The following is a 114,821-nucleotide window of genomic DNA, read 5'->3' as shown; positions in this document are numbered from 1 at the left end:
AGCCGGATGTCCTCCATGCCGCGCTTCAGCCCGTACAGCGTGTCACCTGGAAGGGCGTCGGAACTGGCAGCGGCCACTCCGCTGAAGGCTCCCGCGGCGACACCGACGGTCAGACCGCCGGCCGCGAGACCCTTCGACCAGCGGGAGCGTGGTCGCAATTTCCGGAGCGGGGAAGCCCGATGGGCGCCGCGGCCGGTCGTCCGCTGCTCGGGCACCGTAGGGCCCGCGGACCTGCCTCCCGAGGCCGTGCCTTCCTGGAGCATGGCTTCCATGGCGGCCACGAGCTGCGCTCGCTGCACCACTTTGACCTCGGGATCCATTACCGGTCCCGGCAGCTCGCCGAGACCGTTCGCCAGCGCCAACAGCCGTCCGTGCTCGGTCGGTTCGACCGCATCATCCGGCTGCTCGGCCGCCTGATCTTCCAAGGCCTGGGCGAAGGCGTTCGCCCGCCGGTGCGCCGAAACGTTCGCGATCACTGGCGGCACCTCCTCTCGTCATGACGGTCGACTCCCCTCGGGGTCCGGAAGGTTGCACACCTTGAGCGCAACCACACGATCGAGTGAGTGGCTGCGGGCACGGCGTGACCACAGGGAGCCTGCATCCCGCACAACGAGCGTCGCGGCACTTGGGTTACGCGCGAAAGATGATCGGACCAGTGCGTCATCGTGGCGTCACCGATTGTGAGTTGGGGTCGGTCAGCGGGCGTCGTCGGGCAGGAGGCGGGCCAGGGTGCGTACGGCACGGTACTGGAGGGTCTTGATCGCACCCTCGTTCTTGCCCATCACCCTGGCGGTCTCCGCGACCGACAAGCCCTGCAGGAAGCGCAGAGTCACGCATTCCTGCTGCTGAGGATTGAGTTTCTTGACGGCTTCCAGCAGCGCGGCATTGGACAGGGACTCCAGGACGGAGTCCTCCGGACTGCGTTCGACCTCGTTGGCGTCGAGCATCTCGCCGGTCGTGACCTCCAGCCGGAAGCGGCTGGACTTGAAGTGGTCGGCGACCAGGTTCCGCGCGATCGTGACCAGCCAGGCCCCGAAGTCGCGGCCCTGCCAGGTGAAGGTGGAGATTCGGCGCAGGGCCCGCAGGAACGTCTCACTCGTGAGGTCCTCCGCCGTCGCCTTCCCGCCCACCCGGTAGTAGATGTAGCGGTAGACAGTGTCGCTGTACTGGTCGTAGAGACGGCCGAATGCTTCCGCCTCGCCCGCCTGGGCGCGTTCGACCAGCTCCATCATGCGGGCGCTGTCGCTGTCGGCACTGGGCCGGCGAGCGGTGGTCGAGGCGCCGGAGCCGCCCCGGCTGCTCCGTCTGCCGACCGCGCGGCCGTCGGCCAGGGCGTAGCAGGGAGCGGCGGGGCCGCTGGTGGCGAGGCGGGGCATGGCAAGGGCGGGGCCGGCGTACGCGGTGGGGACGAAACCGCGCAGGTGGTCGAGGACCGCCGCGCGGAGCGTAGCCAGGCCCGAGGCGTCAACCCCGACGTGTGGGTACACGGGACTCCCAGAGGCAGAGCTTCCATCACGTGCAGTGCGGGAATGTTCACCCGTCGTGGCGACTGGTGGGTTCCCGTATGCGTTTGAGGAGAATAACGCTTCGTACAGGCAGTGCTACACCCAGTTGCTCAAATCATCGTTTCCGTCGCTTCTGTTACGCCTCGGTGGCGGTTCAAGTAGCAGATCGTGAACGTTTGTTGATCGAAAAGCTTCGCGATATGACTCATCGCAGGGTGCGCCGCAGCCTGTTCCCTGCGGCCGGGAGCGTCCCGGATCGTCGCTCTGCGTGTCAGCGGCGGCGGCGGTGCAGGGCGACCGCGGCGGCCGTACCACCGGCGATGGCGCCGACGCCGGCCGCCGCCGGGATGCCGACCTTGGCCGCCTTGCGGCCGGTGCGGTAGTCACGCAGTCGCCATTCGCGCTCGCGTGCGTGCTTGCGCAGCTTCGTGTCCGGATTGATCGCATACGGATGCCCGACGAGCGAAAGCATCGGGATGTCGTTGTGCGAATCGCTGTACGCGGCGCAGCGGGCGAGCTCCAGGCCCTCGGCCGCGGCCAGGGCGCGGACCGCCTCGGCCTTCGCCGGGCCGTGCAGCGGCTCGCCGACGAGCTTGCCGGTGTAGACGCCGTCGACGGACTCGGCGACCGTGCCCAGCGCGCCGGTCAGGCCGAGGCGTCGGGCGATGATCGTCGCGGTCTCCACCGGGGCGGCGGTCACCAGCCAGACCTTCTGGCCCGCGTCCAGGTGCGCCTGCGCGAGCGCGCGGGTGCCGGGCCAGATGCGGTCGGCCATGTACTCGTCGTAGATCTCCTCGCCGATGCTCATCAGTTCGGAGACGCGGTGCCCCTTCACGATGGACAGGGCGGACTCGCGGACGTCCTGCATGTGCTCGGGGTCCTCGACCCCGGCGAGCCGGAACCAGGTCTGCTGCCAGGCGAATCTGGCCAGCTCACGGCGCTGGAAGAACTTCCGCTTGTACAGGCCGCGGCCGAAGTGGAAGATCGCGGCGCCCTGCATCACGGTGTTGTCGAGGTCGAAGAAGGCGGCGGCCCGATCGTCCCCGAGGACGGGGAAGTCGGGTTCGGCGGGCGGGGCGAAGCCGTCCAGCGTGCCGAATTCGTCGAGCTGCTGCGACGTCTTGCGCGCTGCCTCGGCTGCTGCCTCGCCGGCGAGCACGCTCCTTGCGGTGGCGGAGCGCCTACGGGGGGTGAGCCATCCCAGTGCGGCCATGGCGTGAGCATAGCCAGTCTGTTCGGGACTTCCCGACACGCCGGTGTGCCATGGCGTGAACTCTGCGCGACCGCTCTGTTAAACGGGTGATGCCGCTCTGCCGAGGGGCGCGGCGCGGGGGACCGGGCAGGCCGTGCGCGGGCGGAGAATGGCTCCATGAGTCCTCTGTTGCGGCGCGCGAAGAAGAAGCCCGGCGAGCGAGTGGTGACGCTGATCGGCAAACCGGAGTGTCATCTGTGCGACGACGCCCGGGCGGTCGTCGAGGAGGTGTGCGCCGAGACGGGCGCGTCGTGGGAGGAGAAGGACATCACCCAGGACGAGGCGCTGCACCGGGCGTACTGGGAGCAGATCCCGGTGGTGCTCGTCGACGGCGAGCAGCACACGTTCTGGAGGGTGGACCCGGGGCGGCTGCGGCGCGCGCTGGGGGCCTGACTCCCCCTTATGGCCGACTGCGGCGCCGCGCACGGCCGCGGCGGGCTGTCCGGCGGGTGTTCCGGCACTGTCACGGCTCTATCGGGACGCGAGGGGGACAGGGCACAGTAGACGGTCTCGGGGCGTATACGTGAGGAGTGTGTACGGGTTTGCCCCCTTCGGAGCCCCAACGGGCCGATGCGGTTCGAGGTTCCAGGTTCACGCGCGCGAAATGCGTGACCCCGGTCACTTTGCGCGGACAAAACGGACACCATCTTTGTGCACGCGTTCACAAAGACATAGCCTGCATTCGACGGGGCGGTCTTGGAACACACGGCCGCCTGCAGCCTCGCTCATCCCGCAGGAGCACCGTGGCAACTGGCCGAAATCACCGACCGGCGACCCGTAGCCGAGGAATCCCCGAGGCCACCGTCGCCCGGCTTCCGCTGTACCTCCGCGCCCTCACGGCGCTGTCCGAGCGATCCGTGCCGACCGTCTCCTCCGAGGAGCTGGCGGCCGCGGCGGGCGTGAACTCGGCGAAGCTGCGCAAGGACTTCTCCTACCTCGGCTCGTACGGCACCCGGGGCGTCGGCTACGACGTGGAGTACCTCGTCTACCAGATCTCCCGTGAGCTGGGGCTCACGCAGGACTGGCCCGTGGTGATCGTCGGTATCGGTAACCTCGGCGCCGCGCTCGCCAACTACGGCGGCTTCGCCTCCCGTGGCTTCCGGGTCGCCGCGTTGATAGACGCGGACCCGACGATGGCCGGCAAGCCCGTCGCCGGCATCCCCGTCCAGCACACGGACGAGCTCGAGAAGATCATCAGCGACAACGGTGTGTCGATCGGCGTCATCTCCACGCCCGCCGGTGCCGCCCAGCAGGTGTGCGAGCGGCTGATCGCCGCCGGTGTCACCTCCATCCTCAACTTCGCCCCCACCGTCCTCTCCGTGCCCGACGGCGTCGATGTGCGCAAGGTCGACCTCTCGATCGAGCTGCAGATCCTCGCCTTCCACGAGCAGCGGAAGGCCGGCGAGGAGGCCGAGGCCGCGGCAGGCCGGAAGGGACCCGACGGGGACATGCCCGCCGTGATGCCGGCATGAGCCTCCTGGTCGTCGGACTGAGCCACCGCAGCGCGCCGGTCAGCGTGCTGGAGCGGGCGTCGCTGTCCGCGGACGCGCAGGTCAAGCTGCTGCACGACACGCTCGCCGCGGAGCCGGCGGCGGAGGCCGCGGTGCTGGCCACCTGCAACCGCATCGAGCTCTACGCCGACGTGGACAAGTTCCACGCGGGTGTGGCCGAGCTGTCCACCCTGCTCGCGCAGCACAGCGGGGTGGGGCTGGAGGAGCTCACCCCCTATCTGTACGTGCACTACGAGGACCGGGCGGTGCACCACCTGTTCTCGGTGGCGTGCGGGCTGGACTCGATGGTCGTGGGCGAGGGGCAGATCCTCGGCCAGATCAAGGACGCGCTGGCGCTGGGGCAGGAACTGCACACCGCCGGGCGGCTGATCAACGACCTGTTCCAGCAGGCGCTGCGGGTCGGCAAGCGCGCCCACAGCGAGACCGGGATCGACCGGGCCGGGCAGTCGCTCGTGACCTTCGGCCTGGAGCAGCTCGCGGAGGGCGCGGACGTCGAGAAGTGGGCGGCGGACAAGCGGGTGCTGGTGATCGGCGCCGGCTCGATGTCCTCGCTCGCCGCGACGACGCTGGCGCGCCTCGGTGTGGGCGAGCTCGTCGTCGCCAACCGGACGCTGGACCGCGCCGAACGACTGGCCTCCGTGCTCGCGGAGACGGGCGGGGTGACCGCGCGGGCGGTGCCCATGGCTGCGGTCGCCGACGAACTGACACGTGCCGATGCGGTGGTGTCCTGCACCGGAGCGACCGGTCTCGTGCTGACGGCGGAGTCGGTCGCGACCGCGCTGGCCGAGCATGTGGTGCCGGTGGGCGCGGACGCCGCGTCGGCGGTCCAGGACCTGCGCGCGCCCGACGGCAGCCTGGTCGCGCGGCTGGCCGAGTTCGCCGCGCGGGACGGGCGGGTCGCGGACCTCACGGTCGGCGCCGAGCCCCGGGTCCCCGCCCCCGATGCCGCGACGCAGGCCGGGTCCGCGAGCGGCGAGGCCGTCTGTCCCGTGGGACTGGACGAGCTGCACGTCGCGGAGACGCTGGCCCAGCACGGCGCCTGGATGGAGAACGCCGAGCGGACCCTGCCGCGCAATCCCGCACCCGTGCGCACCAACGGCGCGGTGCGTATCGGACTGCTCGATCTCGCCATGCCGCGGGACATCGATCACGCCGTCCACCGGCTCCCCGGTGTGCGGCTCGTCGACATCGAATCGCTCGCCGAGGCGTCCGCCGACGCCCCGATGGCCGCCGATGTCGATCAGGTGCGCAGCATCGTGTCCGACGAGGTCGCCGCGTTCGGTGCCGCCCAGCGGGCCGCGCGCATCACGCCGACCGTCGTCGCGCTGCGCACCATGGCCGCCGATGTCGTCGCCGGTGAGATCGCGCGCCTGGAGGGGCGGCTCACCGGTCTCGACGAGAAGCAGCGCGCCGAGATCAACCAGACCGTCCGCCGCGTCGTCGACAAGCTGCTCCACGCGCCCACCGTGCGCGTCAAGCAGCTCGCCAGCGAGCCCGGCGGCGCCGGATACGCCGACGCACTGCGGACGCTCTTCGACCTCGACCCGGAGACGGTCGCCTCCGTCAGCCGGGCCGACATGAATGACGCAGACGTCAAGAACCGAGGGCGAGTATGACCGAGAGGGCACTGAGACTCGGGACCAGGCGCAGCAAGCTCGCCATGGCCCAGTCCGGGCAAGTGGCTCAGGCGGTGCGCCAGTTGACCGGCCGTGCCGTCGAGCTCGTCGAGATCACCACGTACGGGGACACCTCCCGTGAGCATCTCGCGCAGATCGGCGGTACGGGGGTCTTCGTCACCGCGCTGCGGGACGCCCTGCTGCGGGGTGACGTCGACTTCTGCGTTCACTCGCTGAAGGACCTGCCCACCACGCAGCCCGACGACCTCACGATCGCGGCCGTGCCGCGGCGCGAGGACGCGCGGGACGTGCTGGTGGCGCGCGACGGACTGACCTTCGACCGGCTGAACGACGGTGCCCGCATCGGCACCGGTTCGCCGCGACGGATGGCGCAGCTGAACGCGTACGCCCGCGCGCACCACCTGCGCATAGAGACCGTGCCGATCCGGGGCAACATCGACACCCGGATCGGATACGTACGAAGCGGGGAGCTGGACGCGGTGGTTCTCGCCGCCGCCGGGCTCCACCGCATCGGAAGGATCGAGGAGGCGACCGACTTCCTGTCGGTCGACTTCGTCCTGCCGGCCCCCGGCCAGGGGGCCCTGGCGATCGAGTGCACCGCACAGAACGCGGAACTCGCCGCCGTACTCGCCGAGCTCGACGACCCGTACACCCGGGTCGCCGTGACCGCCGAGCGTTCCCTGCTCGCCGCCCTGGAGGCCGGCTGCAGCGCACCTGTGGGTGCGCTTGCCGACCTGTTGGCCGACGGACAGGTTGTCACCGAAATGCGCCTGCGCGGCGTCGTCGGCACCACCGACGGCTCGACGCTGGTGCAGCTGTCCACCACCGGTCCCGTACCCACGTCGCACGGCGACGCCATCGCGCTCGGTCGCGAACTCGCGTCCGAGATGCTCGCCAAGGGTGCGGCCGGTCTTATGGGGGAGCGAGCACTTTGAGCCCCATCGCCAATCCGACTTCGGCGTTCTCGGCACACGGGCACGTCACTTTCCTCGGCGCCGGTCCCGGCGACCCCGGACTGCTGACACTGCGCGCCGTCGAGGCACTCGCGGGAGCCGACGTACTGATCGCCGAGCCGGATGTACTCGACGTCGTACGCGGCCATGCGCGGGCGAGCGTGAGCACGCCTGAACTGACGGTTGTTGACGATGCGTCAACAGCCGCCGGAATCCCCGTACTCAGGGATGCGGCCAATCTTGTCATGGAGGCCGCGCGCGGCGGCAAGCGGGTCGTCCGTGCCGTGACCGGTGATCCGGGACTGGACACCGACACAGGTCAGGAGATGCTGGCCTGCGCCGCGGAGGGAATTCCCTTCGAGGTCGTGCCCGGTGTCGCCACCGCGGTGGGCGTACCCGCGTACGCCGGTGTACCGCTGCGCGACGCCCAGGGCACGGACGTCCGGTTCGTCGACGCCCGTACCGCGAGTGAGCGGTGCTGGACCGAGATCGGCGCCAGCGACGGGACGGTCGTCGTCTCCAGCACGCTCGAGACCGTCGCCGCGGCGGCGGGCGAGCTGGTGGCCGCGGGCCGCAAGCCCGACACCCCGCTGACCGTGACGGTCGCCGGTACGACGACCCGTCAGCGGACCTGGACCGCGACGCTCGGCACGATCGCGCAGACCCTCAAGCAGGCGAAGGTGCTGCCTTCGCCCGAGGGGCACCGGTCCGTCATAGCCGTGGTCGGTGAGCGCAGCTCGGCTGCTCAGCGCGACCAGCTCGCGTGGTTCGAGTCGAAGCCGCTGTTCGGCTGGAAGGTGCTCGTGCCGAGGACCAAGGAGCAGGCGGCGTCGCTCTCCGACCAGCTTCGTTCCTACGGCGCGGTGCCGCACGAGGTGCCGACGATCGCCGTGGAGCCGCCGCGGACGCCGCAGCAGATGGAGCGGGCGGTCAAGGGGCTCGTCACCGGACGGTACGAGTGGATCGCCTTCACCTCGGTGAACGCGGTCAAGGCGGTCCGGGAGAAGTTCGAGGAGTACGGGCTCGACGCGCGTGCCTTCGCGGGCATCAAGGTCGCGGCGGTCGGCGAGCAGACCGCGGCGGCGCTGGTCGACTTCGGTGTGAAGCCCGACCTGGTGCCGAGCGGTGAGCAGTCGGCGGCGGGTCTGCTGGAGGACTGGCCGCCGTACGACCCGGTCTTCGACCCGATCGACCGGGTGTTCCTGCCGCGCGCGGACATCGCGACGGAGACGCTGGTCGCGGGCCTCATCGAGCTGGGCTGGGAGGTCGACGACGTCACGGCCTACCGGACCGTGCGGGCGTCGCCGCCGCCGGCGGACACGCGTGAGGCGATCAAGGGCGGCGGGTTCGACGCGGTGCTGTTCACGTCGTCCTCGACGGTGCGGAACCTGGTCGGGATCGCGGGGAAGCCGCACAACGTCACCGTGATCGCGTGCATCGGTCCGGCGACCGCGAAGACGGCGGAGGAGCACGGGCTGCGGGTGGACGTGCTGTCGCCGGAGCCGTCGGTGCATCGGCTCGCCGAGGCGCTCGCGGAGTTCGGGGCGCGGAGGCGGGGTGCGGCGCTGGAGGCGGGCGAGCATGTGACGCGGCCGTCGGAGAGACGACCGGGGGGTCGTCGCCGCCGCACGACCTGACACTGCGGGAGGGCCCGCGCCCCTGTTCCGGCTGCCGCCGGGGTGGGGGTGCGGGCCCTTTTGCGTGCGGGGCAGGTTCAGCCCGTCCGGCGTGCTCCACGACGGTGGTGCGGCCGGTTCCCGGGGCGCTGCCCCGGACCCCGCGCCTCAATCGCCGGCGGGGCTGGATGTGCGGGCCCAGCCCATGGTGGGGCTGGTTGTGCGGGCAAGTTGAGCCCGTCCGGCGATTGAGGACACGCCCGTAGGGCGTGCCCCACGACGGTGGTGCGGCCGGTTCCCGGGGCGCTGCCCCGGACCCCGCGCCTCAATCGCCGGCGGGGCTGGATGTGCGGGCCCAGCCCATGGCGGGGCTGGATGTGCGGGCAAGTTCAGCCCGTCCGGCGATTGAGGATACGCCCGGAGGGCGTGCCCCACGACGGTGGTGCGGCCGGTTCGGGGCGCTGCCCCGGACCCCGCGCCTCAATCGCCGGCGAGGCTGAATGTGCGGGCCCAGCCCCCGGTGAGGCTGGATGTGCGGGCCCGAGCCCATGGCGGCGCGGGATGTCCGGGCTCACCCCGAGCGCGTGAGCATCACAACCGCTTCGCGCTGCGCAGCTTCGACGCGTAGTAGCCGTTGCCGTCCAGGCGCGACGTGCCTCCCTTGTCGCCGATCGTCGGGCCGTTCGCCTCCTCGCGGCTCGAGATGAAGATCTTGTGGCCGTCCGCGTCGTTGCCCAGGTACATGCCGATGTGGTCCAGGCGCTGCGCCGTGCGGGCGTCGAGCTTGAAGAAGACCAGGTCGCCCGGCTGGAGCACGTCGATCGAGCTGGGGCGGTCCTTCGGGGTGATGCCCTTCAGGGGGATCACGTCGACGCCCGCCTTCGAGCGGGCCATGCCGTTCGCCGTGCGCGGCAGGCCGTCGCCCGCCTCGTCCGTCGCCATCAGCGGGTAGCGGCCCCGGTAGCCGAAGACCGTACGGATGAAGCCGGAGCAGTCGATGGCCCGGTACTTCGCCGGCTCCGCCGCGAGAGTCGTGCCGTTGCGGAACGTGTACGAGCGGCCCAGGTAGTCGTAGAAGTCCGACTGCTCCAGGCGCAGATCGCCGCCCTCCGGAGTCGCGTTCGGGTTCAGCGGACCGAACGCCGCGTCGCCCGCGTACTGCGTGCCGTCGGCGTCCTTCTTGACCGGTGCCTGGTCGCCGTACTGGAACGCGATGGCGAACAGGTCCTCCTTGCCGCTGCCGTAGTACTCCTTGAACCATTCCTTGAACCACTGCTCGCGCTCGGCACCCTTGCGCCACTCCTCCGGCATCAGCCGGACCCAGTTCTCCGTCACCACCTTGGACTTGGTGGTGGCGGGCTCGGCGAAGGTGCGGCTCGGGCCGGTGAGGGTGGCGGTGCGGGCGCCGTCGGTGAAGGTGGCGAGCACGTCGCCGTCACCGCCGCGCAGCACCGAGCGGGCGGGGTTCTTCAGCCGCTCCCACTTCTGCGACCCGTCGTCGTCGACGCTGCCCGCGTCGACGGGCTTGTCGGTGACCGTCTGGATGGCGGGCGCGTTGGCCTGCTCCTCCTTGCGCAGCTCGATCGTGAAGTATGCGCTGCCTGCCAGCAGCGCGATCACGGTGGCCACGTGCAGTACGGGACGTGTGCGGCTCTTGGACTTGGCGGTCATTCGCTGGCTCCGGATGGGTCGTTCGGCGGACGGGGCGTCACGCGTGCGGCATGAGGCCGAGCAGGATTCCCGCGGTCAGGACGACGTACGTGGTGAGCGTCGCCGATCCGGTCGCGAGAAGCGTGGCGCCCTTGGGCTGGCGCACCAGCTGGTAGGCGATGAGGCCCGGCACGATGAAACCGAGGGTCTGATTGGCGTACAGGAGCGGGAACTCCATCTGGAGCACGATCACCACGGTGGCCTGGAGCAGGACGCCGATGAGCACCACCGCGGCGAACAGCCGCTTGCCGTACAGGATCACGAAGCGCTGGGTGACGAGCGTGAGGACGTACGTCAGCACGGTGACACCGACGACCAGCGCGGCGCGCTGGAGGTCCTCGATGAGCGTCAGGGCCAGCCAGCCCGGCGTGATCATGCCGCCGGGCGACAGGTTGGTGGTCAGGTAGCACAGCAGCGAGAACAGCAGGCCCAGCGCGATACCGATCGCGGCGATCTCGGGGGTGAGGACGGCGGGGATCAACGGGGCTCTCCTGGGTTCTGCCACTGCTGGGGGATCGAGGGGTGCTGCTGCTGGTGGGGGTACGCCTCGGGGTGGTGCTGCCGCGGCCCCGGCCTGCCCTGCACACGGCGCTCCTCGGTGGCGGCGGGCAGGTGCGCGTACGGGTCGAGGTGCTGCACGTACAGCGACATGGTGTGTTCGTGCCGGGCGTGCTCCGGGGTGCCCTCGGGCCCGTCCGGGATGTCGTCGTCGTCCGACTCGTCGGGGGGCAGCTCCGCGAGGTGTTCGAGGAGGACCTCGCCCTGGCCGTGGATGTTGCCGATGGCGACGAGTGAGGAGTTCTCGCCGAGATTGCCGAGGAGTTCGTGCATGAACTCCTCGCCGTCACGGCCGTCGCCGCCGAGGTCGACGGCGTGCCCACGCCACTCGGCGGGGATGGCGTCGATGGCGCTCTTGGCCGGGTGGCCGATGACGAACACCTTGTCGGGCTGGAGGTCGGGGATGATCTGGCCCATCTGGCCGTTGCGCTCGACACGGTCGGGGCGGCAGTTGATCACGACGTTCAGCGGTCTGTTGATCGCGCCGAGGTCGAGCAGCTGGTTGATGTTCATCAGCGTCGACTCGGGGTCGTTGGCCGCGAAGACGTTGGCGAAGCGCAGCCGCTTGCCGCCGGGCGCGAGGTAGCGCTCGACGGAGAGGACACCCGGGTCCGGCGGTGCGTCGTACATGCCCTGGAGCGCGGTGGCGCGGTCGACGCCGAGCAGGTCGGCGACGGTGAGCGCGATGGCCACGTTCTCCTTGAAGGTGAACCAGCTGAAGCCGCGCAGCTCTTCGTCGGAGACCGTCTCGGGGTCGGCGTAGATCAGTTGGCAGTCGCGCTTGTCGGCCTCCTCCTGGAGGACGTTGAAGCGGTCCTTCTCGGCGGTGACGCAGATGCCGCCGTGCGGCATGGAGCGGGACAGCGAGCGCGCGATGTCGTCGAGCGTCGGGCCCATCTCCGCGACATGGTCCTCACGGACGTTGCACAGCACGCCGATCGTGGACTGGATCAGCTTGGACTGGTTGATCTCCTGGAGCGCGGGCATCACGGCCATGCACTCCATGACCAGCGCGTCCGGCCGGTAGGAGGCGGCGCGCCGCACGATGCCGATCTGCTCGACGACGTTCGCGATGCCGAACTTGCGGTAGACCGGCTCCTCGGTGGCGTCGGGGTGGATGAAGCGGGCGGCGGTTCCGGTGGTCTTGGCGACCGTCGTCAGTCCGCCGCCGCGCAACGCGCCCGCGCACAGGCGGGTGATGGAGCTTTTTCCGCGGATGCCGTTGACCAGCACCCGCGTCGGTATCTGGTCGAGGCTGGCGAAGTGCCGCCGCTGCTCGACGATGCCGGCGATCAGCATGATCGTGCAGCAGACGACGAGCACGGTGTAGAGGAAGAGCACGGCGGTTCAGGTCCTTCCGGCCGGGGTGGTGCTGCCGGACACGCCGGCTCCGGCCTCGCGCTTGCGCTGCTCGTGCAGCTGCTGGCGGATGACTTCGAGGCTGCGGGTGACGGCCCCGACCTCGTCGTGGTGGCGCGGGTAGATGACGGTGCGCCGGTCGCCGCCGGCGAGCGCCTCGGCCCGCTGGGCGAGTTCGCGCAGGGGGCGTACGACGATGATGTGCAGCCAGCCGAGGCAGGCGGTGGCGGCCGTGAGACCGAGCAGCCCGGCCAGTACGGTGCGGTTCTGTGCCTCGTACGCCGGGATGGCGAGGCCCTTGGCGGGCTGCCAGCTGACCACGGTCCACTTCAGCGGGGCAGCGGCGCCGCCTCCGTCGAAGGGGGCCGCGGCCGCGATGGTCACGCCTCCGCTGCGGATGACCGTGGCGCTCGGACGGGTGGAGTCGGCCTCCTCGCCGTCGGCCTTCTTCCCGCCGCCGTTCTCGCTGCCGTTCTTCTTGGCGCCGTCCTTGCCGGCCTGCGTGCTGTTGACCTTGGTCACCAGGGCGTCGATCCGGCCCGCCGGCAGCTTGTCGAAGGCCAGGTAGCCGTTGTTGGCGCCGATCACCCGGTGCTTCTCGTCGACGACGCGGATCTGGCCGAGGCCCGGCCGCTTGAGGAGCGCATTGAGGTAGCCGATGCGCAACTCGCCGACGACGGCCGCACCCTTGAGGCCGGGGACGGCGGCGTACTCGACGACGATCGGTTCGTTGCCTCCCTCGCCGAGCAGGGCGACGGGCTGCGTGGACGGGCCCTTGCCGCGCGGGTGGCGCGGCTCGGAGCCGGACTTGGCCGTGACGGTGCCGTCCGCGGTGAGCACATAGATCGAGGTGTAGCGGGCGTGCTGGCTGCGGGTCTGCTCCAGCGCCTCGGTCATCGCGGCCGGGGTGGTGCGCTGGTCCAGTACGGACGCCACCGACGTGAGGTCGGCATGGCCCTCGTTGAGCGCGCGGCGGATCCGGTCGGCCAGGGTGTCGGTGCGCTCCCGCTGGTCCTGGACGATCGACTTCGGTACGAGGACGGCGGCTCCGGCCCGGTTGAGCAGCAGCACGAGCGGCACCGCCCAGACGAGCAGCAGGATGCCGCAGACGGCGACGAGCGCGCGCATGCCGATCCTGCCGCGCCGCCCGCGGCGGTCTCCCGCCTCGTGGCGGTCGGACTGCGCAGGCTCGCCGAGCAGCTGGCGGCGCAGCCGTTCCAGGACGGCTCCGATCCGCGAGGCCTCTCCGTACTTGGGCTGGGTCACCGGACGGGTGAGGTCGCCGCGGCTGAGCCGGCGGCTCTCCAGGAAGAGCTGGAGCAGGGGCCGTTGGACGGTGCCGATCAGCAACGCGACCGCGAGGGCGCCGATGAGGAGCAGCGCGCCGGCGGCGGCGATCCAGAAGAAGGAGTCGAGCGCGGCGGCGCGGTTCTCGGTGACGTCGACGAGGGAGACGACGGTCAGGCCGAGTGCGGTCGACTCGGTGCCTTCACCGGGCACCGGGCCGGTCAGGGCGGCGTAGCCGGCGACCGGGCGCTCGGTTCCGTGGGAGTCGCCGAGCAGGCTGCCGCTGACGCCGGGGAAGCCGCCGGAGCCGGGTGCCTTGGACTTGAGCGGGTGCTGGCGGGCCTTGCCGGCCGCTGTCTCGGCGAAGCCGGCGAGGTCCTTGTCGGCGCGTTCGGCGTTCGCGCGCGCCGTGGCGGAGGCGCCGCGGCCGGCGTCGGGCAGACCGTCGCTGCTGAGGACCTGTCCCGAGGCGTCGACCACCGCGATCGCGCGGTCGGCGCCGAGGCTCACACCCGGGAACTTCAGGCTGCTGGAGGCGATGAGCAGCAACTGCGGCCGGTCGGGCCAGGACAGGACGCCGAAGGTCAGCAGGCGCGTCCCGCCGTTCTCCAGCCGGACCATGCGCGGGGCCAGCCCGTCCTTGTCGCCGAGCTTCGTCCGGTCGACGGCCGTCAGCGGCAGGTTCTCACCGCGCTGGGCCTCGAGCCGCCCGGACTTGATCTCGATGACGGCGGTGCCGCTCCACTTCTGGTAGACGCTGCCGAGCTTGTCGAGCACGGTGTCCGCCGAGACGGGCTCGCCCGCGTTGAACATCGCGGTGGTGCGGCCGAGGTCGGTGATGCTCTCGTCGAGCGATGCCCGCAGCGCGATGGCGCCGTCCTCGGCGAAGTACTGCTGCGAGGTGCGTACCGCCTCCGGAACGGGATCGTTGCCGGCGCGTCCGAGCTGGAACGCGGTGAGCGCGGCGATGCAGAGCAGCAGGACGGACAGCACGGCGATGGGGGGTCGTATGCCCCCCAGCAGTGACATGTCCGCCCTGCGGCGGACTTTGTGCCGTCGCTTCGTGCGCGACGCGGCCAACGGAGGCTCCCTCGAAGAACGCTCCGGTGCCCGCGTGGAGTGCCGGAACAAGGTGGGTGGACTGCGTGCCGGGGTCGACGGCACGGTGAGTGTGTGGGGTGGTGCGGTGGCGCGGCGCTACGCCGCGTGGGGGTGACGCGCGCGGCATACCTGCCGGCGCGCACCGGGGCCTGTCATCCGAGCAGACCTGCCAGGGGCCGGGAACGGGGTCCACTGCCGACGCGGGCACCAAGGGTTCCGCGGCAGGACAGGGACGCACACCCTCGTGGGGCGTCACCTGTCCGGGCGGAGGCGCATGGAGCGGCAGTCATGGTCACTCGGATATTTTCATCTGACTATGAGCTCATCAGCTGCAAAGCGGATAACGATTGGCATAACTTTCGGAATTGCCGCTTCCCTCTGCGTGATAGTGGCGTGTATCACGCGAGGCGGCGTACAACCTTCTGACGACAGGAGGGAAGCGCCGCGGGCTCAGTCCGTTTCGAAGGCCGATCTGGAGGACCGGGTCGCCCGCTTCACCGAAGGATTCGGTGCGCGGGGCGGCTACCGGATTCCCACCCGGGACGAACGTCGCGCCGTCACCGAAGGCGTCGCGCTGGTGCTGGACGGAAAAGAGATCGAGGCCCGCACCCGGCTCGCCGAAGTCGACTTCACCGTACGGACGTTCACCGACACCGTCGGCGGGCGCCGGTTCGCCGAGGTGTCCGACGCCGCGGCCCGTACCGATGGCGCGAACCGGGGCTGGGGCCGGGTCTACATCGACCTGGACGCACCACCGCGCTGGTCGGTGCAGGTGCCGCACCCGATCGCCGACCTCGACACGGAACGCCTGGGAGCACGGGTGTTGCGCGGCACCCCCGGGGGCGTGCTGGTTGTGGCCGGTGCGCACCGTACGGCGGGCAGGGGCGATGCCGCCGACGTGGCCCACCGCACCGACTCCGTCTTCCACGGGGTCGTGTCGGAGCTGATGGACCGCGGGCTGCCGGGGGTGCAACTGCACGGCTTCGCGGACGACTCCTTCCCGCGGTTCGACGCCGTGGTCTCCACCGGCTCCGGCAATCACGCCGTCGCGGACGCGAGACGGCTCGCGACCGCGTTCGGCTCCGCCGGGCTCAGGGTCTGCCGGGCCTGGGAGCGCGACTGCAAACTGTCCGGCACCGACAATGTGCAGGGGCGGGCCGCGGACCGGGAGGACCGGCGCTTCCTCCATGTGGAGCTGAACACGAGCTCGCGCGCCGACGAGGCCGGTCTCGAGGCGTCGGCGCGGGCGGTCGCGACGGTCGTGGACGGCTGGGCCGGGCCCTGACCGGCCCCGACGGAATGTCGGTACGTGGGGTATTCGGACGGGCGTAGCGTAGGTCCCATGACTGCGTACGGATCCTTCCCCGGGGCCCGGCCGCGGCGGCTGCGGGTCAATCCCGCCATGCGCCGCATGGTCGCCGAGACCCGGCTGCACCCGGCCGACCTGATCCTGCCCGCCTTCGTGCGGGAAGGGATCGGCGAGCCGGTGCCCATCAGCGCGATGCCCGGTGTCGTCCAGCACACCCGCGACACCCTGCGGAAGGCCGCCGTCGAGGCGCGCGAGGCCGGGGTCGCCGGGATCATGCTCTTCGGTGTGCCCGAGGACGCCAAGAAGGACGCCGCCGGGACCGCCGGCACCGACCCGGACGGCATCCTCCAGGTCGCCATCCGCGATGTCCGTGCCGAGGTCGGTGACGAGCTCGTGATCATGTCGGACCTGTGCCTGGACGAGTACACCGACCACGGGCACTGCGGCGTACTGGACGAGCACGGCCGGGTCGACAACGACGCGACGCTGGAGCGGTACGCCGAGATGGCCCAGGTCCAGGCCGACGCCGGCGTCCATGTCGTGGGTCCCAGCGGCATGATGGACGGCCAGGTCGGTGTCGTCCGCGACGCGCTCGACACGATCGGCAAGGAGGACGTGTCGATCCTCGCCTACACCGTGAAGTACTCCTCGGCCTTCTTCGGGCCGTTCCGCGAGGCCGTCGGCTCCTCACTCCAGGGAGACCGCAAGACGTACCAGCAGGACCCCGCCAACCTGCGGGAATCCCTGCGGGAGTTGGCGCTCGACCTCGAAGAGGGCGCCGACATGGTGATGGTGAAGCCCGCGGGCCCCTACCTCGACGTCCTGGCGAAGGTCGCGGAGACCGTGGACGTACCGGTCGCCGCGTACCAGATCAGCGGTGAGTACGCGATGGTCGAGGCCGCGGCCGAGAAGGGCTGGATCGACCGCGAGAAGGCGATCGCGGAGACGCTGGTCGGCATCAAGCGCGCGGGCGCGAGCATGATCCTTACCTACTGGGCGACCGAGGTCGCCCAGGGCCTGAGCGCAACCGGCTGACGCAGCGGCCTGCGGGGAGGCGGCCGGGTTTCACCGGAGGGTGAGGCCCGGACCTCCCCGGGGCGGGCACCGTGTGCCGGTGCGGTTAGAGTCGTTCGCTGTTCGAGGTGCCGGGCTGCCCTCCGGCGAAGCCGGGCACGGGTGCCCTGGCCCCGGAGAACACCGCGCAACGACACCGGAGGACAAGGCGTGACGGGAATGGCAACGGTCACTTTCGTGCTCTCGGGCCTGCTGATCCTCATGGCCTGCGTCAAGGCGGATCGGGTCCGCTCCTGGCGGGAGTCTTGGAATCCCTCGGCCCCGGACGTCTCGGACGGCGCCTTCGTCGCGGCTCGCTTCCTCCTGGTCGCGATGGCCGTCGGCGGAGTCGTCGTCGGAGTGCAGGGCCTCAAGGTCCAGGACGACGTGGGGTGGAGCGACGACGAGTTGACCAGTGCGGTCAAGGGCGCCACCGCGTCCCTGGACGGCAGCACCGTCCACGGCGGCCCGTTCGAGGCCGACTCGCCCGCCGACTTCGAGGGTGAATACGCCATCAAGGTCGAGCAGGAGATCGTCGAGTACGGAGACGGCGGCGCCCCGCAGTTCGGGGTGGACGCCGAGCTCGCCGGAGAGCCGACGGCGGATCAGGCGCGGTACGCCATAACGGCCGACGGCGCGGGAGCGTGGTTCTGCATGGACGTCAAGCGCACCCACACGGGCTTCATCGAGACCGTCGCGCCCGGCGGCCTCGGCCGCACGGTGAAGCTGCCGAAGTTCACGTACGCCGTGTCGAGCCGGACCGGTGAGTGCTGAGTCCCGACGTCAGGCGAGCCCGCCCACGAAGGACGCCCATGCGGCCGGGTCGAGCGTGAGGCTCGGGCCGCCGGGGTTCTTCGAGTCGCGGACGTGGATCGCGGCGGGGTGGGCGGCGACCTCGACGCACTGTCCGCCCTCGTCGCCGCTGTAGGTGGACTTGCGCCAGTCGTAGGCGACTTCGAGGCACTGTCCGCCCTCGCTGCCGCTGTAGCTGGACTTGAACCACTTCAGTGCGGTGCTCATCTCTCTCCCAGCAGCCGGTCCAACAGGCCCTTGGTTTCTTCGGGGTTGAGGGCCTGTGCCCGCAGCATCGCATATTTGCAGGCGAGGATGCTGACCTCGTCCGGGTCGGAGACGAGTTGGCTGCCGCGCTGGCTCTCGGTATAGCCGATGTGCTGGTGCTCGGGTGTTTCCAGCAAGGTGAACGGGCCGTTGAGTCCGGCGTGGCTGGTGCGGCCGAACGGCATGACCTGGAGTGAGACGCCCGGCAGTTCGGCGCACACGCGCAGGCGGCGCACCTGCTCCTCGTACACCTCGTCGCCGCCGATGCGGTCCAGGAGGATCGCCTCCCACATGACGAAGCTGATCGTCGGCGGGTGCGTCCGGGTGAGGATCTCCTGACGCCCGACACGGTTCGTGACCTGTACCTCGATGTCGTCCGCGCTGAAGGCGGGCACCCGGCTGCGGAAGACCCCGCGCGCATAGCGCTCGGTCTGGAGCAGGCCGGGCACGACCTGGTTGTCGTACCAGGACAGAGCGATCGCCTCCCGCTCCAGGTCCATGTACTCCTCCGCCCACGCCGGGATCAGGTCCACCTCCGGCATGTTGTCCACCGCGACCGACAGCGCCCCCTTCGTGTCGAGGCGGTCGTCGAAGCGGGCGGCGAGGTCCGGTTTCAGCGGGCGGCGGCCCTGTTCGATCGAGGCGACGGTCTGCTCGGCGAGGTTGAACTCGGCCGCGAGTGCCCTTTGGGTCAGGCCCGCGGCCTCGCGGAAGCGGGCGAGCTGGCGGCCGACCAGCCGCATCGCCGAGGCGTTCTTCCGTGGACGTCTCCTGGAGTGCATGTCCGACCAACTCCCCGGACACGGGCGTACGTTACGCCTCCACGACCCGTACAGATGAAACGTACGGGTCCGCGCAGTGCTGTCACCCCGTCACGGGACGCGACTCTCGCCGCGTGGACAAGACGATGCAACACGAGGATCTGCGCGAGCTGTTCTGCCGCCGCGAACGCCGATCGGTCGCCGCGGCACGGGAGTTCGCGCGGGAGGCGCTGAGCGCGTGGGGCTGGGCCGCCAGGGCCGACGACATCACGTTGTGCGTGAGCGAGCTCGCGACGAACGCGCTGGTGCACGGCGTACCGCCGGGGCGCGGGTATCTGCTGCGGCTGTGGCTGTACGAGCAGGGGGCCGCGCTGAGGGTCGAGGTGCACGACAGCGGTGACGGGCGGCCGGGTGTGCGTGAGCCGGACGGGGAGTCGGGGCGCGGGCTGCTGCTGGTGGACGCGTTGGCCGACACCTGGGGTGTCGGCCAACGCGATCCGGGCAAGGTGGTGTGGTGCGCTTTCACCCTGCGGTGAGGCGTGGTGCCTACGGCGCGTCGAGCACCGTGCCGGTCACCGCCGGACCGTCCGGCTTGCCGTCCTCGTCGTTGACGGGCTGGAGGAGCAGGTGCTCCGTCTGCTCGGTCACCTTGTCGGCGGCCGTGGGGACGGTCACCTCGGCGCTGGTCTTCCCGGCGGGCACCGAGGCCCACAGGTAGGGCCAGTCCAGCTTGGACAGAGGCACGTCACCGTCCGGGACGTCGCCGAACGTGTCGGTGAGCCACTGCCGGTCGACGTCCTTGGTGGTCAACTCGGGGCCCGCCGTGGCGGGAACGATCTTCAGCGTCCTCGACAGCTCCACGTCGGCGGGCGCCGACAGCGAGAGCCGCCATGTCAGGGGCTTCCCCTCGGTCACCTTGTCGGCGACCGGCTTCATGGTGATCGTCGGCATCGCGTCGTCGTTCTCGGCGGTGACCCCGCCGGCGTGCGAGCCGACGACGGAGCCTCGCACCGCCTTCACGAGCACGTCGTGGCCCACGTCCCAGGAGTACCGGGTGTTGCCGGTGACCTTCACGGTCAGGTTGGCGACCTGGCCGCCGGGCCGTACGGACACCAGCCGCTCCTTCGCGGTGCCGGTGGCCGGGTCGATGGCGAACATTCGTACCGTGCCGCTGCCCTTGCCGGACATACGGACGGGGACCTCGTACGTGCGGGTGCCGGCGTTGCCCTCCTTGACCTTCAGACGGCCGATGTCGACACGGGTCAGCGGGGCCTCCCGTACCGCGGGGGTGCCGGGGCTCCACGCCCAAGCGTCCATCAGCCACGCCTGTCCGGAGCGGCTGCGCGGGGTCAGCTCCAGGGAGGCGATCCGCTTCAGGTCGAGACCGGCGCGCGAGGCGGCGGTGATCGGTACGCGCACCTCACGTGCCCAGGAGGAGGCGGTGCGGTCGCTGCCCGGCAGCCCGTCCACCCGGACGCGGCCGAGGTTCGCCCGCTTGCCGGAGGAGTCCGTGACCGACACGTCCAGCTGTGTGCCGGTGGAGTTCGCCGGGACGAAGACGCGCAGCGCGAGGCTCTGGGCGCCCTTGACGGAGAGGGGCTTGTCGGGACGCACCCTCACCGGCGTACCGGGGGCGGACCAGCGCATGGCCACAGCCCGGCGGCCCGTCTCGCGGTCCGGTCCCCAGCCGGCGAAGTGCGGCGATGCGCTGTCCTTCTCCGGGTTCAGGCAGGCGGTGCGCGGGTCGGGGTCGATGGCGGAGCACAGCCGTCCGCCGGTCACCTTCACGGAGCCGTCCGGGAGGAACCCGGCTCCGCGGTTGGCACCGACCGCGTGGGTCAGCACCCGCGCCGGGTCGGCGGAGGGGGCGCGGCGGCCGGTGCCGTCGACCAGCTCGCGCACGCGGTCGTCCCCGGCGACGAACAGCCGGGCAGCGGCGGCGATGTAGGTGGCGCCGGCCCGGTGCTGCTGGTCGGCGGTCAGCCGGGTCGCGGTGCCCGGCGAGCACACCGGGTCGGGCTGCTCGGGGTCCTGCCAGAAGTCGTCGTTCGCGGGTGCCTGGGCCTGGCCCGGCGTCCACTCGCTGTTGAAGTAGTTGTGGTTGGCGCCGACCATGTAGACCGCGCTGTGCAGGGCCTTGCCCCGGCTCACACCGCGGGTGCCGTCCGCGTACACCTGGCCCTGGAGGTCGGAGACGTCACCGTCGCAGCCCGGCAGGATCGTCAGCGACGGGACGTCCGGAACCGGGTTCTGGCCGAAGATCGTCGGGCCGATGAGCACAGTTCCGCGGATGTGCCAGCGCACCTTTCCCCGGTAGCCGTCCTGGGCGGGCGGGGGCGGGTAGAGGCTGTCCATGGCGGCCCGGTTGACGCCCTCGCCACCGCGCGAGTGGCCGACGAGCAGGACGCGGGAGAGGTCTGTCTTCGGTGCCTTGCGCACGGCCGCCGGTGCCTTGGCGGGCGACGCGGCCCAGTCGGCCCAGCGGGCCAGGTGCGTGCGCACCAGCGAGGAGCGGGCCTGCGCGCCGCCGTCGTCGACATCGCCGTCCTGGCCGTTGACGCCGTTGGCGGAGATCGACACGGTCACATAGCCCTGGGAAGCCAGCAGCTTCTGGTCGCGCAGATATCCCTGATGGCTCGGGATGGGCTTGGCGCCCTTGGCGCAGGGCCAGTCGATGGACACGTCGTCCTCGGCGCCCGGGACGTAACAGGTGGCGTGGCGGCCGTGCAGGAATAGGGCCACGGGACGCTTGCCGGTCGCGCCCTTCGGAGCGACGACGACGCCGCGCATCTCGACGGGCGCGGGGAAGCCGGGGAGGCGGACCGGATCGAGCGCGTACTCGCCGGTGACCGTGCCGTACGTGCCAGGCTTGCCCGGGTCGACGGAACCGGCCGGGAGTTTGGCCGGCGCTTTCGCGGCGGGCCGGGAGCGCCCGTCACGGGCGCTGCCCGCCTTCTGGTCCAGCCGCCGGCCCGCCGCCAGCACCTGGAGGCCGGCCAGGTCGGCCGTGCGCGCGTCGTCGAGCGGCAGCCGGAAGGTGCGGTTGTCATCGGCCGGCTCGGGAACGCCGACCAGCTTGCCGTCGGCGTGGAACTCCACGCGCGCGTCGCCCACCGGCACGGGACGGGGGGAGCGCCACTCCAGCGCGCGGTTCCCGTCGGTCTTCGTGATCCGCCAGCCGGGCGGCAGGTCGTTCTCGCCGTTCGCCGCCGTGGCGGGCCGTGCGTCGGGTGGCTGCGGCAGTGCCTGCGCCGCCGCCGGCGACACCCCCGCCACCGTGATCACCGCTATCGCGGTGGCCCATATTCTGCGGGCACGTAACAACGGTCCCCTCCTCAACCCCATGGGTCGGGCGCCCGGTTGGGCCCGGGAGCCTCTCGCTCTCGGAGGACGGGGAGAAGATCCTGCGGGTTGCCTGCCGACGGCGGACAGCTGTGACGGATGCGCCCGGTGCGACGGGTGTGACCGGTCGCCGGGGGGAGAGGACCCGACATGGCTGACCGCGGGCCGGGGAACATTCTCCCGGCCCGCGGTCGTGTGGGGGGTTTCCTCAGCAGTACAGGTTGCCGCCGGGGGCGACGCCGAGGATCTGGGTGAATTGCTGGTACTTGGTGACGCGGCTCTGGACCTGGGCGGGGTTCTTGCCGTCGCATTCGAGGGAGCCGTTGATGGAGCGGATGGTCTGGCCGAAGCCGGCCTGGTTGACCATGGCGTTGTGGGGGGTCATGGTGCCGGGGCCGTTCTGGGTGTTCCAGTACCAGAGGCCGGTCTTCCAGGCGATGGCGGCGTTCTGTTCGACCTGCCAGGGGTTGCCGAGCAGGTCGATGCCGAGGGCGTCGCCGGCGGCCTTGTAGTTGAAGTTCCAGCTGAGCTGGATGGGGCCGCGGCCGTAGTAGGCGGCCTGGCCGGCGGGGCAGCCGTAGGGCTGGCTCCAGTCGCAGTAGTGCGGGTAGTTGGCGGTGTTCTGCTCGACGACGTGGACCAGTCCGCCGGTCTCGTGGGAGACGTTGGCGAGGAAGGCGGCGGCTTCCTGCTTCTTCACGGTGTCGCTGCCGGTGTTGGCGAAGCCGGGGTAGGCGCTGAGGGCGGCGGTCAGGCCGCTGTAGGTGTAGAAGGAGTTGCGGCCCGGGAACATCTGGTTGAACTGGGACTCGCTGACCACGAAGCCACCGGGCTGCGGGTCGCCACCGCCGCTACAGGTGTAGGGCTCCCAGAACCAGGTGCTGATGATCGGGTCGTAGCCGGGGTTGTCGTGCTCGGCGATGTAGTACCGGCCGTCGGTGTATCTGACAACGTTGCCAGTGGTGTACCAGGCGCCCGCCTGCCAGCTGGGCGCGGAGGTGCAGGCGTCAGCGGCAGCGGTGGGGGCTGCCGTGGCGGAAGGCGCGAGGCCCACTGCCGCGATACCGACTCCGGCGACGATCGCGGCGAGCCATACCTTGATGCGCTGTCTCAGCACTCGTGCACTCCTTCACAGCAACGGCCGGGCCGTGGTGGGGGGTTGTGCCGCACACTCAAGCGCTATTGACGTGATCGAGTCAAGGTATAGACCAATGCGAATCACCAGGTGGCGCGATTTCGCCGCTACGCCCGCATCAGGTCGACGAGACGGGAGAGCCCGTCGTCCGCGTGACCCTCCTCGATCGCCCGGTCCAGGATCGCCTTCAGCGGCTCGAAGAACTCGGTGGTGACGCCCTGATCCCTGAATGCCGCAAGGAAGTTGGGTACGGCCGCCTGATTGACGGCGAGGCTGGAGACGTCGGTGAGATGCTCGCCCGAGTCGACGGCCGCCGCCCACTGCGGCGCACCGGAGAGCATCGCGCCGACCCAGGGCACCAGGAGCTCGGAGAAGTCGGTGGCCGAAATGCCCTCGGTGCGGACCAGGGCGTAGGCCTGAAGGACACCGACGACCATGCCGTACATACCGGTGAGCAGCGCCAGGTCGTGCAGCGCCGCGAGCCCGGGGTCGGTCCCGGTGAAGGTGGTGCCGCCGAGCGCGGTGAGCGTGGAGCGGTGGGTCTCGAAGGCCTGCTCGTCCCCGCTGTAGAGGACGTAGGCGTGCGGTCCGCCGATCATCTGGGGGACGGCCATGATGCCGCCGTCGATGTACCGGATGCCGAGCTCGGCGGCCCGGGCGGCCAACTCCCGTGCCTGCGCCGGGGTTCCGTTGGTCAGATTGACGACGGTACGGCCCGCCGGGCTCTCGCCGAGGGAGTCGAGCAGCTCCCGGACGTTGTCGTTGGTCATCAGACACACGACCGCGAGCCCGTCCGCGGTCACCGCCTCCGCCGCCGAGCGGGCCGGCACCGCACCCTGAGCGACGAGCGGCCCGGTCTTCGAGCGGGTCCTGTTCCAGACGGTGACCGGGTGGCCGGCCGCGAGGAAGGCGGCGGCGAGGGCGGAGCCCATCATGCCGAGACCGAGGACGGACACCGGGGGCCGGGCCCCGGGCGCGGTGGACCGCGGTGCGGAGGGCCGGGACGCGGGTTCGGAGGGCTGCGGAACAGGGGGCTGCGGCGCGGACACGGCGGGGCTCCTCACAAGGATTCTCGGGACGCCCCTGATCCTTGTCCGGTGCCCGAAAGCCCACAAGTACCGACTATTCGGTGCGGTACTCACCGGAAGGTGAGTACCCCGCGCACACGCCCCGGCCTCGGAAAGTGGTCATCGGCGCCCGCGCGGAGCACTCTGGAAGGGGTACCGCTGGAGGTGATCGGCCATGGAGACACTCGTCGGATGGCACATCGAGATGGAGTTCCGGGAAGACGGCGACCGGACCCGCGCGGCCGCCATGGTGAGACTCGGCGACGGCACGGAGATCCGGGGCCACGGCAACGCGAACCGTCACCGGTCGGACGAACCACAACTGCTGGTGGGCGAGGAGATCGCGGGCGCACGCGCCATGATGGACCTCGCCTCACAGCTGCTGCAGAAGGCGCACACGGAGATCGACGAGACCGCTCAGCGGCCCTCGCACGCCCTCGTGTGACGGTTCGCGGCGGACGGCGTCACCAGGTGAGGGCGTCCTCCATGGAGCTCTGCCAGTAGGTGACGGACGTGGTGGTGTCGATGTACGTGCCGGCCGGGAGCGTGACCCCGGCCGGTGCGGCGTCCGTCGAGCCGCCGCCGTCGCGCGGGGCGAAGCTCACGGCCAGCTGCTTCGCCGTGCTGCCGTTCGTGCCGCTGCCGTCGGCCGAGGACAGCATGATCGACGCGTAGGCGGACTCGCCGGGGAGCAGCGTCACGACGGCCTGCGGCCGGCTGTCGTCGTTGATCGCGGTGGCGGCCTGCGCCTCGTCGAAGCGCAGCAGCGGCGCGTGGTAGGCGTTGCAGGCCTTGGACCCGGTGTTCGTGAGCGTGAGCAGGCCGTGGTTGATGGGGCGGCTGACCTTGCTGTAGGTGACCTTGACGCGGTCGCCGCAGGGGGTGGTGACCGCGCTGCCTGTGTCGCCGCCCTTGCTCGCGCTGCTGCCGGCGCTCTTGCCGCCGGTGCCGCCCTTACCGCCGCTGGTGCCGGACGCCGTGTCGCCGCCGTCCGCAGGCTTGCCGGCGGCCGGGGCCGAGGGCGCCGCGGCCGAGTCCTGGCCGCCCGTGGTGCTCGCGGAGGGCGAGCCGACCGCCGCATTGCCGTCGCCCTGGCAGGCGGTGAGCGACAGTGCGGCGAGCAGCGCCGTGGCGGCGACGGCTGAGGTGCGGGTGCGGATGTTGCGCATGATGGTTCGTTCTCCCCGTGTGGTGTTGCGTGTGAGCCGGTCAGTGATTCCGGACGAGCGCCGTGACGACCGCGATTGACGCGATCAGCACGAGCACGGCCGCAGCGTCGACGAACATGCTGCGTAGAGGGGTTCGCATGACTGCTCCCCGGTCGGCTGTGCGGTGTGATCACAGACTGCGGGGACCGCGCCCGGGGCCGCAACGCCGCGGGGACCATTGGGGAAGCCGGAACGCTGCCGCGTACTGTGACCTGGGGGTAAAGCCCTTGCCTGGAACGGCATTCCGGGACGGACGAGTGCAATGACGAGGGGATGTACGAGGTGGCGGCGACGCCCGAGGCCGAGGAACTGGCGGCACGACTCAGAAAACTGAAGGACCGTTCGGGGCGGAGTTACGGAGTCCTCGCCGGCAAGCTCCACGTCAGCACCTCGACGCTCCACCGGTACTGCAACGGCGAAGCGGTACCGACCGAGTTCGCGCCGATCGAGCGGTTCGCCCGGGCGTGCGGGGCGAGTTCCGAGGAACTGGTGGCCGTGCACCGGAAGTGGATCCTCGCGGACGAGGCACGCAGACGGGGGAAGGGGGCGCCGGCGGCCGCGGGTGCGGGTCAGGAGCCGAACCGGGTCTCCGAACCGGAGCCCGAACCGGCCCCCGAGCCCGAACCGGAGCACACGCCGGCGCCGGGACCCGAACCCGAGTCCACGCCCCCCACCGCGCTCGTCGCCACGGCCACGGCGGCACCCTCACCCAGAGCAAGCGGCGCCCGCCGCAAGCGCGTTGTCGTCGCCGTCGCGGCTGCCGCCGTCGTGGCGCTCGCCGTCCCGGCCGCCGTCGTCGCGAGTCAGGGCAGCGGCTCGGGGAAGGCGGACGGCGACCGCAAGGGCGCGGCCGGTGCGGTGAAACCCGACGGGACCGCGTCCCGCTCCGCCTCCCCGTCCGCGAGCACCTCGCCGAGCGGCAGCCCCTCCGCGAGCGCACCCCGGAAGTCCGCGACCCCGTCGGCAACGGCCTCCGGCGAGCGGGCGCCACAGCGTCCCGTGACCGGCGTACCGGTGCGGGCCGGCGTCAGCTCGTACAACTGGGACTCGCCGTGCGGGCAGTACTTCCTGCTCGACCAGGCGCCCGGCGACGTGCCGCCGCCGCCCGCCCCTCAGGACCACCGCGGCTGGGGCCGCGCACTCGGCGGCGTCGACGCCGGCGGCATGCGGCTCCAACTGACCGTCACCGGAAAGGCGCAGGAGTCCGTCGTCCTGAACGCCGTGCATGTGCGGGTGGTCGCCCGCAAGGCCCCGCTCGCCTGGCAGACGTACTCGATGGGCGAGGGCTGCGGCAGCGGCATCACTCCGCAGACCTTCGCCGTCGACCTCGACAAGCCCCGGCCGATCGTGCGTCCCGTCGCCGGACAGCAGGGCGACGCGGTCGTGCCCGCCAAGGGTTTCCCGTACAAGGTCTCGTCCGGCGACCCGCAGGTGCTCAACCTCGACCTGAAGACCGAGGCCCACGACGTGAGCTGGTACCTGGAGGTCGACTGGAGCGTCGGCGACCGGCACGGGACCGTGCGTGTCGACGACGACGGCAAGCCGTTCCGGGCCAGCGCGATGAAGGGACGGCCGAGGTACGACTACTGGCCGGAGGAGAGCGAGTGGAAGGCTCGCTGACTCCGGCCAGTGGACCGTACGGCGATCAGAGGCGCTCGGGGGTACGGATACCCAGCAGCGCCATGCCCTGGTGCAGCGTGCGACCGGTGAGGTCGACGAGGAAGAGGCGGTTCTCCACCACCTCGACGGGGTTGTCGTCGCTCAGCACGTGGCACTGGTCGTAGAACGTGGTCAGGTGCGAGGCGAGCTGATACAGGTACGCGGCCAGCTTGTGCGGCTCGTAGGAGGACGCGGCCTCGGCCAGCACCTCGCCGAACCGGTCCAGGTGCAGGCCCAACGCCCGCTCCGCCGGGGCCAGTTCCAGCTCGGGGTGCGCCACAGGCTTCGCCTCTCCCGCCTTGCGCTTGATCGACTGGATGCGGGCGTACGCATACTGGAGGTAGACGGACGTGTCGCCGTTGAGCGACACCATCTGGTCCAGGTCGAACTTGTAGTCGCGCACCGCTGACGTCGACAGGTCGGCGTACTTCACCGCGCCGATGCCCACCTGCCGGCCGTTCTCGATGATCTCGGCCTCGCTCAGGCCCACCTTCTCGGCCTTCTCGCGCACCACGGACGTCGCCCGGTCCACCGCCTCGTCCAGCAGGTCCACCAGCCGGACCGTCTCGCCCTCACGGGTCTTGAACGGCTTGCCGTCCTTGCCGAGCACCGTGCCGAAGGCCAGCTGCACCGCGTCGACCTTGTCGTTCAGCCAGCCGGCCCGGCGCGCGGTCTCGAAGACCATCTTGAAGTGCAGGGACTGCCGCGCGTCGACCACGTAGAGCAGCGTGTCCGCGGCCAGGTTCTGCACCCGGTCCCGGATCGCGGAGAGGTCGGTGGCCGCGTAGCCGTAGCCGCCGTTCGACTTCTTGACGATCAGCGGGGTCGGGTTGCCGTCCGGGCCCTTCACCTCGTCGAAGAAGACACAGAGCGCGCCCTCGGAGCGGACGGCGACGCCCGACTCCTCCAGCAGCCGGCAGGTCTCGTCGAGCATGTCGTTGTAGCCGGACTCACCGACCACGTCGGGGTCGTTGATCTCCATGTCGAGCTTGCCGAAGACCGAGTAGAAGTAGATCTTCGACTCGTCCACGAACTTCTGCCACAGCGCGAGGGTCTCCTCGTCGCCCGACTGGAGCGCCACGACCCGGTCCCGTGAGCGGGCCTTGAACTCCTCGTCGGAGTCGAAGACCGTACGCGAGGCCTTGTAGAGCCGGTTGAGGCTCGACATGGCCTCCTCGCCGGAGACCTCGCCGCCCTGGTGGTCCAACTCGTGCGGGTGCTCGATCAGATACTGGATGAGCATGCCGAACTGGGTGCCCCAGTCGCCGATGTGGTGACGCCGGATCACCTTCTCACCGGTGAACTCCAGGATCTCCACCATCGCGGCGCCGATCACGGCGGACCGCAGATGGCCGACGTGCATCTCCTTGGCCACGTTCGGCTGCGCGTAGTCGATCACCGTGGTGCCGGCGTCGGCGGAGTGGGGCACACCGAGCCGGTCGTCGGCGGCGCGGGCCGCGAGCGTCCGCACGATCGCCTCGTCGGTGACCGTGATGTTCAGGAAACCGGGTCCGGAGACCTCGATCTCCTTCAGCACGTCGTTGTCCGGGATCGCCGCGACGACCTTGTCGGCCAGCTCGCGCGGATTGCCCTTGAGCTTCTTGGCGAGCGCCAGGATGCCGTTGGCCTGGAAGTCGGCCCGGTCGCTACGTCGCAGCAGAGGATCGGCGGACCCGGCCTCCGGCAGTGAAGCCGAGAGGGCGTCCGCGAGGCGCTGCTGCACGGTCGAAGCGAGGGAAGGGACCGAGGCCATGAGCTTCCGTTCCTGGGGTCGAGGTCTATATCGATTGTCAAGTGTCCCATGGGCGGGCAACCTCTTTATCCGACGTGTCCGGGGCGTGAGCAGGCAACCGGCAGACGGGTCGATCCGTCTGGGAGAATGGCCTCGCCAAGCTTCGAGAAAGAAGGACGTGCCGAAAGTGGCTCAGAGCAGCACCGAGACCGACTGGGTCTCCCGTTTCGCGGACGATGTCATCGCAGATTCGGAGCGGCGTGCGCCTGGGAAACCGGTTGTCGTCGCGTCCGGTCTCTCCCCCTCCGGCCCCATCCACCTGGGCAATCTCCGTGAGGTCATGACCCCGCACCTGGTCGCCGACGAGATCCGGCGGCGCGGGTACGAGGTCCGGCACCTGATCTCCTGGGACGACTACGACCGCTTCCGCAAGGTGCCGAAGGGCATCGCGGGTGTGGACGGCAGCTGGCACGAGCACATCGGCCGCCCGCTGACCTCGGTGCCCGCCCCGGAGGGCTCGCCGTACGCGACCTGGGCCGAGCACTTCAAGGCCGCGATGGAGGCGTCGCTGGCCGAGCTGGGCGTCGAGTACGACGGCATCAGCCAGACCGAGCAGTACACCTCGGGCGTCTACCGCGAGCAGGTGCTGCACGCGATGAAGCACCGCGGTGACATCGACGCGATCCTCGCGCAGTACCGGACGAAGAAGGCCCCGCCGAAGAAGGGCCAGAAGCCGGTCGACGAGGCCGAGCTGGAGGCCGCGGAGGGCTCCGGCGCCGCGGCCGAGGACGACGGCGCGAGCTCGGCCGGGTACTTCCCGTACAAGCCCTACTGCGGCGGCTGCAACAAGGACCTGACCACGGTCACGGCGTACGACGACGAGACCACCGAGCTGACGTACCAGTGCTCCGCGTGCGGCTTCTCGGAGACGGTCCGGCTGAAGGAGTTCAACCGCGGCAAGCTGGTCTGGAAGGTCGACTGGCCGATGCGCTGGGCCTACGAAGGAGTGATCTTCGAGCCCAGCGGTGTCGACCACTCGTCGCCCGGTTCCTCGTTCCAGGTCGGCGGGCAGATCGTCGGGATCTTCGGCGGCGAGCAGCCGATCGGGCCGATGTACGCGTTCGTCGGGATCTCCGGCATGGCGAAGATGTCGTCGTCGCGGGGCGGCGTGCCGACCCCGGCCGACGCGCTGAAGATCATGGAGGCTCCGCTGCTGCGCTGGCTGTACGCCCGCCGGCGGCCGAACCAGTCCTTCAAGATCGCCTTCGACCAGGAGATCCAGCGGCTGTACGACGAGTGGGACAAGCTCGAGTCCAAGGTCGCCGACGGCAGCGCGCTGCCGGCGGACCTGGCCGCGCACTCCCGCGCCGCCCGTACGGCCGCCGGTGAGCTGCCGCGCACCCCGCGGCCGCTGCCGTACCGGACGCTGGCCTCCGTCGTCGACATCACCGCGGGCCACGACGAGCAGACGGTGCGCATCCTCAGCGACCTGGACCCGGCGAACCCGCTGTCCTCGCTCGACGAGGTGCGGCCGAGGCTGGACCGCGCCGAGAACTGGATCTCCACCCAGGTCCCGGCCGAGGCACGGACCGTCGTGCGCTCCGAGCCCGACGCGGAGCTGCTCGGCTCCCTCGACGACGAGGGCCGCGAGTCGCTGCGCCTCCTGCTGGAGGGGCTGGACTCGCACTGGTCGCTGGACGGGCTCACCACGCTCGTCTACGGCGTGCCGAAGGTGATGGCGGGCCTGGCGCCGGACGCCAAGCCGACGCCGGAGCTGAAGACCGCGCAGCGGTCCTTCTTCGCCCTGCTGTACCGGCTGCTGGTGAGCCGGGAGACCGGCCCGCGGCTGCCGACGCTGCTGCTGGCGGTCGGCGCGGACCGGGTGCGCAAGCTGCTCGCGCCGTAGTCGTCGCATCGGGAGGGCCGCTTCGCGCATTGCGCGGGGCGGCCCTTCGCCGTAAGTGCATCCTTCGGCCTACCGGCGGTTCCGACGTACGCACGATGTGCCGGACCGAGCGGCCGGAGAGCGTGGAGTCATGAAGAACGAGACCATCGCGATCATCGGCTGGATCACCGCCGTGCAGGGCGCCCTCGGCGCGGGCGGCCGCCTCTACGGGGACGGGCCGTGGGGCCTGCTCCACCAGTGGTGGGACATCCCCACCGCCGGCTATGTCATCCTCTTCGCCGTGGGCGCGGTCATCGCGGTCGTGGGCGAGACGGGACGCAAGCGCGCCAAGGCGTGAAGCGGGACCCGCGGCAGGACGCCGCGGCCCGTCTCAGGCGATGTGCTCGGCCTCGAGGTCGGCCTGGAAGCGGTTCTTGAACTCGGGCATCAGCTGGCGCAGCAGCGCCGCGCTGCGCGGGTGCCGGATGCCGTGGGCGTCCGAGAGATGTATGTCGAGCTGCTCGGTGCTCGGCCAGTCGCTGTGCTCCTTCACATACCACTCGAACACCGGGTAGGCCGCCTCGCGGAAGTCCGCGGCATCGGTCGGCTGCTCCGTGTGGTCCCCGTCCGGCGGCATCTGCTCCTGCGCCTGGCTCTCGGACCGGGGGCCGGGGACGACACCGCCGAGCGGGCGGGTGCGGCCCGGGCCCGCGGGGACCCGTACGGCACTGGACTCCAGGCCCTCGGCGGACGGCGGGGTGAAGCCGTTCTCGTACGCCTCCTGGTACGCCTCCTGCGGCACCTGGGGAGCGGCGAACCAGGGGCTCGAGTGGGTGACGGCCGGGCCCTGCGCCTGCGCCTGCTCCTGGTACGGGCCCTGCTCCTGGTACTGCCCCTGCTCCTGGTACTGCGGGTACTGCTGAGGGCCGCCCTGCTGCGCCGGACCGTACGGGCCGGGCTCGGCGTACTGCTCGTACTGCTCGTGCTCGTACGGCTCGTGGTGCTCGTTCTCGTACTGCTCCTGCGACGGCTCCGGGTACTGCTCGTGCTCCTCGGGCCACTCCTGCGCGGGCGGGAGCTCCGGCTGGGCGGCGCCGCGCGCCTGCCTCGGGGGCTGGGGTTCCAGCTGCGCCTGCGCCTGCGGCTGCGGCTGGAGCTCGGGCTGGGGCGACGGGGGCAGGAGCGCCGGTTCGATGCCGGCGGCGGCGAGTCCGGCCGGGGCCGTCTCGGCGAGCGGCACACCGTACTTGGCGAGGCGCAGCGGCATCATCGACTCGACGGGGGCCTTGCGGCGCCAGGAGCGTCCGTAGCGGGCCTGGAGGCGTGCCTGGTAGATCAGCCGGTCCTGTTCCAGCTTGATGACCTGCTCGTAACTGCGCAGCTCCCACAGCTTCATACGGCGCCAGAGCTTGAACGTGGGGATCGGGGAGAGCAGCCAGCGCGTGATGCGCACGCCCTCCATGTGCTTGTCGGCGGTGATGTCCGCGATCCGGCCCACCGCGTGACGGGCGGCTTCGACGGAGACGACGAACAGCACGGGGATCACCGCGTGCATGCCCACGCCCAGCGGGTCCGGCCAGGAGGCGGCGCCGTTGAACGCGATCGTGGCCACGGTGAGCAGCCATGCCGTCTGGCGCAGCATCGGGAAGGGGATGCGCAGCCAGGTCAGCAGGAGGTCGAGGGCGAGCAGCACACAGATGCCCGCGTCGATGCCGATGGGGAAGACGACGGCGAAGTCGCCGAAGCCCTTGCGCTCGGCGAGTTCGCGCACGGCCGCGTACGACCCCGCGAAACCGATCGCGGCAATGATCACCGCGCCACTCACCACGAGCGCGATGAGTATGCGGTGCGTGCGTGTCAGCTGCATCGCGGCCACCCGCGATCCCCTCCCGTGTCAGTGACGCATGTGCCCTCCGAGGGGGCACAGCCTGGCACATGCCGGCGGAGTCCGCGCTCGCGGGGAGCGGCGGACTCCGCCAACAGGCCGTGGCCTGAACCTACTTGCCGAAAGTCACATGTTCGCAGCGTTACTTGTTCGCAGCGGTCACGGATGCGACGGCCTGCTTGGCCGCCGTGATGGCGCCCTTCATCAGGTCCGTGGCGGCCGGCGGCTTGGCGCCCGCGTAGCCCGTGCCGTTGTAGGTCAGCGTGATCACGACGTTGTCCGTGCGGGTCACGATGGTGGCGTAGGTGAAGTCCTCGTCGGTCTTCTTCAGCTCGTAGCCGATCGCCTTGGCGTCCTCGCCGACACCGGCGGCGGGAGAGGTCCGCAGGTTCTTCGCGCCCTGCGCGGCCTGGGCCTTGGCGACTTCCTTGGCGTAGTTGTCCTCGGCGCGCTTCTGGCCGCTGACGCCCAGGGACGACTCCGACTCGTAGCGCAGGAAGGACACGTCGAGCCAGCGGTACTGCGAGCCCTTGACGCCCTTGTCCTCCAGGCCGTTCCAGGAGCAGCTGCCGCGGGTGGTGGTGTCCGAGGTCTTGCCGGCCGTGCCGTTCTTCGTCTTCGTCTCCGGGACCAGCGTCTCGATCGTCTTCGCGGTGATCGCGTCGCAGGCGTCGGGGAGCTTGGCGAACTTCGCCGGCTCGATGTTCTGCGGCTTCGGCGCGTCCGCGGAGTCCTGGGAACTCGCTGCGGCCGGCTTGTCGGCGCCCGACTCCTTCTTGCCGTCGGAGTCCGACGAGCAACCGGCGACGACGAGCATCACCGGGACGGCTGCACAGGCGAGAATGCGGGTGAGTCGCGAGGCTGAACGGTGCATGGTTCCTTCACTCGATAGTCGTACGGTCACTCCGGTCGGCGAGGCCACGGTACGCGGACACAGCACGGCCGCGTGTGTGTCCCGGGATACGTACACCGTCGGCCGACCGGTCCCGCACGGCCCTCAGTCGCTGAACTTCTCCACCAGGTTCCGGGCCAGACTCTGCGCCTTTTCCTGCAGTTCCTTGCTGTCGGGGACCTCGGTCGTACGCGCCGGCTGCTCCCGGTACACGATGGTCACGATCACGTTGGATGTGCGGAACACCACGCTCACGGTCCTCCGCTGGGCGGTGGATCCGGCGCCCGCGGGGTTCAGGACGTCATCCAGGAAGGCCGCGTCGCCGAGGCCGTCGAGCTCCCGGGGTTCCAGCCCCTCGGGGGTGGCCGACGGATCGTCCGTGCCGGCGCTCGCGCCCGGCGATGGGCTGCCGCTCGGTGACGCGGGCCCGGACGGGCTGCCGGCCGGCGGGGAGGCCGTGCCCTTCTCGTCGCGCGGGTCCTGGGCGACCGGCAGCGAGGCGCCCGCCTGCTTCGTCGCGAACACCTCCTGCGCCCGGTCGTCGTCGCTCACCGAGGTGTCGTACGACACCACGCGCTCGAAGTCGAGGCTCAGGGTGTGCGAGGCGTCGGGGGAGTCGGCCTTCCAGTTACAGCCGACACGGCGGTCGGTGTCATAGGTCACGGCGGCCGTGCCGCGGAAGATGCGCTGCTGCTGCTCCTCGGGGAGCTCGGCGGTACCGGGCAACAGGTCCTTGAGCGTGCCGCGCTCGACGGAGCCGCACGGTTCGAGCAGCGTGCGGTACTTGCCGGGCTCCGCGACGGACTGCGTGCCCTCGCCGGCCTTGGAGTCCGTGGCCGAGCCGTCGCTGCCGTCCCCGGCGCTGCAGCCTGCGACCAGCACCGCGAGCAGCGCCGCAAGACCGGGCACGTACGCCTTTCGTTGCACGGTTCCCAGGCTCCCTTCGAGCGGAAAAGCTGTTGCCGCGCGCACGCGGCCGATGGACACAATGTGTATCGCACGCACTGCCGTCAATGCCGGTCCGTCGAGTCTTTCGCGGTCATAGGCGCGGCTTTTGCGTTTCGTGCCTTTTCGGGGGAATTGAGGAGTCATGTCGTATGTAGAGGTGCCGGGTGCGAAGGTCCCCATCCGGATGTGGACGGACCCGGCCTCGGTCGAGGACGTCGCGATGCAGCAGCTGCGCAATGTGGCGACGCTGCCGTGGATCAAGGGCCTCGCCGTCATGCCGGACGTCCACTACGGCAAGGGCGCGACGGTCGGCTCCGTCATCGCGATGCACGGAGCGGTCTGCCCGGCGGCGGTCGGCGTCGACATCGGCTGCGGCATGTCCGCGGTGAAGACGTCGCTCACGGCAAACGACCTGCCCGGTGACCTCTCACGGCTGCGCTCGAAGATCGAGCAGGCGATTCCGGTCGGCCGGGGCATGCACGGCGACCCGGTGGACCCGGGACGGGTGTTCGGCTTCCCGACGGGCGGCTGGGACGACTTCTGGACCCGGTTCGACTTCGTGGCGGACGAGGTCAAGTTCCGCCGGGAGCGCGCGACGAAGCAGATGGGAACGCTGGGCAGCGGCAACCACTTCGTCGAGTTCTGCCTGGACGAGTCGGGAGCGGTGTGGCTGATGCTGCACTCCGGCTCGCGGAACATCGGCAAGGAGCTCGCGGAGTACCACATGGGCCAGGCCCAGAAGCTGCCGCACAACCAGGGCCTGATCGACCGGGACCTCGCGGTCTTCATCGCGGACACCCCGCAGATGGGGGCGTACCGGAACGACCTCTTCTGGGCGCAGGAGTACGCGAAGTACAACCGCGCGATCATGATGGGGCTGTTCCAGGAAGTGGTCCGCAAGGAATTCCGCAAGGCGAAGGTGACGTTCGACCCGGTGATCTCCTGCCAGCAGGAAGATGCCGAAGGTCAGATGAGGACCGTCGAGTACCGCCCTGGTGTGATCAGCTGCCATCACAACTATGTCAGTGAAGAGCGGTACGACGGGATAGATCTGCTGGTTACCCGCAAGGGGGCCATCAGTGCCGGCTCGGGGGAGTGGGGGATCATCCCGGGTTCCATGGGTACGGAGTCGTACATCGTGCGTGGTCTGGGGAACGAGAAGTCGTTCAACTCGGCGTCGCACGGGGCGGGTCGGCGGATGAGCCGGAACGCTGCGAAGCGGAAGTTCTCGACGAAGGACCTGGAGGACCAGACGCGGGGTGTGGAGTGCCGTAAGGACTCCGGCGTCGTGGATGAGATCCCGTCAGCGTACAAGCCGATCGGGCAGGTGATCGAGCAGCAGAAGGACCTGGTGCAGGTCGTCGCGAAGCTCAAGCAGGTCATCTGCGTCAAGGGCTGAAGTTCAGCACACGACGAGATCGACATGCCTCCGGACTGATCCCGGTCCGGGGGCATATCGCTGTGACAAGCCTTCTTCATCGACAGGCAGGCTCAAGCCCGGAAGCCAGCTGATCAGCACGGCACGCGGAGCGTCGAGGCTCGACTTGGCGAAGCTGCCCAAGATGTGTCTTGGCCCAATCCCTGCGGGTGACGAGATCCCCTATTTGAAGGAGATCTTCCGACCTAGCCCCGGACGTGCCCGGCAGGAGTGGCAGTATAGGGCAGGGCCTTATGTGGGGGGCGAGTTGAGCGAGTACCGCGAGTTTGTCTATCTGTCAGATGCGAAACTTCAGCAGTTTGCGCAGCCACGTCGTCGTTTCTTCGCCCGGCCCAGTGCCGTGCGGTTGACCAGCCCGGTGGGCGGTGTCGAAGTCGAGACACCCACGGCCGACGCCGAGCGGGACCGAATGCGACGCCTGGCGAAACTGGACAAGTACCTGGGGGAGCGCGCGGAGTGGTTCGGCACGCAGGGACTACGGTCGGGGCAGTGGGTGTGGTTCGAGGCACCGCTGCGCTGCGTGACACTGCGGGACAACTACCAGCACATGGTTCTCTTCGTCGACCCGGCCCCGGGGGAGGACCTGCCCTACGAGCAGGAGACGGGCTGCCGCCTGCTGCTGCATGGCTCCTCACGTCACCTGGTGGGCAACGCTCCTGTTGCCGTTGACGGGCCAGCGTTGGAGGACATCGACGGCAACGGCTCCAGCATCGGCACGACCTTCCTAACGAGCGCCGGGCACGCGGTGAGAGCCCTTTCACTGGAACATGACCCCATTGCCGACGGCGTATCGGCCCCCTCGAGCGACCTGACCGGATCGGGCGTCTGGGACCTGCTGGCTGCCATCGATGCCCACTACGCCCATGCGCCGGGTGCCTGGATGCGCGGGCTCGCGCGCGTAACGAAGGGACTGCCCGCCACCGACCATGCCGCGCGCTGCCTGGTGGCTAGCCCCCTGAGCGTGGAATACGCGCACGATCAGGCCTAGACAGCTGGCGCACCAGGGCCCTGCACAGGAAGGCGAGCCGCACCATGGACGACGCTCTGCCGGAGACGATGCGTTTCGTGCGCGAGCACCTCGTACGCACGTACACCCCATACATCGATCAAAGCGACCTCGCGCCGCAATACGGGGACACGGCCTTCTTCGTCCGGGCCCTGGCCGCCCAGGCAGTCAGCATCCTCACCGACAGCAGCCCAGAGGAAGCCGCCTCGTCCGTCGTGGATGGCCCTGGAGACTCCGGCATCGACGCCATCGCCTTCTCCTCAGGCGGCACCGACATCTGGTTCGTCCAGGCGAAATGGAGCATCAAAGGCGCAGCGAGACTGTCGGAGCAAGATGCCGCACTCCTGGTCACAGGGTTGCAGCGTCTGGCCGACCGTCGCTACGACGGATTCAACTCCCGCATCGACGCACTCAGCAGCCGCATCGACGAGGCTCTGAGTTCACCACGCTGCCGGGTGCACTTGGTGGTGGCGCTGGCTGGAGACGGCCGCCTTTCACACCGGGCGGAACAGCAATTGACGCTGGTGGGAAAACACTTCGGCTTCGACGGCCGGACCCCAGTGAAGGTACACACACTGGGACTGGCCGACCTGCACTCTGCTGCACGCATGGACACAGTCCGCACAGTGGTAAGTCTGAAGGCCACCCTCACCGACGGCTGGTACAGCGTTCACGTCCCCTATCAGGCATACGTCGCGAGTATCGCGGCCGGCGAGGTGGCTTCCTGGTTCGGCGCTCACCGCGATCGGCTTTTCGCCCCCAGCCTGCGCCAGCACAGTGTCAGTCAGCCGAACCCGGTGATCCTGAACCAGCTGATCACCGAACCGGAAGACTTCTGGTACCTCAATCAAGGCATCACCTTGATCTGCGACCGGGCTGCGCAGTCCTACCTCGGGCGCAGGGCGCAAGGGCAACCACTGCGGCTGGAGCTGACTAACGTCCGCGTCGTGGCTGGGGCCCAGACCGTTGCTTCTGTCGCCCACGCAGTCGAGCGCAGTCCCGAGGTTGCCGACCGGGCGCTGGTGCCGCTGCGCATCATCTGCTTGGACGATGCCTCCCCCGACTTGCGATCCAAGTTCACCCAGGCGGGCGAGGCCGATAGCCCGGCCGACTCCTTGGACGCCCTCGCCCACGACCCCATCCAGCAGGGCATCCGCAACGGATTCATGCACTTCCTGAACAAGGAATACGTCTACCGGAAGGACGCTGTCGCCCCAGCGCCCGACGCAGGCTGCACGGTGCAGGAAGCAGCCGTTGCCTTGGCCTGCTCTCACCCGGACGTCTCCCTGGCCGCCCGGGCCAGCGCCGATCCGAGCTACCTGTGGCGCCCTGCACCGGAAGGCGCCTACACACGCCTGTTCGGTGGGCGTCCCAGCGTCCATCAGATCTGGCAGTCCGTGCTCCTGCTACGCCAGGTGAGAACCGTCCTCGCCCACGCCGCCGCCGGTGAATCCACCCGCATGCGCGACCTTTTTGACCACGGCGACCTCCTGATCGCCCACCTCGTCTTCCAAAGCCTCGGTCCCGACACCCTTGAGGATGTTTTCGAGGAAGCCGCATACGAGAACTGGCTCGCCGAGCGCACAATGGACATCGCTCTCCGACTGGGTGTGGCCATCGAGGACCGCTACGGCCAGCACCTGTTCCTCGCAAGCGTGTTCACCGACGAACACAAATGTCGCGGCCTGGCCGAGGACGTCACCGGCTCCTTCGCGAACGAGCCCCCCCGGCCCAGACAGGTACCCCCGGGCCGCAAGCGCCGCCCCAACAGCGTGGCGGTGCTCGTGGACCACAGGCGAATCCTGGAAGGGACCCGCCTGCTGTACCAGCCTGACCGCGCCCAAGAACACGCCATCGGCGAATGGCTCAGGGAAGACCCCAGCCGCTATCTCGCCACCTGGACCAACGATGCCCACCTCCCTCTGACGTGGGCCGTCGACCAGCAGGCGTACACGCCTAGCGGCCTGCTGCGCCGCATCTGGAGCGAAGCTGGGTGGGATCAGGCACCGTCCGCAGTCCAGGGTTCACGCTACTGGGTGGTGCCGGACGAGGGCTCCCTCGCAGACATGGCAGAAGCCCTCCTGCCCTTGAGACGACGCGGCGGTGCCTACTGATATGCGGATGCTCGACCGCTACGAACTACGCACCCAGCTCGGCCAGGGCAGCATGGGACAGGTGTGGCAGGCCTGGGACACCCAGCTCAAACGCCCCACCGCCGTCAAGATCATCAATCCTGACCTGCTTATCAAGCAAGCCAACGCCATCAGCCACGAAGACCTAGCGGCCCGCTTTTGCCGTGAGGCCGAACTCGGCGCCCGCTTCAGCCACCCGGGTCTGCCCACCCTCTACGATGCGCACCTCGACGGCAGCCCGAAAGACCTGTACATGGTGTGGGAACTCGTCTTGGGCCAAGATCTGACTGAGATCCTGACCCAAGAAGGCGGACGCCTTCCCGTAGTTCGAGCACTGTTTCTCGCCGCTCAGATTGCCGATGTACTGGCCTGTGCTCACGAAGACCCGGTCATCCACCGGGATCTCAAACCCGCCAATATCATGATCACAGAGGCGTGGAAGGTAAAACTGCTCGACTTCGGTGTAGCGGCCATCTTCGGAGCCGACCACCCCCGCCTCACTCAGCCCGGCCAGATTCTCGGCACCGTCGCCTACATGGCGCCCGAACAGTTCACTGACCGTGGCCTCATCGTGCCCCAGACCGACATCTACGCGCTGGGCTGCCTGCTGTACGAAATGCTCACCGGCCAGCCCCCGTTCACCGGTGATCACGCCACCGTGATGGACAGCCACCGCCATCGTCCGCCCGCTCCGGTACGAGAACTACGCCCGGACGTCCCCCCGGGCATCGGCGACCTTGTGATGAGCATGCTTGCCAAGGACTCCGCTGATCGGCCCGCCTCGGCGCAGCTCATCGCCGACCAATTGGCTCCGCATCACGCCGCTTCAGGCCCAAGCACCGATGCAGGCACCACCGCGACCGAGCCGCCCGCCTCCCCAGTCCCCCTGCACATACGCATCGTTCAAGCGCAAGCCCTCTTTGACGCGGGACGCTTCGGTGACGCGCTTCCGGCCTACAACAAGCTCAGCGCAGAACTGGCAGCTGAAGGAGACGAACATGCAGACGAGGCAGCAGAGGCCAGGGCCAAGGCTGCCTTCTGTCACCTGCGCCTGGGCAATCGCAAAGAAGCCCTCAGTGAGTACGAAGCGCTCGTGCTCCAGCTAAGCCAGCGCTCACCGACCGACAGCATGTTGCTGCTTGACGTGCACAGCAATCTCGGCCTATTGCAGGAAGCCGCGCATCAGCCAGGACTTGCACTCGCCACCCTGGCTGACGCCTACCCCCTGCTCGTCGAACACCTGGGACGGGACGCTCCACTCACGACAGAGGTCCGCGCAGCGCTCAACCGACTCCAACTCGGCAGCAGCTTCCCACGACAAGAGCCGGCTATCACACCACAACTACGCGCCTGACCGACGATGGGCTCCACGCCAGGGTTCCTGTGCTCCTCGACGACGAGAACGCATGGGACGAGCTGGGGGGAAATTGTGCCATCACAACTTCGTCAGTGAGGAGCGGTACGACGGGTTGGATCTGCTGGTTGCCCGGAAGGGGGCCATCAGTGCGGGCTCGGGGGAGCGGGGGATCATCCCGGGCTTGATGGGTACGGGGTCGTACCTCGTGCGTGGTCTGGGTAACCCGGCGTCGTTCAACTCGGCTTCGCACGGGGCGGGTGTGGAGGAGCAGACGCGGGGTGTGGAGTGCCGTAAGGACTGCGGCGTCGTGGATGAGATCCCGTCGGCGTACAAGCCGATCGGGCAAGTGATCGAGCAGCAGAAGGACCTGGTGCAGGCCGTGGCGAAGCTCAAGCAGGTCATCTGGGTGAAGTCCTGACGTCCAGCAAACCACGTGAACGACAGAGCCCCGGACTGAAGCGGTCCGGGGGCTCTCGGTGTCGGTGCATCGCTTGGACGAGCCACGAGATAGGCGCTGGGCCTGGTTGGTGAAGCCAACAATGCCGTGGGATCCGTACGGGCCCCGATCTCTCGCCCCGTGGCAGCTCCAGCCCAAAGCCGCTACTCCGCTTAGCGTTATGGCAGCGCCTCACCGGCGACGTCCCAAAAGCCCTCGGAGTCAGGGCCGTTGCCTATATGCTCATCTGCTATGACATCGCAAGACGGTGGCCAGACACCCGACACTTCATCTGATGACGATGAGGCCGCTTCTAGTACCACGCCTCCGAATACGCCGGCAGGTAGCGACGATGACGCCTCGGCTGCTACTCGAGCTTCCAGCGGGGCGAGCGCCAGCGGCACGCACGATGAACGTCGTTTGATCATGCTCGGCTTCGGCGTAGCTTTGATCGGGGCCATTATCGGCGGCGGCTTCTCCTATCTGGGGGCATGGCATCAGTCGCGGACTCAACTAGAAGCCCAAGAAGCGCAGGGTCGAGAGGACAGAAAGAAGGAAGATCGAGAGAAGCGGGCCGAGGTGTACGAGGGTTTCCTTGGAGCTGCCGACATTTTTGCGGTGAAAACGAACGGAATAACAACTGACTGCAAAGACGGCAAGTGTTCACCGGACTGGCACGCCTGGCAGGCTTCACGCGCGCAATATCAGGGAGCACTTAACCAAGTTTGGGTTTATGGAAGTGACGAAGCGGTTACCCAAACCGGTCGCGTTTCTGCTGCCCTGCCAAAGTCTCTCTGGGAGCCGAACGCCGATGAACTGCACCTGGCTTTCGAGTCCGCGAATTTCAGGGCTGCGTATCAAGGTTTCCAGTCTTTGATGTGCAGGGAGCTTCCCGCGAGCCCGCGTGCCGCCTGTTAAGGCGGCGCACTCGTTAAGGCCTGGTCGAGTGCGCTGTCGCGAGTCGGAGTCAAGGTCATCACCTCGGTATCTCTGGTCCCGCTGCACCTATGCCGCATCGCCGGCGCCATTTGGAATCGCACCCAGGATTCGCCGATACCCTCTCCACCGTAGCCCGGACGCCACCCGAGGACACAATTGTCCTCCGCCACACCGAGCCCTGCACTACCAGGGGCGGGGTGCTCCTCCGCAGAAACTGCGGTGATTCAAGGCTGCCCCAGCGTGCCTTGAGGGGCAAGTTCACAGACTGCTCGACTCCCCAGGAGCGTGCGGGACATTCATCGCCCCGCAATAGCTCTCAAACCAGCAGCCTATCGGGGATATCTACGATGCTGTAGGCGCAGTTCGACAGCCATTCTCGAATCACAGCCGGGTCTTCACTCAACGTCAGAATCACTTGCGCCCGGCCACCTTCACCGCGGAGCTGTGAGCAGGAACGCAGGAAGGATCGCATAGCTGCGGGCTCGACATCGTACATTCTCGGACCGTCGAGTAGCAGCAGACCGGGGTGGCATCCACCAACGGCAGCGCTGGTCTGTACAAGACTGAGCAAATAGGCCCAGCGTAGCTTAAGGCCATCGCTCGCAGAGCCTTGAAATCCTAGGTCACTGTCCCCGTGGGCGGGGCGCATAGTCTGCGGATCAATGGTGATTTCACGAGGCGCAAATACGAGGAACCCGAACGCTCCCAAGAATTCCTGGATCTCGTTCTGCCAGCGCGTGAGCTTGCTGTCATCAGTGGGACTGAACTCGTCGTCTCCTAGCGAGTCGAGCTCCGATTTGAGGAGGATAGCGCTGGTTTGCGCAGCCAGCAAGTCATTGACAACTACCTGGGCGCTGTCACGCAAGCGGACAAGTTCGCGGAATCTGGCTTCTGCGATGAGTTTCGACTGTAGTCGTTCGATTGAAACGTTGGGTGCCTCGGCTTCGAGGTCGGCTTGAAGGGCTCTAATTCGCGCACGGATTTCGCCCGACTCCTGTTCGAGCGAAGAACGGGCCGATTCATTTGCGCGGGCACTAGCCGATGCGTCGCCAATCACATTTGATACGGTCTCGAGTTGCTGCGCAACAAGCGCTGCACTCTCAATGGTTGAAAGCACCGGCGCGCCGGAAAGACTCTCTGTTCCGTTCAGGGATTGTTGGCAGGTCGGGCAATCATGATGCGCAATAGCGCGGGCCGAAAATTGTGCTCCCATACTCTCGAGAGCGGAAATGTCTTTATAGCGTCGAAGTTCTTGCTCCAATAGTCGTCGCCTCTTTTCCAGGACCCCTCTCTGCATATCCATCATGTTTGCTGAATCATCCAAAGACTGTAGCTCCATAGTGATACCCCGCAACCGGCTGCGAGCTTCGCGCAATGCGGAACTTAGAGTAAATGATTCACTCTCAGTAAGTTGAGGTCGCCGCAAAGTACCGGCCTCTTGAATCTCACTCTGTAGATGGTCAAGTGTGTCCTCCAGTGATTCCCAACGATCCCGATTGAAGACTGTGACCACAGAGCCGGCTGCGACTCCATCGGAATCAGCGCCAAACAGTGGGTATCGATAGAAAGTCGGGGTGCCGAACTCGCTTGTTCCGACCACACGCGCATTTGAGACTTGTGCCGCAGCGTCGAGAGCCCCCCGCAGCGAAGCGTATTCTGCCCTGAGCACTGAGAGTCGTTGCTGAAGCTCCGACCTGCGCCGAGCTCGCTCCATGATGTCAAGCTTCAGGTAGAACTCAATCGACCGCCGAAGCGGCTCACGGATTTGATACTGCGTTGGCATCTTCGGCATGATGCCGGACCAGCCTTGCTTCTGTTCTACAAAGAACAGTGAAGCTAGCACTTGCAGATAGAGAGGAACTTCTTTTCCGCCGTAGGTTGGTACTACGGGTAGTTCCCAGCCGAGAAATCCCCGAAGTGCGTGGTGAAATCGACGCTGCCTTCGGGCGTTCGTGACGTGATTGATACTGCCATGATGCGCAACAAGATGACCTCCTTAGCGAATTAGTGCGATAGCGCGCTTCAGCTTTGCTGATGAAATCGAGCCGAGGCGCGTCATGAACTCTTTTTCTTCGGAAAATACGGTCTCGTTCCGATTCAACTCGTCTGCGAACCTCCGTCCTGGAGGGAGGAGAGCAACGCGCCCTTTGGAGGAAACTGAGATGAGCCCCTCGGCGTGCGCTAGTCGAATCGTGAGATCAAGTGAAGGCTCTAGGTTGAAAGAGCCGACGCCAGCAACAAATTGGCCTTGCCACCAAGCCAAGAACCGTGCGCGAGTCGTAGACGTCCGGAGTGCGTGAGTGACGACATTCAGGTGATCAATGTCGGCAGTTGAGGCGTGGAATTTACTCAGTACTAGGACCAGAGCGCCAAGCCGCCAGGTAGTGTCACTGGTTGGCGGGATAGGCCGCGGCCTACTTCTGAAAATTACAGGCTGGCCGCGCAAATCTTCGTTTACGGAGGTAGCATCCCGTGACATTTTAGCCTGCCTCCTCGAAGTCCAGGGGGCACTGCTGCAGCCAATCCGTAACCGCCATGTAGGCGATACTTTCGGCGTTGCTCTTGGCGATTCCCGGTACTACTTGCTCCACGCGAGTACGAACGTCTTCGATGATCGACCCCAGGACCTTATGGGGCAGATCCCCAGGGCCGAAAGCGAGCAACAGCCCTCGTTCTACACTGGCGATACAATCGAGAATCTGCTGATGTACTTCTGGGATGGACTCCAAGTAGTTGTCAAGGATCCCCTCTGCCGCGAGCTGGCTACCGAGCAAATGTGCCCTGAATACGGCTCGCTTGGTCGGATCGGCGAGACGAGGAACCCTTGCTAGCTTCTGGTCCATTACGCCGATCAGTGGACCCCCAACTAGACCGAAGTCGATTCCGTCCGGAGTGCTTCGGGGGACCTGAGCAGGGACGCCGACGGGAGCTGGGAGCACTGGCCCTCGGCGCAAGATTGCGGCAGAATCCTTGTAATCCGCGAGTTCATGCACGTCGACTATGAAGTCGTCCGTAACGTACGGAAGTCCGGCTTGTCGGACGAACGTAGCTTTCTCACTGCAGTGTTGAACGGTCCTATATGATTCGTGTCGAGGTGTAAGGAGGATCCAGGATTTGATTTTCACGCTATCAAAAAGACGCGTAAGGTCGTCCTTATTTTTTATGAACTTGTTGAGATCCTTGGTGATTTTATCTCGATGATTGCCGTAGAGAGCCCTAGGGTTCAGGTCGGGATTTTCTGGACAATAGCATTGGTAGACGATGCCGCCACGGGTAAAGCACTCGATGCCGAGATCACCTCGATCTTGGTCAGGCACCTTGATGACGTTGTCCGCGCCGTACTCCTGCCGGAGTAGACGAATGGCCCAGTCCTGCCATGTGTCTGGGTCCCAGACCCAGCCAGAAGCCCCTGTCACCTGACAGATCATAGAGATCTCGTGACGGGGTGTCATCGGGTTCGGAGGTCCGGTGTGACAGGCGGCCGCGTTGGGTTACCGCTCTCAGATGGGCTACGCCAGCGCATCAACACCATGGAGCTGGCCAACAAGGCGATCTGCCCGGCCTGCCTCTGGCACTGACGACTGGCTGTCCCGTTGGCTTACACGGCCAGGCGGCGATGTTCGCCCGCCGCTTCCCAAAGGCAACTTCGGTGAGTGAACCGCGTCTGAGCCGTGACTAAGCCCGCTCGGGTGTCCGCCATGCTGCGGTGGTTGCCCCCGTTGCGGGCTCGTAGCTGCGGCAGACTCTGTGGGGTAGTCGAATGCCATCCCTGCCCAGGATCACTTAGGCCCAGTAGTCCTCAAGCATCTCGGTTGGCCAGCTGGGTTGCCGGATTTCACCTCGCGGTCCCATTTCCTGGAAGTACGGGGCCAGGTCGTAGATCGGCGTCCCGTCGATCGCGTCGAGATTAGCCACATGCAGGTCGAGACCGTCAACATTGAGCAGCCGCGGGAACGACTGGGCGAGTTGGTTCGGCCGGCGGTGGTTGCGGTGGACGAAGGTGCCGGTGGCGGGCCACTGGGGGTTGTTCCTAGGGCTGCGGGCGTGCAGGGCGATGTCGTCGGGTGATGCTTTGTGGAAGTGCCAGACGACGAGGAGGTGTGAGAACTCCTCGAGGCCCTGAACCACTTCGACCGGGTACTCGGGGTTGAGACGGATGATCGCCGTCTCGCCCCAGTGGTCATCCGTTGGCTCGGTGCGCCCGCCCACCACGATGCCGATGGGCTTGATCTCCAGCGACTGAGTCATGAGCTTCCCCTCATCCGTGGCGTGACGCCGATCAATCTACTTGGATCAGGTAGGCCGTTGCCCGGGCGTCCAAAGCGGTGACGGCGGGGATGCCGCGACGTCGGTAGGGGGACAGAAGGTGGCGCATGTCGACGACTGCCTGGCGGGCGCGTCCGGAGTAGATGCCGTCCTCCATCGCGTCCAGAACGCTGCCCCAGGTCGCACAGGCTTCCTCGACACTCCCGCCGGCGATCTGCGTCGCGCCTAGGTACCCGAGCGTGACGGCGTGCGTTCGGCGGAAGGCGGTGCCTCGGGTGCGGACCGAGTGGCGGAACTCGCGGATGGCTCGCGGTCGGTCGCCGAGGTCCCGGAGCGTGCAGGCTGTCTCGTGGGCCAGTGATGCCTCTCCGAAGAAGAAGGTCCGGTGCGGTTCCTGTATCCCGTCGCTCGCCGCTGCCAAGTCGTCCTCGGCGCGCAGGAGGGCCTTGGCAGCTGCCTGCTTCTTCCCGTTCGCGGCCAGACCGCGGGCATGGATGACACCGAGCAGCGCCCGCTCTCGGGGTGTGGCGGCCGCATACCTCTCGCCGTGCACGGATGCCTCAGCGAGGTGGAGACCTTCGCGGGCGTAGCCGAGATCGATGGCCTGATGCGCCATGGCGCGCAGGATGTGTCCGGATAGGGGAGCGTCGTCAGCACGTGCGGCTAGCTTCACGGCCAGGACGAAGTACTTCTGAGCCACGGCGTGTTCGCCGTTGTCGAATGCCATCCACCCGGACAGGTAGGACAACTCGGCTGCCGCGGAGAACATGTCGCGCCTGATCTGCTCGTCCGCGAAGCGGCCGTGCAGGAAGTCCCGGACGTCGGCGTGCAGGTACTGCACGAGGGCCTTGCGTCCGTGGCCGCCACCGCGGCTTTGGTCCATGCGGGAGAACGCCACCGTGAGTTCCTGGACAGTGGCGACGTCGCCCCGGCCGACACGCTGCTTGCCCATGGCCGGCTCGGTGGGCGGGTGGGCCATCGTCGTCCACCAGGCGTGATTGGGGAGTGCCAGGGCGGCGGTCGAGTACACCGCAGTGGTGAGCAGCTTTCTGCGGTCCGCGTCCAAGTCGGTTCTCCCCAAGTCGGTCAGCGCGGTCAGAGGATCAACGCGCCACTCCGGCGCCCCCTGCGCCAGCGAGGTGGGAACTGGGAACCCGATCTCTTGCGGTGTCACGATTCGCATAAGACGACGGGACAGTGCCTGGCTCAAGATTAGGGGCGAGGGCCCCGAGGGCTGGGTGCCGCCTACCCACATGCTGATGTGGGAGCGGCCGATTGTCGCGTGGTTGCGGAGGTTGTTCTCGGTCGCTACGCGGTTGTACGCGCTCGCGGCTTGGGCCCGCGACCAGCCTGCTTCCCCTAACAGGGCAGCGAGACGTTCGTTGCGTTCGCGCGCAGCCATGATGCGCCCCCGGTGGTTGAACGATCTTTGATCACTTTGACCCTACCCACGGCGGCGCTGCTCCTCGCTCTGGCCGCCCGGTCCACGCTACGAGCAAACGGCCTACGTCACAGTGCATTTGAGGCGGCGTCACTCGTCAGTAATGCGTAGATGATCTTTGACCACCTTGACCACCCCCGGCACCCCAACCCCATACCCAGCCGCGGTTCGGCGCGGTTTCCTCGGTGTGTCCGCAAGCACTCACGTCGAGGGGAATCAAAGATGACCATCGGTGGCACCGCCGGCAGTGAGCAGCGCTCACTGATGACGCTCCGGGTCTCTCGTGATTCCGGCGAGACATGGGAGCAGTCCTCCATCGTGCGCGAGGGCGATCCTGTCGTTCTCATCAATGAACCCATGCGCTATCCACCCTGTGAGTGCCGGCGATGCACGGGCCGCAACACTGTGCGCGCACGGTCGATGCAGCCCGCGTCTTCTGAGCGGCGGCCCTTATGAGGGCCGCGGCGAGTGCCCCCGCGCCACTCCCCTGCGCAATGCGTCGCAGGAGCGCCCGATGAGCAGCTTAGGACGCTGCATCTGTAAGTTCGCCGGCCCTCTCTACGTCCTGATGATCGTCGGCAGCGTGGGCCTGGTGCTCACCCTGGCGCTCATCCAATAGGCCCCCGCTCTGGTCACGGAGCCCGGCGGAGGGCTCGGCGGTTCCCCCGGACCGTGTGATCAGGGCGGGCCCAGCCCCGCTCCGGCCGCCGTGCCGACCCCGTGAAGAAGGACAGGTCGACGGCCGGAGCGGGTCCACGGCACCACCCTCAACCCGGAAGGTGAACATGACTGCGACCACGCAACGACTGCACGGCAAGACGCTCGTCACCGACGAGGAGTTCAAGCGGTTCACGCTTTTCCTCGTCCGTGACATGCAGGAACCGGAGGAGCACGCGGCCGGCATCGTGGACCAGGCGCTGGCCTACTACGGCGCCGTGGCCACACGCGCTGGTAAGCCGCTCATGCCGTCCGAGGCCGTGGACCGTGGTGTCCACGCGATCCTTCTCCACACCAGGGAGGCTGAAGGGCTCTTCACGCGCATCGCCGGGCGCTTCTTGCACCACAGTCCGCACCCGGAGCGCGGCGGACGGCCCGCTGCGTCCATCGCCGACACGATGGCCGCGATCGAGGCGGCCGGCTACGTCGTGGACGAGAAGTACTGGGCCCACGTCGAAGGCGGCGTCTCCCAGTGCGACTCGGACGACGGGCGGCCGTACGGCACCGTCTAGGAGCACGCTTCCGGGACCGGTCCTCATCATGGGGGCCGGTCCCTTCAACGACTGCGAGGGTCAGATGACTTCCATTGCAAGCGATCTTCCTCCCGAACTCCGTGCGGTCGTCGAGCCGGCAGTTATGAGGCTCGTGCTCGATCGGCGGGGCTCGACCGTGTGGGAGGTGCAGACGAACAAGGGGCGCTTTGCGGTGAAGCTCGGCTACCCGGCCGGTCCTCAGCACGGCTACACCGCCCTTGCCCCCGCACGGGAGGCGACCGTCCTGCACGGTCTCGGCCGTACGGACGTCTCCTACGGGACATGGGACCGGGGAACGTGGAACGTCCAGCCCTGGTGGGACGGCGATGACCTCTGGAGGCTGTGGGAATCCTTCCGCGCCGCGGAAACGGCGGCGGGGGCACCGGACTACTGCACCGCGGCATCATGCGCCCGCGCGCTCGATGATCTGCATGCCGATGGATGGGTCCACGGCGACGTTCAGCCCGCGCATTTCGTGATCGGCGCGCAGACGCGCCTCATCGATCTGGCGCTGGCCCGCGGCGGGGATGTGCCGGCGCTCTACGACTTCCCGTTCCCGGGTTGCCTGGTGCACTACGAAGCACCGGAGATCGCCCGCAGTGTGCTGGCGACCGGAACCGCGACTCCCACCCCGGCTTCCGACGTGTACGCACTGGGGGCGTCGCTGCTGATCTCTGCTACGGGCAAGCGAGTGGTCCCGTATGCCGACGACGCGGAACGCGAGGTCCAGCGTCGGGCCATCGTGGACGGTGAGCGGCGGGACTTCGCACTGCCGGGCGTGTTCGGCGAGACCGTCATCGCCATGCTCAGCTACGACCCGGCACAGCGGCCGACTGCCGCGGAGGTGTGTGAGCTGCTGGAAGCCACCTCGGCTTAAGGCTTTCGGGCCCGTACGAAAGAACCGGACCACCCCAGAGCCTGGACAGCAACGGGGGTGGTCCGGTCGGAGAGTCCTTGATCAGGACCCCGGTGCCGATGGTACCGGGGCTGTCGCCATGCCCGTTTATGGGCAGGCCTCAACCTTCTTATTCACGAGTTGAGTTGAGGAGAGTGGTCACGTGCGTGGACTGGTCGAAGGGACAACGCCCGAGCGCGGCGCGGTCGGCAACAAGTCCGGCTGGAGCGGCTTTGGCCGGTGCCCTGCGTGGCTGGGGGTCGAGCACGGTCAGGGGGCCGTACGCTGTCCGGCTACTCGGGCAGGCTTGTCCCCTGCCCGCAATGTGTCCGAGTGGCCCCCTGGCCTTGCTCGATGCGGGGCCCCGGCCACGGAGGTGGGTAAAGCCGCGGAAGCCGGTCTCCCAGCCAGCGCCCTGGGGCGTCGCTTCGTCGGTCTGCCGCCGCCCGAGGACGGATCACGTTGCAGGCTTCAAGTCGGTCGACTCGGGCATGCCCGAGGGCTGCGGGGCTGCCTCCGAACTCACGGCCTGGCGGGTCCCGATTGCCTGCTGATCGGCAGCTCGCTTGCGTGGCCCTGCGCGCCGAGCGGGTGGGCCGCCGTGAGCGGTGGCGGAGACAAGGAGCGGCGGCGGCCCATGCCGCCGGCGCGCGGCCCGCGTGAGCGGGCCGCCTTGATCCAGTAAAGAAACTCTGAACAGCTCTGCTGCGGCGTCTCGTTGGACGACTTGGGCGGGGAGTTGAGGCATGGGCGCCTTGCAGCTGCCGCAGTCGCCTAGTCACCGACTGATTCACACCTTCTATGGCGGTTCGTCTCGGCGACGCGCGGAAGTTGTCCACAGGGTGCGCGTGCGGCGGTGAGTTATCGACTGCATCGGTGAGTTCGTTGTGACCAGGTCGTTATTTTCGGACCCCCTTTTCGGGGAGGTTTTCGGGGAGGTTCGTTTGCTTTCGTGGTTCAGGTCAGGCGTGGGCGATCCGGCGACAGGGTGTCCGCCCTGCCGAAATGGAGGGCCGTTCGTGGGGAAGGGCCCATGACGTTGCGACTCGTTGGCAGTCCGTCGAGCGGGCCGTGAGGGGAGGTCGTTTCCCGTTGCGAGGGACACCTGTGCGCAAGGAGGGTGGCGCCGCTGGGGTGTGCAGTACCTGTACCGCTTAGGGAGCTGCGGTATCTCAAGGCAATTCGACATCGAACGAGGAGATATGACGGAGCGCGAGGTGGGTCGCCCGAAAGGGGAGCCGATAGCCGTTCACGGTGTGGATGAGGCCGAAGTACGCGCCTTGGTCCTGGAGATGTCGGCCATGGTTGAGCGGCTGAGTCGTGAAGCGCAGGAGTTGCGGGCGGAGTTGGCGCGGATCAGGACTGCGGATTCTGTCGCTGGGCTTTCAGGGCCTCGACCTCGCGGCGCAAGTCCTGATGATCGGCGCTGAGGGCGCGGATTTCATCACGGAGTGCTGTGAGCAGTTCGGTGACGGAGGTCGCCGTGCCTTCCTCGGGTTCCTCATTGCGCGCAGCCTTGGGGTCCTTCGCGAGGTACCAGGCGGGCGGGGTGTAGCCGGGAGTGGACTCGCCAGTGCGGTCGGTGCTGTCCGCGACGAAGCTGCCCCGACCGTGAATGGTGTAGATCAGTCCTTCGTCCCGCAGTACGTTCAGCGCGCTTCTCGCAGTCATGTTGGCGACGCCGAAGCGATCTTGCAGTTCGCGAATTGACGGCATCTGCTCGCCCGGCTTGAGCTGCCCCTTGAGGATGTCGCCCCGAAGCTCGTCGGCGGCGTGCTGATACGGCGGCCGGCGGTCGTGCTTCTTCTCTGGCGCGGGGCTCATTGGCCCAGGGTAGCGATTCCTAGCACCCCTAGCACACCCCACTGACATAGCAGGGCTATGTGTGTTGATGCCTAGCTCAGTAATGTCACTTGACAGTGCTAGGTCAGCTATGTTCAATGGATGGCACGCCCTGCCACCCCGGCGGGCACGTCGAAAGGACGTAACACCCATGGCACGCATCCGTGTTGGCCTGCTCCCGTCCGCCTCGTTCATGGTCGGCACCCTGCCCGTACCGAAGTACGCGGACCAGGAGAAGACGCAGTTCGCCACCGACCGTGAGACCGGTGTGAAGCTCTACACGATCACGCTGTTCTTCATGGAGGACGACCGTGCGGAGGCTCTGAAGATCACCGTTCCGGAGACCGGTCTCCCTAACGGCCTCAAGCCCGGTGTCCCGGTCAGGCCGGTGGAACTGTTCGCGACTCCGTGGGCGCGGATCTTCAACGGTTCGCTCTCGGACGGTGTCGCCTACCGCGCGGCCTCGCTGGAGCTGGTCGCTCCGGCCGCCACGACGGGGTCCGTGAAGACAGCCGCGTGAGCGAACTCGACTGCCGGTCCGGCGTTGAGCGCATCCATTCCCGGTGCCTCACGCCGGGCCGGACCCGCGGGGCAGCAACTCGCTCACCCCCCGACTCCCCTTCTTCCACCGCCCGCGAGGGCTGGGCGGACCTCGACACGGCGCCCGCACATTGCCTCTATGAACCGAAGGAGCAGTAGATGTCTTTGCACGAGGTGTTCGGCCCCGCACCGGTCCTCGCGTTGCTCGGCCTCGCCCTGATGGCCGCTTGGGCGGTGTGGTGGATAGTCCGCTATGCCCTGGCCGACACGATGACGAGGGCCAGCATTCGGCAAGCCGTACGTGTGCGCCGAACCTGGAAGCGGTTCGCACCGATGGCCGGGCTGTCAGTCACCGACAAGACGCCCACCATGTTGGCGTCGTGGTCGAACACGGACGGCAAGCCGATCAAGCCGCGGATCATCGCCCCGACCCTGAAAGTGAAGCCTGACCGATTCGGCATCGTGGCCAGGGCGAACTGCCTGCCGAAGGTGAGCCTGGAAGAGTTCCAGAAGGCCGCGCCGTATCTGGCTGACGCCTGGCGATGCACGCGTGTCTCGGTCCAGCCCGACGGCCCCGGCCAGGTCGTCATCCGTGGTGTGCGACTCGACCCACTCCTCACCCCGACCGCGCGGATACCGACGGGTCAGATGCCGGAGCAGTTGGCTACCTGGGACCTGGGTGTCGACGAGTATGGACAGCCCGTGTCGGTGAAGCTGTCGCAGGTACCCGGCGTGACCGTGGCCGGCCTTCCCGGCTTCGGCAAGACCTGCCTGATCAATGGGTTGGTCTGCGACTGGGCACCCTCACCCGCCATCCAGTTCGTCGGCTTCGACGGCAAAGTGTCAGCTGCGCATGAGGGCGACTACGCGGACCTGGTGAAGCGCATGTTCGCCTTCGTCGGCGACGACATGGACGAGGCCAATGGGCTCTTCAACCGGCTCGTCGACCTCCGGCGAGCACGGTCCTCCGCAATCCGTGCCGTGTTGGGCGTGAAGAGCATGTGGGACGTCGGCCCGTCTGAAGGCTGGCCCTTCGTCGTCGTGATCATCGACGAGGCCCACACGTACTTCCGCGACTACAAGGGCAACGATCCGGAGTCCAAGAAGCTCGCCCGCCTGGCGGCCGAGAACGCGCGGCTCGTGGAAGACCTGGTCAAGAAGGGGCGCTCAGTAGGCCTGCTCACCATCCTGGCCACACAGAAGTCGACCGGTGACGCCATCCCGACCTTCATCCGAGATGTCTGCCCGGTCGGCCTCTCTTTCGCGCAGAAGACGGCCGAGGCTGCGGTCGCAGCGCTGGGGGAGGACATCCGTAACTGGGACGACGCCAACCCGATCAATCTTCAGGACCCCGCCTACGTCGGCGTCGCCTCCATGAGTCACCAGTCGCGCCCCGGCTTCGCCCGTATTCGCACCCCGTACGTGTCGGACATGGACGCGGCCCGCATCGCGGACGACACCACGTCGCTCACCCGCGACCCGGCCGAATTGCTCGAACGCATGCTGCCCTCTGGTGCTGTACCGCTCACCAAGAAGGAGGGCGCGACACCGGCGCTCTGACCTCATGCCCCCACTAGGAGACCGGCTTGAAGGAGGTAGGACCCCGTGAGCGAAGACAGAATCACTCAACGCACCGTGACCGTCGTCATGGTCGTCATCGCCGCCCTGGCGTTCGTTTTCTCCTTCGGCAACGTCTGGTCGCTGGCCCTGCGCCTCGGCGTCCCTGCCCCCATCGCACCGTTGATCGCGCCCATGGTCGACCTCTCCGTGGTCGGGCTCCTCGTGGCCCTGCGCTACCTCTCACTGCGAGGCGTCCCCGCCGAACAGATGTGCTCGCCAACACGCCTGATGCACATCTCCGGACTGCTGACCCTGTCCCTCAACATCGCCGAACCCATCGCCGCCGGCCACTACGGCCGCGCCGCCGTGGACGCGGTCGCCCCTCTGCTCCTCCTCGGCTGGGGCACGGTCGGCCCGCAACTCCTGCGGCACTTCCACACCGTGACGCAGAACGCCGAACCAACTGTCGCGAAAGCGGCTACGCCCTCACCCGAATCCACTCCCAGTGAGGCCAGCAGCTCGACCGAGAACAGCACGCCCACCCCGGTGCCGTTCCCTCCCGCACCCGTCGCCGTACCTGTGACGAAGGTGCCTCAGCCGCTCCTGTCGGAAGCCCGCGCCATCGCTGCATCCCACCGAACCGAGCACGGTGCCCCCATCACCCCGGCCCAGCTGAAGATGCGGCTCGGTATCGGCCTCCCCATGGCCACCGCACTTCACGCGGCCCTGTAGCCCACTTCAGCCGCTGGGCCCCCCGCGGATACGTCTCCTCGGCCTGGCGCCCTGGCGCTATCCGGCCTGCTCGATTCCTCCAGCCCCCCGCTGGGGCGGCAACAGCACGCGCCGTCGTCCGCCGCCGCATTCGCCCACCCACGTGCCGGAAAGGACATCCCGCATCCATGAGTCGCCCTCTGGACCTACGCCACATCATCAGCCCCGGCCTGCGGGACCTGCTCGAACTGGCCAACGTCGACGACTTCGACCGCGTCAACGATCAAGTCCGCAACCTGCGAGGCTGCACCCGCCCGGTCAACCTCGTGGGCTGGACCACCACCACCGACGCCGCGACACAGACGGTTCTCCGCTCCTACTCCACCACCGACGAACCCACGGGACGGCTCCTCACCGCCTGCGGCAACCGCCGATCGTCACGCTGCCAAGCCTGCTCCCGCATCTACGCGGCCGACACCTACCACTTGATCAAGGCCGGACTGTCCGGCGGCAAGAACGTCGCCGACTCCGTCCGCACCCACCCCCGCGTCTTCGTCACCCTCACCGCCCCCTCCTTCGGACCGGTCCACAACCGTCCCACCGACAGCGGCAAGGCCCGCCCGTGCCGCTGCGGCAGCCACCACCCCGAAGACGCCGCCGAACTGGGCACACCTCTGGACCCCGCCACCTACGACTACACCGGCGCAGTGCTGTGGAACGCACACGCCGGAGCCTTATGGGCACGCTTCACGACCTACCTCCGCCGCGAACTCGCCGCCCACCTCGGCATGACGCAGAAGGCACTCAACGCGGCACTGCGCGTCTCCTTCGCCAAAGTCGCCGAATACCAGCGCCGCGGCCTGGTCCACTTCCACGCCGTCATCCGGTTCGACGGCCCGGAAGGCCACACCTCCGCTCCGCCGGCCTTGGCTACCGCCGACGTCCTTGACCACGCCGTACGCACTGCCGCCCGCCGCTCGGTCCTCACCGTCGAATCCGACTCCATCGGAGAGCGGGAGATCGTCTGGGGAGAGCGCATCGACGTACAGGAAATCGCAGCCCTCGGGGAGGGAGAACTCACCGACCACAAGGTCGCGGCCTACGTGGCCAAGTACGCCACCAAGAGCGCCGAAGACTCCGGCACCGTCGATCACTCCCTGATCTGCCACCCGTGCCAGGGACGCGGCTACACCCGCGGCCCCGACAATTACCGCGACCTCTGCAACGACTGCGAAGGCACCGGACAAGCCGAGCCGCTCACACGCCTCCGCGTCCAGCAGCACGTACGCCAGATGATCCGCACCGCCTGGGCCCTCGGCCATCTACCGGAATTCGCCGACCTCAAGCTCTGGAAGTGGGCCCACATGCTCGGCTTCCGCGGCCACTTCTCCACCAAATCCCGCCGCTACTCCACCACCCTCGGAGCCCTCCGCGACGTACGCCGCAACTGGCGCCTCGAACGAGCCCAGGCACGCGCCGGCCTCGACATAAACGAGCAATCCACCCTCGTCACCGAGTCGTCCTGGGCCTACCTCGCCTCCGGATACCGACCGGGCGAGGAGTACCTCGCCGCCCAAACCCGCCACGACCTCGCTCACACACGGCAACAAGCAGCGTGCGCCAAGACAGAAGGGGAGATCTGGCAATGACGACCGTCGCAGAATGCCCCTCAATACCGGCCGAGGGAACCGGCGGTGCACTGCCTGAGGCCTCGGTCGAAAGCGAGGCCTCTGGGCCGACTATGAGTGATGCGGAACGTGCCTGGATTGCCAAGTGGGTGGCCAGATCGCCAGAGTGGAGTACTAGCAAGTGGGACAGGATGGGCCACCTCCTCGGTGTCCAGTTCAGCTACTAGTAGCAGAACGGTCAGCAGAGGCCATACCAGCGGCTCTAAAGCCCCAAAGAGACGTTTACGGGCGGACGCTTGCTGTGACTGCGATATGGCCCTGATGTTCGGCAACCTCTGAGCAACTTTTTAGTTGATGAGTACGCGATGGCCGATGATGGCTGCGGCCATGGAGCCGAAGGGCGCGACCAAGATGACGGAGGTAGTCTCAAAGGAAGCTGGCAGTACGGGGAGATGGTGACCATGAGGCTGCGGTCGCGCTACGGGCTGGTCGGCGTGTTGGCAATCATTATGCTCGCACCATGGGCTCCGAACTCGTCGGCGGCGCCTGATGCCTTTCCCGGCACGAACGGAAAGATCGTCTTCGTAAGCAACCGTGACGGCAACGACGAGATCTACACCATGAATGCCGGGGCCACGCCCGAGGATCGCGCATCGCTGAAGAGAATCACCAATAACTCGGTACCCGACCGAGATCCCGTCTTCTCGTCCGACGGGAGTAAGATCGCTTTTGCTAGCCTCCGCGACGATAACTGGGACATCTTCACCATGAATGCCGACGGCACGGGTGAGGCGAGGATCACCGAAGAGGCATCAGGTGAGTTTCAGCCCTCCTTCGCCCCCGGCTTTTCCCGACCGCGGCAGACCATCGCCTTCACGAGCACCCGCGACGTGTCCGCCGCACAGCGGTTCAATCACGAGGTCTATCGGCTCGATCCCGAGAGCGCACGGCTTGCCATGCAGCTCACCTTCGATCCGGAACTGGACACGGAGCCCGCTTGGTCTCCGACTGACTGCAAGATTGCCTTCTCAAGCAAACGTGCCGGTGGCAACCGTGATGTATTCATCATGGGGTGTAGCGGCCTGGAGCCGCGACGGCTCACAACGAACCCGGCGAGCGACTCCTGGCCCGCTTTTTCTCCCGACGGGAAGAAAATTGTCTTCCAGAGCAACCGGGGCGGCAATGCAGACATTTACGTGATGAACACTGACGGCACCGGGCAGAAACAAGTCACCAACGATGCGTCGGAGGAGTGGCAGCCAGCCTTCTCACCGGACGGTGCCTGGATCGTTTACTCCGCATGGAACAGCCTCGGCAACGCCGACATCTACACAACCAAGTTGGATGGAACAGGAGAGCAGAGGCTCACCAGCGGGCCAACGCAAGGCGTGCAAAACACACAGCCCGACTGGCAGCGGGCCCCCTAAGAGGAGCTAAAGTGCCTCCTCTTCCTTCCATACCGGGATGATGGTGTTCGGGTCGAACTTGTGTGAGCCTTTCACGCCTGGCAAAACGATCACAGCCTCAAGCGCGTCGAAGATGACCGCACGCTTCTGCTGCAAGTCCATCTCGCCGTTCTCCCACTGAGCGCGCACGTCCTTGATCCCGTGCCTGCGCGTCTCCTGCCTCGCGTCCCACGCTTTTCGCTCGATCGAAAGACGTTTGATCTCCGCCTCCTCCTTCTTCAGCAGAGAGAAGAACGACGAGTCACTGATCTCCTCCGCATGCCACCGATCCTCCAGCGCTGACTTACGACGCTGCGCGGCCTCCAAAGTCGGCTCACCGTCCCAGGAGTCCTCGACCGGCTTCCGCTCTGCATTACGCATCTCCAACTTGGCGAGAACGAGTTGCGTGATCAGCTTGTCGATCGCGGGGCCCTGGCGACTCAGCTTGTCGCAGCCTCCATCCAGCACCGAGCGACAGCGGTACTTGTGCGTCTCGCGGGCCGGCGCGCCGTGCATTTTGGTGTTGCAGGTGCGGCCGTCCTCCAACTTCTTGCCGCACCGCAGTAGCCCTGTGAGCAGGTACTTGCGCGGAGTACGCGGACTGTCACCCGAGCCGTTCCATCCGGCGGCACTGCGCTGTTTCTCCAGCAGTGCCGTGACGGCGTACCACTCCTTGGGAGTGACGATGGCCTCCCACTTGCCGACCACGGGCTGGCCCTGGGCGTCGCTCACCAACTCGCCCTTGAGCTTCCGATAGCCGCAGATCCGGGGATTGCGCAGAATCTGCTTCACCGTCTGGAGCTGCCAACTGTTGCCCAGGGTGGTCGAGAAGCCGGACTCGATGAAGTTCCACGTCACCGTCGTGATGCTCTTGCCGGCGAGCAAGTCCAGGACACCTTGGCGAACCACCGCAGACTCGCCCGGATGCAGCGTCAGCTTGTCCTCGTTCCAGCCGAAGGGACGACGTCCGGAGACCGGCTCTCCCCGCTCCGCGCGAGCAAGATGGTTCAGCCGCGCGCGACGCTTCTTCTTCTTCGTCTCCGAACGGGATGCCGCGACGCCGAGCAACCCGCGATACTCCGCACCGTCGCCGTACAGATCATGGCGGCCGGTCTCGTCGGCATAGACCCGGTCGGGACGCCCGGTGAATGAGTCGACGAAGCGTTCATAGGCGTGCGCACCCCTGTAGAGCCGGTCGTCGGCAACGCAGACCACTCCATCCACCGGATAGCCGTGGTCGGTGCTGCCTCGCTCAAGTGCGGAGATCATGTTGTCGAAGTCGGCACGGACAACGTCCGCCTTCGAGGCCGACTTGTCGTTGTCGATGTAGTGGTGAACGACGACCATGCGGCCTCGCTCCGCGATGCGTCCGCAGTGTCGCGTCTGGTCTTCGACCCCATGGCCGTCACGCTTGTGCGCATCGTCGGAGATCCGGCAGTAGGCCACTACGAGCGCCCAGCCGGCGGCCTGCAGGGCCTTCGCCTCTTCGAGGCTGGGAGCACCCGCGGGTACCCCGCGCAGGCGGTCCACCATGCGCTCCACCTCGGCGGCGGTCAGCTTCTTCTTCGGTTCCTCTGCCAACGTCAAGGGCTGTTCCCCTCCCGGCCCGCGGCCTCAACTGCGGGCATCTCATATGAAGTTAGCAGCTTTCCTGACACCACAACTACGTGGCGGAGGAGCGGTACGAGGGCATGGACCTGCTGGTGACCCGTAAGGGAGCGATCCGGGCGGGCAGCGGGGACTTCGGCATCATCCCGGGTTCGATGGGCACGGGCTCGTACATCGTGAAGGGTCTGGGCAACGAGAAGTCGTTCAACTCGGCGTCGCACGGGGCGGGTCGGCGGATGAGCCGGAACGCGGCGAAGAAGCGCTTCTCGACGAAGGACCTGGAGGAGCAGACGCGGGGTGTGGAGTGCCGTAAGGACTCGGGTGTGGTGGACGAGATCCCGGGGGCGTACAAGCCGATCGAGAAGGTGATCGACCAGCAGAGGGATCTGGTGGAGGTCGTGGCGAAGCTGAAGCAGGTCATCTGTGTGAAGGGCTGAACCTCGGCATTCCAGGGGAACGACAGAGCCCCGGACTGATTGCGGTCCGGGGCTCTGCGACGACAGCCCAGCAACGCGCCGGGTGAGTCCGACCGGGCAGAGGTCTTCACGTGCTCCGGACGACGCCGCGGCGAGCGGCGGGCAGCGCGCCTGGCGGGGAGTGGGCGCGACACCGGCCGCGGCCGGTCGGTGTGACCAGGCGTGTCGCCTGCGGAGGCCTGGGTCACAGGTTGTGTACTGACGGTCATGACAGATCGCATCTCCCAGGTTCTTGTTCTCGGGGGCACTGGTAAGACGGGTAGACGTGTAGCCGACGCGCTCCGCCGGGGTGGTCTGGCTCCGGTGGTGGCTTCGCGTCGGGGTCCGGTCCGGTTCGATTGGGCTGATCGTCAGACGTGGGAGCCTGCGGTTTCCGGGATCGAGGCGGTGTACGTCGTCGACTCGTCGGGCCCGGAAGCGTCCGCCGAAGTCGAAGCTTTCGCCGCGGTCGCCGCAGGCGCCGGGGTGCGCCGACTCGTCCTGCTGTCGGCCCGAGTGTTCGGTGAGATGGCCGGTGAAGGGCTGCTTGGCACGGAGGACGCTGTGAAAGCGTCAGGTCTCGAGTGGACGATCCTGCGTCCGACGTGGTTCGCGCAGAACTTCACCGAGGAGCGCACATACTTTGGAACCCTCTGGGACGGCTCCGGCGAGCTGCGGCTGCCCACGGGTGGAGGCCGGGAGGCTTTCGTCGATCTGGAGGATCTAGCGGATGTGGCCGCGGCAGCGTTGACGCAGGACGGCCATGCGGGCCGCACGTACGTACTATCGGGGCCGCGTTCCTTGACCTTTGGCGAGGCAGTCGGGCAGATCGCCGAAGCGTCGGGCCGGCCGTTGCACTACATCCCCGTCACCGAGGATGAATTTCGTGCCGAACTTGCCGCCGCCGGGAGGGCGGACGATGGCATCCTCGCGTTGTGTCGGCACATCTGCGAAGGAACCGGTGCCGAGCCTGTTGACGGGGTCCGTGAGGCCTTGGGCCGGGCACCCCGAGACTTTTCCGATTACGTCAACCGAACCGACTTCAGCTCCCTGTAGGCGAGTTCTGCGCCCCTGATGCCACGCCCCGAGGGAGTCCGGCAATCCGTCGCGGTGCGTTGGCGGCGTGCCCGCTTGGGGTACCGACCCTGCCGGCGCCCCCGGTCTGCTCCCCGCGGCCCTGGTCACTGGTCGGCCAGGATCGCGGCACGCCCGTCGCCCAGCGGGAGAGCCGGTCTCGGGCCGCCGTCCTCGAACGCGCCTTGGGGTATCGGAGTCAGCCCCCCCATACAGTCGTGAGATTGCAGAACTCGCGGATGCCGTGGGCAGACAGTTACCGGCCGTAGCCAGACCGCTTGGTGCCTCCGAATGGGAGTTCCGGCAGGGAGACGGTCATGCCGTTGATGAAGACTTGACCGGCCTCCAAGTCCGTTGCGAACCGGTCCTGTTCGGCCCTGTCGTTGGTTCACGCGCTGGAACCGAGCCCGAAGGGGGTTGCGTTGGCGATACCCAGCGCGTCTCTGCTCCGAAGCGAGAGGGCCGACATCGGTCTCGGCGTCGGAGGGTCTCCGACCGCGAGGGATCCCATCCTGTTGACGCATTGCGCCGTGAACGTGTCGTAGACGTCTGCGTGAACGATGAATCGCTTGGCGGCGATGCAGGACTGCCCGTCGTTCTGTGTGCGAGCCGTCACGGCAGTCGCCACAGCACTGTTCAGGTCCGCAGAAGGCATGACCTGGCCGACGTCGAGATCCCGAACCGGAGAGGCAGCTGCCGGACCGTCACGCTCGTTCGCCAGTGAGCGACGACCCGCGGTACGTCGGTCTTTCGGTGTCAGATTCCACGGCCGACACTCGGCTGCCTGGCAGCGAGCACTGAATGAATTTGCGAGACCACTATGGAGCCGGAGCCAACGGCGGAAGCGACACGTTTGACCGACCCCGATCGAACATCACCGACCGCAAATATTCCGGGGATGCTCGATTCCATTCCTGCCGGCCGGCGGCCATCTGAAAATGCCGAGACGTTACTGACGTCGTTGCCCACCAGCACAAACCCGTTCGAGTCTGTCTCGAGGCACCCTCCAAGCCATGCAGTGTTGGGCACAGCGCCGAGCATCAGGAACACATTGGATGTGGGATGTAGATGCGAATCGCCTGTCTCGGTGTTCAGCCACCCCACGGCCTCGAGGTGGCTCTTCCCCCGCAGCTCGTGTATCTCGGTTCGCGGGTGGACGGTGATTCCAGATGACGCTTCGATGCGTGTGAGAAGATACTGCGACATGGAGCCGGAAAGGCTGTCGGCCCGAACCAGCATGTGAACGTGATCCGCGAATTGTGAGAGGAACACGGCGGCTTGGCCCGCAGAGTTGGCACCACCTACAACGCAGATTTCATCGTTTCCGCACAGGGATCCTTCTAGGGCAGTGGCGGCATAGTGGATGCCATTCCCTTCGTACCGAGCCAGCTCCGGCAGATCCAGCCGACGGTAGTGGGCACCCGTGGCAACGACCACTGAACGGGCCCTGAGCTTCTCGCCATCGTGGAGCTGGAGCGTGAAGGGGATCCGACGGCAATCCACGCTGTCCACGACCCGAGGCAGCACCATTCGGGCTCCGAACTTCCTCGCCTGGGCTTGGGCGCGTGAAGCCAGGTCATGCCCACTGATCCCCAAAGGGAATCCCAGGTAGTTTTCGATCATGGACGACGTCCCCGCCTGTCCGCCGGGAGCCAAAGCTTCTACTACGACGGTGGCCAGCCCCTCCGACGCTGCGTACACGGCCGCAGCAAGACCTGCCGGGCCGGCACCAATCACCGCGACGTCAAAAACTTCATCATGGTCGATCGTCTCTATGAGTCCGAGACAGCCGGCCACCTCTTCAAGGGTTGGGTTTTCCATATAATGGCCGGGTCGGCAAACAACGACCGGCCAGCGAACGGACGGTCCAACAGTGTAGCTACTCAGAGTGCCGAGGTCGCCCTTTTTGTTCGTATCAAGGTAACGAACTGGGTAGTCATTTCGCTCCAAGAAGCTGAGCATTCGTACGACATCGCTGCCGGTCGAGGGGCCGGCGATGAGCACAGTCCCGAGCCCCAGCCGAATATATCGCAAGCGGCGCAGAATGAATGCTTTGAGTATGATGCGCGCCACATTCGGTTCGTTGGCTATCATCCTCCGGAGCTGCGGCTGGGTAAGCCTGATAACCGAGCATGAAGTCTGAGCAACGGCTTCCACCAAGGATTTCTGACGGTTCAGAAGCGAAAGCTCTCCAGTGAACTGGCCGCGACCATAGGCTGTGACGATGCGTTCCTCGTCCGAATCGCCAGGGTTGCCTTGATGGTAGACGTTCACAACTCCATCTCGAATGAAATAGAAATCGAAGTCGTCGCATCCGCGTGAATACAGAACCTGTCCCATGGTCAGGTGGTCCTGCCTGCCGTACCGCTGCAAGCACTTCACGTGTTCGTCCGACAGTTCGGGAAAGATGTCTCTCGTGTCGGCGTGTGCAAATCCGTCGTCATCAACCGCATACGTCATGGTCGCCCCTTGCAATCGCTCCTGTTCAGGCAAGTCGGCCTGAAGGGCCTCCAATTGTCGCGAGGCGCGCGACCAATAGCATGATCTTGCCCGCTCCGGAAGAGCACGTTCGTCGATCCACAGGTTCAGTTGCGGCCATGCCGTCGATCCAGCAGCGCTGACCGCATCCAGCCCCGGGCATCGCCCATTTCTGCTTTCCGGCTACATCTATTTTCCCGTGCCTCCCCCCGGTGCGCATCCTCAGCGTCAGGAGGCTCCACCAACATGAGCTTTTCGATACAGGCCGGCACGCGCACTCTCCGACATACTGCGGCGTGGAGGCGGCTACGGCCGACAGGGCAGCCGCCACGACACCTCGCCGCATTTCGGCCGCGTCATCCTGGAGCTCCTCATGTCCGACAATGCCCCCGAGCCCCGCCCCGGAGCAGAGGCGCTCTCCCTCCGAACCGGTGCTCGTCTATGGCTCTTTCTCCCCCCGCGACGCCACGGGGACGTCAGGCCCGATCGCAGCGTCAGCTTCCTCGAGCTCTTCTATGACCTCGTGTACGTCGTCCTGGTCGGCCAGGCGGCGCACACCCTCGCAGAGGACTTCTCCTGGCGGGGAACGGCGACATTCGCAGTGGTTTTCGGATTGATCTGGATCGCCTGGCTGAACGGCACACTCTTCTACGAGTTGCACGGCCGCGAAGACGGTCACACCCGGATGCTGATCTTCGTGCAGATGCTGCTGCTGGTTCTCATGGCGGTATACGTCGGCCATGCCGACAGCAGCGACGGCCGCACCCTGGCGGCGCTCTACGCACTGCTGTTGGCCCTGCTGAGCTACCAGTGGTTCTCCGTGTACCGGCGGGACCTGCCGGAGCTGCGCAGAACACCTCGGCGGTATCTGATCGTCATGGTTGCGGGCACCATCCTGATGGCGGCCTCGGTGCCTCTGTCGACCGACGTTCGGCTAGTGGTCTGGGCGGTGTTCGTCGCCGCGTGGTGCAGCGCGGAGTGCGTCATTCTCATCGCCTGGCGCAGAGAGCCGAGTTACACGTCGTGAGCGACTCCATGGTCGAGCGTTTCGGATTGTTCATCATCATCGTCCTCGGCGAAGTCGTCTTCGGTGTGGTGAACGGGCTGACGGAGACCGAACGCAGCACACTTGTCACGACTACAGGACTGCTCGGGCTCGCCATCGGATTCGGCTTCTGGTGGAACTACGCCGATTTGGTGTCCCGCCGGCTGCCACGAGAGAGAGGGCACTCCCTGGCGACCTGGATCTTCATTCACCTGCCCATGGCCATGGCTGTGGCCTCAGCAGGTGCGGGAATGGTCGGACTCGTCGAGCATGCCACCGATCACCGCACACCGGTCGCCGTGAGCTGGCTGATGGGCGGGTCCGTAGCCATGATGCTGATCACGACCGTGGTGCTGCTCCCCGCCCTGGCGGACTACGACCGTTACCCCGCTGCGTACAAGTCGGTGCAGGTCGCGCTCGTCACGGCAGCTGTCGTCGCACTGCTCGTCGGCTGGTCCCGCCCCGCACCATGGCTCTTGGCCCTCATCCTGCTCCTCCTTCTCCTCGCGACCTGGGTTTTCGCATTCGCCCGATGGCTGAGCCAAGGCTCCCTGATCAACGAACGATCAGCCGCCTGAAACCGAGGGCCCCGGCCCGTTACTGCCGTGATCACTCCGCGCGGTGCATCTGTAGGCTGCGGCCAGCCGGAGGAGGGCCTGGGAGGGCGGCCGGCTCATCCGGCGTGGTGGGCTTGCTGCGGGTTCTTGCTCCGGATCTTGCATTCTGGGGAGGACTGACATGAGAGCAAAGACGGCCGTGACGGTGGGTGCTGCTGTCACCGTTGCCGTATCGCTGCTGGTGGGGCCGGCGGCAGCGGCACCGTCTCCGGGCTGGCGAGACTTCTCCGGGCCGTCGGACGGTTACGGTGACCTTGTCGTCATCAACCCCGACAGCAGCGCTTCCTTCTTCTGGGGATCGGGCACCGGGAGTCTGCGTACTCATCCCGTCTTCTGGGGCGGCGAAGGAACCGGATTCAATCACTTCGTTCCCTTCAGCGACCTCACCGGGGACGGCTGCAACGATCTCCTCAGCCGCCGGACGAACGGCGAGCTGTATCGGGAGGAGATTCACTGCGATCCCGGCAGGGGCGGCCAGTTCGATGTGAGCCGACGCCTGGGTACCGGCTGGAACCAGTTCAACGTCCTGATCTCACCTGGGGATCTGACGGGTGACGGCCGCGCCGATCTGGTCACCCGCCAGGCCACCACCGGTGACATGTACCTGTATGCCAACGACGGCGTGGGTGGGCTCGCGGCGAAGGGCCGCATCGGCACCAACTGGAAGATCTACCGGGCCGTTCTGGGCGCCGGTGACATCAACGGGGACGGCATCGGTGATGTCCTCGCGGTCGACCGGGACAACTCACTGTGGCGCTACGACGGAACAGCCGCCGGAACACTCAAGCCTCGCGCGCTGGTGTTCGGCGGCAAATGGGCCACCGGCCGGAACGCGTTCGTGGGCGTTGGTGACATCAGTGGTGACGGGCACGCTGATCTGATTTCCCGAAACGCGCAGGGGCAGTTGCTGCGCAACAACGGCACCGGCACCGGTACGTTCCGCTCCACCGCGAAGATCGCCACCGCGGGCTGGGGCCGCTTCAAGGGACTCTTCTGACAAAGGCTGAACTGCGGGGCGAACGCTGCCCCGCAGTTCAGTTGCAGCCGGTAGGAGGATGCCGAAGGTCGGATGAGGGCTCGAGTACCGCCCCCGGGTGATCACCGCCACCACGACCCTGCCGGCGCAAAGCCGTACGGCGGGATGGATCGGCCGGCTACTCGTTCCCCTTCCCCGCCGGTACGACTTGCTGCTTCTGGCTGGGCACACCGGGCCTGCCTTGCGAAGGCACGGTTCCCGATCCACCCGGTCGTCCAGGTGCCGGCCGCCACAGGCCTGTCCGCTGTGCGGCGCGTCGGCAGAGGCGAGGCAGGGCGGTGTAGAAGCGGTCGGGGAGAAACGCGGCGTCCGCGATGATCATCGCGCCGGAGAAGAGCGGCAGTCCCATGAGCACGCCGATACCGATGTGCATCCCCAGCAGCATGGCCAGAACGGGGTACTTGAGTCTGCCGAAGAGCACGAACGGAAAGGCGACCTGCAAGAGCACCGTCATGTAGCCGACGATCGCAATGAGGACCGTGTACTCGTCCGCGATGCGGGACAGCTCCGGCCAGGGCCTGAAGAGTTCGAGGTTCAGTACGAAGTGGAGAGCGGTGCCACCGCCCCAGGTGCCGCCCTGGACCTTGTACAGGCCGGCCGATCCGTACAGGAAGCAGACCTGCGCCCCGATGACGAAGAGGCCGCAGTTGTGCACCACCGTGGTCAACGTGGTGCGGGCGTCGCGCAGTTCCTGTGCGAAGGGGCTCCTCGCCGGTGTCGGAGCGCCACTCGTACGAGCCGCCCTGAGGCGGTCTCTGCGTGCGTCCAGGGACCAGCGCCGACCGCATGCGGTGAGGACGAGGTAGATGGCCATCAGCAGGATCAGGTTGTCGCCCCCGTCCGTCATGAAGATCGACCGGGCGTGGAACGACGTCACCACGATGGCGAAGAGGACGGACATGAATCGGGTCCGCCAGCCCAGCATGAACAGGGCCGACACGACGAGGGCAGCCCCGTAGCAGAGCTCGAAGTAGACACGGCTGTCGGACAGGGTCAGGACACTGTTCCAGCCTGTCTGGTCGAAGAGCTGCTGCGTCAGCGCGGGCGTCCACGGCGAGCCGGGGCCCCAGATCTCGTCGCGGTGCGGGAACTCACGCAGCAGAAAGCCCAGATAGAGCAGTCCGTACCCGATGCGCAGCACCGCCACGGCGTACAGGGACACCGGCCGCTCGGTCAGGAGCCCCCACAGCGCACCCATCCGGCCGGCGAACCACGCGAGCACGCCGAGGCTCTCCGTCCCGCGGTCCGTCGGCCGACCGGGCGCCGGGGCCGTGGAAGAGGTTTCAGGCATCTGTTCATTTCCCATGGACGGGCACCTTCCACCACGGCAGAAGCCGGTTCTCGACGGGCGCCGGCGGGCGTTGGCCGGCTGCGGTGCCGGGCGCGGCGACGGGCAGGGTGACGACGCGGAGCTGGATGAAATCGAAGGTGCCGTCGGTGCGGGCGGCGACGCGGTCGGCGGCGATATTGCTCAGGTACTTCCGCATCATCACGGCGCGTTCCGTGCGCGACGCGTCGTCTCCCCCGTGCGAATCGGTGTAGGAGGTCCACGCGCGGCGCAGCAGGTTCTGGGACGTGTGGCTCGGGAAGGGGTTGTGCTCGACCGCTGCTGTGTCGGCGGCGGAGAGGTCGAACCATCCACTCACCCGGGTCGATCCGTCGGGGCGGGTATGGGCTGTTCTCGCCAGGACCTGACGGTTGACGGAGTCGGGGTCAGGGGCGAACAGACGCCAGTTCTGTTCGAAGAGGGGATACACCCAGGCATTGATCTGCTGGCTGTACCGCTTCGACACGGTATTGGGGGGCGCCACATGCAGGAACACCATGACGACGTGGACGAGAGTCGTTGCCAGACACAGGACGACAGCGGTGAACACCCCCGCCTCCAGAGCACGGGAACGTCTCGGTCGCTCGACCGGTGCGGCCTCGTCCTGGGGACATTCCTGCCCGGCCGGACCGGAATCGGCGTGCTGGATTTCCCGCACGTCCGCTGATCTCATTCCGCTCGACACCGCCCACCCTGTCTTTCTCGTATTTCTGCTCACGCCTGGCTGCACAGCCTGCGTTTCTGCGGATGTCACGGACGGCGCACGGCGGATTCGCTGAGGATTCCGCCGTGCGCCGTCATCCCTTGTGAGGGTTCACTGCAGTGTTCCGACTAGCCCTCGTGTCCCTTGGGACCGTCGTGGCCGTTCGGCTTGTCGCCGTAGCCGTAGTGCTCGCCGGGCTTGCCGTCGTGACCGGGCTTGTCGCCGTGGTGCTGCCCGTGGCCGGGCTTGTTGTCGTGGCCCGGCTTGTCGCCGTGGTCCTGGCCGTGGCCGGGCTTGTTGTCGTGACCCGGCTTGTTGTTGCCGTCGTGGCCGCCCACGGGGCCGCCGTTGCCGCCCGCGGTGTTGCCGGAGGTGTTGCCCTGCGTGTTTCCGGAGGTGGTGTTGCCCGCGGTGTTGCCGGACGTGTTCCCGGACGAGTTGCCCGCGGTGTTCCCGGAGGTGTTGCCCGCGATGTTGCCCGAGGTGCCGCCGCTGACGACGCCGACGACGGGTCCGCCCAGCAGGCCTCCGCTGACCAGACCGCCACTGAGCAGACCGCCACTGGTGGTCGTACCGGTCGTCGTGCCCGTCGTGGTGCCGGTCGTGGTGGTACCGGTCGAGCACCCGCCGAGGAAGATCCTGTTGTTGTTGAGCGTCACCTCGCCGTTACGGGCAAGGGCCCGGCCCTGGATGTTCGCCCCTGCGTTCACGAAGATCGAGGTGAGAGCCATGATCGTGCCCACGAAGGTGGTGGTGGTGCCGATGGTCGCCGAACTGCCGATCTGCCAGTACACGTTGCACGGCGAAGCGCCGTTCGTGAGGAGGATCCGGCTGTTCGTTGCCGTCGTCAGGGCTTCAGGGATCTGGAACACCCAGACCGCATTGGGGTTTCCCCCGGCGTTCAGGACCAGATCACCGGTGAGTCCGACACCCGAGGTGGCCCGGTGGACACCCGGAAGCAGCTCCTGGCCTCCGCCGATTCCCGCGGGAAGCGCGAAGTCCTGGGCCTGGCCGGCCGCCTGGTTGTACGCCACGACCAGATCGCTCTTGGCCTGTGCGGCCTGCGCGTCCGCCGGGTGCACAGCACCGAGCACCTGCCCGGGCGGGAAGCCCGTGATGGCCGGGTTCGGGTGCGTCCCGAGGTCGTTGCTGAGCACTGTGGGGCCGGTGTTGGTGACTCCCTGGCCTGCCAGAACCGAGTAACTCGCGGCAGTGCCCAGAGGTACGGGGATCGCGATGGCCATCGCCTGCGTAGACGTCATGACGACCATCGCTGCGGCAACCGTCGTGGCAAGGGCCGAGGCCAGAATGCCTGACAAAGTACGGCGGTTTGCCGCTTGACGGATCTTCAGCTTCATCTAAGGGCCAATTTCTGTGGGGGGCCGTGGCGCACCGGGCCCTAACCGACAGCCCGGAAGCCTTGCTGATGCCGATGAATATTACGCAGGAGATTCCCCGAGGCAACGATGAAAAATCGAAAATGGGGTAATTGGTAAACGGTCGACGGCGCGATGGGCCATGCATATTCGTTAATGCATATCGGCGATCATCCGACATACCCGCCGAATGCGCGGCGTCCGCAACACGGATGAGGGACCTTCACCCGCCTGCCCTCCCGGCCGCACATACAAAATGACGTCCGGCCAGGAGAATTCAGAACTCGCCGCCGGGTGGGCGTGGCGATCAACACATCGCAGCACTGGCATTGGCTCTGTCGACCTGCACCGGGCCCAACTCTGAGCGGCGGCAGCGGCAGCGGCATTCGCGCAGGGAGGTGCCGACCTGAGCGGAGCTCGTGCGCCTGCCCGTACGCGACCACTGCTACGACCGCCGTGCACGCCGCGTGTCCACGGCGCCGGACTGCTCGTTAAGTGCCTCGTGATCAAGCAACTCGTTCTCGTTTCCGCCCTTGCCGGAGCCGCACTGATGGTTCCCGCCACCGCCCAGGCCGCACCCGTGGCGCCGTCCCCCGGTATCAACCTGCCGATCGTCGGACAGTTCCCGCCCTCCGGTGGGCTCCAGCAGCTCATGAACCCCATCGAGCTGGTCAACGCGACCGATTCACTCGTTGATGTGCCCGGCCTGCCTCTGGACCCGACGATCGTCGGCTGAGGGCTGTCGCGTAGTGCGGGACAGCTTTGGGCGGTCACCGCCGGCAGGTGCGTCAGGCAGCGATGTGCGCCCGCCGGTTCCGGCAAGCGGCCTTCGTACCAGCAGAGGAATCTGGCGGAGGTCGCGCGGCACAGCTGAGGCAGATCATCTGCGTGAAGAGTGAGAGGGGCAGCACACCGCCCCGTCGATGGGCCCCGGGCTGAAGGCAGCCTGGGGCCCTCGGTGTTGGTGCCTCGTGTCAGGAAGCTGTCCCGCACCCACTCCCGGCAAGGGAATGCCGTCTCCGCAGCCGCCTCGGCTTACGCGGCATGAGTGGTGGAGAGCGGGGCACACGGAGCGTGCATGACAGAGATCCGGTGGCCGCCGATGGTGCGGTCGGCCGGATCTCGACTGGCCCGGGCTAGGTGGCGGGGCGGGGAGAGGGTGCTGCGGGTCGGCCTGAGGAGGCGAAGGCCCGCATGCATCGAAGAGACGGGAAGATCGGAACCGAAATGATTGTCCTGGGTGTCATTCTGCTCATCATCGGCCTGCTGGCCGGTGTCTCACTGCTGACGACGATCGGCGGGATCCTTCTCGTGGTCGGCGCGGTCCTGTGGGTCCTCGGCGCGAGCGGGCGCAAGGTCGGCGGACGGAAACACTTCTTCTGACAGTCCCGCCCTGCGCGGGCCCTCAGTGATGCGAGAGCACCCCTGAGGAGAGCCCGGCCAGGGGCTCGCAGGCCGATTCGAAGACCGGCCTGCCGACAACATCACCTTGCGCGACCAGGGGCCCTGCGGAGTAGCACTTCGCCGGGCCCCGTCGGCATGCCTGGGCCCGAAAACGCGTCGTCGGAGCGCGTTGCCGGAGCGGGGTGTGCCGGGTCGGGGTGTGACGGGGCGGTGCTCAGGCACTCGCGAGTGAGATCTCGGTGGACTTGATGAGGGCGACGACCGTGGAGCCGGCCGTCAGGCCGAGATCGGTGACCGCGTCGTTCGTGATGACGGCCGTGAGGCCACCGCCCTCGATGTCGACCTTGACGCTCGCCATGGCGCCGCCGGCGGAGACGTCGCTGACCGTGCCGGGGATCTGGTTGCGGATGCTCAGCCCGTCGATCGTGCCCGTGGCGAGGGCGACCTCGGTCGCTTTTACCAACGCCCGCACGGCCGAGCCCTCGGCGAGCCCGAGGTCCTTGACGGCTTCGGTCGTGATGGCGGCGGTGACGTTCTGGCCGCCGTCGAGGCGGACCTTGACGGTCGCCATCGCCTCGCCGAAGGTGACCGATGCGACGGTGCCGGGAAGCTGGTTACGGATGCTCAGGCTCATGGGAAAACGCCTCGATTGCGGTGGAAAGCCGGTGTGTGCGCGCCTTGTTCGGCACCCTAGCCACACTCGGAGCTCCCTTCCGGGCACGCATCGCAGGCACCAGGGTGGTAGCTGCCCCCGCCTCGCAGACCCGAGTCAACGTCTCTCGTGCCGCCCCGACTCGGGCCGCCGCCCCCGACGGGGCTTGGCCTTTCCCACAGTGCGTCTGGCATTTGCTGTGCTGAATGCACGAATGAATTGCATCTGACAGGCAGAGCGGCCTACCGTGGCGCACATGCAGTCCTACACCATCGGACAGGCGGCTCGGCTTCTGGGCGTCAGCCCCGACACCGCACGCCGCTGGGCGGACGCCGGCCGGGTCGCGACCCATCGCGACGACGGCGGGCGACGCCTCATCGACGGCCGGGACCTGGCCGCGTTCTCCGTCGAGGTCGCCCAGAGCGGCACCGGCGAGGAGGACGCCTCCTACACCTCGGCCCGCAACGCCTTCCCCGGCATCGTCACCGCCGTGAAGCTCGGCGACGTCGCCGCGCAGGTCGAGATCCAGGCAGGCCCGCACCGGCTGGTGTCCCTGCTGACCAGGGAGGCCGTCGAGGAACTGGGACTGGAGGTCGGCATGCAGGCCACCGCCCGCGTCAAGTCGACCAGCGTGCACATCGACCGCACCTGACCCGGCTCTCCAGCGAAGCGGCGTCGCCCGTCCCCGGCGCGGCTGATCATCATCCGCCAGGCGGCATACGCCGACCGCGTCCCAAGGAGCTCCCACCCTCATGTCCTTCACTTTCACCAGACGTCACGTCACCGCTGCCCTCGCGACCGTGGCCCTGCTCGTGCCGCTCGCGGCGTGCGGCAGCGACGACTCCAAGGACGCGTCCGGGGCCCAGGCCACCGAGTCCGGCACGGGAACGCCCAAGGCGAACCTCACCGTGCTGGCCGCCTCCTCTCTCACCGACGTCTTCAAGCAGGCCGGCGCCGCGTACGAGAAGGCACACCCGGGTACGAAGATCACCTTCTCGTTCGCCGGTTCCCAGGAACTCGCGGCCCAGGTCAAGCAGGGCGCCCCCGCGGATGCCCTGGTCACCGCCGACACCAGGACGATGGACGGACTGGGGTCCGACACCGGCACTCCCTCGATCATCGCCAAGAACCGGCTCGTCATCGCCACCGGCGAGGGCAACCCGGAGAAGATCGACGAGCTGAAGGACCTCGCGGACACGAAACTCAAGGTCGTGCTGGCGGCGCCCGAAGTGCCGGTCGGCCGCTACAGCAAGAAGATCCTCGACGCCCAGAAGATCACCGTGAAGCCGGTCTCCCAGGAGCCCAATGTGCGCGCGGTGCTCAGCAAGGTCGAACTCGGCGAGGCCGATGCCGGCCTGGTCTACAAGACCGATGCCGCCACGGCCCCGGACAAGGTCGACGCGGTCGAGATCCCTGACGCCCAGAACGCCATCGCCTCCTACCCGGCGGCCACGCTCAAGACGTCGAAGAATTCGGCGGCCGCCGAGGCGTTCGTGAAGTGGCTCTCCTCGCCGGAGGCCCAGAAGATCTTCCAGGACGCCGGTTTCCAGCAGCCGTAGCAAGTGTGTCCGGGCTGCCCGGTTCGGGGGGCCGGGCAGCCCGCACCCATGAACCCCCCACCCCTGGGGCCCTCGATGAACAGTCACCCACGGCGCCTGCCCGGCACCCGCACACCCTTCGCGCTCGTACTTCCCGCGCTGCTCGCCGTTGTGTTCCTGCTGCTTCCCCTCGTCGGGATCCTCGTACGGACACAGTGGTCGGAACTCGGCAGTCATCTGACGAGCCCGGGAACGACTCAGGCGCTGCGGCTTTCGTTGCTCGTGTCCTTCTGCGCACTCGGGCTGTCCTTGCTGCTCGGAGTGCCCCTGGCGTGGCTGCTCGCCCGCGTGCCCCTCCGGGGCAAGGCGCTGGTGCGCTCGCTGGTGCTGCTGCCCATGGTGCTGCCGCCGACCGTGGGAGGCGTTGCCCTGCTTCTCGCCTTCGGGCGGCGCGGATTGCTCGGGCCGTGGCTGGAGGACACCTTCGGGATCACGCTGCCCTTCCACACCTCGGGCGCGGTGCTCGCCGCCACCTTCGTGGCGATGCCGTTCCTCGTGATCAGCCTGGAAGGCGCGCTGGGCGGGCTGAGGCCGCGGTACGAGGAGACCGCCGCCTCGCTGGGCGCCTCTCCGATCCGCGTCTTCTTCACCGTCACCATGCCCATGGTCGCGCCCGGACTCCTCGCCGGGGCCGCCCTCACCTGGGCACGGGCGCTCGGAGAGTTCGGCGCCACCATCACCTTCGCCGGCAATCTGCCCGGTACCACCCAGACGCTCCCGCTCCAGGTCTATCTGCTGCTCCAGGACGATCCGGAGGCAGCGACGTCCGTCTCGCTTCTGCTGCTCGCCATCGCCATGGCCGTGCTCGTCGCCCTCCGAGGCCGCTGGACCGGCACGCCCAGGGACAGCGCCCGAGACGCTCGTCCCGCGGACGTCACCGACGACCCGTTGCCGGTGAAGGAAGCGCCCGGGGAGACGCCGGCTCCGGACGAACGGTGGGCCCTGCACGCGCAGGTCACGGGCTTCAACCGGCTCACGCTGGACGCCGAGCCCGGCACCACCATCGCCGTCGTCGGACCCAACGGTGCCGGCAAGACGACCCTCCTGCGCGCTCTGCTCGGGCTCACCCCACGAGCCCACGCCGACCTCCGTCTCGGCGACACCGACGTCACCGCGCTTCCCCCGCACCGCCGTGGCGTGGCCTGGGTACCGCAGGACGGCGCCCTTTTCCCGCACATGAGCGCGCTGGCCAACACCGCGTACGGACTCCGCGCCCACGGTGTCCCGCGCGCCGAAGCCCGTCGCAGAGCGCAGGAGTGGCTCGACCGGCTCGGTGTCGGGCATCTCGCCCATCGCAGACCGGCTCAGGTCTCCGGCGGTCAGGCCCAACGAGTCGCCCTCGCGCGGGCGCTGGCCGCACGCCCCAGACTCCTCCTGCTCGACGAACCGCTCGCCGCCCTCGACCAGACCACCCGCTCCCAGGTCCGGCACACCCTCCGCCGTCATCTCGACGGCTTCGGAGGCGTGTGCCTGATCGTCACCCACGACCCCGTCGAAGCCGTCGCGCTCGCCGACCGGGTCCTCGTCCTCGACGACGGACGTGCTCTGCAGGACGCCCCGCCCACCGATGTCACCCGGCACCCCCGCTCGCCCTGGGTGGCCCGCATGCTCGGCCGCAACGCATGGCCCGGAACCGCCACCGCGGAAGGCATCCAACTCGCCGACGGCGGCACGCTCATCGTCGCGGACCCGCTGCCGGCCGGCACCGACGCCCTCGCGATCATCGCCCCGGAAGCGGTCTCCGTACACCGCGACAAGCCCACCGGCAGCCCCCGCAACGTGTGGCCCGGCACCGTACGGGAGATCACCACCAGCGGAAGCCGGCTGCGCGTCCTCGTCACGTCGGAGCAGGCTCCCGATCTCGTCGCCGAGATCACCCCGCAGGCCGTCGCCGAACTCGGCCTCGCCGACGGAACGCCCGTGTGGACGAGCGTCAAGGCGACCGAAGCGACCGTGGTGGCCCTCTGAGCAGATCCCGTCGCGCGCGGGGCGGGCGACGACCTTTCCCTCTCCCGTCATGAGACTGTGGAATCCGACTGCTAGCGAGGAGCCGGCCCAGGCTCGCGGCGGTTCTCGACACACTGTCCAGGGGGCACGATGAACGACTCGGTCTCCTTGCTGACCGTCGGCATCGTCTTCGCGGTGCTGGTGATCAGGACGGCAGTCGCCGAACTGCGGAAACCCGGAAGCGCGCGCATCCAGTGGGCCTTCGTCACCAACACCCAAGCTGTCACCACGGGCGCCGTGGCGGCAGTCATGCTCGGTCTCCTCGGTTGGCGCAGTTCCGGCTACGGCGCTCTGGCGTGGGCGGTTCTCGTGGGAGTTCTGGTCGCGTTCCTTGCCGACCGCCGGCCACCCGAGCGCTGACACCGGGATCCAGGGACTGGCCGGAGGGCGGTGGGTTGTCCCGCTGCTCGGCAGGTCCGCCCTCTCCTGTGACCGATCCGTCGCTTACGCGTGTCGGTGCCGTACCCGGGATCCGGCCTCGCGCCACACTGTCGCGGGTTGCGACAGGAAGCGTGGACGGCATGAGCGGTGGCGGCGCATGGACCGGAGCCGCGGTTGCGGCCGTCACCGTCGGCTATGCGCTCTTCTCACGCCGCCTCGCCTCGACGCCGGTGTCGGCTCCGATGGTGTTCACGGGCTTCGGTGTGCTCATCGGGCCGGTCGGGATGGACGTTCTCGACCTGGGTCACGACGCGGGGCCCGTGCTGACGTTGACCGAGGCCGCCCTGGCTCTCGTGCTGTTCACCGACGCGATGACCGTACGGCGACGGCACCTGCGCTCGGAAGGCTTCCTGCCCCTGCGTCTGCTGGCCATCGGCCTGCCGTTGAGCATCGCCGCGGGGTGGCTGCTGGCGTGGCCCCTGTTTCCGGGCCTGACCGTCTGGGAGTTCGCGCTGCTCGGCGCGATCCTCGCCCCCACCGATGCGGCGCTCGGCAAGGCGGCCGCCTCCAGCCCCCGTGTCCCACCGCTGGTGCGCCACGGGCTCAACGTCGAGAGCGGTCTGAACGACGGCCTGGTGCTGCCGTTCTTCCTCCTGTTCCTCGCCGCCGTCCCCGGCACGGTCGCCTCCGAGGAGGGCGCGGCCGGCGTGTTCTGGCGGGCACTGGTGGTGAGCACCCTGGTGGGCCTGGCCCTCGGCGGGCTCGGCGGGCGACTGCTGACCCACGCGCGGGCCCGCGGCTGGGCGACGGGTGAATGGCAGCAGGTGGTCGTCCTGGCAGTGGCGTTCTGCGCGTACAGCGTGGCGACGGCCCTGGACGGAAGCGGCTTCATCGCCACCTGGACGGGTGGCTTCGCGTTCGGCGTGGCACTGCGCAGGGGCGAGCCGGCTGGAGGGGATCCCGCGAAGGAGCGGCCCGCCGATCTGACCGAGTACGTGAGCGGACTGCTGGGGAACCTGAGCTTCCTGGTCTTCGGTGCGGTCCTTCTCGGCCCGGCGCTGGAGCATCTGAACTGGCAGATCATCACCTACGCCGTGCTCAGCCTGACGGTGGTCAGGATGGTTCCGGTGGCTCTCGCGCTGGCCGGTACCGGTATGCGGCTGCCCACCGTCGGCTACATCGGCTGGTTCGGGCCGCGCGGCCTGGCCTCCGTGGTCTTCGGGCTCCTCCTCGTCGAGGACCACGTGCCCGGAGTCGAACTGCTGGGCCGGGTGGTCGCGGTCACCATCGGGCTCAGCGTTCTGCTGCACGGGATGTCGGCCCCGTACTTCGCCGACCGTTACGGGAACTGGTACGACGCCGCGAGGACCGCTTCCCCCGATGTGCGCGAAGCCCAGGGCGCCGCCGAATCCACGGTGAAGCAGCACATCGACCCGCGGCGTCTGCGCTGAGCCGGGCGGGCTCCGCACATCGCCACCGCGGTCTGAGTTCTCCGCCGAACCGAAAAGGTTCACCTCGGCATGTGTCACACATTTCACATGCTTCTTGTCATAGGGGTGAAAGCAGGCAGGAGCCCGCCGACGCAAGGAGTGCGACGATGACCAAGCCCGTTCTGGAACCCGCAGCTCAGGAGTTCGCGGACGCGACGGCCAAGCCGCCGTTCCTCTACGAACTCGGACCGGAAGGTGCCCGCAAGGTCCTGGACGACCTGCAGGCGGCGCCGGTGGAGAAGCCGGACGTGGAGGAGAAGTGGATCACTGTTCCCGCCGGCGTGGGTGATGTGCGGGTACGCATCGTCAAGCCCGTCGGCTCCCGGCGCCCGCTGCCGGCCGTCCTCTACGTCCACGGCGGCGGCTGGGTCCTCGGCAACGCCGGCACCCATGACCGTCTGGTGCGCGAGCTCGCCGTCGGGGCGAACGCCGCCGTCGTGTTCGTCGAGTACGACCGCTCCCCGGAGGCCACCTACCCGGTCGCCATCGAGCAGGCGTACGCGGCCGCCCAGTGGATCACCGCGCGGGGCGCCGAGGAAGGCCTGGACGCTTCCCGGCTTGCGGTGGCCGGCGATTCCGTCGGCGGCAACATGGCCGCGGCGCTGACCCTCATGGCCAAGCAGCGCGGTGACGTGACCTTCGTGCACCAGTCGCTGTACTACCCCGTCACCGACGCGGCCCAGGACACCGAAAGCTACCGGGAGTTCGCCGACGGCCCCTTCCTCACCGCGAAGGCCATGGCCTGGTTCTGGGACTGCTACACCACCGACCCCGCCCAGCGGGCGGAGATCACCGCCTCGCCGCTGCGGGCGAGCCTGGAAGAGCTGGAGGGCCTGCCGCCGGCGCTCGTCATCGTCGACGAGAACGACGTGCTGCGGGACGAGGGCGAAGCGTACGCCCGCAAGCTGACCCAGGCCGGCGTGCCCACCACGAGCGTTCGCATCAACGGCACCCTGCACGACTTCATGATGGTCAACCCTCTGCGTCCCACGCAGGCCACCACTGCTGCGATGGAGCGCGCCGTCCACACCCTGCGCGCCGCCCTGCACGGCAACTGAGGTTGTCGCGCTCTCAGTTGCTCTTGAAGGACCAGCAGCACTGAATGCGTGCACCACCTCGGCATCCGTGCGCAGGGGCCACCCGCGCACGGACCGTCGAGTCCGATCGGTTCACCGGGCCGATCCCCGGCCGTAGCCCGCTCCCGGCAAGCCTTGGACACGATCCCGCTTGCCGCTCGCGGCCCGGCCCCCCATGACCTGCGGCAGCACCTGCCGTACTGCGGCCATGCCCACCTGTCCGGACATGGCTGAACCCCTGCGCCTCGAAAGGGCCCCCTCATGTACCGTCACTCGCGCCTTCGGCATGCCCGTACCCCCCTCACCCTCCTGGCCACCGCGACCGTCGCCTCCGCGCTCCTGGCCGCGTCGGTCGGTCCGGCGAGCGCCGGCGAGAGCACCGCTTCCCGGGGCAAGCCGACCGTCGTGCTCGTCCATGGCGCGTTCGCCGACTCCTCCAGCTGGAACGGCGTCATCAGCGAGCTGAAGAAGGACGGCTACCCGGTGGTGGCCGCGGCCAACCCGCTGCGCAGCCTCAGCGGCGACGCCGCCTCCGTCAAGAGTCTGCTGGCCACCATCAAGGGGCCGGTGGTTCTCGTCGGGCACTCCTACGGTGGTGCGGTCATCACCAACGCCGCCCACGGCTCCGACAAGGTCAAGGCACTGGTGTACGCCGACGCCTTCCTCCCCGACAAGGGCGAGAGCGCCAATGCGCTGGCGAGCAAGTTCGAGGGCAGTGTCATCGCCAAGGTTCTGCGACCCGTCCCGATCACCAACGCCGACGGCTCCAAGGACGTCGATCTCTCCATCGACCAGTCCGCGTTCCCCCAGGCGTTCGGGGCGGACGTCCCCGCGGAGAAGGCCGCTCTGATGGCGGTCACCCAGCGCCCCGGGACCGGCACGGCTCTCAACGAGCCGTCCGGTGAGCCTGCCTGGAAGGACATCCCCTCCTGGGCTCTCGTGGGCACCAACGACCGGATCATCCCTCGGGAGGCCCAGGTCTTCATGGCCGAGCGCGCCGACGCCCACATCAAGGAGATCAAGTCCTCCCACGCCGTGAGCGTCTCCCACCCGCAGGCCGTCACCGACGTCATCGAGAAGGCGGCGCGGACGGTCCGCTGACCGGCACCCTGGCACCCCAGCACGGCGGGGCGGCGAAGGCGCCGCCCCGCCGTCGTGCACAGTTGCCGGCCCACGGCGCCCGCACGCCCGGCACCGGCCTCCCTCCACGGCAGGAGGGTGACCGGCGCCGGGCATCGGTCACATCGGTCACGGTCGCCGGGTCACCTCACGGAGCGAGGCGGTAGGCGTTCGTGATCGTCTCGCGCACGGTGTTGCCGCCCTTGTCCTTCAGGTCCACCTGGAAGGACACGGCCTTGGCGGCCGCCGGGTGCTTCACGATCACCGAGCGTGCCCCCTTCGCATCGGTCGTCACGGTGAGCGCCTTCCAGGTCAGGCCGCCGTCGAAGGAGACCTTCACGGTCAGCGCGGCGACCTGCCCGGCCGCGGCGGCCGCGCCGCTCAGCTTCAGCGGCACCGCGAGCGCGCTGCCCGCCCGAGCCGTTCCGCTGAGGCTCAGCATCGGTGTGAACCGCACGGTCGACAGCGGCAGTTCGACCGTCCTGTCCGCCGCCGGCCGGGCCGAGGTGAACGTCCACACCCCTGCCACCTTCGTGCTGGTGGACGTGTCCTCGGTGGAGCGGCTCGCCTCGACCGTCAGGCGGTACGGGGCGGAGGCGGCGGGAACGTCGGCGCCCAGCCAGTCCGTGGCCGGGCCCTCGGCGAGGACCCGTCCGCCGGATTCCAGCTTCGCGGAGCCACTGGTGACGGTCGATGAACCCAGGTTGCCGTGGCCGTCGTTGAACAGTGGGATCCTGGCGCCGATGTAGTCGCCGGTCCGCTCGGCGCCCTGCTCCCCCGGAGTTCCCGCCGCGAGATCGGGGCCGACCACACCGGTGTTGAAGTTCAGCGTGTGGCTGGAGCCCGGCTTGTAGGCCACCGCCGGCTTCGAGTAGATCATGCGCGGCTCGCTGCGGGCGTTGAGCTGGGTGGCCGTCCAGGCCCAGCGCACGCCGGCCGCGCTCAGGTAGTGCGTGGTGGCCTGCGGCAGCTTCTGCTCCTGCGGTTCCGCGATGCCGATGCTCGTCCCGAGTTCGTCCAGCGGCGTGATGTGGACCTGGCCCTTGGCCCCGGTGACGGAGGCGCCGAAGCCGAGCTTCACCTCGGCGACATCGGCCCGGGTGAGGTTGCGGGTCAGGCCGGTGAAGAAGCTCCCCTTGCGGTTGAAGGCGAGCCGGTGGTCGACGTTCTTGCCGGGCGTCTTCCACACGCCGTTGAACTGGGCCCGCATCGTCGGGGATTCCGGGCCGAGGGCGGCGGTGCGGATCGGCGGTACCCCGTTGGTGGACCAGGAGTTGCCCACGCCGACGGCCTGGTCGTAGTAACCGACGATGGAGGTGACGAGCTTCGCGGCAGGGTCCATGGCCTTCACGGCGAACGGCTTCGCCTTGCGGGAGTCGAGAGTGACCGCGACCTTGCCGGTCACGTTCAGCACCGGCTGGACGAAGAAGCCCAGTTCGTTGTCCTTGGCGAAGACCAGGCTCGATAGCTGGTACCTGCCCTTGGGCAGCCGCTGGACCACCGTGCCGTTCGCGCTGTACGGCAGTTCCACGAACTCGCCGCGTCCGTCGACCGGGTTGATCGTCGTCATGTACGTGGCCGGGTTCGCGCCGTCGGCATCGATGTGCCGCACGGTGACGTCGTACGACTCCACCTCCCGCTCGGCCACCAGACCGGTGCGTACCTGCTGGCCGTCTCCCGATGCCAGCACGGTCCCGCCGAAGACGCCGTCGGCGGTGCCCTTGCGGGTGTCGACGGTGACGGTGGTCGTCGCGGTGCCGCCGGCCGGAACGGTGAGCTGGGCGTCCTTGACGGTGAACATGCCGGCCGGCGCGGGGCCGCCCGACGGGTCGACCCCGGAGACGCTCAGCCGCAGAGTGACCGCCTGGGCGCCGTGGTTGCGGTAGGTGACGGTCTTGGAAACCGGCTTGTCGTCGGCGTGCGGCCAGGCGTGCAGGCCGAAGTCCAGGGAGCCGGGCTCGGAGACGACGGCGGCGGTGGCGGCGCGCTCCAGGTCCACCCGGCCGGCGCCCTGCTGGTAGGCGTTCAGCACCGGGTTGGGCTTGGCGGAGCCGGTCAGGAGCGACTTCAGCCGTGGTCCGGTCCAGCCCGGGTGCTGCTGGAGCACCAGGGCGGCGGCGCCCGCGACGTGCGGGGAGGCCATCGACGTGCCGGACTGCGAGATGTAGTCCTCGCCCGAGGGCTCCTCGCTCTGGGTGGTCAGGGCCGCGGTGATGTCCACGCCGGGGCCGGTGATGTCCGGCTTGGGCGTGCCGTCGAGGTTCGGACCGCGGCTGGAGAAGTCGGCAAGCTGGTCCTGCTTGTCCACGGCGCCGACGGTGAGCGCCGTTGGCGCGCTGCCGGGCGACCAGATCGTGCGGCGCCCTTCGCCCGAGTTGCCCGCGGCCACCACGAACAGGGCCTTGCCGGAGAGCCGGGCGATGGCCGCCTCCATCGGGTCCACGCCCGGGGTGTCCGGGGAGCCCAGGCTCATGTTGACGACCTGCGCGCCCTGGTCGACGGCCCACTGCATGCCGGCGACGATGCCGGAGATGTCGCCGAAGCCGTCATCGCCCAGGACCTTGCCGTCCAGCAGCTTCGCGTCGGGAGCCACGCCCTTGTTGCGGCCGCCGGACTTCGCCCCGCTTCCGGCGATGGTGGAGGCCACATGCGTGCCGTGCCCGTAGCGGTCGTCGTTGACGGGGGACTCGGTGAAGTTCTTCTGTGCCACCTCGACGCCCTGGAGATCCGGGTGGGTCTGGTCCACGCCGCTGTCCAGGACCGCCACCTTGACGCCCTTGCCGGTCCAGCCCGACTTCCACATGGCGGGCGCACCGATGTGCGGCACGCTCTCGGCCAGGGAGCCCCGGACCTTCGCGTCCAGCCACACATGGGTGACGGGCCGCGCGGCCGAACCGCCTGACGTACGGGCCGCGGAGCGGCCGGTGACGGCCGCCCACAGCGCCGGCGCACCGGACTTGGGCGTCTCGAAGGCCTCGCCGCCGACCGCGGGCAGTGCACGCCGTTCCCGGACGGCCACGCCCGCGAACGGGTCACCGGCGCCGGCCCTTGCTCCGTCGCCGTCCTGCCGGTAGCCGACGATCAGCGGCAGCGTGGTCCGGTGCGCGTCGTCGTATCCGTCCCCGGCCAACTGCGCGACGTCGAACAGCCGCCGGTCGAGCACGCCGTCGGCGACCAGGCGCAGGGCGTCCTGCGGGACGACGTACGTGTGCCCGTCCGCGCGCCGCACCGAGAAGCCGATCCCCTCACGGCCCTTGCCGCGCACGAGCCGAACCACCTTTCCGTCCGGCCCGACGTCCACGCGGTCGCCGCTGATCAGCGTGACCGTGGCCGGTGGCTTCGCCTTCGCCGGGGCTTTCGTCCCCTCGTGTGCGTCGGAGCCGGCGGCCTGCGCCGTCTGCCCGCCCGCCGAAACGGCCCCCGTGACCAGCGCCCCGGCCACCACGGCGGCCAGTGCCGCCGTTCTCGCGCGTGCTGTGGATCCCACTCGTGTTCCCCCACCCTCGTGTGCATGCCAACGCGTTCTCCGGTACTACGCACGGGGGAGGGGTTCGGTTGCCTGCGCCGCTCGCACATCGGAAGAGGGGAGGGAGAGGCGCGCCGGAACGCGGTCGGAGCGGGACGACCGACATGACGTGCGCCGACGGCGGCATTAGTCTGATCGAGTGAAGCCGCGCTACGCGGCACGTCGGCCGAGCCTTCCTGACCTGCGGGAACCCGGCCGCAGCACCCACAGGCGAAACCCAGTACGAGCCACGTCGTGGTGGACGCGCTCCGCCTTCACCTCTCCCAGCGCAACAGTGTCTCCGGCCGAAGCAGGGCAGGCTGATACGGGCGCGTGACAGCAGGTACGGCCTGACACGACGCAAGGAGGCTGCGATGAGTACGGCGGATGTGTCCAGCGAAGCCGGCAGGGTCTCACGTGCCCAGGGCATCGACATGATGCTCGAAGTGATCCTTGTCCCGGTGTCGGATCTCGCGCGCGCCACGGAGTTCTATCTCCGCCTCGGGTGGAGGCGAGACGACAACACGCCGCCCGGAGTGGAGCAGTTCACCCCTCCCGGCTCCGGGTGCTCGGTGGTGTTCGGCGAGGGCCTGACGACGGCAGCGCCCGGTTCGGCCGGCGGTTTCCTGGTCGTCTCGGACATCGAAGCGGCACGGGAGGCGCTGGTCGCCGACGGTATCGACGTGGGCGAGATCTTCCATGTCACCCCGGGCGGCCCGGTCCCGGGCCGTGACCCCGATGGCGGCAGCTACGTCACGAGGGCGTTCTTCAGTGATCCCGACGGCAACAGCTGGATGCTGCAAGAGATCACGACCCGCCTTCCCGGCCGCCTCGGATGATCCGCCGCTTCGGACGTGAGGCTTCATGACCACCCCGCGGGATCTGCTGATCGTCGCCATGGACGTCGAGGGCACCCGCGACGTCGGACCAGGTGACCTGTCGCTCGCGCTCGCCGGAGCCGAGTTGATCGAGCTGCTGAAGACACCGACCATCCGCTTGGACGCCGGTCGTATCGTGCCAGGGCATCTGCCGCTGCCGGCGGATCCGCTCCTGGTGGAGGCCGCAGCCGTCCTCATGATGGACGAGCCCTACGAGTTGGTCGGCGACTGGCTGTGGCGCAGAGGTGACTCTCTGACCGAGGCGTACATGGCCGCCTTCGAGGCCGACGGGCTGGTCGTGCGGCAGGGCAGCCGGCCCTTCCGCGGCGGGCAGAGGGTCCTGGTCGATTCGCCGTTGCGCCGGGGGGCGATGGAGCGCTGGGAATCCGGCGAGCCGGTCCTCCGCAGCCTGGCGGAAAGTCTCGGGATCCAGCACGGGGGCGCGGAACCGTCGGAGATCGAGGACTACGCCGTGGCGATGGTGCTCGGCGCTGTCAACGACGCACTGTTGGAGCTGGAGGGCGAGCGGCAGAAGCGGGGCATCGAGCAGGCCGCCTTCGACAACGTCTGGCGTGGCTTCTGAGGGACCGTGCTCCGCTCTGAGGGCCGTCGGCGGGCGAAGGCCGGACGGCCCGTCCGGACGGCCGTACATCGTCCGTGATCCGAGTGGTCCGGTGCCTGCGGCTGTTTGGCCGCGGCAGCGGCGGGGACTGCGTGGAGCATGATCCGAACCATTGTGCGCGGCTGCGCGGCGGGGGCCGCGGGGACCACCGCGTTGAATGCCATGGGCTATGCCGACATGGCTCTGCGGGGCAGGCCCGCCAGCAGTGTCCCGGAAACCCTCGTGGACACCGTCACCACCCGGGCGGGGATTCCGCTCCCGGAATCCGACGACAAGGGCAACCGGCTCTCCGGTCTCGCGGCGATCGCCGGGATCGCCGTGGGAGCGGGCACCGGCGCCGCCGTTGCGCTGGCCCACCGGTCCGGGGCCCGGCTGCCCGTCTGGCTGGGCGGCGCGCTCACCGGTGTCCTGGCGATGGCCGCGTCCGACGTGCCCCTCGCCGCCTTCGGGATCAGCGACCCCCGTACCTGGTCGGCCGCCGACTGGACCTCTGACGTGGTGCCGCACCTCGTCTACGGCCTCGTCACCTACGGCCTGGTGGCCGCGTGGGACCGGCGGCCGTGAGCATCGCAGCCCGCACGGCCGGGGCCCGAGGATCCGCCATCTCCTCATGCTGATCAGGGCAGAAGGCTCCTTTTGATACGGGTTCCCGCTGATGCATGCTGGAGGAGCGGCTCGCCCCCATCCCAGAGGCGTGACCTGCGGTTCGATCGAAGCGGAGGAGACAGGCCATGACCAACGACCAACAGAAGGCGCTGCTGGCGGGCGGATGCTTCTGGGGCATGCAGGATCTGATCCGGACGCTCCCCGGTGTCGTCACCACACGCGTGGGATACAGCGGTGGCGACACCCCTGATGCCACGTACCGCAACCACGGGAACCACGCCGAGGCGATCGAGATCGTCTTCGACCCCGCGGTGACCGACTACCGCACGATCCTCGAGTACTTCTTCCAGATTCACGACCCGACCACGAAGAACCGGCAGGGCGGCGACATAGGCGCGGACTACCGCTCCGCCATCTTCTACGTCGACGACGAGCAGAAGCGTGTCGCCGAAGACACCATCGCCGATGTCGAGGCTTCCGGCCTGTGGCCCGGCAAGGTGGTCACCGAGGTCGCGCCGGCCGGTGCATTCTGGGAGGCCGAACCGGAGCACCAGGACTATCTCCAGAAGTACCCCGAGGGCTACACCTGCCACTTCCCGCGGCCGAACTGGCAGCTGCCGAAGCGCGCGGAGATCTGAGGGACGGCCCTCAGGGTCCGTCAGCCCGACGCCCCGGGCCGGCCGTTCCGGGCTGCGGCTCGGCCGGCCGGTTCAGCAGGTAGCCGGCCACGGTGTTGGCCACCGCGACCAGAGGTACGGCGACGACAGCGCCCCCGATGCCGGCCACCAGCCCTCCTGCGGTCACCGAGAAGATGACCGCCAGCGGATGCACGCGGACCGCCCGGCCGAGGATGAACGGCTGGAGGATGTGTCCCTCGAGCTGCTGCACGCCGAGCACGATGATCAGGACCAGCAGCGCGGTGAACACGCCGTTGGCGACGAAGGCGACGACGACGGCCAGCAGTCCCGAGACGACCGCGCCCACCAGGGGGATGAACGCGCCGGCGAAGACGACGACGGCGAGGGGCACGGCCAGGGGGACACCGAGGATGTAGATGCCCAGGCCGATGCAGACGGCGTCGATGAAGGCGACGATGAGTGTGCCGTGGACGTACGCGGTGAGGGTGTCCCACGCACGGGGACCGGCGCCGGCGAGTGCGGGGCGGGCGGGAGCTGGGGCGAACTTGAGGCTCCATCTCCAGATGCGCGGCCCGTCGTAGAGCAGGAACAGCGTGGAGAACAGGGCCAGCAGGGAACCGGTGAGCAGTTCCAGGACGACGGTCACACCCTGGAGGCCGGCATCGGCCAGTTGTTCCCTGCTGGAGCCGATTCCGTCCCTCAGCATCCGGGTGAGGTCGTCGATCTGCGCTTCCGTGACGTGGAAGGGGCTGTTCAGCAGCCAGCGTTTGGCGTCCTCGATACCGTCCTGGAGGCGGCTCGAGAGCTCGGCCAGATTGGTCATGACCTGCCAGACGACGAACCATCCGACGAGCCCCAGCAGGGCGAAGCCGAGGAGTGCCGTGATGGCGGTGGCCAGCCCTTGCGACACTCCGTGCCGGTGGAGACGGGCCACGGTGGACTGGAGCAGCGCGGTGATGAGGAGCGATGCCACGAAGGCGAGCACGAGCACGCGCACGGCGCTGATGGCCTGCACCAGCACCCAGAGCGTGGCCGCGATGACGAGGAGGCGCCATCCGGCTTCCGCGGCGACGCGAACGCCCCACGGGACCGCCGTGGCCGGTGGCGGTCGGTGACGGGCGGCAGGTACGGGGGAGCCCGGCTCAGGAGCGTCGACAGCCCGTTCCCGAGGCGGTGGTTGGGCCGCTCTCTGCCCCTTGGCGCGGAGGCGCTTCAACCATTCCTCACGTCCCACGTCCGTACCTCTCCCTCCGTCGTCCAGCGTTCAGCGGATGCGCGCCTCGGCGAGTCCACCCCCGCCCGCGGCGATGCCACCGGTCGGCATGGTCGGCTTGGTCGACTCGGCCGGGCCGAACGGCGGGGTGTCCTGTTGGCAGGTGGTGCCGGCGGGCGGCAGCGCGCCGGTGGTGAAGTAGCGCACGGCGTACCGGTTCACGCAGGTGCTGGGATTGACCAGGGCGGTGTGGCCGTACCCCTGGAGGGTCAGCAGGCGGGCGTCGGCCAGTTCGCGGGCCATGACCTCGGCGGCCCGATAGGACGTGGCCGGGTCGTAGGTGGGATTGACGACCAGAATCGGGTGCGCGGTGGGGCGGTTCCACGGACCGATGTAGCGGTGGGCCGCTGTCGTCGGCCACTGGCCGCACCACTCGTAGTCCCACACCCAGCGGCGGCCGAGGTCACCCGCGCGTGCCGCGCTGAACGCGTCGAGTTCGGCATAGCGGCTGAGGACACGGGGGTTGGGGCTCTCGGAGCAGACGACGGCGGCCTCCTGCTCGAAGCCCGGGTAGGCCGTGCTCTCAGGGGGCGCCGGCAGGCTCGGAGCGCGTCCCTGCCACAGCGTCTGCAGTGTCTCGGCCGCGTCGGTCCACCCCGGCGTGACGAAGTAGAGCGAGGACCGCACGGTGTCCACGGTCTTGGCGTAGGTCCAGTCACCGACCGGTTGGCGTCGGAGCCGTTCCATCAAGGTGGTCAGTTTGGTGCGGGTGGCACCCGGGCTGCCGGCGGAGAACGCGCAGCGTGATGCCGGGCCTCGACCGCACAGGTCGAGGAACTGATCCAGTGTCGCGGCCGACCCCAGATCCGAGCCCATGCGCAACGCGGTGGTCAGCCGCGCTGGTGCGGTCATGGCTCCGTCCGCGTAGCCGAGGGGGTCGACGTTGCCGTCCAGGAGCAGGCCGCCCACCTTGTCGGGGAAGAGGTTCGCGTAGACGGCACCGAGAAACGTGCCGTACGAGATGCCCCAGTAGCTGAGCTGTTCGTCCCCCACCGCCTGGCGCAGCCGGTCCAGGTCGCGGGCGCTGTCAGGGGTGGAGACATACGGCAGCAGCTTCGCGGCCCGTTGCTCGCAGCCCTTGGCCAGCTCGGCCCTCCCGGCGAACCAGGCCTGTCGTTCTTTCTCCCCCACCGGGAACCCCGCCGGCTGCCGCGCCCACCAGGCGGTCGCCTCCTCCGCGCTGCCGAAGCAGCGCACCGCGGTGCTGCGGCCCACACCGCGGGGATCCCAGCTGACGATGTCGAAACGCTCGCGCAGCTCGGCCGGGAAGTACCGTTCGTACCAGGCCGGCAGGGCATGGGTGCCGGCTCCGCCGGGGCCGCCGGGGTTGAAGAACAGCGACCCGAGCCTCTCGGAAGGGCCGGTGGCTCGGCGCCGGATCAGAGCGAGATCGATGCTCTCTCCGACCGGACGGTCGTAGTCGAGCGGAACGTCCAGCGTCGCGCACTCGAATCCCCGCTGTGCCTCTTCCTCGCACGGCCGCCATGTCGGTGCCGCTGCCCCGGAGCCCCCACCACGAACGGTCGGCGGTGCGGTGGCACCGGTGGTCAGGAGTACACACGGCAGCAGCATCGCGACGCACCACGCGGCGCGCCTTCGCCGGCCGGATATCGGGCCTGGCATCAGATCTCCTCCGCCGTCCATGTGCCGGGCCGCCGTCGCCGGTGGTCCCCTGGTCTGGACTCACCTCACCATCGCCCGGGGCAGGGCAGCACCCGTTGCGCACCCGAACGCGGTACGGCCCGGGGGAGCCCCGGCTCCCGGCTCCGACGTGCGCGGCGGGACGCGGGGGCGGAGATTGGAACGACCGGAGATCGCGGGGAGCGGACACCGGCCGCGTCGTACGAGCTGAGGAGCCGCCCATGTCGTCCGGCCCGACAGGCGAACAGTGGGAGATATGCCGGGACGGCCGGCGTGCCGTGGTGGTCCAGCTGGGTGCGGCGCTGCGCCACTACGAGGTGGACGGCAGACCGGTGCTGGACGGCTTCGGCGCGGACGAGCCGATCAGCGGCGGACGGGGCCAGATCCTCGTCCCCTGGCCCAACCGGGTGGGGGGCGGGCGCTACCGCTTCGCCGGCGACGACCTCCAACTGCCGCTCACCGAACCGGAGAAGCACAACGCGATCCACGGCCTGCTCCGCTGGAGCCCGTGGCGGCTGCTCGTCCACGGCGAGGATGTGGTGACGGCCGGGACGACCGTCTTTCCCCAACCGGGATACCCCTTCCGGCTGGACGTCGTCGCCGAGTACCGGCTCGGGCCCGAGGGACTCGAAACCACCGTCTCCGCCACCAACACGGGCCATGTCCCCGCGCCCTACGGCGTGGGGCAGCATCCGTATCTGACGGTCGGCACCGACCGGGTGGACGACGCCCTGCTGACGGTCCCCGCCCGGTACCGGCTGCGCACCGACGACAACGGGCTGCCCGTCGGCCGGGAAGACGTCGACGGCACGGAGTACGACTTCCGCACCGCCCGCCCGATCGGCGGCGCCCAGCTGGACACCGCCTTCGCCGGGCTGGAGCGCGACGCGTCGGGCCGTGCCGTCGTACGGCTCGCGCACCCCACCGGGCGGCACGGTGTCGACCTCTGGCTCGGCGACGGCACACGGTACGTGCAGATCTACACGGGTGACACGCTCGACGAGCCCCACCGGCGCCGCGGCATCGCCGTGGAGGCCATGTCCTGTCCGGCGGACGCCTTCCGCAGCGGCACCGATCTCACCGTCCTGGAGCCGGGGGACGGTCATGTGCTGCGGTGGGGCCTGAGCCCTTGGGGGACCGGATGACCTCACCTTCGCCGGCGGCCGGGGAGCGGATGAGCGACGACGCGTTCCGGTCGCTGTACACGCGGCTGCGGGACGGGACGCGGACGGCGGATCCCCGCGGGGCGCTGCGCCATCTGACTCCCGAACGGGTCGTGGCGGCCGCAGCGCGGGTGCGGATCGGCCGTACGGTGTCGCTGGCCGCCCCGGTGGACACCCACCCCGCCCCGGACAACCCCGAACCGGCGGAACACCGGATGCTGGCGCCCGCTGCCGGTGAGACCCATGCCGAGGGGCTGCACTTCGCCCTGGACCGCATCGCCATGAACGTCCACGGGGACGCGACCAGCCATCTCGACGCCCTCTGCCACGTCCTGTACGACGGCGAGCTGTACGACCGGGTCCCCGCGAGCACCGTGACGGCCGAGGGGGCCCGTGCGCTCTCCGTGGACCTGGTCGCGGAGGGCATCGTCGGCCGTGGGGTCCTGCTGGACATCCCCCGGCTGCGCGGCGTGCCCTGGCTGGAGCCCGGTGACTGGGTGACCCCGGACGATCTGACGGCGGCCGAGGCCGCGCAGGGGGTCCGGGTCTCTCCCGGTGATCTGCTGTTCGTGCGCGTGGGGCACCGCCGGCGCCGCGACGAACTCGGCCCGTGGGACGTGGCACGGGAGCGGGCAGGACTGCACCCGGATGCCGTGGCGTTCCTGGCCGAGCGGCAGGTCGCGGTCCTCGGCGGGGACGGCAACAACGACACCGCGCCCAGCCTGGTGGCGGACGTCGCCTTCCCGGTGCATGTACTGGCCATCCACGCCATGGGCGTGCACCTGATGGACTACCTCCAGTTCGAGGAGCTGGCCCCGGCCTGCGCGGACGCGGGCCGCTGGGACTTTCTGTGCACGGTCGCGCCGCTGCGGGTGCCGGGGGCCACGGGCTCGCCCGTGAACCCGATCGCCGTGCTGTGACCGGGGCGGGGCCGGCGGACCGGCGTCCGGTCGCCGTCCACCCGGAGGGCGGATACGTTCGAAGGGGCGGGGCGACAGGTCTCACGGGTGGGGCAGCAGGTCTCCGCAGCGCGGAGTGACAGGTCCTGGCGGCGCCAGGGCAGGGCCCCGAGCGCAAGGACGGTGGTCGCTGTGGGCGACTTCCCCCACTACGACGTCATCATCATCGGCACCGGCGCCGGCGGCGGCACCCTCGCCCACCGGCTCGCCCCCTCCGGCAAGCGGGTCCTCCTCGTCGAGCGCGGCGACTACCTGCCGCGTGAACGGGACAACTGGGACTCCACCGCCGTGTTCGTGAAGGGCAAGTACCGGGCCCCGGAGTTCTGGCTGGACCAGCACGGCAACGAATTCCCGCCCGAGGTCAACTACTACGTCGGAGGGAACACCAAGTTCTACGGCGCCGCGCTGTTCCGGCTGCGGCCCGAGGACTTCGGCGAGATCCGGCACCACGGCGGCCTCTCGCCCGCCTGGCCGATCCGGTACGAGGAACTGGAGCCGTACTACACCGAGGCCGAGCACCTCTACCTCGTGCACGGGCAGCACGGGGAGGATCCGACGGAAGGGGTGGCGAGCGCCCAGTACGCCCATCCGCCGGTGGAACACGAGCCGCGCATCCAGCAGTTGAGTGACGACCTGCAGAAGCGGGGCCTGCATCCGTTCCACCTCCCCATCGGTGTCAACCTCAGCCAGGACGGCAACGGCAGGGCCACGCACGCGAGTGTCTGCATCCGGTGCAACCGGGTGGACGGTTTCCCGTGTCTGGTGCGCGGCAAGTCCGACGCCGAGGTGATCTGTGTGGAGCCGGCGCTGCGCCACCCCAATGTCGAGATGATCACCAACACCCATGTGGTGCGGCTGGAGACCGACGCGACCGGACGCAGCGTGAAGTCGGTCGTCGGCCGGCTCGCCGACGGGTCGGAGGTCCGCCTCACGGCGGATGTCGTGGTCGTCTCCTGCGGCGCGGTCAACTCCGCCGCCCTGCTGCTGGCCTCGGCCGACGACCGTCATCCCGCGGGCCTCGCCAACAGCTCCGACGTGGTCGGCCGTTACTACATGCGGCACAACAACCAGGCGCTGATGGCCGTTTCGAAAGAACCCAACGACACTCAGTTCCAGAAGACCCTTGCCCTGCACGACTGGTACTTCGGCGCCGACGACTGGGACTTCCCGCTCGGCGGCATCCAGATGCTCGGCAAGTCGGACGCCGAGCAGATCCACGGCGAGGCCCCGAAGTGGGCGGGTGCCGTGGCTCCCGACATGCCGTTCGAGGTCCTGGCGCACCACGCCGTCGACTTCTGGCTGTGCGGTGAGGACCTCCCGCTGCCCGGCAACCGGGTCACCCTGGACGGCGACGCCCGTATCCGGCTGGCTCTCGACGAGACGAACAACATGGAGGGCCTGAAGCGGCTGCGGCACAAACTCCAGGGAATGCTGGGCCACTTGGGCATGCACGAACACAAGCTGCTGTCCCACAGCATCTATCTCCACAAGGGCATGCCGATCGGCGCCACCGCGCACCAGGCGGGCACCGTGCGCTTCGGCACCGACCCGGCCGCCTCCGCCCTGGACCTCAACTGCAAGGCCCACGACCTCGACAACCTCTATGTCGTCGACACGAGCTTCTTCCCGAGCATCGGTGCGGTGAACCCGTCGCTGACGGCCATCGCCAATGCCCTGCGGGTCGGTGACCACCTCGTGGAGCGGCTGGGCTGACGGGCGGCGGCATTGGGCCGCCTGGGCGAAGATGCTCCGCCAGGCGGAGCAACCCCCGCTCGCCGGACACACCTCCCGCCGCCGCCGGTGATTGCGTGGCCCCGCCCCAGCCGGGTGGACCGGGGCGCCGCAGCGAGGAGGCAGGGCATCATGGGTTCCAGCGAGGGCGCACCTCAGGGTGTCATTCCACCGCGTCTGCTCAAGGGCCAGAAGGCACTGGTCACGGGCGCCAATTCGGGCATCGGGAAGGCCACGGCCATCGGGCTCGGCCGGGCCGGCGCGGATGTGGTCGTGAACTATGTGACCGGCGCCGACGCCGCGCAGGAAGTGGTCGACGAGATCACCTCGTTCGGGGTCCGCGCGGCCGCCTACGCGGCGGACGTCTCCCAGGAGGACCAGGTCGTCGCCATGACGGACCGCATGGTCGAGGAGTTCGGGACGATCGACATCCTGGTCGCCAACGCCGGTCTGCAGCGGGACGCGCGGTTCACCGACATGACCCTGGCGCAGTGGCAGAAGGTGCTCGACGTCAACCTCACCGGCCAGTTCCTGTGCGCCCGGGAGGCGACCAGGGAGTTCCGGCGCCGCGGGGTCGTCCCCGAGGTCTCCCGGTCCGCCGGCAAGATCATCTGTATGAGCTCGGTGCACCAGATCATCCCCTGGGCGGGCCACGTCAACTACGCCTCCTCCAAGGGTGGCGTGCAGATGATGATGGCGACCCTGGCCCAGGAACTGGCCCCGGAGAAGATCCGGGTGAACGCGGTCGCCCCCGGCGCCATCCAGACCCCGATCAACCGCGACGCCTGGGAGACGGCCGAGGCCCGCGAGGAGCTGCTGAAGCTCATCCCGTACGACCGGATCGGCGAGCCCCAGGACATCGCCCACGCCGTCGTCGGCCTCGCCTCCGACCTCATGGACTACGTGGTCGGGACGACCCTCTACGTCGACGGCGGCATGACCCTCTTCCCCGGCTTCGCCACCGGCGGCTGACCTTCCCGCACGTCACGAACAGGGAAGGCGTTCATGCACACCTCGTTCCACCTGCTGGCGGATGCCCCGGCCCAACTGCTGCCCGCCCGGGAACTCATGGCGTTCACCCTCGCCTCCCACATCATCCTGGTGCCCATGGGAGTGGCGCTCCCCTTCATCACCCTGGTGATGCACTACCGCGGACTGCGCCGGGGGGATGCGACCGCCCTTCTGCTGGCACGGCGCTGGTCGGCCGTCATGGCGGTCCAGTTCGCCGTCGGTGTGGTCACCGGCACCGTGCTGTCCTTCGAGTTCGGCCTGCTCTGGCCGGGGCTCATGGGCCGGTGGGGGGACGTCTTCGGGATCGGCTTCGGCATCGAGGCATGGGCGTTCTTCCTGGAAGCCGTGCTCATCGCCATCTATCTCTACGGATGGCGGCGGCTGAAGCCGCGGACCCACTTCCTCCTCGGGCTCCCGCTGCCGGCCACCGCGCTGCTCGGGGCGTTCGGCATCCTCGCCGCCAACTCCTGGATGAACACCCCGCAGGGCTTCTCCCTCGACAGCGAGGGCAACCCGGTCGACGTGGACGTCTGGAAGGCGATCTTCACGCCGATGTTCGGGCCGCAGTACTGGCACTTCGTCGTGGCGATGCTGATCACCGCGGGCTATGTGGTGGCGGGCGTCTACGCCGTCGGCTGGCTGCGAGGCCGCCGGGACCACTACCACCGGCTCGGATTCGCCGTTCCCTTCACCATTGCCGCGGTGGCCACTCCCGTGCAGTTCATTCTGGGCGACTCCATCGCCCGGTCGGTGTTCCACAAGCAGCCGGTGAAGTTCGCGGCCCTGGAGATCGTCTGGAAGACCGACACCCGGGTTCCGGAGTACCTCTTCGGCCGCCTGCATCCCGACGGTTCCGTCTCGGGCGGCATCAAGATCCCGCTGCTCGACTCCCTCCTGGCCGGATTCAGCCCGAACACCACCGTGGTGGGGCTGACCTCGGTCCCGGCCGACCAGCGGCCGACGGCCACTCAGGCGACCATCGCGCACTGGGCCTTCGACCTGATGGTGGTCATCGGGTCGGTGCTGGTGCTGCTCGCCCTCTGGTACGGGCTCGTCTGGCTGCGGCACCGCCGCCTTCCCGAGTCGAAGTGGTTCTACCGCAGCGCTGCCTGTGCGGGCGTCGCGTCCGTCGTCGCCGTCGAATGCGGCTGGATCGCCACCGAGGTGGGACGCCAGCCCTGGATCGTCTACCAGAACATGAGGGTCGCCGAGGCCGTCACCTCGACCCGCTCCACCACCCTGTGGATCATGCTCGCTCTGGTGATCGTGGTGTACGTGTTCATCTTCGGCTCGTTCCTCGCGATCCTGCTCCGGATGCGCACGCGCTGGCGGCTCGCGGACGAACAGCGGGCGGCGGGGACCCCGGCGCCGCCGCCCGAGGCGGACACCCCGTACGGGCCGCGGGCGCCCGTTCCCGCGGGCGACGCCCCCGCAGCGGGCCCGGAGACCCCGTCGGAAGGCGGCCGTCCGTGAGCGCCGATCTCATCGCCGTGGTGCTGCTGCTCGCGGTGGCCGCGTACACCTGCGCGGGCGGCACCGACTACGGCGCCGGCTTCTGGGACCTGACCGCCGGGGGCGCCGAGCGCGGCAAGCGGCCCCGGTGGCTCATCGACCACGCCATGGCCCCCGTGTGGGAGGTCAACAACGTCTGGCTGGTCTTCATCCTCGTCATCACCTGGACCGGTTTCCCCACGCTCTTCCAGACCGTGTTCTCCGCCATGTGGCTCCCGCTGGCCCTGGCGGCCGTGGGCATGGTCCTGCGCGGGGCGGGCTTCGCGTTCCGCAAGCCCGCCCGTCGGCTCGCCGGACGGCGGCTGTACGGAGCGGTGTTCGCCGTGGCGTCGCTCGTGACGCCGTTCTTCCTCGGCGCCGCCGTCGGCGGTGTCGCCTCGGGCCGGGCGGCGCCCGGTACCCCGGCCACGGCGGACGTCTGGGCCAACCCCACCTCGGTGCTGTTCGGGCTGCTCGCCGTCGCGACCACGGCGCTCCTCGGCGCGGTGTTCCTCGCCGGGGACGCACGCCGTTTCGACGCGCCCGACCTCGTCGGCTACTTCCGCCGTCGCGCGCTCGCAGCGCTGGCCGTGCTCGCGGTGCTGGCCGTGATCACGCTGTTCGTCACCCACGACGACGCTCCCCATGTGTGGCACGGACTCACCCACGGCGTCGGTCTGTTCTTCGTCGTCCTGGCCACCGTGGCCGCACTCGCGACCGCCTGGCTGCTGCTGCGGACACCCGGCAACTGGGCCCGCGTCACGGCCGTCTGCGTCGTTGCCTCCGCCGTGATCGCCTGGGGCATGGCCCAGCGCCCCTACCTCGTCCCGACCTCGCTGACCGTGGCGGACGGCGCGGGTGCGCCCTCGACCCTGACCTGGCTGGCGGTCGTCACGCTGGTGGCCGTGGTGATTGTCTTCCCGGCCGTCGGCCTTCTGTACTGGCTCGACACCCACGGCGAACTCGAAGAACTCAGCGACACCGACCTGAGGCAGGGCGGCGCGGGCGGCGACAGCCCGTCCGGGAGCAACTGACCCGCTGCCACGGGTGATTCCCCGCCCCTCGTGCCCGGACTCCGACGAAGGGAGCCGCTGTGACCGATGACGAGATCCTTCTCGGCTTCGCGCTGACGCTGGTCATCGCGACCGGATCGCAGATCCTGGCGAGCAAGCTGCGCGTGCCCGCCCTGATCCTGCTGCTCCCCGCCGGGTTCGCCGCAGGCGCCCTGACGGATGTCATCCACCCGGACAGACTGATGGGACAGAACTTCTCCGTCCTGGTGTCGCTGTCCGTCGCGGTGATCCTCTACGACGCCGGGCTGGGCCTCAACCTGCGCAAACTCACCGGTCACACCCGGTCGGTCGTGGGACGGCTGCTCCTGCTCGGCATCCTGATCACCTTCTTCGCCACCAGCTCGGTGGCGCCGGCCATGTTCGACATGCCCCTCAGGGTGGCAGCGATGCTCGGCACGATCCTCGTGGTCTCCGGGCCCACCGTGGTGGGACCGCTGCTCGACTTCGTACGGCCCTCCGACCGCGTACGCCGCATCCTCATCTGGGAGGGGACGCTCACCGATCCGATCGGCGGCATCCTCGGCGCGCTGGTGTTCCACGCCATCGCCACGACGCACCGGGTCGACATCGGGCGCGGCTACCAGCTGGGTCAGTTCGGCCTCAGCCTGCTCGTGGGGCTGATCGGCGGGGCCGTGGGAACCGCGCTGCTGTGGCTGACGCTGCGCACCCTGCGGCTGGGCGAGACGCTGGGCACCCTGGCACAACTGGCCACGGTGATCGCCGTCTCCGCGGGCTGCGACATCGTCCGGGACGACACCGGGCTGATCGCCGCCATCGTCACCGGACTCGCCGTGACCAACATCCCCGGCTTCGACATGCCCGCCCGGCGCCCCTTCTTCGAGACCCTGGCCCAGCTGATCATCGGGCTGCTGTTCGTCTCCATCTCCTCCACCGTCACCCCGGCGTCCCTGGTGCCCGTGCTCCTGCCCGCGCTGGGACTCATCGCGATCCTCGTCCTGGTGGTGCGTCCGCTGGTGGCCTACCTCTCGACGACCGGCACCGGCATGAGCCGGGGGGAGCGGGCGTTCACCGGCTGGATGGCGCCACGCGGCATCGTGGCGGCGGCCACGGCGTCGGCCTTCTCGGCGAGCCTCGTGGACCGGGGAGTGGACGGAGCGTCCCGGATCCTCCCGGTCACCTTCCTCGTGATCGTGGGCACGGTTCTGCTGTACGCCCTGACCGCGGGACCGGTGGCCCGGCGGCTGGGCATCGTCAAACCGGCGGGCACCCGGATCCTGCTGGTGGGCGGGAAACGGTGGGTGATCGAGCTGGGGAAGGCCCTGCGGTCCGCCGGGCTGGACGTGCTGATGTGGGCCGGGCTCGACGAGGAGCGGCAGCGGATCAGGGACGAGGGGATCGAGTTGGCCACGGGTGACCTGCTGGCCACCGCCACCAATCCCGGGGCCCGGCTGGAGGGTGTGACCGCCGTCTTCCTGGCCACCGACGACGACGACTTCAACGCGCTAGCGTCCGTGGTGATGCAGGACAACGTCGAAGGCCCCGTCTACCGGGTCGGGCCCCCGCACGACAGCCACGGGGTCATCGCCCCCTACACCGGAGGGGACATCCTGTTCGGCCGTGCTCTCGTCCGCCAGGTCCTGGCCGACCGCTACGAGCAGGGGGCCCGGTTCCTGGTGCAGCCGGCCTCGTCCCCGGTGCCGCCGGAGTACGACACGCTGTTCGTGGTGCGGGCCGACAACAGGCTGGAGCCGGTGACCGAGAAGCAGCAGCTCACCCCGGAGGAAGGCGACACCGTCGTCCTGCTGGGCGCCGCCCCCACCGGGGGGTGAGCCGGCCCGGACCGTGGTGGCCCGGATCTCTCCGCCGGACCCGGGTCCGGCAGGTCTCCGCGGTACTCAGGACCGGGCCTCGCGCGCCCGGTTGATGGCGTCGTCCAGGGTGATCGCCGTGTCGATCATCGCGAGGTGCGTGAACGCCTGGGGGAAGTTGCCCAGTTGCCGTCCCGTCAGGTCGATCTCCTCCGAGTACAGACCCAGGTGGTTGGCGTACGTGAGCATCTTCTCCAGCACCAGTCGGGCCTGGTCCGTCCGTCCCGCCCTGGCCAGGGCGTCGACGTACATGAACGTGCAGAGCGAGAACGTGCCTTCGGAGCCGCGCAGCCCGTCGGGGGAGGCCTCCGGGTTGTAGCGGTAGACGAGGCTGTCGGTGACCAGCTCCCGGTCCATCGCGTTCAGCGTCGATGTCCACATCGGGTCGTCGGGCGTGATGAACCCCACCGTCGGCATCCGCAGCAGCGCCGAGTCGAGGACATCGCTGCCGTAGTGCTGCACGAAGGCGCCGCGCTCCTCGTGCCAGCCCCGCGCCAGGACCTGCTCGTAGATCTTGTCGCGCTCGGTCGTCCAGCGGCCCTTGGCGGCAGGCCGGCCGCTCGAGTTGGCGAGCCGCAGGGCGCGGTCGAAGGCGACCCAGCACATCACCCGTCCGTACGTGAAGTCCTGCCTGCCGCCGCGGGTCTCCCACAGCCCCTCGTCCGGCTGGTCCCAGTGGTCCACCAGCCAGTCGAGGAGCGTGTGCAGCGAGGTCCAGCCCCGGTTGTCGAGCTGGATGCCGTGCTGATGTGCGAAGTAGATGCTGTCCAGTGCCTCGCCGTAGATGTCCAGCTGCAACTGGTCGGCGGCCCCGTTGCCGATGCGCACGGGAGAGGACCCGTGGTACCCCTCCCAGTGATCCAGGGTCTCCTCGACCAGGTCGGAGGAGCCGTCCACCCGGTACATGATGTTCAGCGGTCCGGCGTCGCCGCCCACCTTCTCCTGCACCCGGTCGCGCAGCCAGCCGGTGAAGGCCTTCGCCTCTTCCTTGAAGCCGAGGCCGAGCAGGGCATACACCGAGAACGAGGCGTCCCGGATCCAGGTGAACCGGTAGTCCCAGTTGCGTTCGCCGCCCAGTTGCTCGGGCAGACCCGCCGTCGGGGCCGCGACGAGGGCGCCGCTCGGTGCGTAGGTCATCAGCTTCAGCGTGATGGCCGAGCGTTCCACCGCCTCGCGCCAGCGGCCCGAGTAGCGGGACTGGGCCAGCCACCCCCGCCAGTAGTCGACGGTCTCCCCGAAGAGCTGCTCGAACTCTCCGAGGCCCACTTCGCGCGCCGGCCCGCGGGGCGACGACTCCAGCAGCAGTCCTCGCTGTTGGCCCGCCTCCAGCGTCAGCTTGAAGCGCAGGTCCCTGTCACCGGACACCGCGTTCAGCAGCCGGTCGTCCTCCGGATTCCGGACGGCGTGAACGGCCAGTTGCAGCCCGTCCGAGACGAACATGGCGCCGTGCTGCGAGATGTGCAGCTCGTGAGGCTTACGGCCGTAGTCGAACCGAGGGGCGATCTCCACCTCGAAGGTCATGCTGCCGCGTACGCAGCGCAGCATGCGGACGATCCGGTGGCGGTCGGTGGCCTCCGAGCCGGTCACCGGCATGAAGTCGAGCACTTCACCCGCACCGGCCTCGGTCATGAAGCGGGTCACGAGAATCGCGGTGTCGGGCAGGTACAACTGCTTGGTCGAATAGTCGTTCACCGCCGGTTTGACCGTGCAATGGCCACCCTTTTCCCGGTCCAGCAGGGCACCGAAAACACTGGGCGAATCGAAACGCGGACAGCAGAACCAGTCGATCGTCCCGTCGGTCGCCACGAGCGCCGCGGTCTGCAGATCTCCGATCAGACCGTGATTCTCGATGAGCGGGTATTCGTCCATGACGAGCCCCTTCCGGGTTCCCTTCGCTCAGCTTAAGCACGGACCCCACGGGCGGGCCTGCCGAGAAGGCGGTGCCGCAGTCGCGGCCTTCTGCCGCTGCGGCCGTCCGCGAGCGGCCTTAACGTGGTGGGGGAGGGCTGTGCCGAGCCGGAACTGGAGGGCGTCCTGTGCGGTACCGCCGAGCACCGGCTCCCACGAGTGGACGGGCCCGCACATGCGGGGCGTGACGTCCTGGGCAGCTGTCTTCGGGCTGCGGCAGTATGCCAAGGCCAGTCTGTGGATCCTGCCCCTGGTCGGACTGGTGCTCGGAACCCTCCTCGCCGAATTCGCCATCACTTTGGACGGAAAGGACTGGCCGCCGAGCGGCTGGCGGTATTCCGCGGCCACGGCGAGCGGAGTACTCAGCTCCATTGTCGGGGCGATGGTGGCGCTGCTCGGATTCGTGGTGACCATCGGCGTTCTCGTCGTCCAGCAGGCGACCGGAACTCTTTCCCCGCGGTATATGCGTCTGTGGTATCGGGACCGCTTGCAAAAGGCCGTGCTCGCCACGTTCACCGGGACGTTCGCTTTTGCGTTCTCCCTGCTGCGCAGTATCGAGGCGAACTCCGTCCCGGACCTCGGAGTCACCCTCGCCGGAGTGGCGGTGGCCGTCAGCCTGCTGCTCCTGCTCGTCTATCTCAACCGGTTCACCCACAACCTCAGGCCCGTGGCCATCGCGGCTCTGGTGGGAAGAATGGGGCAGAACGTCTTTTCCCATGGGGCCACGAAAATCCGCGACGCCGCTCCTGGCGCCGACGAGTCCGAGCCGTCCGGCGACCCGACGACGGTGATCCGCTCCGAACGCGGCGGTGCCATCCAGGCGTTCAACATCACCGGGCTGGTGGCAGAGGCGACGCGCCACGACTGCGCCTTCGTCGTGACCCGCCTGATCGGTGACTTCGTCCTGCCCGGCACCGTGCTCGTCGAAGTCCACGGCGGCACCTCGACACCCGACCCGGACCGGGTGAACGGCCTCGTCGCGCTGGGGGCCGAGCGCACCATCGAGCAGGATCCCGCCTTCGCCCTGCGGATTCTCGTCGACATCGCCATCCGGGCGCTCTCCCCGGCGGTGAACGACCCGACGACCGCGGTACAGGTCATCAACTACATCGAGACCCTGCTCCAGTCGGCCGGCACTCTGCCGCTCCCCGGCCGATACGTCCTGGCCGACGGCCAGGGCCGGCCACGACTCGTGCTGCCCGGGCGGGACTGGGACAACTATCTTCAGCTCGGCGTCTGCGAGATCCGCGAATACGGAGGATCGTCCGTGCAGATCTGCCGCCGGCTCCGCGCGCTGCTCGAAGACCTGCTGGACACGCTGCCGCCCTCACGTCATCCAGCCCTGCGGGTGGAGTTGCAGCTGCTCCAGGAGTCGGTCGAGCGGGTGTTCACGGACCCGGTCCGCCGGGCGGTGGCGGAAGCGGCCGACTGTCAGGGCATCGGCGGGCGGTACGGCTCCCCCCGCCGCCCGGACGGCCCGACGGCCTGACCAACCGCGGCCGGCCGGTCCCGAATCGGTCAGTGGGGCGAGGGCGAACGGCCAGAAGGACAGGCGCATTCAGTTGTCGCTCCGGATCGTGACGGGAGCGGACGGAGTCGTATGCGCGGGCGGCGGGCGGCGGGCGCTCTCAGCGGAACGGGTCGAGTGGGAGGCCGCGTTCCGGACGGCGGTCGGCACCCGGTGCCGGGCGGGTTCGTATCTCCCGAAAGCGTGTCGTACCCGGTGAAACCCGGCACAGCCCAAGAGGATGTGGCGCTGGTCGTGACGTCCACCGGGGCGCGAGGCGGTCGACAGCCTGGACGGCCTCTACGGAAGGTGCGGTGGCTGAGATGGCGAAGGAGACGATGGATGCGCAGGACAGCGAGAGTGCCGTCGAACTCGGGGGCTACCGGCAGGAGCTGAAACGGACGCTCGGGTCCTTCCAGGTGTTCGCGATCTCGTTCGCCTTCATCTCGGTGGCGGTCGGCATCTTCGCGACGTACGACGAAGTGCTGTTGACCGCGGGGCCGGTCGGGATCTGGCTCTGGATCATCGCGGCGGTGGGGCAGACCCTGGTGGCCTTGGTGGTCGCGCAGTTCGCGGCCCGCATCCCGCTCAGCGGCTCCTCCTATCAATGGGCCTCGCGGCTGGCGAACCCGAAGATCGGCTGGGGATTCGGTTGGCTGACCTTCTGTTACCTGGCGATCGGCGTGGTGGCGGTCGACAACGCCCTGGCGAGTCAGGCATTCATGCCGCTCCTCGACATGGAGCCGGACGAGGGCACGGCGCGCCTGATCACCCTGGTGGTGCTGTTCATCCAGACCGTGCTCGCCGTGGCCTCCACGCGGCTCGTCAGCCTGATCAACGTGGCGGCGGTGGGACTCGAACTGCTGCTCGTCGTGGGCGTGGCGATCGCGCTGATCATTGCTGTGCTGGTCACAGGTGACGGTGCGGTCGGCAACCTCACCTCGCGGGGTGTCACCGAGAACGCCACCGACTACTTCGCCGTCGGCGGCGGACTGATGATCGCGATGATCATGGGCCTCGCCACACTCGTCGGGTTCGACTCCGCGGCGAACCTGGCCGAGGAGGCCAAGGACCCCTATCGCTCCGTCCCCCGCGCGATCGTGGGATCGGTCGTGGCGGCCGGGCTCCTGGGACTGCTCTTCCTGATCACGCTCACCGTCGCGATCGACGACATCTCCCGGATCAGCGCGGACGGCTCCCCGGTCGCGGCGATCATGCGCGTCCACCTCGGTCCGGGGATGGAGGCGGGGCTGCTGATCGCGATCACGATCGCGTTCTTCGGCGCCGGGATCGTGGGGATGGTCGCGTGCGCACGGCTTGTCTTCGCGATGTCGCGCGATGGGCGCTTCCCTGCCCACCAGTTGATGCGGCGGGTCAACCGGCGCACGCGGACACCGATCCCGGCGACGATCCTGATCTTCGTCCTCGGAGTCGTCCTGATGGTCGCGCTGCCTGGCGCCGCGCTGCTGGAGCTGATCACGGCATCGACCATCCTCCCGGCGATCATCTACGGCTCGACGATCGTTCTCTATCTGGCGGTGCGCGGACGGCTGGATCGCAGGAAGGGCGCGTTCGACCTCGGGCGCTTCGAGCTGCCGGTCGCGATCTGCGCACTGGTGTGGACGCTCGTGGCGCTGTTCGTGCTGGTGACACCCGGGGAGGCGCTGGTCTCCGTCGTGATCGTGGCCGGCCTGCTCGTCGGCGGCGGGCTGTTCTTCCTCGTCATGCTGACCTTCGACCGCCAGGCACTGGAGACCGAGCCCGGGGAGGCGGACGCCTTCGGCGAGAGGTGACGGCGTGAGCGGGTGACGGGTGAATCGGCGTGCGGCGGAATCTGTGTGCGGCGGCCGTAGCGGGCGCGTGCGGGGCCTTCTTGTCGTCCCTGTCGTCCTTGTTGTTCTTGTCGTCGGAATGCGTCGCCGGAGCGGGGTGGGCCGGAGGGGGCGCGGCCGACGGGGCCGTCGTGCGCGGAGTCGCTCACGGTGGGTGGCCATGGGTGGCCGTGGGACCAGGGGTGGGGGGTGTCTCGCCCGGGACCACCGAAAACCGCCCCCGGCCACGGGTGGGGTACCGTTGACGACTGCGAAGGGGAGTAGCCCCGCGAACCGGTCGTCGACACACTGGAGCCCCCGGGCTCCCGGTGGCCGGGCCTGCGGATGACGCGGGCGGGCGAGACCTTCGGTCAGGTATGACGTGCCCGCGCCCTGCGGGTTCGCCGTCGTGCCGGGCCGAGCGGTCCTCCGTCGCCTCTGGCGCTTCGCGAAGATCGGGGCCCGGCGCTTACAGAAAGCCACCCGGAATGAGCCTCGACCCTCTGGCGATCGTCACCGCCTTCGGACTGATCTTCCTCGCGGAACTTCCCGACAAGACGATGTTCGCCTCCCTGGCCATGGGCACGCGGATGCGCCCTCTCTACGTCTGGTTCGGCACATCGAGCGCTTTCCTCGTGCACGTCGCGATCGCGGTCGGAGCGGGCAGTCTGATCGGGCTTCTGCCGGACTGGATCGTCAAGCTCGTCTCCGCTCTCCTCTTCGCCTTCGGCGCGTTCATGCTGCTGCGCGGCGGAGCCGAGGACGACGAGGAGGACGCCGGCGGCAGGACCGTGACCGGCTTCTGGCCCGTCTACTCGACCGCGTTCATGGCGGTGTTCATCAGCGAGTGGGGCGACCTCACCCAGATCACCACCGCCAACCTCGCCGCGAGCAACGGCACGTGGTCCACCGCCATCGGCTCCGCCGCCGCCCTCATGTCCGTCTCCGCTCTGGCTCTGCTCGCCGGCCGCTTCATCGCCAAGCGCGTGCCGCTGAAGACCGTGCAGCGCATCGGCGGCCTGTGCATGCTCGGTCTCGCGATCTGGTCGGTGACCGAGATCTTCACGGGCTGACGCGGCCGGCGCGGGGCGCGCGCAGCGCCCCCGGCCGAGGGTGCGGTGGCCCCTGCACATGCGGCCCGATGCGGCCGAATGTATGAAGGAAGTGCGGGCGGGGGGACCGGGCCGAAGCGCCCTTCCCCACCCCGGGGCGGGTCCGCAGGGACACGCAGGGGGTACCGGATGGAGAGGCATCTCATGGCCCGAAGAACAGACCCGCTGTCGAAAACGCCCTTCTTCTCCCGCCCCGCCGTCCGCCGCCTCCTGCCGTTCGCCCTGATCACCGCGATCGCCCTGATCTTCATCTTCGAGAACCGCACGAGCGTCAGGATCCGGCTGCTGATCCCCGAGGTGACCATGCCCCTGTGGGGCGCCCTGCTGATCGCCTGGGGCCTCGGGATGCTCGCCTGCCTCTTCACGGTGCGCCGGCGGGAGTCCCGGAGAACGATGTGACGCGGTGCCGAGTGCCCCGGCGGGGCCGGGGCTCGCGGGCCGGCTGTCAGAGGTCGCGGTGGACCTTGGAGTTGGATGCCTGGGCGCGGGGGCGGACCACCAGGAGGTCGATGTTGACGTGGGAGGGGCGGGTGACCGCCCAGGTGATCGTGTCGGCCACGTCGTCCGCCGTCAGGGGTTCGGCGACACCTTCATAGACCTTGGCGGCCTTGTCCGTGTCGCCGCGGAAGCGGGTCGTCGCGAACTCCTCCGTCCTGACCATCCCGGGTGCCACCTCGATCACACGGACCGGGGTGCCGACGATCTCCAGGCGGAGGGTCTCGGCGAGGACGTGCTCACCGTGCTTGGCGGCCACATAGCCCGCACCGCCCTCGTAGGTGGAGAGCCCGGCGGTGGAGGAGAGGATCACGACCGTGCCGTCGCCGCTCCCGGTGAGGGCCGGCAGCAGGGCCTGGGTCGTGTGCAGCGTGCCGATGACGTTGACCTCGAACATCTCCCGCCAGTCGGCGGGGTCGCCGGTGGCGACCGGGTCCGCGCCGAGCGCGCCGCCCGCGTTGTTGACCAGAACGTCGCAGCGGTCGAGGCTCGCGGCGAAGGCGTCGACGGCCGGGCGGTCGGTGACGTCGAGGGCGTACGCGGTGGCCCGGTGGCCCGCCGCGACGAGCTCCGCGGCGAGTGCCTCGATGCGGTCCTTGCGGCGGGCGGTGAGGACGACGTGGTACCCGGCGGAGGCGAGTCCGCGGGCGGTCGCGGCGCCGATGCCGCTGCTGGCTCCGGTGATGACGGCGACGGGGGTGCCGGCGGCGGTCATGTCCAACTCCTCGCGCATGTGATCGGTACGCGGCCCAGGATAGGCGGCACGGTTCAGCGGCCGCGGGGCGCGTACATGATCAGCGCCATGCCGGCGAGGCACACCAGCGCACCGAGAATGTCCCAGCGGTCGGGGCGGTAGCCGTCGGCGACCACGCCCCAGGCGATGGAACCGGCGACGAAGACACCGCCGTACGCGGCGAGGATCCTGCCGAACTCGCCGTCCGGCTGAAGCGTCGCGACCAGGCCGTACGCCCCGAGCGCGATGACCCCCGCCCCGATCCAGAGCCAGCCGCGGTGCTCCCTGAGGCCCTGCCAGACCAGCCAGGCGCCGCCGATCTCGAACAGTGCGGCGACGACGAACAGAAGGGCCGAGCGGGCGACGAGCATGGGCACAGCGTGCCATGGGGAGCCGCCGGGACGCGCCGGGCCTGATGGGCAATCAGTTATATAGGCACACAAAAGGTATCTTCAGGATATGTGTGTGATGCGCAAGGTGCTGCTCGCGGTGTCCGCGGCTGTCGTACTGGTGATCGGCATGGGCGGGGCGAGCGCCGGTGCCCGCGTGATCGCGCCCGAGGCGGACGTGGCGCACCATGGCCATGTCTCGCTGACCGGCGGGCGGCTGGGGATCGCGCTGGTGTCCCAGAGCTATGGTCCGGCCAGTCTGGACAACGCCACCGTGAAGTTCACGTTCTCGGCGCCGCTGGCCGGAGCTCAGGTGCTGCCGGAGCGGTGCCTGTGGGGATCCGACCGGGTCGTGCTGTGTGCGGCGGGACCGCTGCGGGCCGGGGGCACGGGGCGGACCGTCGCCCTCGACCTGCGGACGCTGGGCGTCCCGGACGAGGTGGTCGTGAAGGTCGGCACCCACTGGAACGGCGGTGCGACCGACCGGAATTCGGCGAACAACGAGCACGAGGTGCTGGTGCCGTCCACCGGAGACCCGTACGTCTTCTGAGGCACGGCCCGTGCTGGTGTGTCCGGTCCGGCGCGGTGAGTCAGGGTCCGCGCCGGTGGTTCCGGTGCGACCGGTGGGTCTGCACCGTACCGGTGAGCTCTGGTCCACACTGGTCCCGTGATCGTCGAACGCGCGTACGCCCACCTCGCCTCCTACGACGAGGACGCCTGGCCCTGGTCGGTGCCCTGCGTCCGGCAACTGCTCGACGAAGGGCTGCGCTTCACCGCGCCGGTGACCTTTCTCGTCGGTGAGAACGGCTCGGGAAAGTCGACCCTGGTCGAGGCTCTGGCGGAGGGCTTCGGCCTGGACTCCTACGGCGGTTCGCACGACTGGCGCTACTCCTCCGCGCGCGGCAAATCGCTTCTCGGCGAACGCATGCGCTTCGAGGCGGCCCCGCGCGGACGCCGCATGGTCAGCAGCTGGTCGGCCCGCAAAGGATTCTTCCTGCGGGCCGAGACCGCGCTGGACGCCCTGGACCGGGAAGGCTTCGCACCGGACTTCGTCAGCCACGGTGAGGGCTTCCTCGCCGCGTTCCGCGGGAAGTTCCTCCAGGCGGGGCTCTATGTGATGGACGAGCCGGAGGCGGCCCTCTCCTTCTCCTCCTGCCTCGAACTGATCGGGCACATGGACCGGTTGACCAAGGAGGGCGGCCAGATCATCTGTGCCACGCACTCCCCGCTGCTGACCGCCCTGCCCGGCGCGGACATCGTGGAGGTGGGGGAGCACGGCATGCGGCGGGTCGCCTGGCGGGAGCTCGGCGTGGTCGACCACTGGCGCCGCTACCTCGCCGAACCGCAGGCCTACCTGCGCCACATCGTCGAGCCCTAGCCGGACGCTCCCCGGGCCGCGAGCACTCCCCGGGCCCCGAGCATCCCCCGGGCCCCGAGCGTTCCCCGGGGCCGGTCCGCCCCGGGAGGTCCGCCCGGTCGGGCGGACCTCGGCCGGCACTGCGCTCATCTGCCGTCCTCCGCCCAGGCGATGTACCCGTCGGGGCGGATCAGGAGGGAGTCCCCGCGGCCCGACGCCCAGTGGGCCCGGACGACGTTCCCCGGGACAGGGGGTATGGCGCGTGGGCCCACCGCCTCGGCGGAGGTACCCGTGCCGGGGGTGACGAGCACGAACTCGCCCTTGCGCAGCAGCTCGTAGAGCCTTCCCTCGCCGAGCTCCAGGTCCGGGGCGCGGGTCCCGGTGAGGCGGTGGGCTCCGCGCGGCCTGTCGTACGCGATGCCGATGCCGGAGATCATGCCCATCGCCTTGGCGGCGGCCGGCCGGGTGGCGCTCACGAAGCGGGAGAGCAGGGAGCGGACCGCACGCCGCAGCGGGGTGTGGGCCATGGCGAGGCGGACGATCCCGCCGCTGGAACGCAGCACCATCGCACCGACGGGGTGCCGCTCCGAGTGGTAGCTGTCGAGCAGCGCCTCCGGGTCGGGAGCCCGGCCCTTGAGGACCGCCGCCAGCTTCCACGAAAGGTTTGCCGCGTCCTGGAGGCCGGTGTTCATCCCCTGGCCGCCTGCGGGGGAGTGCACGTGTGCCGCGTCGCCCGCGAGGAAGACCCGGCCCACGCGGTAGGAGGGGACCTGGCGTTCGTCGCTGTGGAAGCGGGAGATCCAGCGGGCGTCGTGCATGCCGTGGTCCGTGCCGAGGGCGAGGCGGGCGATCTCGCGCACCTCGTCGAGGTCGACGGGCTCGCTGTCCGGCACCTGACGGGACCGGTTCCACCCCATGACGCGGTACCAGCCGTCCCCGAAGGGGGCGATGAAGGCGAAAGCCTCCCCCGCGCCGTTCACCGTGAGCAGTCCCTCGGGCTCCTCGGTGAGCCGGACGTCCGCGAGGACGATGGAGCGGATGACGGAGTCGCCGGGGAACGGCATGTCCAGTGCGGAGCGCACCGCACTGCGCACACCGTCGGTGCCGACGAGACAGCGGGCGCGCACGGTGGTCCGTGCCCCGTCGCCGCCGCGGACCTCGGCCGTCACCGTCTCGGCGGACTGCTCGAGGCCCAGCAGCTCGGTCCCGTACCGGAAGGTGACGCCCGTGGCCCGCGCACGGCGCTCCAGCAGTCGCTCCACCTCGTACTGCGGGGTGATGAGCAGGAACGGGAAGCGGGACCGCAGCAGCGACAGGTCGAGGGAGAGCCGGCGGAAGAGCCGGAGCCGGGTGATGGGTGTGCCCGTCGTGATGAGCTCGTCGGCGAGGTCCCTCGCGTCCAGCTGCTCCAGCGTGCGGGCATGGACGCCGAAGGCCCGCGTCATGTTGCTCGTCCCGTGGGGGCGGCGCTCGATCAAGGTCACCGAGATGCCGGCAGCGGCGAGGTCGCCCGCGAGCAGCAGGCCGGTCGGACCGGCTCCCACGACGAGGACATCGGCGGTCATGCCCTCGGTGGCCATGTCCTCGGCGGTCGGGGCGTCGGTGGTCGCGGCATCGGTGGTGCTGCCCGCTTCCCGCGCGGCCTTGTCGTTCATGGCGCCTCCTCAATGCCAACGCTTGTTGGTCAACGCTTGTTGGTAAAGGTAGACCCGGGGGTCTGGCGTGTCAACACCTGTTGGCCTACAATTGTTGGCATGACGACGGAAGCCCCCGGCCCCCCGCGCCGATCGGATGCCACCAGAGCCGCGATCCTCGAAGCCGCCCGCGAGCGCTTCGCGGAGGACGGATACGAGCGCGCCACCATCCGCGCCATCGCGCGCGACGCCGGGATCGACCCGTCGATGGTCATGCGGTACTACGGCAACAAGGAGGGGCTGTTCGCCGCGGCTTCCGAGTTCGACCTGCGGCTGCCGGGCCTCGGTGCCGTCCCCGACCGGCACATCGGCGCGGTCCTCGTCACCCACTTCCTCGACCGGTGGGAGCAGGACGACGTGCTGACCGCGCTGCTGCGGGCCGGGGTCACCAATACCGCGGCCTCGGAGCGCATCCGCGAGATCTTCAAGGGGCAGATCGGGCCTGTCGCGGCGGCCGTCTGCCCCGACCCCGCCGACGCTCCCCGCCGGGCCGCACTGGTCGCCTCGCAGATACTGGGCATGGCCCTCGCCCGCTATGTGCTGCGCTTTCCGCCCGCCGTGGACATGTCCCGGGAGGAGGTGATCGCCTGGCTGGCGCCGACCATTCAGCGCTATCTGACGGCGGAGCGGCCGTAGTGGGGGACTCGCGGGCGCGCCACAGTGGCCCGGGGCTCCCGCGCGCACGGCCGTGACCAGGGCCGGAGCCAGGGCCAGGCCCCAGTGGGTGAACTACGCCGGTGCGCCGCCGAATTCGCGGACCGCGTCGTCGACGATCGCCTCCAGCCGGGCGTGGTGCGCGCCCCTCCAGTACACCCGCCGGCACTCCAGGCACTGGGCGAACACGTCATAGGTGCGCTCGGTGCCCTGCTCCAGTCGGTCCTGGACCGCGTCCTTGTCGGCAGCGCTCAGCCGCCCGTTGCACGCGGTGCACCGCGTCCAGGGCGCGAGCATGGGCGTGAACCGCTCCAGGACGTCCCGCAGTTGGTCGTCCGGCTTGTCGCTGTAGACGTAGGCACCGGCCCAGAGCTCGCGGCGCCGCAGCAGCCCGCGGTCCCGCGAGAGCAGGACGCGCTTCTCCTGCGCGGACAGGGTCGCGAGCGCCGGGTCGCCGATGTCCTCGTTCTCGTACGACGCGTCCACGCCGAGCAGCCGCAGCCGCCGGGCCAGGGTGCCGAGGTGGACGTCCAACAGGAAGCGCAGCGGGGCGCCGGGCACCTGTTGCGGCCGCTCGACACCGAGCACCTCGACGCTCTCGCCCGCGCTCGGAATGTGCGAGACGGCCACGTCGCGGCCGTCGACGAGCAGCCGGCCGGCCTCGGTGAGCGGGACGCCGAGCGACTCGACGACATGGCCGAGCGTGGAGGAGCCATCGGTGGCCAGGGGCGTTGCGCCCTGGCGGCGCTCCGGCGGGACGAAGAGGCGCAGCTCAGGGGCGACGCGCAGCTGGATTTCCGGTCCGTTCACGCGGCCAAGCATGTCATCGGGCGGCACGTGAGGGGAGCGGGAAGCGCCCGGACAGGGCCGAGGAGCCTGCGCCCCGGATAAACAGCTGAGCCCCGGACCACGGAAAGAGCTCGGTACGGTCGGCCCGCGGGCACGCCTCGTACAGCGGCACGCCTCCCACACCGGTCGGCGGACTCGGTCATGAGGCCGGGCACCGCCCGGGCCTACGAGTCCGGCAGGGACTCCAGGTCGAGCCGCCAGTCGTTCGACCGCAGCGGATTGCCCGGCGGGTACTCGAAGTCGTACTCACCGAGCAGCTCGAAACCGGCCTTCCGGCACACCCCGTTGGACGGGGCGTTCTCGATGGACGGGAAAGCGTGCAGATAGCGGTGCTTGTGCTCGGCGCGGGCCGCCCGGGCCACCGCGAGGGTGGCGGACGTGGCGACGCCCCGGCCCTGGAAACCGGGCAGGACGCTCCAGCCCGTCTCGTACACCTGCTGCCCCTGCCACTCGTGCTCCCAGAAGCCGACCGAGCCCGCCGCCTCCCCGGTCTTTTCGAGAACCACGCGGTACATCCTGCCCTTGCCCGTGCCGTCGGAACTCAGCTCCACATAGCGCTGATGGCGCTTGACCAGCTGTTCATCGGATTCAGGACCGCCGAGGTGGTCCATCATCTCCGGGACGTTCGCCGCGCGCAGCAGCTCGAAGTCGCCCGCCGACCATGGCTCGATACGTACCGCCGATGCTTTGATCTCCATGGAACGCACTGTAGGAGGCAGGTCCGACAACCGGGGGTCAGGACGATGAGCTTCACCGGTGTCTGGGCGATCGGCGCCGTTCCCGACGCCGAAGTGGCCGCGCTGCCGGCCCGGTTCAGCCATGCGGAAGGCGAGTGGACGACACCGCCGGGCTATGCCGAGGATCTGGCCTGGTGGATCGGCGGCGGTGACCGCGAGCCCTATTTCACGCCCCTGCCGACACCGGCAGCGCATCGTTTCGCCGCCTTCGCACGTAGTGGTGGCCCGAGTTCACCGGCCGTCGCCGCCATGAAGGAGGCGAGCATGGATCTGTTGCGCGACGCGGAGGGCGATGCCGCCTTCGCCGCGGCTGCGCGCAAGGGCGATCCGGCCGTGGCCCTCTACTACGGCCTCGGGGCGGAGGCCGCGGCGCGGCTGCCCGGCTGGTTCGGCGATTTCCTGCTCACGGCGGCGGAGGTACGCGCGGTTCTGCCGCACGCCGAGTCGGTGCTCGCCGTGAACGGGCCGCGCCGGGCAGAGATCCTCGGCCGTATCGACGTATGGATGTCCGCCATGAGCGACGAACCCGGCTTCGACGCCGGCACGCTGCTGGACGGTCCGTTGCGGGTACTGCGGTATGCCGCGGGGCACGGGGCGGGGGCGGTCGGGGTCAGCGAGACGTACTGAACCGTCCCGGGGTGCGCGGCCTGTGCACCGGGAGTCACGGACCTCAGAAACCGGGCTGACGGGCATACGCCGTCGGCGGTACGCCCACCGTCGCCGTGAAGTCCCGTACGAGATGGGCCTGATCGCTGTAACCGAGCTCGGCCGCCAGCGCCGCCCAGTCCGGTGCGGTCTGCGGATCCTCGCTCGACTCGGCGCGCTCCAGGGCCTCATGGATGCGGTAGCGCAGGATCACCCACTTCGGCCCCACCCCGACGTACGCAGCGAACAGCCGTTGCAGCGACCGGGCCGACAGCCCTTCCACCTCTGCCAGTTGTGCGACCCGGCGGATCGTACGGTCGCTGCGCACCCGGTCCACCAGTTCCATGGCGCGCAGTGACTGGGGGTCGGGCTCGGGGGCGAGGCCGAGCAGGAACGCGTCGAGAGCGGCGACCCGGTCGTCCTCGTCGTCGGGGTCGCAGATCGCTGCCGAAGCAGTCACGGGGTCGGTGCCCGGCAGGGCGTCCGCGATCGGCACCCGGCGCCCCGTCCAGTCCGCTACCGGCCGCTCGGGAGTGAACGGCCGGTAGCCGCCCGGCCGGAACTGCACCCCGCACACCCGGCCCTCGCCCTCCAGCTTCTGTGTGAACAGCTCCAGGCCGATGCCGGCCACCTCGCCCCAGGGCGGCTCGCCGCCGTACCGCTGGAACACGATGTTGACGCAGGGGTGGGGAACGACGTGCGAGGCGTACGGCTCCGGCAGATCCCAGTCGATGAGCCAGTAGTGCTCGAGGTACGGACGCAGCGCCGGCGCGGGCTCGCGGCGTCGGAAACGGACACGGCTGAACAGCTCGCGGGCTTCGACGATGCCGCGGGTGTCGCGGCGCGGACCTGCCATGACGGGGATCCTATGTCGCGTTTGTTCAATACGCAGCGCTGTTGCCGGGCCTACGGTCGGTCCATGACGAACACCATCAGTGATCTTCTCGAAGCGGCGGCGGAGTGTGCTGTTCCGGTGGTGCGCGGCAGCACCGACGACCGGCTGGACGATCCGACGCCGTGTGCGGAGTACGACGTACGGGCGCTGGTCGACCACCTCACTCAGGTGGTGATCAACTTCCAGGCGCTGGCGGCGAAGAAGGACGCGGACTTCGGCGTGGAGGCGCGCTTCGTCGACGGCGGCGGGGACTGGCGCGAGCGGTTCGCCGAGGAAACGGCGACGCTGGTCGGCGCGTGGGCGGCGCCGGGCGCGGAGGAGGGCACCACGGGCACGTTCGGCCTGCCGGCCAGGACGGTGGGGCACATGGTGCTGGGCGATCTGACCGTGCACGCGTGGGATCTGGCGAGGGCGACGGGTCAGGAGTTCACGCCGCCCGCGGCGGTGGTGGCGGAGCTCGGTCCCGCGCTGGACCGGATGGCGCCGATGGCCCGCGAGGGTGGCGTGTTCGGGGAGCCGGTGGCGTTGGGGGAGGGGGCGTCCGCGTTCGAGAGGGTGCTGGGGGTGACGGGGCGGGATCCGGGGTGGGTACGGGGGTAGGGGGGCGTCTCTAGCGCCGGCGCGGCTTGAAGGGGCTTGGCCCGGTTCGATCCGCCCGGGCCCTTGATCGCGGTCGCCTCAATCGCCGGCGGGGCTTCAAGTGGTTGGCCCAGCTTGGTTCGTGCGGGTTTCTCGGTGCGGGCCTCGCCTCAAGCGCCGGCGGGGCTGGACATGCGTGCCCGGGCCCTTGATCGCGGGTTCGCTTCAATCGCCGGCGAGGCTTCAAGTGGTTGGACATCCCGGCCACGCTCTGGATGGCCGGCCGCTGCCGGCCGATTGATTTCTTACACGAGCGAACGGCTCACGACACGCTAATTTGGGGCACCCCCAAGCAGAGGAGAGCCCGTGGGCAAGGTGGTCATGTACGCCTCGGTGTCGGTGGACGGCTTCGTCGCGGACGAGAACGACCAGCCCGGACCGCTGTTCGACTGGTTGTCCAGCGGTGACGTCCCGTTGGACGAGAGCGGCGCGTTGAAGGTGTCACAGACGTCCTACGACTACACCCGGCCGTACTGGGACCAGATCGGGGTCACCATCGCAGGACGCCACGTCTTCGACCTGACGGACGGCTGGGACGGGAAGCCTCCGAGCGGGATCGATCACGTGGTCGTCGTGACGCACCGGCCGCAGCCCGAGGGCTGGGACCCCGAGGCGCCGTTTCACTTCGTCGACAGCGTCGAGGCGGCCGTGGCCAAGGCGCAGGAGCTTGCGGGCGACCGCACGGTCGAGGTCGCCGCTGGCCACGTCGGTGGCCAGGTGCTTGCCGCGGGCCTGGTCGACGAGGTGCGCATGGACGTCGTACCCGTCGTGTTCGGGTCCGGCAAGCGCTACTTCGGGTCGGTCGACGCGCAGCACCTGTTGGAGGATCCTGACGTGGTGATTCAGGGCAACCGGGTGCTTCACCTGCGCTATCGCGTGCGCCGTTGACCGATCCGAGCGGGTAAGCGAAGAACCGAGGCGGACAAACCGCGCTGCCGAGGTAGGACGACGGAGAGCCGCCCGCCGCCCGGGGCACATCAGCGCCCCAGCGAAACCAACGCGCCTTCGATGTGCCCTGGCCGCCTGACGCCCCCTCCCGGCACATGACAAAGGCGGGGTCCGAAAACCCCGCCTCGAACCAGTGAAACCCCAGCTCAGGGCCACACCAAGCAGTACGGCTGATGCCCCGCCTCGTGCAGGCGGTGGCTGAAATCCTGCCATTCGTGCAGCAGCTGGTACACATTGAACGCGTCCCGCGGGCCCCCGCGGTCCGGGACCGTCGACCAGATGAAGGCCGCCGCGCCCACCGACTCCTCGCCGATGTCCCGCAGCGGGTCGACCACCGTCATCGGGAGTTTGACCACCGCGTAGTCCGGGTGCAGCACCACGAGCTCCAGCGGCGGCACCTTGTTCAGGGGCATGCCCTGGATTCCGGTCAGCACCATCGCCGCTATCGTCTCGGGCTTGATCTTGGTGAACAGCCCGCCCATACCGAGTTCGTCGCCGCCCAGCTCTTCCGGGCGCATCGAAATCGGCACCCTGGCGGCCGTGGCCCCGTCAGGTGCTCCGAAGTATTTGTAGGTCACCCCCACTCGGCCGCTCCTGCTTCCCGTGGGCTCGTGCGCCGCCGATTCGCCTCGCCGGTGCTTTCCCCGCCGGGCAGGCTCGGGACCCAGGTCGTCGGTCCCCTCGCCCAGTCCGCCACCGCGATGCATATCTCCACCCGACCACTCGCAGCCCCCGCCGCGCAACCCGATCATCGTGACAGTGACCTCCCCCACGAACGTGCTGTGAAACACCCGTCCGCAAGAACGTCACAGCCTCTGACACCATGGATTCCGTGAGCTTTCCCTGTGTCGCCCCAGTTTCGCAGACGCGAGGGGGGTGACGCCGTTTCGTAATACGAGGAGATCGCGCTCCCTGCTCACCGGTGGCCGAGATCATCCTCCTTGGCTGCCCGAACACCCGAACCGCAGATCAGGACCAAAGTGGCGTATTCATACGAAGCCCCAGTTTCGCAGGCGCTTTTCGACCGCGCGTCCCTCGTGACGCCCGGCGGCGTCAATTCCCCCGTGCGTGCCTTCCGTGCTGTGGGCGGTACGCCCCGGTTCATGGTGTCCGGTACCGGTCCGTACCTCACCGACGCGGACGGACGCGAGTACGTGGACCTCGTCTGCTCGTGGGGGCCGATGATCCTCGGGCACTCCCACCCGGCCGTCATCGAGGCGGTACAGGCGGCGGTGGCCCGCGGTACCTCCTTCGGGACGCCCGGTGAGGGCG

The 114,821-nt window shown here is 68.8% G+C and carries 100 protein-coding genes and 3 pseudogenes (2 of these 103 only partly in view); 63 read left to right on the top strand and 40 right to left on the bottom strand.

What is annotated here, in order from left to right:
* From RPQ07_RS16415 to RPQ07_RS16405, 3 genes are all read right to left on the bottom strand, one after another.
* Positions 1–476 carry the start of a DUF5667 domain-containing protein gene (locus RPQ07_RS16415; protein ID WP_313944893.1) on the bottom strand. 727 nt of this gene lie to the left of the window's left edge, so 476 of the gene's 1,203 nt are visible here — the first part of the coding sequence; its start codon is at positions 474–476; the stop codon falls past the left edge of the window.
* 219 nt (positions 477–695) lie between these two features.
* Positions 696–1,487 carry an ECF subfamily RNA polymerase sigma factor, BldN family gene (locus RPQ07_RS16410; RefSeq protein ID WP_313944892.1) on the bottom strand — a complete coding sequence of 264 codons (792 nt, stop codon included), beginning with the start codon at positions 1,485–1,487 and terminating at the stop codon, positions 696–698.
* Positions 1,488–1,776: 289 nt separating this feature from the next.
* On the bottom strand, positions 1,777–2,718 hold the full coding sequence (locus RPQ07_RS16405; RefSeq protein ID WP_313944891.1) for an HAD-IB family hydrolase: 942 nt from the start codon (positions 2,716–2,718) through the stop codon (positions 1,777–1,779).
* 156 nt (positions 2,719–2,874) lie between these two features.
* Between RPQ07_RS16405 and RPQ07_RS16400 the strand changes: the two genes are divergently transcribed.
* The 5 genes from RPQ07_RS16400 to RPQ07_RS16380 all read left to right on the top strand — a co-directional run bounded on the left by RPQ07_RS16400 (position 2,875) and on the right by RPQ07_RS16380 (position 8,495).
* Positions 2,875–3,150, top strand: a complete 276-nt coding sequence (locus RPQ07_RS16400) for a glutaredoxin family protein (RefSeq protein ID WP_313944890.1) — start codon at positions 2,875–2,877, stop codon at positions 3,148–3,150.
* A 350-nt stretch (positions 3,151–3,500) separates the two neighbouring features.
* Positions 3,501–4,229 carry a redox-sensing transcriptional repressor Rex gene (locus RPQ07_RS16395; RefSeq protein ID WP_142214354.1) on the top strand — a complete coding sequence of 243 codons (729 nt, stop codon included), beginning with the start codon at positions 3,501–3,503 and terminating at the stop codon, positions 4,227–4,229.
* Positions 4,226–5,884, top strand: a complete 1,659-nt coding sequence (locus RPQ07_RS16390) for a glutamyl-tRNA reductase (RefSeq protein ID WP_313944889.1) — start codon at positions 4,226–4,228, stop codon at positions 5,882–5,884. Before RPQ07_RS16395 ends, RPQ07_RS16390 begins: the two co-directional genes overlap by 4 nt.
* Complete coding sequence (hemC, locus tag RPQ07_RS16385; protein ID WP_313944888.1) at positions 5,881–6,840, top strand: hydroxymethylbilane synthase; 960 nt, start codon at positions 5,881–5,883, stop codon at positions 6,838–6,840. Before RPQ07_RS16390 ends, hemC begins: the two co-directional genes overlap by 4 nt.
* Positions 6,837–8,495: a uroporphyrinogen-III synthase gene (locus tag RPQ07_RS16380; protein ID WP_313944887.1), complete on the top strand. Its 1,659-nt coding sequence runs from the start codon at positions 6,837–6,839 to the stop codon at positions 8,493–8,495. Before hemC ends, RPQ07_RS16380 begins: the two co-directional genes overlap by 4 nt.
* A 570-nt stretch (positions 8,496–9,065) precedes the next feature.
* On the opposite strand, the gene RPQ07_RS16375 is transcribed toward RPQ07_RS16380, so the two are convergent.
* Genes RPQ07_RS16375 through RPQ07_RS16360 form a run of 4 tightly spaced genes read right to left on the bottom strand, consistent with a single transcriptional unit; the run spans position 9,066 to position 14,417 of the window.
* The gene (locus RPQ07_RS16375; protein ID WP_313944886.1) at positions 9,066–10,145 is read right to left on the bottom strand and encodes a C40 family peptidase; all 1,080 of its coding nucleotides are present in this window, start codon (positions 10,143–10,145) and stop codon (positions 9,066–9,068) included.
* Positions 10,146–10,182: 37 nt separating this feature from the next.
* A complete protein-coding gene (locus RPQ07_RS16370) occupies positions 10,183–10,665 on the bottom strand; it encodes a poly-gamma-glutamate biosynthesis protein PgsC/CapC (protein ID WP_313944885.1) in 483 nt (160 codons plus the stop codon).
* Positions 10,662–12,083: a poly-gamma-glutamate synthase PgsB gene (pgsB, locus tag RPQ07_RS16365; RefSeq protein ID WP_313944884.1), complete on the bottom strand. Its 1,422-nt coding sequence runs from the start codon at positions 12,081–12,083 to the stop codon at positions 10,662–10,664. The genes RPQ07_RS16370 and pgsB overlap by 4 nt, the downstream gene beginning before the upstream one ends.
* Before the next feature lie 6 nt (positions 12,084–12,089).
* Positions 12,090–14,417 carry a HAMP domain-containing protein gene (locus tag RPQ07_RS16360; protein ID WP_313944883.1) on the bottom strand — a complete coding sequence of 776 codons (2,328 nt, stop codon included), beginning with the start codon at positions 14,415–14,417 and terminating at the stop codon, positions 12,090–12,092.
* Positions 14,418–14,451: 34 nt separating this feature from the next.
* Between RPQ07_RS16360 and RPQ07_RS16355 the strand changes: the two genes are divergently transcribed.
* The 4 genes from RPQ07_RS16355 (at position 14,452) to RPQ07_RS16340 (ending at position 17,625) form a co-directional block, all read left to right on the top strand.
* The gene (locus RPQ07_RS16355; protein WP_313944882.1) at positions 14,452–14,604 is read left to right on the top strand and encodes a hypothetical protein; all 153 of its coding nucleotides are present in this window, start codon (positions 14,452–14,454) and stop codon (positions 14,602–14,604) included.
* A gap of 462 nt (positions 14,605–15,066) precedes the next feature.
* Entirely contained in the window at positions 15,067–15,774 is a 708-nt protein-coding gene (locus RPQ07_RS16350) for a hypothetical protein (protein WP_313944881.1), read from the top strand.
* A 57-nt stretch (positions 15,775–15,831) separates the two neighbouring features.
* Positions 15,832–16,833 (top strand): porphobilinogen synthase, encoded by a 1,002-nt coding sequence (hemB, locus tag RPQ07_RS16345; protein ID WP_313944880.1) that lies wholly within the window; start codon positions 15,832–15,834, stop codon positions 16,831–16,833.
* Positions 16,834–17,031: 198 nt separating this feature from the next.
* Positions 17,032–17,625 carry a hypothetical protein gene (locus tag RPQ07_RS16340; protein WP_313944879.1) on the top strand — a complete coding sequence of 198 codons (594 nt, stop codon included), beginning with the start codon at positions 17,032–17,034 and terminating at the stop codon, positions 17,623–17,625.
* 9 nt (positions 17,626–17,634) lie between these two features.
* On the opposite strand, the gene RPQ07_RS16335 is transcribed toward RPQ07_RS16340, so the two are convergent.
* Together RPQ07_RS16335 and RPQ07_RS16330 are read right to left on the bottom strand one after the other, a co-directional pair.
* Positions 17,635–17,871: a DUF397 domain-containing protein gene (locus tag RPQ07_RS16335; RefSeq protein ID WP_313944878.1), complete on the bottom strand. Its 237-nt coding sequence runs from the start codon at positions 17,869–17,871 to the stop codon at positions 17,635–17,637.
* A complete protein-coding gene (locus tag RPQ07_RS16330) occupies positions 17,868–18,692 on the bottom strand; it encodes a helix-turn-helix transcriptional regulator (protein WP_313944877.1) in 825 nt (274 codons plus the stop codon). The genes RPQ07_RS16335 and RPQ07_RS16330 overlap by 4 nt, the downstream gene beginning before the upstream one ends.
* A 113-nt stretch (positions 18,693–18,805) precedes the next feature.
* On the opposite strand from RPQ07_RS16330, the gene RPQ07_RS16325 reads away from it, so the two are divergent.
* The gene (locus RPQ07_RS16325) at positions 18,806–19,207 is read left to right on the top strand and encodes an ATP-binding protein (RefSeq protein ID WP_313944876.1); all 402 of its coding nucleotides are present in this window, start codon (positions 18,806–18,808) and stop codon (positions 19,205–19,207) included.
* Positions 19,208–19,217: 10 nt separating this feature from the next.
* On the opposite strand, the gene RPQ07_RS16320 is transcribed toward RPQ07_RS16325, so the two are convergent.
* The 3 genes from RPQ07_RS16320 to RPQ07_RS16310 form a co-directional block, all read right to left on the bottom strand.
* Positions 19,218–22,016, bottom strand: a complete 2,799-nt coding sequence (locus RPQ07_RS16320) for a hypothetical protein (protein ID WP_313944875.1) — start codon at positions 22,014–22,016, stop codon at positions 19,218–19,220.
* A 205-nt stretch (positions 22,017–22,221) separates the two neighbouring features.
* On the bottom strand, positions 22,222–23,130 hold the full coding sequence (locus RPQ07_RS16315) for a glycoside hydrolase family 19 protein (RefSeq protein ID WP_313944874.1): 909 nt from the start codon (positions 23,128–23,130) through the stop codon (positions 22,222–22,224).
* Positions 23,131–23,255: 125 nt separating this feature from the next.
* Positions 23,256–24,197, bottom strand: a complete 942-nt coding sequence (locus RPQ07_RS16310) for an NAD(P)-dependent oxidoreductase (RefSeq protein WP_313944873.1) — start codon at positions 24,195–24,197, stop codon at positions 23,256–23,258.
* A 193-nt stretch (positions 24,198–24,390) separates the two neighbouring features.
* Between RPQ07_RS16310 and RPQ07_RS16305 the strand changes: the two genes are divergently transcribed.
* Positions 24,391–24,660, top strand: a complete 270-nt coding sequence (locus tag RPQ07_RS16305) for a DUF1876 domain-containing protein (RefSeq protein WP_313944872.1) — start codon at positions 24,391–24,393, stop codon at positions 24,658–24,660.
* A gap of 19 nt (positions 24,661–24,679) precedes the next feature.
* On the opposite strand, the gene RPQ07_RS16300 is transcribed toward RPQ07_RS16305, so the two are convergent.
* On the bottom strand, positions 24,680–25,384 hold the full coding sequence (locus RPQ07_RS16300) for a DUF4232 domain-containing protein (protein ID WP_313944871.1): 705 nt from the start codon (positions 25,382–25,384) through the stop codon (positions 24,680–24,682).
* Between the two features lie 312 nt (positions 25,385–25,696).
* Between RPQ07_RS16300 and RPQ07_RS16295 the strand changes: the two genes are divergently transcribed.
* Positions 25,697–27,043 (top strand): helix-turn-helix transcriptional regulator, encoded by a 1,347-nt coding sequence (locus tag RPQ07_RS16295; protein ID WP_313944870.1) that lies wholly within the window; start codon positions 25,697–25,699, stop codon positions 27,041–27,043.
* 25 nt (positions 27,044–27,068) lie between these two features.
* Here RPQ07_RS16295 and argS read toward each other — a convergent pair whose 3' ends face one another.
* Positions 27,069–28,835: an arginine--tRNA ligase gene (gene argS, locus RPQ07_RS16290; protein WP_313944869.1), complete on the bottom strand. Its 1,767-nt coding sequence runs from the start codon at positions 28,833–28,835 to the stop codon at positions 27,069–27,071.
* Positions 28,836–28,992: 157 nt separating this feature from the next.
* On the opposite strand from argS, the gene lysS reads away from it, so the two are divergent.
* Both lysS and RPQ07_RS16280 read left to right on the top strand, forming a co-directional pair.
* Positions 28,993–30,720 (top strand): lysine--tRNA ligase, encoded by a 1,728-nt coding sequence (gene lysS / locus RPQ07_RS16285; protein ID WP_313944868.1) that lies wholly within the window; start codon positions 28,993–28,995, stop codon positions 30,718–30,720.
* Between the two features lie 130 nt (positions 30,721–30,850).
* On the top strand, positions 30,851–31,057 hold the full coding sequence (locus RPQ07_RS16280; RefSeq protein ID WP_313944867.1) for a hypothetical protein: 207 nt from the start codon (positions 30,851–30,853) through the stop codon (positions 31,055–31,057).
* A 33-nt stretch (positions 31,058–31,090) separates the two neighbouring features.
* Here RPQ07_RS16280 and RPQ07_RS16275 read toward each other — a convergent pair whose 3' ends face one another.
* The 3 genes from RPQ07_RS16275 to RPQ07_RS16265 form a co-directional block, all read right to left on the bottom strand.
* The gene (locus RPQ07_RS16275) at positions 31,091–32,575 is read right to left on the bottom strand and encodes a DUF2637 domain-containing protein (protein ID WP_313944866.1); all 1,485 of its coding nucleotides are present in this window, start codon (positions 32,573–32,575) and stop codon (positions 31,091–31,093) included.
* A gap of 151 nt (positions 32,576–32,726) precedes the next feature.
* A complete protein-coding gene (locus RPQ07_RS16270) occupies positions 32,727–33,458 on the bottom strand; it encodes a DUF3558 family protein (RefSeq protein WP_313944865.1) in 732 nt (243 codons plus the stop codon).
* A gap of 123 nt (positions 33,459–33,581) precedes the next feature.
* Positions 33,582–34,403: a DUF3558 domain-containing protein gene (locus RPQ07_RS16265; RefSeq protein WP_313944864.1), complete on the bottom strand. Its 822-nt coding sequence runs from the start codon at positions 34,401–34,403 to the stop codon at positions 33,582–33,584.
* 163 nt (positions 34,404–34,566) lie between these two features.
* Here RPQ07_RS16265 and RPQ07_RS16260 point away from each other — a divergent pair, with 163 nt between their 5' ends.
* The 6 genes and pseudogenes from RPQ07_RS16260 to RPQ07_RS16235 all read left to right on the top strand — a co-directional run bounded on the left by RPQ07_RS16260 (position 34,567) and on the right by RPQ07_RS16235 (position 41,711).
* On the top strand, positions 34,567–35,823 hold the full coding sequence (locus tag RPQ07_RS16260; protein WP_313944863.1) for an RtcB family protein: 1,257 nt from the start codon (positions 34,567–34,569) through the stop codon (positions 35,821–35,823).
* A gap of 286 nt (positions 35,824–36,109) precedes the next feature.
* Positions 36,110–36,850 carry an SAVMC3_10250 family protein gene (locus RPQ07_RS16255; RefSeq protein WP_313944862.1) on the top strand — a complete coding sequence of 247 codons (741 nt, stop codon included), beginning with the start codon at positions 36,110–36,112 and terminating at the stop codon, positions 36,848–36,850.
* A gap of 44 nt (positions 36,851–36,894) precedes the next feature.
* Positions 36,895–38,982 carry an AIPR family protein gene (locus RPQ07_RS16250; RefSeq protein WP_313944861.1) on the top strand — a complete coding sequence of 696 codons (2,088 nt, stop codon included), beginning with the start codon at positions 36,895–36,897 and terminating at the stop codon, positions 38,980–38,982.
* A gap of 7 nt (positions 38,983–38,989) precedes the next feature.
* Complete coding sequence (locus tag RPQ07_RS16245; RefSeq protein WP_313944860.1) at positions 38,990–40,354, top strand: serine/threonine-protein kinase; 1,365 nt, start codon at positions 38,990–38,992, stop codon at positions 40,352–40,354.
* A gap of 76 nt (positions 40,355–40,430) precedes the next feature.
* A pseudogene (locus RPQ07_RS16240) lies at positions 40,431–40,775 on the top strand (RtcB family protein); the annotation flags it as partial.
* 270 nt (positions 40,776–41,045) lie between these two features.
* Positions 41,046–41,711, top strand: a complete 666-nt coding sequence (locus RPQ07_RS16235) for a hypothetical protein (protein ID WP_313944859.1) — start codon at positions 41,046–41,048, stop codon at positions 41,709–41,711.
* Between the two features lie 337 nt (positions 41,712–42,048).
* On the opposite strand, the gene RPQ07_RS16230 is transcribed toward RPQ07_RS16235, so the two are convergent.
* From RPQ07_RS16230 to RPQ07_RS16215, 4 genes are all read right to left on the bottom strand, one after another.
* Positions 42,049–43,575: a hypothetical protein gene (locus RPQ07_RS16230; RefSeq protein ID WP_313944858.1), complete on the bottom strand. Its 1,527-nt coding sequence runs from the start codon at positions 43,573–43,575 to the stop codon at positions 42,049–42,051.
* 637 nt (positions 43,576–44,212) lie between these two features.
* Positions 44,213–45,148, bottom strand: a complete 936-nt coding sequence (locus RPQ07_RS16225; protein WP_313944857.1) for a hypothetical protein — start codon at positions 45,146–45,148, stop codon at positions 44,213–44,215.
* Positions 45,149–45,515: 367 nt separating this feature from the next.
* Entirely contained in the window at positions 45,516–45,980 is a 465-nt protein-coding gene (locus tag RPQ07_RS16220) for an SAM-dependent methyltransferase (protein ID WP_313944856.1), read from the bottom strand.
* Between the two features lie 31 nt (positions 45,981–46,011).
* Positions 46,012–47,064, bottom strand: a complete 1,053-nt coding sequence (locus RPQ07_RS16215) for a Tat pathway signal protein (protein ID WP_313944855.1) — start codon at positions 47,062–47,064, stop codon at positions 46,012–46,014.
* 1,160 nt (positions 47,065–48,224) lie between these two features.
* Between RPQ07_RS16215 and RPQ07_RS16210 the strand changes: the two genes are divergently transcribed.
* Positions 48,225–48,668 (top strand): hypothetical protein, encoded by a 444-nt coding sequence (locus tag RPQ07_RS16210; protein WP_313944854.1) that lies wholly within the window; start codon positions 48,225–48,227, stop codon positions 48,666–48,668.
* A 64-nt stretch (positions 48,669–48,732) separates the two neighbouring features.
* A complete protein-coding gene (locus RPQ07_RS16205; protein ID WP_313944853.1) occupies positions 48,733–49,566 on the top strand; it encodes a protein kinase domain-containing protein in 834 nt (277 codons plus the stop codon).
* A gap of 1,374 nt (positions 49,567–50,940) precedes the next feature.
* Here RPQ07_RS16205 and RPQ07_RS16200 read toward each other — a convergent pair.
* A complete protein-coding gene (locus RPQ07_RS16200; RefSeq protein ID WP_313944852.1) occupies positions 50,941–51,408 on the bottom strand; it encodes a GntR family transcriptional regulator in 468 nt (155 codons plus the stop codon).
* A gap of 169 nt (positions 51,409–51,577) precedes the next feature.
* Here RPQ07_RS16200 and RPQ07_RS16195 point away from each other — a divergent pair, with 169 nt between their 5' ends.
* The 5 genes from RPQ07_RS16195 (at position 51,578) to RPQ07_RS16175 (ending at position 57,292) form a co-directional block, all read left to right on the top strand.
* Entirely contained in the window at positions 51,578–51,946 is a 369-nt protein-coding gene (locus RPQ07_RS16195) for a hypothetical protein (RefSeq protein ID WP_313944851.1), read from the top strand.
* Positions 51,947–52,125: 179 nt separating this feature from the next.
* Positions 52,126–53,526: an FtsK/SpoIIIE domain-containing protein gene (locus RPQ07_RS16190; protein ID WP_313944850.1), complete on the top strand. Its 1,401-nt coding sequence runs from the start codon at positions 52,126–52,128 to the stop codon at positions 53,524–53,526.
* Between the two features lie 45 nt (positions 53,527–53,571).
* Complete coding sequence (locus RPQ07_RS16185; protein WP_313944849.1) at positions 53,572–54,258, top strand: DUF2637 domain-containing protein; 687 nt, start codon at positions 53,572–53,574, stop codon at positions 54,256–54,258.
* A 167-nt stretch (positions 54,259–54,425) separates the two neighbouring features.
* Positions 54,426–55,886, top strand: coding sequence for a replication initiator (locus RPQ07_RS16180; protein ID WP_313944848.1), 1,461 nt, complete (start codon positions 54,426–54,428; stop codon positions 55,884–55,886).
* Between the two features lie 344 nt (positions 55,887–56,230).
* Positions 56,231–57,292, top strand: a complete 1,062-nt coding sequence (locus tag RPQ07_RS16175; RefSeq protein WP_313944847.1) for a hypothetical protein — start codon at positions 56,231–56,233, stop codon at positions 57,290–57,292.
* 6 nt (positions 57,293–57,298) lie between these two features.
* On the opposite strand, the gene RPQ07_RS16170 is transcribed toward RPQ07_RS16175, so the two are convergent.
* Positions 57,299–58,897, bottom strand: coding sequence for a recombinase family protein (locus RPQ07_RS16170; protein WP_313944846.1), 1,599 nt, complete (start codon positions 58,895–58,897; stop codon positions 57,299–57,301).
* Between the two features lie 68 nt (positions 58,898–58,965).
* Between RPQ07_RS16170 and RPQ07_RS16165 the strand changes: the two are divergent.
* Together RPQ07_RS16165 and RPQ07_RS16160 are read left to right on the top strand one after the other, a co-directional pair.
* Positions 58,966–59,355 (top strand): annotated as a pseudogene (locus RPQ07_RS16165) (RtcB family protein); the annotation flags it as partial.
* Between the two features lie 246 nt (positions 59,356–59,601).
* Positions 59,602–60,429, top strand: a complete 828-nt coding sequence (locus RPQ07_RS16160; protein ID WP_313944845.1) for an NAD(P)H-binding protein — start codon at positions 59,602–59,604, stop codon at positions 60,427–60,429.
* A 274-nt stretch (positions 60,430–60,703) separates the two neighbouring features.
* Here RPQ07_RS16160 and RPQ07_RS16155 read toward each other — a convergent pair.
* Positions 60,704–61,198: pseudogene (locus RPQ07_RS16155) on the bottom strand (aldehyde dehydrogenase family protein); the annotation flags it as partial.
* 5 nt (positions 61,199–61,203) lie between these two features.
* Entirely contained in the window at positions 61,204–62,907 is a 1,704-nt protein-coding gene (locus tag RPQ07_RS16150; RefSeq protein WP_313944844.1) for an FAD-dependent oxidoreductase, read from the bottom strand.
* Between the two features lie 391 nt (positions 62,908–63,298).
* On the opposite strand from RPQ07_RS16150, the gene RPQ07_RS16145 reads away from it, so the two are divergent.
* From RPQ07_RS16145 to RPQ07_RS16135, 3 genes are all read left to right on the top strand, one after another.
* Entirely contained in the window at positions 63,299–63,952 is a 654-nt protein-coding gene (locus RPQ07_RS16145) for a low temperature requirement protein A (protein ID WP_313944843.1), read from the top strand.
* Entirely contained in the window at positions 63,949–64,548 is a 600-nt protein-coding gene (locus RPQ07_RS16140; protein WP_313944842.1) for a low temperature requirement protein A, read from the top strand. Before RPQ07_RS16145 ends, RPQ07_RS16140 begins: the two co-directional genes overlap by 4 nt.
* A 160-nt stretch (positions 64,549–64,708) precedes the next feature.
* Complete coding sequence (locus RPQ07_RS16135; RefSeq protein ID WP_313944841.1) at positions 64,709–65,584, top strand: VCBS repeat-containing protein; 876 nt, start codon at positions 64,709–64,711, stop codon at positions 65,582–65,584.
* A gap of 157 nt (positions 65,585–65,741) precedes the next feature.
* On the opposite strand, the gene RPQ07_RS16130 is transcribed toward RPQ07_RS16135, so the two are convergent.
* From RPQ07_RS16130 to RPQ07_RS16120, 3 genes are all read right to left on the bottom strand, one after another.
* Entirely contained in the window at positions 65,742–66,821 is a 1,080-nt protein-coding gene (locus tag RPQ07_RS16130) for an HTTM domain-containing protein (RefSeq protein WP_313948915.1), read from the bottom strand.
* Positions 66,822–66,918: 97 nt separating this feature from the next.
* The gene (locus RPQ07_RS16125) at positions 66,919–67,500 is read right to left on the bottom strand and encodes a DUF5819 family protein (RefSeq protein ID WP_313944840.1); all 582 of its coding nucleotides are present in this window, start codon (positions 67,498–67,500) and stop codon (positions 66,919–66,921) included.
* A 281-nt stretch (positions 67,501–67,781) separates the two neighbouring features.
* Positions 67,782–69,011 carry an ice-binding family protein gene (locus RPQ07_RS16120; protein WP_413777745.1) on the bottom strand — a complete coding sequence of 410 codons (1,230 nt, stop codon included), beginning with the start codon at positions 69,009–69,011 and terminating at the stop codon, positions 67,782–67,784.
* A gap of 520 nt (positions 69,012–69,531) precedes the next feature.
* On the opposite strand from RPQ07_RS16120, the gene RPQ07_RS16115 reads away from it, so the two are divergent.
* Both RPQ07_RS16115 and RPQ07_RS16110 read left to right on the top strand, forming a co-directional pair.
* Positions 69,532–69,765 carry a hypothetical protein gene (locus tag RPQ07_RS16115; protein ID WP_313944838.1) on the top strand — a complete coding sequence of 78 codons (234 nt, stop codon included), beginning with the start codon at positions 69,532–69,534 and terminating at the stop codon, positions 69,763–69,765.
* Positions 69,766–70,256: 491 nt separating this feature from the next.
* A complete protein-coding gene (locus RPQ07_RS16110; RefSeq protein WP_313948914.1) occupies positions 70,257–70,412 on the top strand; it encodes a DUF6131 family protein in 156 nt (51 codons plus the stop codon).
* Between the two features lie 235 nt (positions 70,413–70,647).
* On the opposite strand, the gene RPQ07_RS16105 is transcribed toward RPQ07_RS16110, so the two are convergent.
* Positions 70,648–71,067: a TOBE domain-containing protein gene (locus RPQ07_RS16105; protein ID WP_313944837.1), complete on the bottom strand. Its 420-nt coding sequence runs from the start codon at positions 71,065–71,067 to the stop codon at positions 70,648–70,650.
* Positions 71,068–71,341: 274 nt separating this feature from the next.
* On the opposite strand from RPQ07_RS16105, the gene RPQ07_RS16100 reads away from it, so the two are divergent.
* The 7 genes from RPQ07_RS16100 (at position 71,342) to RPQ07_RS16070 (ending at position 78,738) form a co-directional block, all read left to right on the top strand.
* Positions 71,342–71,737 carry a helix-turn-helix transcriptional regulator gene (locus RPQ07_RS16100; protein WP_313944836.1) on the top strand — a complete coding sequence of 132 codons (396 nt, stop codon included), beginning with the start codon at positions 71,342–71,344 and terminating at the stop codon, positions 71,735–71,737.
* Between the two features lie 100 nt (positions 71,738–71,837).
* Positions 71,838–72,644 carry a molybdate ABC transporter substrate-binding protein gene (gene modA, locus RPQ07_RS16095; protein WP_313944835.1) on the top strand — a complete coding sequence of 269 codons (807 nt, stop codon included), beginning with the start codon at positions 71,838–71,840 and terminating at the stop codon, positions 72,642–72,644.
* A gap of 75 nt (positions 72,645–72,719) precedes the next feature.
* On the top strand, positions 72,720–74,651 hold the full coding sequence (locus tag RPQ07_RS16090) for an ABC transporter permease (protein ID WP_313944834.1): 1,932 nt from the start codon (positions 72,720–72,722) through the stop codon (positions 74,649–74,651).
* A gap of 129 nt (positions 74,652–74,780) precedes the next feature.
* Entirely contained in the window at positions 74,781–75,050 is a 270-nt protein-coding gene (locus tag RPQ07_RS16085; RefSeq protein ID WP_313944833.1) for a hypothetical protein, read from the top strand.
* A gap of 161 nt (positions 75,051–75,211) precedes the next feature.
* Complete coding sequence (locus tag RPQ07_RS16080) at positions 75,212–76,522, top strand: cation:proton antiporter (RefSeq protein WP_313948913.1); 1,311 nt, start codon at positions 75,212–75,214, stop codon at positions 76,520–76,522.
* Positions 76,523–76,668: 146 nt separating this feature from the next.
* A complete protein-coding gene (locus RPQ07_RS16075; protein WP_313944832.1) occupies positions 76,669–77,619 on the top strand; it encodes an alpha/beta hydrolase in 951 nt (316 codons plus the stop codon).
* A 279-nt stretch (positions 77,620–77,898) separates the two neighbouring features.
* Positions 77,899–78,738: an alpha/beta hydrolase gene (locus RPQ07_RS16070; protein WP_313944831.1), complete on the top strand. Its 840-nt coding sequence runs from the start codon at positions 77,899–77,901 to the stop codon at positions 78,736–78,738.
* A 166-nt stretch (positions 78,739–78,904) separates the two neighbouring features.
* Here the strand turns inward: RPQ07_RS16070 and RPQ07_RS16065 are convergent, their stop codons facing one another.
* The gene (locus tag RPQ07_RS16065) at positions 78,905–82,243 is read right to left on the bottom strand and encodes a S8 family peptidase (RefSeq protein ID WP_313944830.1); all 3,339 of its coding nucleotides are present in this window, start codon (positions 82,241–82,243) and stop codon (positions 78,905–78,907) included.
* 392 nt (positions 82,244–82,635) lie between these two features.
* On the opposite strand from RPQ07_RS16065, the gene RPQ07_RS16060 reads away from it, so the two are divergent.
* The 4 genes from RPQ07_RS16060 (at position 82,636) to msrA (ending at position 85,005) form a co-directional block, all read left to right on the top strand.
* Entirely contained in the window at positions 82,636–83,100 is a 465-nt protein-coding gene (locus tag RPQ07_RS16060; RefSeq protein ID WP_313944829.1) for a VOC family protein, read from the top strand.
* Between the two features lie 25 nt (positions 83,101–83,125).
* The gene (locus tag RPQ07_RS16055) at positions 83,126–83,722 is read left to right on the top strand and encodes a GOLPH3/VPS74 family protein (RefSeq protein WP_313944828.1); all 597 of its coding nucleotides are present in this window, start codon (positions 83,126–83,128) and stop codon (positions 83,720–83,722) included.
* Between the two features lie 138 nt (positions 83,723–83,860).
* Complete coding sequence (locus tag RPQ07_RS16050; protein ID WP_313944827.1) at positions 83,861–84,325, top strand: hypothetical protein; 465 nt, start codon at positions 83,861–83,863, stop codon at positions 84,323–84,325.
* Between the two features lie 167 nt (positions 84,326–84,492).
* A complete protein-coding gene (gene msrA / locus RPQ07_RS16045) occupies positions 84,493–85,005 on the top strand; it encodes a peptide-methionine (S)-S-oxide reductase MsrA (protein ID WP_313944826.1) in 513 nt (170 codons plus the stop codon).
* Between the two features lie 10 nt (positions 85,006–85,015).
* On the opposite strand, the gene RPQ07_RS16040 is transcribed toward msrA, so the two are convergent.
* Positions 85,016–86,221, bottom strand: coding sequence for an AI-2E family transporter (locus tag RPQ07_RS16040; protein ID WP_413777837.1), 1,206 nt, complete (start codon positions 86,219–86,221; stop codon positions 85,016–85,018).
* Positions 86,222–86,269: 48 nt separating this feature from the next.
* Complete coding sequence (locus tag RPQ07_RS16035) at positions 86,270–87,901, bottom strand: alpha/beta hydrolase (protein WP_313944825.1); 1,632 nt, start codon at positions 87,899–87,901, stop codon at positions 86,270–86,272.
* 239 nt (positions 87,902–88,140) lie between these two features.
* Here RPQ07_RS16035 and RPQ07_RS16030 point away from each other — a divergent pair, with 239 nt between their 5' ends.
* The 7 genes from RPQ07_RS16030 (at position 88,141) to RPQ07_RS16000 (ending at position 97,137) form a co-directional block, all read left to right on the top strand.
* Complete coding sequence (locus tag RPQ07_RS16030) at positions 88,141–89,064, top strand: aldose 1-epimerase family protein (protein ID WP_313944824.1); 924 nt, start codon at positions 88,141–88,143, stop codon at positions 89,062–89,064.
* A 29-nt stretch (positions 89,065–89,093) separates the two neighbouring features.
* Entirely contained in the window at positions 89,094–90,002 is a 909-nt protein-coding gene (locus RPQ07_RS16025) for a cyclase family protein (protein ID WP_313948912.1), read from the top strand.
* Between the two features lie 171 nt (positions 90,003–90,173).
* On the top strand, positions 90,174–91,754 hold the full coding sequence (locus tag RPQ07_RS16020) for a GMC family oxidoreductase (protein ID WP_313944823.1): 1,581 nt from the start codon (positions 90,174–90,176) through the stop codon (positions 91,752–91,754).
* 150 nt (positions 91,755–91,904) lie between these two features.
* Positions 91,905–92,744 carry an SDR family oxidoreductase gene (locus RPQ07_RS16015; RefSeq protein ID WP_313944822.1) on the top strand — a complete coding sequence of 280 codons (840 nt, stop codon included), beginning with the start codon at positions 91,905–91,907 and terminating at the stop codon, positions 92,742–92,744.
* A gap of 33 nt (positions 92,745–92,777) precedes the next feature.
* Complete coding sequence (locus RPQ07_RS16010) at positions 92,778–94,256, top strand: cytochrome ubiquinol oxidase subunit I (protein ID WP_313944821.1); 1,479 nt, start codon at positions 92,778–92,780, stop codon at positions 94,254–94,256.
* The gene (locus RPQ07_RS16005; protein ID WP_313944820.1) at positions 94,253–95,308 is read left to right on the top strand and encodes a cytochrome d ubiquinol oxidase subunit II; all 1,056 of its coding nucleotides are present in this window, start codon (positions 94,253–94,255) and stop codon (positions 95,306–95,308) included. Before RPQ07_RS16010 ends, RPQ07_RS16005 begins: the two co-directional genes overlap by 4 nt.
* Positions 95,309–95,367: 59 nt before the next feature.
* Positions 95,368–97,137 carry a cation:proton antiporter gene (locus RPQ07_RS16000; protein ID WP_313944819.1) on the top strand — a complete coding sequence of 590 codons (1,770 nt, stop codon included), beginning with the start codon at positions 95,368–95,370 and terminating at the stop codon, positions 97,135–97,137.
* Between the two features lie 66 nt (positions 97,138–97,203).
* Here RPQ07_RS16000 and RPQ07_RS15995 read toward each other — a convergent pair whose 3' ends face one another.
* Complete coding sequence (locus RPQ07_RS15995; protein WP_313944818.1) at positions 97,204–99,045, bottom strand: glycoside hydrolase family 15 protein; 1,842 nt, start codon at positions 99,043–99,045, stop codon at positions 97,204–97,206.
* A gap of 223 nt (positions 99,046–99,268) precedes the next feature.
* On the opposite strand from RPQ07_RS15995, the gene RPQ07_RS15990 reads away from it, so the two are divergent.
* From RPQ07_RS15990 to RPQ07_RS15975, 4 genes are all read left to right on the top strand, one after another.
* Positions 99,269–100,573, top strand: coding sequence for a DUF2254 domain-containing protein (locus RPQ07_RS15990; RefSeq protein WP_413777744.1), 1,305 nt, complete (start codon positions 99,269–99,271; stop codon positions 100,571–100,573).
* A gap of 341 nt (positions 100,574–100,914) precedes the next feature.
* Positions 100,915–102,384 carry an APC family permease gene (locus tag RPQ07_RS15985; RefSeq protein WP_313948911.1) on the top strand — a complete coding sequence of 490 codons (1,470 nt, stop codon included), beginning with the start codon at positions 100,915–100,917 and terminating at the stop codon, positions 102,382–102,384.
* Between the two features lie 506 nt (positions 102,385–102,890).
* Positions 102,891–103,475: a TMEM165/GDT1 family protein gene (locus RPQ07_RS15980; RefSeq protein WP_313944816.1), complete on the top strand. Its 585-nt coding sequence runs from the start codon at positions 102,891–102,893 to the stop codon at positions 103,473–103,475.
* 183 nt (positions 103,476–103,658) lie between these two features.
* Positions 103,659–103,913 (top strand): hypothetical protein, encoded by a 255-nt coding sequence (locus RPQ07_RS15975; protein WP_313944815.1) that lies wholly within the window; start codon positions 103,659–103,661, stop codon positions 103,911–103,913.
* Between the two features lie 46 nt (positions 103,914–103,959).
* On the opposite strand, the gene RPQ07_RS15970 is transcribed toward RPQ07_RS15975, so the two are convergent.
* Both RPQ07_RS15970 and RPQ07_RS15965 read right to left on the bottom strand, forming a co-directional pair.
* A complete protein-coding gene (locus tag RPQ07_RS15970; RefSeq protein ID WP_313944814.1) occupies positions 103,960–104,724 on the bottom strand; it encodes an SDR family oxidoreductase in 765 nt (254 codons plus the stop codon).
* A gap of 53 nt (positions 104,725–104,777) precedes the next feature.
* Positions 104,778–105,113 carry a YnfA family protein gene (locus tag RPQ07_RS15965; RefSeq protein WP_313944813.1) on the bottom strand — a complete coding sequence of 112 codons (336 nt, stop codon included), beginning with the start codon at positions 105,111–105,113 and terminating at the stop codon, positions 104,778–104,780.
* Positions 105,114–105,210: 97 nt separating this feature from the next.
* Here RPQ07_RS15965 and RPQ07_RS15960 point away from each other — a divergent pair, with 97 nt between their 5' ends.
* Together RPQ07_RS15960 and RPQ07_RS15955 are read left to right on the top strand one after the other, a co-directional pair.
* Positions 105,211–105,681 (top strand): hypothetical protein, encoded by a 471-nt coding sequence (locus RPQ07_RS15960; protein WP_313948910.1) that lies wholly within the window; start codon positions 105,211–105,213, stop codon positions 105,679–105,681.
* Positions 105,682–105,798: 117 nt separating this feature from the next.
* Positions 105,799–106,509 carry an AAA family ATPase gene (locus tag RPQ07_RS15955; protein ID WP_313944812.1) on the top strand — a complete coding sequence of 237 codons (711 nt, stop codon included), beginning with the start codon at positions 105,799–105,801 and terminating at the stop codon, positions 106,507–106,509.
* A 125-nt stretch (positions 106,510–106,634) separates the two neighbouring features.
* On the opposite strand, the gene RPQ07_RS15950 is transcribed toward RPQ07_RS15955, so the two are convergent.
* The gene (locus tag RPQ07_RS15950) at positions 106,635–108,143 is read right to left on the bottom strand and encodes an FAD-dependent oxidoreductase (protein WP_413777743.1); all 1,509 of its coding nucleotides are present in this window, start codon (positions 108,141–108,143) and stop codon (positions 106,635–106,637) included.
* 99 nt (positions 108,144–108,242) lie between these two features.
* On the opposite strand from RPQ07_RS15950, the gene RPQ07_RS15945 reads away from it, so the two are divergent.
* Positions 108,243–108,818 carry a TetR/AcrR family transcriptional regulator gene (locus RPQ07_RS15945; RefSeq protein WP_313944811.1) on the top strand — a complete coding sequence of 192 codons (576 nt, stop codon included), beginning with the start codon at positions 108,243–108,245 and terminating at the stop codon, positions 108,816–108,818.
* A 93-nt stretch (positions 108,819–108,911) separates the two neighbouring features.
* Here RPQ07_RS15945 and RPQ07_RS15940 read toward each other — a convergent pair whose 3' ends face one another.
* Positions 108,912–109,646, bottom strand: a complete 735-nt coding sequence (locus tag RPQ07_RS15940) for a Mut7-C RNAse domain-containing protein (RefSeq protein WP_313944810.1) — start codon at positions 109,644–109,646, stop codon at positions 108,912–108,914.
* 203 nt (positions 109,647–109,849) lie between these two features.
* Entirely contained in the window at positions 109,850–110,383 is a 534-nt protein-coding gene (locus RPQ07_RS15935; protein WP_313944809.1) for a GNAT family N-acetyltransferase, read from the bottom strand.
* 45 nt (positions 110,384–110,428) lie between these two features.
* Between RPQ07_RS15935 and RPQ07_RS15930 the strand changes: the two genes are divergently transcribed.
* Positions 110,429–111,049 carry a hypothetical protein gene (locus tag RPQ07_RS15930; RefSeq protein WP_313944808.1) on the top strand — a complete coding sequence of 207 codons (621 nt, stop codon included), beginning with the start codon at positions 110,429–110,431 and terminating at the stop codon, positions 111,047–111,049.
* A 43-nt stretch (positions 111,050–111,092) separates the two neighbouring features.
* Here RPQ07_RS15930 and RPQ07_RS15925 read toward each other — a convergent pair whose 3' ends face one another.
* Entirely contained in the window at positions 111,093–111,923 is an 831-nt protein-coding gene (locus RPQ07_RS15925) for a helix-turn-helix domain-containing protein (protein ID WP_313944807.1), read from the bottom strand.
* Between the two features lie 63 nt (positions 111,924–111,986).
* On the opposite strand from RPQ07_RS15925, the gene RPQ07_RS15920 reads away from it, so the two are divergent.
* Both RPQ07_RS15920 and RPQ07_RS15915 read left to right on the top strand, forming a co-directional pair.
* A complete protein-coding gene (locus tag RPQ07_RS15920; RefSeq protein WP_313944806.1) occupies positions 111,987–112,562 on the top strand; it encodes a TIGR03086 family metal-binding protein in 576 nt (191 codons plus the stop codon).
* 345 nt (positions 112,563–112,907) lie between these two features.
* Positions 112,908–113,489 carry a dihydrofolate reductase family protein gene (locus RPQ07_RS15915; RefSeq protein WP_313944805.1) on the top strand — a complete coding sequence of 194 codons (582 nt, stop codon included), beginning with the start codon at positions 112,908–112,910 and terminating at the stop codon, positions 113,487–113,489.
* Between the two features lie 206 nt (positions 113,490–113,695).
* Here RPQ07_RS15915 and RPQ07_RS15910 read toward each other — a convergent pair whose 3' ends face one another.
* Positions 113,696–114,256, bottom strand: coding sequence for a hypothetical protein (locus tag RPQ07_RS15910; RefSeq protein ID WP_313944804.1), 561 nt, complete (start codon positions 114,254–114,256; stop codon positions 113,696–113,698).
* 273 nt (positions 114,257–114,529) lie between these two features.
* On the opposite strand from RPQ07_RS15910, the gene hemL reads away from it, so the two are divergent.
* Positions 114,530–114,821, top strand: partial view of a glutamate-1-semialdehyde 2,1-aminomutase gene (gene hemL, locus RPQ07_RS15905; RefSeq protein WP_313944803.1) — the start only. 1,016 nt of this gene lie beyond the right edge of the window; 292 of the gene's 1,308 nt are visible here — the first part of the coding sequence; the start codon lies at positions 114,530–114,532; the stop codon falls past the right edge of the window.

The organism is Streptomyces sp. AM8-1-1, assembly GCF_032229325.1.
Classification (GTDB): Bacteria; Actinomycetota; Actinomycetes; order Streptomycetales; family Streptomycetaceae; genus Streptomyces; species Streptomyces achmelvichensis.
The sequence above is the reverse complement of the archived record's forward strand: the minus strand, read 5'-3'. Positions and strand labels throughout refer to the sequence as shown.

Excerpts from the sequence above, each read along its gene's own strand:
- RPQ07_RS16405 (WP_313944891.1), bottom strand. The coding sequence starts at position 2,718 with ATGGCCGCACTGGGATGGCTCACCCCCCGTAGGCGCTCCGCCACCGCA.
- RPQ07_RS16400 (WP_313944890.1), top strand. The coding sequence starts at position 2,875 with ATGAGTCCTCTGTTGCGGCGCGCGAAGAAGAAGCCCGGCGAGCGAGTG.
- RPQ07_RS16390 (WP_313944889.1), top strand. The coding sequence starts at position 4,226 with ATGAGCCTCCTGGTCGTCGGACTGAGCCACCGCAGCGCGCCGGTCAGC.
- hemC (WP_313944888.1), top strand. The coding sequence starts at position 5,881 with ATGACCGAGAGGGCACTGAGACTCGGGACCAGGCGCAGCAAGCTCGCC.
- RPQ07_RS16375 (WP_313944886.1), bottom strand. The coding sequence starts at position 10,145 with ATGACCGCCAAGTCCAAGAGCCGCACACGTCCCGTACTGCACGTGGCC.
- RPQ07_RS16360 (WP_313944883.1), bottom strand. The coding sequence starts at position 14,417 with ATGTCACTGCTGGGGGGCATACGACCCCCCATCGCCGTGCTGTCCGTC.
- hemB (WP_313944880.1), top strand. The coding sequence starts at position 15,832 with ATGACTGCGTACGGATCCTTCCCCGGGGCCCGGCCGCGGCGGCTGCGG.
- RPQ07_RS16340 (WP_313944879.1), top strand. The coding sequence starts at position 17,032 with ATGGCAACGGTCACTTTCGTGCTCTCGGGCCTGCTGATCCTCATGGCC.
- RPQ07_RS16335 (WP_313944878.1), bottom strand. The coding sequence starts at position 17,871 with ATGAGCACCGCACTGAAGTGGTTCAAGTCCAGCTACAGCGGCAGCGAG.
- RPQ07_RS16330 (WP_313944877.1), bottom strand. The coding sequence starts at position 18,692 with ATGCACTCCAGGAGACGTCCACGGAAGAACGCCTCGGCGATGCGGCTG.
- RPQ07_RS16320 (WP_313944875.1), bottom strand. The coding sequence starts at position 22,016 with ATGGGGTTGAGGAGGGGACCGTTGTTACGTGCCCGCAGAATATGGGCC.
- RPQ07_RS16305 (WP_313944872.1), top strand. The coding sequence starts at position 24,391 with ATGGAGACACTCGTCGGATGGCACATCGAGATGGAGTTCCGGGAAGAC.
- RPQ07_RS16300 (WP_313944871.1), bottom strand. The coding sequence starts at position 25,384 with ATGCGCAACATCCGCACCCGCACCTCAGCCGTCGCCGCCACGGCGCTG.
- RPQ07_RS16295 (WP_313944870.1), top strand. The coding sequence starts at position 25,697 with ATGTACGAGGTGGCGGCGACGCCCGAGGCCGAGGAACTGGCGGCACGA.
- argS (WP_313944869.1), bottom strand. The coding sequence starts at position 28,835 with ATGGCCTCGGTCCCTTCCCTCGCTTCGACCGTGCAGCAGCGCCTCGCG.
- RPQ07_RS16280 (WP_313944867.1), top strand. The coding sequence starts at position 30,851 with ATGAAGAACGAGACCATCGCGATCATCGGCTGGATCACCGCCGTGCAG.
- RPQ07_RS16270 (WP_313944865.1), bottom strand. The coding sequence starts at position 33,458 with ATGCACCGTTCAGCCTCGCGACTCACCCGCATTCTCGCCTGTGCAGCC.
- RPQ07_RS16260 (WP_313944863.1), top strand. The coding sequence starts at position 34,567 with ATGTCGTATGTAGAGGTGCCGGGTGCGAAGGTCCCCATCCGGATGTGG.
- RPQ07_RS16250 (WP_313944861.1), top strand. The coding sequence starts at position 36,895 with ATGGACGACGCTCTGCCGGAGACGATGCGTTTCGTGCGCGAGCACCTC.
- RPQ07_RS16245 (WP_313944860.1), top strand. The coding sequence starts at position 38,990 with ATGCTCGACCGCTACGAACTACGCACCCAGCTCGGCCAGGGCAGCATG.
- RPQ07_RS16235 (WP_313944859.1), top strand. The coding sequence starts at position 41,046 with ATGACATCGCAAGACGGTGGCCAGACACCCGACACTTCATCTGATGAC.
- RPQ07_RS16220 (WP_313944856.1), bottom strand. The coding sequence starts at position 45,980 with ATGACTCAGTCGCTGGAGATCAAGCCCATCGGCATCGTGGTGGGCGGG.
- RPQ07_RS16210 (WP_313944854.1), top strand. The coding sequence starts at position 48,225 with ATGACTGCGACCACGCAACGACTGCACGGCAAGACGCTCGTCACCGAC.
- RPQ07_RS16205 (WP_313944853.1), top strand. The coding sequence starts at position 48,733 with ATGACTTCCATTGCAAGCGATCTTCCTCCCGAACTCCGTGCGGTCGTC.
- RPQ07_RS16200 (WP_313944852.1), bottom strand. The coding sequence starts at position 51,408 with ATGAGCCCCGCGCCAGAGAAGAAGCACGACCGCCGGCCGCCGTATCAG.
- RPQ07_RS16195 (WP_313944851.1), top strand. The coding sequence starts at position 51,578 with ATGGCACGCATCCGTGTTGGCCTGCTCCCGTCCGCCTCGTTCATGGTC.
- RPQ07_RS16190 (WP_313944850.1), top strand. The coding sequence starts at position 52,126 with ATGTCTTTGCACGAGGTGTTCGGCCCCGCACCGGTCCTCGCGTTGCTC.
- RPQ07_RS16180 (WP_313944848.1), top strand. The coding sequence starts at position 54,426 with ATGAGTCGCCCTCTGGACCTACGCCACATCATCAGCCCCGGCCTGCGG.
- RPQ07_RS16175 (WP_313944847.1), top strand. The coding sequence starts at position 56,231 with ATGGCCGATGATGGCTGCGGCCATGGAGCCGAAGGGCGCGACCAAGAT.
- RPQ07_RS16160 (WP_313944845.1), top strand. The coding sequence starts at position 59,602 with ATGACAGATCGCATCTCCCAGGTTCTTGTTCTCGGGGGCACTGGTAAG.
- RPQ07_RS16150 (WP_313944844.1), bottom strand. The coding sequence starts at position 62,907 with ATGACGTATGCGGTTGATGACGACGGATTTGCACACGCCGACACGAGA.
- RPQ07_RS16145 (WP_313944843.1), top strand. The coding sequence starts at position 63,299 with ATGTCCGACAATGCCCCCGAGCCCCGCCCCGGAGCAGAGGCGCTCTCC.
- RPQ07_RS16135 (WP_313944841.1), top strand. The coding sequence starts at position 64,709 with ATGAGAGCAAAGACGGCCGTGACGGTGGGTGCTGCTGTCACCGTTGCC.
- RPQ07_RS16130 (WP_313948915.1), bottom strand. The coding sequence starts at position 66,821 with ATGGGTGCGCTGTGGGGGCTCCTGACCGAGCGGCCGGTGTCCCTGTAC.
- RPQ07_RS16120 (WP_413777745.1), bottom strand. The coding sequence starts at position 69,011 with ATGAAGCTGAAGATCCGTCAAGCGGCAAACCGCCGTACTTTGTCAGGC.
- RPQ07_RS16110 (WP_313948914.1), top strand. The coding sequence starts at position 70,257 with ATGATTGTCCTGGGTGTCATTCTGCTCATCATCGGCCTGCTGGCCGGT.
- RPQ07_RS16105 (WP_313944837.1), bottom strand. The coding sequence starts at position 71,067 with ATGAGCCTGAGCATCCGTAACCAGCTTCCCGGCACCGTCGCATCGGTC.
- RPQ07_RS16100 (WP_313944836.1), top strand. The coding sequence starts at position 71,342 with ATGCAGTCCTACACCATCGGACAGGCGGCTCGGCTTCTGGGCGTCAGC.
- modA (WP_313944835.1), top strand. The coding sequence starts at position 71,838 with ATGTCCTTCACTTTCACCAGACGTCACGTCACCGCTGCCCTCGCGACC.
- RPQ07_RS16090 (WP_313944834.1), top strand. The coding sequence starts at position 72,720 with ATGAACAGTCACCCACGGCGCCTGCCCGGCACCCGCACACCCTTCGCG.
- RPQ07_RS16085 (WP_313944833.1), top strand. The coding sequence starts at position 74,781 with ATGAACGACTCGGTCTCCTTGCTGACCGTCGGCATCGTCTTCGCGGTG.
- RPQ07_RS16080 (WP_313948913.1), top strand. The coding sequence starts at position 75,212 with ATGAGCGGTGGCGGCGCATGGACCGGAGCCGCGGTTGCGGCCGTCACC.
- RPQ07_RS16075 (WP_313944832.1), top strand. The coding sequence starts at position 76,669 with ATGACCAAGCCCGTTCTGGAACCCGCAGCTCAGGAGTTCGCGGACGCG.
- RPQ07_RS16070 (WP_313944831.1), top strand. The coding sequence starts at position 77,899 with ATGTACCGTCACTCGCGCCTTCGGCATGCCCGTACCCCCCTCACCCTC.
- RPQ07_RS16060 (WP_313944829.1), top strand. The coding sequence starts at position 82,636 with ATGAGTACGGCGGATGTGTCCAGCGAAGCCGGCAGGGTCTCACGTGCC.
- RPQ07_RS16055 (WP_313944828.1), top strand. The coding sequence starts at position 83,126 with ATGACCACCCCGCGGGATCTGCTGATCGTCGCCATGGACGTCGAGGGC.
- RPQ07_RS16050 (WP_313944827.1), top strand. The coding sequence starts at position 83,861 with ATGATCCGAACCATTGTGCGCGGCTGCGCGGCGGGGGCCGCGGGGACC.
- msrA (WP_313944826.1), top strand. The coding sequence starts at position 84,493 with ATGACCAACGACCAACAGAAGGCGCTGCTGGCGGGCGGATGCTTCTGG.
- RPQ07_RS16035 (WP_313944825.1), bottom strand. The coding sequence starts at position 87,901 with ATGCCAGGCCCGATATCCGGCCGGCGAAGGCGCGCCGCGTGGTGCGTC.
- RPQ07_RS16030 (WP_313944824.1), top strand. The coding sequence starts at position 88,141 with ATGTCGTCCGGCCCGACAGGCGAACAGTGGGAGATATGCCGGGACGGC.
- RPQ07_RS16025 (WP_313948912.1), top strand. The coding sequence starts at position 89,094 with ATGAGCGACGACGCGTTCCGGTCGCTGTACACGCGGCTGCGGGACGGG.
- RPQ07_RS16015 (WP_313944822.1), top strand. The coding sequence starts at position 91,905 with ATGGGTTCCAGCGAGGGCGCACCTCAGGGTGTCATTCCACCGCGTCTG.
- RPQ07_RS16010 (WP_313944821.1), top strand. The coding sequence starts at position 92,778 with ATGCACACCTCGTTCCACCTGCTGGCGGATGCCCCGGCCCAACTGCTG.
- RPQ07_RS15995 (WP_313944818.1), bottom strand. The coding sequence starts at position 99,045 with ATGGACGAATACCCGCTCATCGAGAATCACGGTCTGATCGGAGATCTG.
- RPQ07_RS15985 (WP_313948911.1), top strand. The coding sequence starts at position 100,915 with ATGGCGAAGGAGACGATGGATGCGCAGGACAGCGAGAGTGCCGTCGAA.
- RPQ07_RS15980 (WP_313944816.1), top strand. The coding sequence starts at position 102,891 with ATGAGCCTCGACCCTCTGGCGATCGTCACCGCCTTCGGACTGATCTTC.
- RPQ07_RS15975 (WP_313944815.1), top strand. The coding sequence starts at position 103,659 with ATGGCCCGAAGAACAGACCCGCTGTCGAAAACGCCCTTCTTCTCCCGC.
- RPQ07_RS15970 (WP_313944814.1), bottom strand. The coding sequence starts at position 104,724 with ATGACCGCCGCCGGCACCCCCGTCGCCGTCATCACCGGAGCCAGCAGC.
- RPQ07_RS15965 (WP_313944813.1), bottom strand. The coding sequence starts at position 105,113 with ATGCTCGTCGCCCGCTCGGCCCTTCTGTTCGTCGTCGCCGCACTGTTC.
- RPQ07_RS15960 (WP_313948910.1), top strand. The coding sequence starts at position 105,211 with ATGCGCAAGGTGCTGCTCGCGGTGTCCGCGGCTGTCGTACTGGTGATC.
- RPQ07_RS15950 (WP_413777743.1), bottom strand. The coding sequence starts at position 108,143 with ATGAACGACAAGGCCGCGCGGGAAGCGGGCAGCACCACCGATGCCGCG.
- RPQ07_RS15945 (WP_313944811.1), top strand. The coding sequence starts at position 108,243 with ATGACGACGGAAGCCCCCGGCCCCCCGCGCCGATCGGATGCCACCAGA.
- RPQ07_RS15935 (WP_313944809.1), bottom strand. The coding sequence starts at position 110,383 with ATGGAGATCAAAGCATCGGCGGTACGTATCGAGCCATGGTCGGCGGGC.
- RPQ07_RS15930 (WP_313944808.1), top strand. The coding sequence starts at position 110,429 with ATGAGCTTCACCGGTGTCTGGGCGATCGGCGCCGTTCCCGACGCCGAA.
- RPQ07_RS15925 (WP_313944807.1), bottom strand. The coding sequence starts at position 111,923 with ATGGCAGGTCCGCGCCGCGACACCCGCGGCATCGTCGAAGCCCGCGAG.
- RPQ07_RS15920 (WP_313944806.1), top strand. The coding sequence starts at position 111,987 with ATGACGAACACCATCAGTGATCTTCTCGAAGCGGCGGCGGAGTGTGCT.
- RPQ07_RS15910 (WP_313944804.1), bottom strand. The coding sequence starts at position 114,256 with ATGCATCGCGGTGGCGGACTGGGCGAGGGGACCGACGACCTGGGTCCC.